The 90000-nt window shown below is 48.5% G+C and carries 79 protein-coding genes, 10 tRNA genes, 1 rRNA gene, 4 pseudogenes and 2 riboswitches (2 of these 96 cut by a window edge); of the genes and pseudogenes, 17 read left to right on the top strand and 77 right to left on the bottom strand.

All coding sequences use genetic code 11. The features are described from left to right. From ACLIN2_RS02040 to ACLIN2_RS02015, 6 genes are all read right to left on the bottom strand, one after another. On the bottom strand, positions 1-964 hold the 5' portion of the coding sequence (locus tag ACLIN2_RS02040) for a GntP family permease (protein WP_411503104.1). Its footprint begins 422 nt before the window's first position; the window shows 964 of its 1386 coding nt (coding positions 1-964); the start codon lies at positions 962-964; its stop codon lies off the left edge, out of view. Further along, positions 954-1160: a hypothetical protein gene (locus ACLIN2_RS02035; RefSeq protein WP_310239060.1), complete on the bottom strand. Its 207-nt coding sequence runs from the start codon at positions 1158-1160 to the stop codon at positions 954-956. The genes ACLIN2_RS02040 and ACLIN2_RS02035 overlap by 11 nt, the downstream gene beginning before the upstream one ends. Positions 1161-1504: 344 nt before the next feature. Next, positions 1505-2872 (bottom strand): sigma-54 interaction domain-containing protein, encoded by a 1368-nt coding sequence (locus tag ACLIN2_RS02030; protein ID WP_411503103.1) that lies wholly within the window; start codon positions 2870-2872, stop codon positions 1505-1507. Positions 2873-2958: 86 nt separating this feature from the next. Further along, positions 2959-3339 (bottom strand): MmcQ/YjbR family DNA-binding protein, encoded by a 381-nt coding sequence (locus tag ACLIN2_RS02025; protein WP_310239058.1) that lies wholly within the window; start codon positions 3337-3339, stop codon positions 2959-2961. A 34-nt stretch (positions 3340-3373) separates the two neighbouring features. Then, on the bottom strand, positions 3374-4597 hold the full coding sequence (locus ACLIN2_RS02020; protein ID WP_310239057.1) for an MFS transporter: 1224 nt from the start codon (positions 4595-4597) through the stop codon (positions 3374-3376). 224 nt (positions 4598-4821) lie between these two features. Beyond that, the gene (locus ACLIN2_RS02015; RefSeq protein WP_411503102.1) at positions 4822-4995 is read right to left on the bottom strand and encodes a hypothetical protein; all 174 of its coding nucleotides are present in this window, start codon (positions 4993-4995) and stop codon (positions 4822-4824) included. A gap of 41 nt (positions 4996-5036) precedes the next feature. Here ACLIN2_RS02015 and ACLIN2_RS02010 point away from each other — a divergent pair, with 41 nt between their 5' ends. Then, positions 5037-6053, top strand: coding sequence for an ATP-binding protein (locus tag ACLIN2_RS02010; protein WP_411503101.1), 1017 nt, complete (start codon positions 5037-5039; stop codon positions 6051-6053). 50 nt (positions 6054-6103) lie between these two features. On the opposite strand, the gene ACLIN2_RS02005 is transcribed toward ACLIN2_RS02010, so the two are convergent. The 4 genes from ACLIN2_RS02005 to ACLIN2_RS01990 all read right to left on the bottom strand — a co-directional run bounded on the left by ACLIN2_RS02005 (position 6104) and on the right by ACLIN2_RS01990 (position 10533). Beyond that, positions 6104-6610: a DinB family protein gene (locus tag ACLIN2_RS02005; protein WP_411503100.1), complete on the bottom strand. Its 507-nt coding sequence runs from the start codon at positions 6608-6610 to the stop codon at positions 6104-6106. Positions 6611-6687: 77 nt separating this feature from the next. After that, positions 6688-7653 carry a helix-turn-helix transcriptional regulator gene (locus ACLIN2_RS02000; RefSeq protein WP_411503099.1) on the bottom strand — a complete coding sequence of 322 codons (966 nt, stop codon included), beginning with the start codon at positions 7651-7653 and terminating at the stop codon, positions 6688-6690. Positions 7654-7778: 125 nt separating this feature from the next. After that, entirely contained in the window at positions 7779-10040 is a 2262-nt protein-coding gene (locus tag ACLIN2_RS01995) for a heavy metal translocating P-type ATPase (protein WP_411503098.1), read from the bottom strand. 196 nt (positions 10041-10236) lie between these two features. Then, entirely contained in the window at positions 10237-10533 is a 297-nt protein-coding gene (locus ACLIN2_RS01990) for a hypothetical protein (RefSeq protein WP_122960280.1), read from the bottom strand. 169 nt (positions 10534-10702) lie between these two features. Here ACLIN2_RS01990 and ACLIN2_RS01985 point away from each other — a divergent pair, with 169 nt between their 5' ends. Beyond that, entirely contained in the window at positions 10703-11092 is a 390-nt protein-coding gene (locus ACLIN2_RS01985; RefSeq protein ID WP_092276819.1) for an ArsR/SmtB family transcription factor, read from the top strand. Between the two features lie 199 nt (positions 11093-11291). On the opposite strand, the gene ACLIN2_RS01980 is transcribed toward ACLIN2_RS01985, so the two are convergent. Genes ACLIN2_RS01980 through ACLIN2_RS01965 form a run of 4 tightly spaced genes read right to left on the bottom strand, consistent with a single transcriptional unit; the run spans position 11292 to position 15460 of the window. Further along, positions 11292-13649 carry a xanthine dehydrogenase family protein molybdopterin-binding subunit gene (locus tag ACLIN2_RS01980; RefSeq protein WP_411503097.1) on the bottom strand — a complete coding sequence of 786 codons (2358 nt, stop codon included), beginning with the start codon at positions 13647-13649 and terminating at the stop codon, positions 11292-11294. Between the two features lie 4 nt (positions 13650-13653). Next, complete coding sequence (locus ACLIN2_RS01975; protein WP_400588466.1) at positions 13654-14139, bottom strand: (2Fe-2S)-binding protein; 486 nt, start codon at positions 14137-14139, stop codon at positions 13654-13656. After that, entirely contained in the window at positions 14136-15014 is an 879-nt protein-coding gene (locus ACLIN2_RS01970; RefSeq protein WP_327932994.1) for an FAD binding domain-containing protein, read from the bottom strand. Before ACLIN2_RS01970 ends, ACLIN2_RS01975 begins: the two co-directional genes overlap by 4 nt. Positions 15015-15022: 8 nt before the next feature. Then, positions 15023-15460 carry an SRPBCC family protein gene (locus ACLIN2_RS01965; RefSeq protein WP_122925488.1) on the bottom strand — a complete coding sequence of 146 codons (438 nt, stop codon included), beginning with the start codon at positions 15458-15460 and terminating at the stop codon, positions 15023-15025. Between the two features lie 124 nt (positions 15461-15584). Here ACLIN2_RS01965 and ACLIN2_RS01960 point away from each other — a divergent pair, with 124 nt between their 5' ends. Next, entirely contained in the window at positions 15585-16511 is a 927-nt protein-coding gene (locus ACLIN2_RS01960; protein WP_411503096.1) for a LysR family transcriptional regulator, read from the top strand. 124 nt (positions 16512-16635) lie between these two features. Here ACLIN2_RS01960 and ACLIN2_RS01955 read toward each other — a convergent pair whose 3' ends face one another. The 8 genes from ACLIN2_RS01955 to ACLIN2_RS01920 all read right to left on the bottom strand — a co-directional run bounded on the left by ACLIN2_RS01955 (position 16636) and on the right by ACLIN2_RS01920 (position 24890). Beyond that, on the bottom strand, positions 16636-17256 hold the full coding sequence (locus ACLIN2_RS01955; protein ID WP_411503095.1) for a nucleotidyltransferase family protein: 621 nt from the start codon (positions 17254-17256) through the stop codon (positions 16636-16638). Then, positions 17249-18298: an XdhC family protein gene (locus ACLIN2_RS01950; RefSeq protein ID WP_411503094.1), complete on the bottom strand. Its 1050-nt coding sequence runs from the start codon at positions 18296-18298 to the stop codon at positions 17249-17251. The genes ACLIN2_RS01955 and ACLIN2_RS01950 overlap by 8 nt, the downstream gene beginning before the upstream one ends. A 46-nt stretch (positions 18299-18344) precedes the next feature. After that, complete coding sequence (locus ACLIN2_RS01945) at positions 18345-19619, bottom strand: MFS transporter (RefSeq protein ID WP_411503093.1); 1275 nt, start codon at positions 19617-19619, stop codon at positions 18345-18347. Positions 19620-19921: 302 nt separating this feature from the next. Next, positions 19922-21385, bottom strand: coding sequence for a hypothetical protein (locus ACLIN2_RS01940; RefSeq protein ID WP_411503092.1), 1464 nt, complete (start codon positions 21383-21385; stop codon positions 19922-19924). A gap of 539 nt (positions 21386-21924) precedes the next feature. Continuing rightward, the gene (locus ACLIN2_RS01935) at positions 21925-22344 is read right to left on the bottom strand and encodes a MarR family winged helix-turn-helix transcriptional regulator (RefSeq protein WP_411503091.1); all 420 of its coding nucleotides are present in this window, start codon (positions 22342-22344) and stop codon (positions 21925-21927) included. A gap of 227 nt (positions 22345-22571) precedes the next feature. Beyond that, positions 22572-23186, bottom strand: a complete 615-nt coding sequence (locus ACLIN2_RS01930; protein WP_092276795.1) for an alpha/beta hydrolase — start codon at positions 23184-23186, stop codon at positions 22572-22574. Further along, entirely contained in the window at positions 23187-24134 is a 948-nt protein-coding gene (locus ACLIN2_RS01925; protein ID WP_400588472.1) for a ring-cleaving dioxygenase, read from the bottom strand. Between the two features lie 300 nt (positions 24135-24434). Then, positions 24435-24890 carry a MarR family winged helix-turn-helix transcriptional regulator gene (locus ACLIN2_RS01920; protein WP_411503090.1) on the bottom strand — a complete coding sequence of 152 codons (456 nt, stop codon included), beginning with the start codon at positions 24888-24890 and terminating at the stop codon, positions 24435-24437. A gap of 261 nt (positions 24891-25151) precedes the next feature. Here ACLIN2_RS01920 and ACLIN2_RS01915 point away from each other — a divergent pair, with 261 nt between their 5' ends. Next, positions 25152-25583, top strand: coding sequence for a VOC family protein (locus ACLIN2_RS01915; RefSeq protein WP_122960261.1), 432 nt, complete (start codon positions 25152-25154; stop codon positions 25581-25583). 83 nt (positions 25584-25666) lie between these two features. On the opposite strand, the gene ACLIN2_RS01910 is transcribed toward ACLIN2_RS01915, so the two are convergent. The 4 genes and pseudogenes from ACLIN2_RS01910 to ACLIN2_RS01895 form a co-directional block, all read right to left on the bottom strand. Beyond that, complete coding sequence (locus ACLIN2_RS01910; RefSeq protein WP_411503089.1) at positions 25667-25813, bottom strand: hypothetical protein; 147 nt, start codon at positions 25811-25813, stop codon at positions 25667-25669. Next, a complete protein-coding gene (locus tag ACLIN2_RS01905; protein WP_411503088.1) occupies positions 25813-26295 on the bottom strand; it encodes an acyl-CoA thioesterase in 483 nt (160 codons plus the stop codon). The genes ACLIN2_RS01910 and ACLIN2_RS01905 overlap by 1 nt, the downstream gene beginning before the upstream one ends. Before the next feature lie 36 nt (positions 26296-26331). Beyond that, positions 26332-26448: pseudogene (locus ACLIN2_RS01900) on the bottom strand (hypothetical protein); the annotation flags it as partial. A 274-nt stretch (positions 26449-26722) separates the two neighbouring features. Then, positions 26723-26930, bottom strand: a riboswitch (cobalamin riboswitch). A gap of 82 nt (positions 26931-27012) precedes the next feature. Then, positions 27013-29196 (bottom strand): heavy metal translocating P-type ATPase, encoded by a 2184-nt coding sequence (locus ACLIN2_RS01895; RefSeq protein WP_327933011.1) that lies wholly within the window; start codon positions 29194-29196, stop codon positions 27013-27015. Between the two features lie 165 nt (positions 29197-29361). On the opposite strand from ACLIN2_RS01895, the gene ACLIN2_RS01890 reads away from it, so the two are divergent. Next, the gene (locus ACLIN2_RS01890) at positions 29362-29817 is read left to right on the top strand and encodes a hypothetical protein (RefSeq protein WP_411503087.1); all 456 of its coding nucleotides are present in this window, start codon (positions 29362-29364) and stop codon (positions 29815-29817) included. A 10-nt stretch (positions 29818-29827) separates the two neighbouring features. On the opposite strand, the gene ACLIN2_RS01885 is transcribed toward ACLIN2_RS01890, so the two are convergent. From ACLIN2_RS01885 to ACLIN2_RS01855, 7 genes are all read right to left on the bottom strand, one after another. After that, entirely contained in the window at positions 29828-30514 is a 687-nt protein-coding gene (locus ACLIN2_RS01885; protein ID WP_411503086.1) for a sulfite exporter TauE/SafE family protein, read from the bottom strand. Between the two features lie 300 nt (positions 30515-30814). Next, positions 30815-31285, bottom strand: coding sequence for a GNAT family N-acetyltransferase (locus ACLIN2_RS01880; protein WP_411503085.1), 471 nt, complete (start codon positions 31283-31285; stop codon positions 30815-30817). A gap of 129 nt (positions 31286-31414) precedes the next feature. After that, positions 31415-32347 (bottom strand): phosphotransferase, encoded by a 933-nt coding sequence (locus ACLIN2_RS01875; protein WP_411503084.1) that lies wholly within the window; start codon positions 32345-32347, stop codon positions 31415-31417. A gap of 48 nt (positions 32348-32395) precedes the next feature. Continuing rightward, positions 32396-33034, bottom strand: a complete 639-nt coding sequence (locus tag ACLIN2_RS01870) for an O-methyltransferase (RefSeq protein WP_411503083.1) — start codon at positions 33032-33034, stop codon at positions 32396-32398. 57 nt (positions 33035-33091) lie between these two features. Next, positions 33092-33715, bottom strand: coding sequence for an arylformamidase (gene kynB / locus ACLIN2_RS01865; protein WP_092276767.1), 624 nt, complete (start codon positions 33713-33715; stop codon positions 33092-33094). A 12-nt stretch (positions 33716-33727) separates the two neighbouring features. Beyond that, complete coding sequence (gene kynA, locus ACLIN2_RS01860; protein ID WP_122960252.1) at positions 33728-34588, bottom strand: tryptophan 2,3-dioxygenase; 861 nt, start codon at positions 34586-34588, stop codon at positions 33728-33730. Positions 34589-34609: 21 nt separating this feature from the next. Then, positions 34610-35806: a PLP-dependent aminotransferase family protein gene (locus ACLIN2_RS01855; protein ID WP_411503082.1), complete on the bottom strand. Its 1197-nt coding sequence runs from the start codon at positions 35804-35806 to the stop codon at positions 34610-34612. A 225-nt stretch (positions 35807-36031) separates the two neighbouring features. On the opposite strand from ACLIN2_RS01855, the gene ACLIN2_RS01850 reads away from it, so the two are divergent. Next, the gene (locus ACLIN2_RS01850; RefSeq protein ID WP_411504504.1) at positions 36032-36640 is read left to right on the top strand and encodes a TetR/AcrR family transcriptional regulator; all 609 of its coding nucleotides are present in this window, start codon (positions 36032-36034) and stop codon (positions 36638-36640) included. A 67-nt stretch (positions 36641-36707) separates the two neighbouring features. Here the strand turns inward: ACLIN2_RS01850 and ACLIN2_RS01845 are convergent, their stop codons facing one another. The 9 genes from ACLIN2_RS01845 to ACLIN2_RS01805 all read right to left on the bottom strand — a co-directional run bounded on the left by ACLIN2_RS01845 (position 36708) and on the right by ACLIN2_RS01805 (position 46774). Next, positions 36708-37826: a PepSY-associated TM helix domain-containing protein gene (locus ACLIN2_RS01845; protein WP_411503081.1), complete on the bottom strand. Its 1119-nt coding sequence runs from the start codon at positions 37824-37826 to the stop codon at positions 36708-36710. A gap of 254 nt (positions 37827-38080) precedes the next feature. Further along, a complete protein-coding gene (locus ACLIN2_RS01840) occupies positions 38081-38665 on the bottom strand; it encodes an SGNH/GDSL hydrolase family protein (protein ID WP_411503080.1) in 585 nt (194 codons plus the stop codon). A 36-nt stretch (positions 38666-38701) separates the two neighbouring features. Then, a complete protein-coding gene (locus ACLIN2_RS01835) occupies positions 38702-39838 on the bottom strand; it encodes a C45 family autoproteolytic acyltransferase/hydolase (protein ID WP_411503079.1) in 1137 nt (378 codons plus the stop codon). A gap of 34 nt (positions 39839-39872) precedes the next feature. Continuing rightward, entirely contained in the window at positions 39873-40859 is a 987-nt protein-coding gene (locus ACLIN2_RS01830) for an ABC transporter ATP-binding protein (RefSeq protein ID WP_411503078.1), read from the bottom strand. A 14-nt stretch (positions 40860-40873) separates the two neighbouring features. Then, positions 40874-41836 (bottom strand): ABC transporter ATP-binding protein, encoded by a 963-nt coding sequence (locus ACLIN2_RS01825; RefSeq protein WP_092276747.1) that lies wholly within the window; start codon positions 41834-41836, stop codon positions 40874-40876. A 16-nt stretch (positions 41837-41852) separates the two neighbouring features. After that, positions 41853-42782 (bottom strand): ABC transporter permease, encoded by a 930-nt coding sequence (locus tag ACLIN2_RS01820; protein ID WP_411503077.1) that lies wholly within the window; start codon positions 42780-42782, stop codon positions 41853-41855. 12 nt (positions 42783-42794) lie between these two features. Beyond that, on the bottom strand, positions 42795-43754 hold the full coding sequence (locus ACLIN2_RS01815; protein WP_411503076.1) for an ABC transporter permease: 960 nt from the start codon (positions 43752-43754) through the stop codon (positions 42795-42797). 30 nt (positions 43755-43784) lie between these two features. Beyond that, entirely contained in the window at positions 43785-45368 is a 1584-nt protein-coding gene (locus tag ACLIN2_RS01810; RefSeq protein ID WP_411503075.1) for an ABC transporter substrate-binding protein, read from the bottom strand. A gap of 59 nt (positions 45369-45427) precedes the next feature. Then, positions 45428-46774, bottom strand: coding sequence for a M20/M25/M40 family metallo-hydrolase (locus ACLIN2_RS01805; protein ID WP_411503074.1), 1347 nt, complete (start codon positions 46772-46774; stop codon positions 45428-45430). 215 nt (positions 46775-46989) lie between these two features. Here ACLIN2_RS01805 and ACLIN2_RS01800 point away from each other — a divergent pair, with 215 nt between their 5' ends. From ACLIN2_RS01800 to acnA, 3 genes are all read left to right on the top strand, one after another. Continuing rightward, positions 46990-47910 carry a LysR family transcriptional regulator gene (locus ACLIN2_RS01800; RefSeq protein ID WP_411503073.1) on the top strand — a complete coding sequence of 307 codons (921 nt, stop codon included), beginning with the start codon at positions 46990-46992 and terminating at the stop codon, positions 47908-47910. Between the two features lie 40 nt (positions 47911-47950). Then, positions 47951-48838: a LysR family transcriptional regulator gene (locus ACLIN2_RS01795; RefSeq protein ID WP_411503072.1), complete on the top strand. Its 888-nt coding sequence runs from the start codon at positions 47951-47953 to the stop codon at positions 48836-48838. 107 nt (positions 48839-48945) lie between these two features. Then, positions 48946-51657, top strand: a complete 2712-nt coding sequence (acnA, locus tag ACLIN2_RS01790; protein WP_411504503.1) for an aconitate hydratase AcnA — start codon at positions 48946-48948, stop codon at positions 51655-51657. 154 nt (positions 51658-51811) lie between these two features. Here acnA and ACLIN2_RS01785 read toward each other — a convergent pair whose 3' ends face one another. Beyond that, positions 51812-52762 (bottom strand): helix-turn-helix transcriptional regulator, encoded by a 951-nt coding sequence (locus tag ACLIN2_RS01785; protein WP_411503071.1) that lies wholly within the window; start codon positions 52760-52762, stop codon positions 51812-51814. 107 nt (positions 52763-52869) lie between these two features. On the opposite strand from ACLIN2_RS01785, the gene ACLIN2_RS01780 reads away from it, so the two are divergent. Further along, positions 52870-54063: an MFS transporter gene (locus ACLIN2_RS01780; protein ID WP_411503070.1), complete on the top strand. Its 1194-nt coding sequence runs from the start codon at positions 52870-52872 to the stop codon at positions 54061-54063. A gap of 94 nt (positions 54064-54157) precedes the next feature. Here the strand turns inward: ACLIN2_RS01780 and ACLIN2_RS01775 are convergent, their stop codons facing one another. Together ACLIN2_RS01775 and ACLIN2_RS01770 are read right to left on the bottom strand one after the other, a co-directional pair. Further along, positions 54158-54829, bottom strand: coding sequence for an aspartate/glutamate racemase family protein (locus ACLIN2_RS01775; protein ID WP_411503069.1), 672 nt, complete (start codon positions 54827-54829; stop codon positions 54158-54160). 27 nt (positions 54830-54856) lie between these two features. Continuing rightward, positions 54857-55921, bottom strand: coding sequence for an isocitrate/isopropylmalate dehydrogenase family protein (locus ACLIN2_RS01770; protein WP_411503068.1), 1065 nt, complete (start codon positions 55919-55921; stop codon positions 54857-54859). Positions 55922-56159: 238 nt separating this feature from the next. Here ACLIN2_RS01770 and ACLIN2_RS01765 point away from each other — a divergent pair, with 238 nt between their 5' ends. Further along, complete coding sequence (locus tag ACLIN2_RS01765; protein ID WP_122960240.1) at positions 56160-56789, top strand: RraA family protein; 630 nt, start codon at positions 56160-56162, stop codon at positions 56787-56789. A 35-nt stretch (positions 56790-56824) separates the two neighbouring features. On the opposite strand, the gene ACLIN2_RS01760 is transcribed toward ACLIN2_RS01765, so the two are convergent. Next, entirely contained in the window at positions 56825-57082 is a 258-nt protein-coding gene (locus tag ACLIN2_RS01760) for an SRPBCC domain-containing protein (protein ID WP_411503067.1), read from the bottom strand. Between the two features lie 84 nt (positions 57083-57166). Beyond that, on the bottom strand, positions 57167-57763 hold the full coding sequence (locus ACLIN2_RS01755; protein WP_411503066.1) for a TetR/AcrR family transcriptional regulator: 597 nt from the start codon (positions 57761-57763) through the stop codon (positions 57167-57169). A gap of 232 nt (positions 57764-57995) precedes the next feature. Here ACLIN2_RS01755 and ACLIN2_RS01750 point away from each other — a divergent pair, with 232 nt between their 5' ends. Further along, positions 57996-59183 carry a cation:proton antiporter gene (locus tag ACLIN2_RS01750; protein ID WP_400588485.1) on the top strand — a complete coding sequence of 396 codons (1188 nt, stop codon included), beginning with the start codon at positions 57996-57998 and terminating at the stop codon, positions 59181-59183. Positions 59184-59392: 209 nt separating this feature from the next. Here the strand turns inward: ACLIN2_RS01750 and ACLIN2_RS01745 are convergent. Then, positions 59393-60393, bottom strand: a pseudogene (locus ACLIN2_RS01745) (NADP-dependent oxidoreductase). Positions 60394-60491: 98 nt separating this feature from the next. Beyond that, positions 60492-60815, bottom strand: coding sequence for an ArsR/SmtB family transcription factor (locus tag ACLIN2_RS01740; protein WP_122960237.1), 324 nt, complete (start codon positions 60813-60815; stop codon positions 60492-60494). Positions 60816-61077: 262 nt separating this feature from the next. Between ACLIN2_RS01740 and ACLIN2_RS01735 the strand changes: the two genes are divergently transcribed. From ACLIN2_RS01735 to ACLIN2_RS01725, 3 genes and pseudogenes are all read left to right on the top strand, one after another. Continuing rightward, a complete protein-coding gene (locus ACLIN2_RS01735) occupies positions 61078-61665 on the top strand; it encodes a DUF421 domain-containing protein (RefSeq protein ID WP_411503065.1) in 588 nt (195 codons plus the stop codon). A 206-nt stretch (positions 61666-61871) separates the two neighbouring features. Further along, positions 61872-62851, top strand: a pseudogene (locus tag ACLIN2_RS01730) (SLC13 family permease). A 21-nt stretch (positions 62852-62872) separates the two neighbouring features. Beyond that, complete coding sequence (locus ACLIN2_RS01725) at positions 62873-63154, top strand: hypothetical protein (RefSeq protein ID WP_411503064.1); 282 nt, start codon at positions 62873-62875, stop codon at positions 63152-63154. A 42-nt stretch (positions 63155-63196) separates the two neighbouring features. Here the strand turns inward: ACLIN2_RS01725 and ACLIN2_RS01720 are convergent. The 5 genes and pseudogenes from ACLIN2_RS01720 to ACLIN2_RS01700 form a co-directional block, all read right to left on the bottom strand. Beyond that, a pseudogene (locus ACLIN2_RS01720) lies at positions 63197-64552 on the bottom strand (TrkH family potassium uptake protein). 239 nt (positions 64553-64791) lie between these two features. After that, positions 64792-65535 carry an IS21-like element helper ATPase IstB gene (gene istB / locus ACLIN2_RS01715; RefSeq protein ID WP_411502361.1) on the bottom strand — a complete coding sequence of 248 codons (744 nt, stop codon included), beginning with the start codon at positions 65533-65535 and terminating at the stop codon, positions 64792-64794. After that, a complete protein-coding gene (gene istA / locus ACLIN2_RS01710) occupies positions 65532-67040 on the bottom strand; it encodes an IS21 family transposase (protein WP_411502362.1) in 1509 nt (502 codons plus the stop codon). Before istA ends, istB begins: the two co-directional genes overlap by 4 nt. Positions 67041-67651: 611 nt before the next feature. Further along, positions 67652-67930 carry a hypothetical protein gene (locus ACLIN2_RS01705; protein WP_411503063.1) on the bottom strand — a complete coding sequence of 93 codons (279 nt, stop codon included), beginning with the start codon at positions 67928-67930 and terminating at the stop codon, positions 67652-67654. A gap of 122 nt (positions 67931-68052) precedes the next feature. Beyond that, the gene (locus ACLIN2_RS01700) at positions 68053-68841 is read right to left on the bottom strand and encodes a hypothetical protein (protein WP_411503062.1); all 789 of its coding nucleotides are present in this window, start codon (positions 68839-68841) and stop codon (positions 68053-68055) included. A 261-nt stretch (positions 68842-69102) separates the two neighbouring features. Continuing rightward, positions 69103-69236, bottom strand: a riboswitch (cyclic di-AMP (ydaO/yuaA leader). Positions 69237-69755: 519 nt separating this feature from the next. Between ACLIN2_RS01700 and ACLIN2_RS01695 the strand changes: the two genes are divergently transcribed. Further along, positions 69756-70157 carry a metal ABC transporter permease gene (locus ACLIN2_RS01695; RefSeq protein WP_411503061.1) on the top strand — a complete coding sequence of 134 codons (402 nt, stop codon included), beginning with the start codon at positions 69756-69758 and terminating at the stop codon, positions 70155-70157. Between the two features lie 92 nt (positions 70158-70249). Here ACLIN2_RS01695 and ACLIN2_RS01690 read toward each other — a convergent pair whose 3' ends face one another. From ACLIN2_RS01690 to sigW, 11 genes are all read right to left on the bottom strand, one after another. Continuing rightward, entirely contained in the window at positions 70250-71140 is an 891-nt protein-coding gene (locus tag ACLIN2_RS01690; protein ID WP_411503060.1) for a class I SAM-dependent methyltransferase, read from the bottom strand. An 847-nt stretch (positions 71141-71987) separates the two neighbouring features. Beyond that, on the bottom strand, positions 71988-73802 hold the full coding sequence (locus ACLIN2_RS01685; RefSeq protein WP_411503059.1) for an ATP-dependent helicase: 1815 nt from the start codon (positions 73800-73802) through the stop codon (positions 71988-71990). Beyond that, a complete protein-coding gene (locus tag ACLIN2_RS01680; RefSeq protein ID WP_411503058.1) occupies positions 73765-74082 on the bottom strand; it encodes a hypothetical protein in 318 nt (105 codons plus the stop codon). The genes ACLIN2_RS01685 and ACLIN2_RS01680 overlap by 38 nt, the downstream gene beginning before the upstream one ends. A 1041-nt stretch (positions 74083-75123) precedes the next feature. After that, positions 75124-76632, bottom strand: coding sequence for a phospholipase D-like domain-containing protein (locus tag ACLIN2_RS01675; RefSeq protein WP_411503057.1), 1509 nt, complete (start codon positions 76630-76632; stop codon positions 75124-75126). A 669-nt stretch (positions 76633-77301) separates the two neighbouring features. Beyond that, on the bottom strand, positions 77302-78324 hold the full coding sequence (locus ACLIN2_RS01670; protein WP_122961079.1) for an HD-GYP domain-containing protein: 1023 nt from the start codon (positions 78322-78324) through the stop codon (positions 77302-77304). Between the two features lie 900 nt (positions 78325-79224). Next, positions 79225-81057 carry a glutamine--fructose-6-phosphate transaminase (isomerizing) gene (glmS, locus tag ACLIN2_RS01665; protein ID WP_122925423.1) on the bottom strand — a complete coding sequence of 611 codons (1833 nt, stop codon included), beginning with the start codon at positions 81055-81057 and terminating at the stop codon, positions 79225-79227. A 486-nt stretch (positions 81058-81543) separates the two neighbouring features. Continuing rightward, a complete protein-coding gene (gene glmM, locus ACLIN2_RS01660; protein ID WP_092277491.1) occupies positions 81544-82890 on the bottom strand; it encodes a phosphoglucosamine mutase in 1347 nt (448 codons plus the stop codon). A gap of 43 nt (positions 82891-82933) precedes the next feature. Beyond that, positions 82934-84178 (bottom strand): CdaR family protein, encoded by a 1245-nt coding sequence (locus tag ACLIN2_RS01655; RefSeq protein ID WP_092277488.1) that lies wholly within the window; start codon positions 84176-84178, stop codon positions 82934-82936. Continuing rightward, positions 84171-84989, bottom strand: a complete 819-nt coding sequence (cdaA, locus tag ACLIN2_RS01650) for a diadenylate cyclase CdaA (RefSeq protein ID WP_092277485.1) — start codon at positions 84987-84989, stop codon at positions 84171-84173. The genes ACLIN2_RS01655 and cdaA overlap by 8 nt, the downstream gene beginning before the upstream one ends. A 107-nt stretch (positions 84990-85096) precedes the next feature. Beyond that, positions 85097-85720, bottom strand: a complete 624-nt coding sequence (locus ACLIN2_RS01645) for a zf-HC2 domain-containing protein (protein ID WP_411503056.1) — start codon at positions 85718-85720, stop codon at positions 85097-85099. A 17-nt stretch (positions 85721-85737) separates the two neighbouring features. Continuing rightward, positions 85738-86301 carry an RNA polymerase sigma factor SigW gene (gene sigW / locus ACLIN2_RS01640; RefSeq protein ID WP_092277479.1) on the bottom strand — a complete coding sequence of 188 codons (564 nt, stop codon included), beginning with the start codon at positions 86299-86301 and terminating at the stop codon, positions 85738-85740. A gap of 178 nt (positions 86302-86479) precedes the next feature. On the opposite strand from sigW, the gene ACLIN2_RS01635 reads away from it, so the two are divergent. After that, positions 86480-86632 carry an aspartyl-phosphate phosphatase Spo0E family protein gene (locus ACLIN2_RS01635; RefSeq protein WP_092277475.1) on the top strand — a complete coding sequence of 51 codons (153 nt, stop codon included), beginning with the start codon at positions 86480-86482 and terminating at the stop codon, positions 86630-86632. A gap of 108 nt (positions 86633-86740) precedes the next feature. On the opposite strand, the gene rocF is transcribed toward ACLIN2_RS01635, so the two are convergent. From rocF to ACLIN2_RS01575, 12 genes are all read right to left on the bottom strand, one after another. Further along, the gene (rocF, locus tag ACLIN2_RS01630; RefSeq protein WP_092277472.1) at positions 86741-87637 is read right to left on the bottom strand and encodes an arginase; all 897 of its coding nucleotides are present in this window, start codon (positions 87635-87637) and stop codon (positions 86741-86743) included. A gap of 180 nt (positions 87638-87817) precedes the next feature. After that, positions 87818-87891: transfer RNA gene (locus ACLIN2_RS01625), tRNA-Gly, on the bottom strand. Positions 87892-87898: 7 nt separating this feature from the next. Continuing rightward, a tRNA-Pro gene (locus tag ACLIN2_RS01620) sits at positions 87899-87975 on the bottom strand. Between the two features lie 47 nt (positions 87976-88022). Then, positions 88023-88096: transfer RNA gene (locus tag ACLIN2_RS01615), tRNA-Arg, on the bottom strand. Positions 88097-88116: 20 nt separating this feature from the next. After that, positions 88117-88192 (bottom strand) — tRNA-Lys (locus tag ACLIN2_RS01610). 7 nt (positions 88193-88199) lie between these two features. Continuing rightward, positions 88200-88274 (bottom strand) — tRNA-Gln (locus tag ACLIN2_RS01605). Positions 88275-88294: 20 nt separating this feature from the next. Then, positions 88295-88379 (bottom strand) — tRNA-Tyr (locus tag ACLIN2_RS01600). A 171-nt stretch (positions 88380-88550) separates the two neighbouring features. Continuing rightward, positions 88551-88626: transfer RNA gene (locus ACLIN2_RS01595), tRNA-Val, on the bottom strand. 4 nt (positions 88627-88630) lie between these two features. Then, positions 88631-88707: transfer RNA gene (locus ACLIN2_RS01590), tRNA-Glu, on the bottom strand. Between the two features lie 23 nt (positions 88708-88730). Continuing rightward, positions 88731-88806 (bottom strand) — tRNA-Thr (locus ACLIN2_RS01585). A gap of 4 nt (positions 88807-88810) precedes the next feature. After that, positions 88811-88886, bottom strand: a tRNA-Asn gene (locus tag ACLIN2_RS01580). A gap of 53 nt (positions 88887-88939) precedes the next feature. After that, positions 88940-90000, bottom strand: a 23S ribosomal RNA gene (locus ACLIN2_RS01575) (it continues 1866 nt past the right edge of the window).

The raw sequence follows: 90000 nt of genomic DNA, 5'->3' as shown, positions 1-90000 counted from the left end.
AGATTGCCAGCAAAGAACCCATCGCAGCAGCAGTCAAACCGCTTGCCAATTTGGTTTTTACGTGGTTTACGTTGATCAACAGTGCTGCAATGATCCCCAAGCTCAAGGAAATGATCAGCGCCCAGGAAGACACCACGTTTTTCACTTTATCGATTTTAAAGGACTCTTTCAGCATGCCAGCATCGTACCAGGTCTCTACATTCCAGAAACCGCGGCTGAACAGGTAATTTCCGATCAGCACGATCGCCAGTGGCAAGATTGCCAGCCAAATGTTCATGAACGTTTGATTCTTTTGCAATTCTGGTTCGTTGATATGACCGTCACCGTAGCCTTCGCCTGCTGCTGCCGCCTGCTTGCGTCTACGCTCCAGCCAGTACATACCGCCTACAAATACCATGATGGCTCCAATGATACCCACGAGAGGAGCTGCATATGCATCTGTACCGAAATACGTGGTTGGGATAATGTTTTGAATCTGTGGAGTACCTGGCAAAGCATCCATGGTGTAAGTAAAAGCACCAAGAGCGATCGTACCTGGAATCAGACGTTTCGGGATGTTTGCTTCACGGAAAATAGCTGCTGCAAATGGATACACCGCAAAAGCTACGACGAACAGCGAAACGCCGCCATACGTCAGGATGGAACAGGCAAGCACGACGGCGAGCATGGCGCGGTTGGAGCCCAACGCTTTTACGATCGAGTGGGCAATCGAGGAAGCTGCTCCACTCAACTCCATCATCTTTCCGAAAATCGCGCCAAGCAGGAATATAGGGAAAAATGATTTCACATAGTTGGCCGCGTTCGTCATAAAGGTCTCGGTATAGCTAGGCAATAGCGCGATTCCGGACAATACGACCGCGAGCAACGTAAAAATAGGAGCAAAAACGATAACTGGGTAGCCGCGGTACGCAAAAAACATTAAGAGACCGAGCGCTAAAACAATAGATAATACTTCAATGATCATACGATTCTCCTTTCAAGTACGCCTTCTTGCTAAATCCAGGCGTCTTTGTTTCCATATCGATAAGCCCCAGCCATTCCGTTGTCATTTCCGAGAATGGACCGGCCGGGAGTTGATACAAAGGGTCGATGCAGCACGCCTCTTCATACCCTTTACCAACTTGCCCCGAATCATCCTGCTCGCCAGATTCACCAACCAATGATCCACTGCCCCCCTCTCTTGAGCAATGTTCCCTCGCACACTGACGGCTGAAAGAAACCGCTTACAACTTGCAATTAGCTATATAGCACAGAGCGTGCCAACCTTGGATGAAATTCAAAAAACACTGTCGCATCAAGACTTCAGGCCTTTCCACTTGATCCCACAGCGCTCTGGACCAGCTGTATTTTCCGGAAATTCGGAAAAACACTTCCGCCATTTCGGAACGCCTTGAAAGCGCTTTAAGGAAAGGGGGCTGATCCATTCCGGAAATTCGGAAAACAAACAAAAAAACCTGTCCAAGCGGCAGTCGGCCACTTCCCAGGTTCATCTGTGAACGTTCTCTTATTGCTTCTCCAATCTGTACTTCTCCCACTTTTCGTAGAACGTCGACTTGCTGATACGCAATAGCTTCGCGGCTTCTTGCTTGTTTCCTCCCGCTTCCTTCATCGCGTGCAGCAAAGCATCCCGCTCCGCCTGCTCCAGCGTTTCCTTCAAAGGGCGAACCACAGCAGGATTGGAAAGCTCCTCGGAAGGCGCTGGAAGCCAAATGTGCTCCTTTTTCAGCACATCATCCTCCATCAAATGAAGAGCGCGCTCCAGCACGTTTCGCAGCTCCCGCACGTTCCCTGGCCAAGAATAGCTTCGCATGACAGCCCAAACATCATCATCGATCGCCCGGACCGTCACTCCCGTAGACTCTACCAGCTGAGTGAGCAGGTTGGAGACGAGCTCGGGCAAATCCTCCAGCCTCTCGCGCAACGGCGGAATGGACAGGGACACGACATTCAGACGATAGTAAAGATCCGCACGAAACTTCCCTTCCTTGATACTGGCGAGCATGTCCTGGTTGGTAGAGGCGATCACCCGCACGTCGATTGGCGTCGTTCGCACTGATCCGACTTTCTCCACTTCCTTTTCCTGCAATACCCGCAGCAGCTTCGCCTGCAAAGGCAGCGGCATGTCGCCAATCTCATCAAGCAGGATCGTACCGTGGTTGGCCAGCTCGAACTTCCCCTTTTTGCCTCGCCGCACCGCTCCCGTGAACGCCCCTTCTTCATAACCGAACAATTCCGATTCCAGGAGGGTATCCGGGATCGCCGCACAGTTTACCCGAATAAACGGCCCCATCTTCCGTTTGCTCTCCGCATGAATCGCATGGGCAAACAGCTCCTTGCCGGTTCCGCTCTCGCCCGTAATGAGCACCGTCGAATCGCTCTTCGCTACCTTTTGCGAGAATTGCTTGAGCTCCAGCATCTTTTGGCTGTAACCGACGATTTGATCCACATGGTAGGTAGCTCCCATTCTCCGGCGCAGCTCTTTTTTATAATAGGTCAACTCGTCTTTGAGCTGGTCGACCATCGCTGCCAGCGACGCCAGCTCCTTCACGTCCTGAAACAGCACCGTACCCAGAACGGCAAGGACCTTTCCCTCGTACATGATCGGGATGCGGTGAGCGATCATGCTTTGGCCTTTAATTTGCTGGATGTCTGCAATCTCTGCCACACCCTCTTGGCCGACGATGTGCATCCGCGTATTCTCGATGACTTCTGTGACCGGCATGCCGATAACATCCTGTACATTCAAGAACTCACGATAACTCCTGTTCAAGAGGAGGATTTTGCCGTCCTTATCTGTGACGATCATAGGTTCGTGAGCGTTTTCAAAAACGACTTCCAAGAGCTTGCTCATCTGCTGGAGATTCCATTCCATAACGGCCCCTCCTTTCCAGGCAGTAATTCTCTCTCTTGAATTATAGCAGGCGCTTCAAAGAGAAGAACGGTTTTTGGCTGCTTTCATCAGGTAGCTTGTACGAGCTTGGCCAAACGCTTTGGTGCAGAACGCAGGTATCCCTCAATCAGATAACTCTCGATCGCTTTCCAATCGGTGACGTTCTCCCCGACAATCGAGACCCAGCCATGCTGTCCAATGTAGGGTGTTTTGTAAAAATGCTCCTGCGCAAGCAAATACTCCTGCGTCGTGGGAAGCGTCTTGATGGAGAGGGTAGGGCCATCTTCCCTGCCCTCCCCCATCATCACAAACGGCTTGTCGTTGACGCGAAAAGATATGTGCCCAAACGCGTCAACCTGTTCCGCAACCTCCGGCAGACGCATCGCCAGCTTACGCACTTTTTCAACGAGAGCTAGACCTTCCTTTGATGTAATTTGCTGGTGCCCCATCGTTTGCACTCCTCCTGTTTGGTTGGTTTGCCCATTACCCAATCTGTTCCTTGCTCTCTCCCTGCTTTCCTTCTTGCATTCGCGCAAGCGGCATAATAAACAGCGTGCCCACGATAAAGAGCAAGGAAGCCAGCACAAAGATCGACACCAGCGAGAAATGTTCTTTTGCCATTCCTGCTACACTCATCGTCACCACCATCGAGCCGGTGTACATCGGAATCAAAATACCGTTTACCCTCCCGATGAACGCACTCTCGGTATGCTTCAGGAGCAGGGTGTTGATCCCGATCTGAATACAGGGCAGAAGCAGCCCGCTAAACAGCTGCGCAGCTAAAGTCAGCCACAGGTGAGTAGAGAGTCCGGCTACGGCGAGCGCGAGCGCATTTCCCAGCATCCCGATGATGAGCAGCTTTTGCGGGGCGACTGTTTTCGCAAAGCTCATAGTCAAGCCTCCCCCTGCAATCATCCCAATCCCTTGCAGCATGAGGAGCCATTGCAGACTTTCTTTTGGCAATCCCAATCGTTCCGTCACCAGAAAAATACTGAGTGGCTGTACGAGTCCAATAGCGAGTCCAGATGCCAGAAAGCACAACCCGATCAGCGTCAGCACGCGGTTTTCTCGTACATAGCGCATCCCGCTTGCCATGTCAGCCCACAGGGTGGAAGGCTGCTTCGCTTTGTCTTCTACTGGGTCGGCCGGCAAAAAGAACAGGACCAGGGCAGAGAGCATGAACGCCAAAGAGGTAACGACCATCGCCATGACCATCCCAAAAGACTGGAAGACAAACGTGCCTAGGATCGGCCCCAAAACCATGAAGATCGCAAACAGCGTCTGGTACATCGACATCCCTGCCTGCAGCTGCTCGGCTGGCACATGCAGCTTGAACAGCTTCATCCCCGCCGGCTGGGAAAACTGTGACAAAATCGCAGAAATCAACGTCACGAAGAAGACAGCTTTCCATGTTCCATAGATAAACGTGAGGAGCACTGCAATCACGGATATCGCGCTGATCAGATCACACCAGACCATGGTACGCTTTGGTCTCCAACGGTCAACAAAGGTTCCGGCGAGAAACGAAAACAGAAAGATGGGCGCATACTCAGCAACCGAGATCATGGAAATCGCCAGAGGATCTCCCCCTGTATGATCCATGACGTAGAGCAAAATCGCGAAATTGCGTACCCATATCCCAATTTGCAAGAACAGGCCTGAAAGCAAGATGGCCCGCACGTAACGATTTTGAAAGAGTCCAGACATCAAAAAACCTCCTTATCCATTTTTTCTGGACAGGAGGCATCGCATACCATCACAAAAAGACATAGAAACCCGTTCAACAACACACGGGAGCTACCATCCATTTGCCAATATGCACATACTAATCCTATCCAGAAAAGCGCATCGTTTTTGATTTCGAATGCTTTTTTTGGAAATAGGAATTAGTACTTCATTGGCTTGATGGTCACCCTTTCGTGTTAGAATGCTCAAAGCATAACATACATAAAAACCCTGATCAAGAAATAATAACCAAGTCCAGTCTGTTTCTTTTTGCCTTCACCGTCCTCAGCCTTGGCCAAGGCATGAGCGGACTTTTCGTGATTGACACCAAGACCGGCAGCACGCTGCCCCTCTGCTACTCCGAAGACGGAAGCGCCCATACTTCGTCTTACGTCCCAATAAAAATGGAGTGATTGATAATATGAAACGCTGCAAATGTACCCTAATTCCGCTTCTCGCCTTTGCCCTTTTGACGGGCTGCGGGAGCCAAGACAAACAACTGACTGTTCAACCTCCGCCTGCTTCATCAGGCAATACCGCCACCCCTGTAAGCCCGGATCAGAATGGCTCCAAGGCGGATATCGAAGTCCTCCAGCAGCTGCAGGTGACCGTCAGCCAAGCCAAGGAAGCGCGGGAGGTGACCGCTTTTCTCGATGAACATCTGAAGCAGGTAGATGCCAAAACAGCAGACCAGATGTTTTTGGCTCTGGAGTCTTTTTACGCGAGCCATGTTTCCGTTGTAAATGATCATTTTCGCAATCTGCTGCAGCAGCCGGGCGTGACGGATCAGCTGTACGCACTCGACTATCCGTACGACTTCAACAAAATCCAAAACGACGACAAGCTCAAGCAGTGGCTGCAAACCCAAACGGCAGGCAAGCTTACGCTCATCGCAACCTCCGACATGTCGTTGTACTGGCAAGTCGACTACCCGGCCCTGCAAGCTGCCTATGGGAATTTTTTATCGAACGACCTGAAAGAATACCTCGCGATTCAAGCGACAGAAGGAAACAAAGCATACACAGGCGACGGCGGGCTGCAGATTTCCCGTGAGGATTTGGGCAAGCGTTTGATGACAGCGGAAAACTATCTGACTGTATATCCTGCCGGGCTCAAGAAGTCCCAGATCCAAACACTCTACACCGATTATTTGAAAGCCTACTTGTCGGATTACCGATACGATGCCATCGACGAAAGCACGATGAAGCTTCTCCCGGCCGTAAAGAAAAACTATCAGAGCTTTGTGAAGACACGCCCTGACAGCAAAACGGCCGACATCGTGACGGCCTACGTCTCGCTTTTGCAGGAAAACCAGGATGTGATCTACGAGTTTGGCCAAAAAGGCGTCAGTATCATCGGGGACCCCAAGCCGAACATCGCTCAGTTTTGGGACAGTCTGCCTGAGCGAGTCAATCACGAGTTCCAAGCAAAGAAGTAAGCCAGCAAAAAGCTCTGCTGCATTCAGGCAGAGCTTTTATCGTGGTCTCTCTAGAGGTTTTGTTCAAATAGGAAGTAAATGTAGTCGTGAGAAGCTCCTGCATGACCCAGCTGGCGGAGCATGGCGGAAATGTTCCCCCGATGATAGGTTCCGTGGTTGACGACGTGCTGGACAATCTCACTGTAGGGAACATGAATGGTTCCCATTGCCGGGTGTGTATAAGGAGCTTTTGCATCCAGATCGGTTTGCGCGAAAAAGTCTTTGAACTTCTCCCCGATCTCAATAAAGCCTTTGCGCAGTTCCTCTGGCCCTTTGCCTTCCAGCTGCTGTGACAGTGCACCTACGATCTTCCCGACGTTTTCGTAGCTTTCCCCTTTCATCGCAAGCAGCCACACATGATCCGTCCGAAGCATGTGCTGCAGTGTCTTTGTAATCGTCGGGAACACGCTAGGAATTTCCTGTTCACAGACCTCTTGTGGCACTTCCCTCAAGCGTTGAAAGACTCTTTCATTCGCCCACAAATGGTAATCATAAAAACGGACAGCATCCTGTTTCATGCAAGCTTCCTCCATTCAATCTCTTTGGGATAGCTCGATCATACACTGGCTTCCCTGACAGCTTCAGTCAGTGAATATTAAGTGGACTGATAGTAATGCAATAAATCAGCTGCGATGGCAGCCAAACGGTCCTTTAAGAAGGACGGCTCTTGTACCCGAATCGCTTTCCCGAATGGCAACAGAATATGAGGGACATGCGTGTGGACGAGCTGTTCATCCAGTTGGAAATGAGCTTCCTCATGCGTCCGCTCCACCAGCGTCCTACCGAGAAACCAGTGCCCGCACAAATCGTTCAGGGCTTGCTTTCTCCCGATAACTTTGATGGAAATCGGTTTTTCCTGTCGATCCGCGTCAGATAAAAGGCTAGATAGAAAATATTGCCGAGCGGAGAACATCGCAGGTCGTTGAAATGTCGAATCCGTGCGCGTCATGTTTCCAATCCGATCGACACGAAAGCTGCGAATGTCACCGCGCAAATGACAAAAGGCGACGACGTACCAGGTGGCTTTCCAGTGAACGAGGCCGTATGGATCGATCTGCCTTGTCTGATATTCGGTCTGGAAGTTTTTCTGATAATCCACGATGAGGGTGTGCTCGTTGGCGACGGAGATCTCCAGCTCTTGCAGCATCGACGCCAGCATCGGATTGGCAGGAGGTAATATGACATCGAAGCCTCTGCTGTGGCGTTCGATGGCGCCTCGCTGTTCTTCATTGGTGTACCTTTTCAGCTTGGCGATCGCCCGATCCAAATCTTCCCCAAACGGATACCCCGCTTCTTGGGCGAACACTGCGGCGTGAATCAGCGACTTTTGTTCATTCAAATCAAAGAGCAGAGGAGCATCCGTAAAGGGCTGGAGCAAGCTGTATCCGCCGTTATGGCCCGAGTCCGCGACGATGGGAACACCGCTCGCACACAGAGCGTCAATGTAGCGGTAAACGGTTCGAATATTCATTTCCAAGGCTTCTGCCAACTGCTTGGCAGTCAAACGTTTTCCAGTCTGCAGCAACCACAGAATAGATAGCATATTATCCGCTTTGGACATATTGTTCCCCTTTTTCCTATTGCTCGTATTGTTTCCCTATTTTAACAATTCAAAGCCTTGGAAACCAACAAAAAACCCTCCCGCTCATTGCTGTGCGGAAGGGCCTCCCTTTGGTTCCTTTTCCTTTATGATTTCATCCTGAGCAGCCTCATGCTGTTCAAAATGACGATCAGCGCAGCTCCCGTATCACTCAGTACTGCCAGCCACAAGGTCAGCCACCCTGGGAAGATCAAAACGAGTGCCAAGAGCTTGATGACGATCGAGAACCAAATGTTTTGTTGAATGATCTGCAATGCTTTGCGGCTGATGTTCACCGTATGGGGCAGCTTCTCCAGGTTATCTGCCATCAGCACAACATCAGCTGTTTCCATAGCGGCATCTGTACCCGCTCCGCCCATGGCAATACCCAGATCGGCGGTTGCAAGAGCAGGTGCATCGTTGATCCCGTCTCCCACCATCGCGACTGTCTTGCCTTCCTGCTGCAGCTTTTGAATCGCCGCGACTTTATCCTCCGGCAAGAGCTCCGCAAAGTATCGACTGACGCCCGCTTGGCTCGCCACCTTTGCCGCCGTGCCTGCATTGTCCCCAGTCAGCATGATTATCTCTTGAATACCAGCAGCCTTCAGCTTACTGATCGCCCCTACGGAGATATCGCGAATGGTATCCGATACGGCAATCAGCCCGAGAATTGACTGGCTGGTCCCGACCATCACGATTGTATTGCCTTCGTTTTGCAAGGACGCGATCTGCTCGCTCCACGCTGCCAGCGATATGCCCATTTCTTCAAACAAGGCGGGTTTTCCTGCGTAATACGACTCCCCGCCAATCCTCGCTTCCGCCCCTTTTCCCACGATGACACCAAAGTCCTGCCCTGCTAACGGAGCGATCTTCCTTTCGCCTGCATACGTCAAGATCGCCTGTGCAATCGGATGGCGTGAGTGCTCTTCAATCGTACGGGCGATGGCTAACACTTCGTCCTCTTTGCCGGGAGCCGCGAGCATTTGTGAGACTTGCGGCTTGCCCTGTGTCAGTGTACCGGTCTTGTCAAAAGCAATCGCGTTGATCGCCCCGGCCTTTTCCAAAAAGGCTCCGCCTTTGATCAAGACTCCGTTCCGCGCGGCATTCCCAATGGCAGACACGATCGCTACCGGCGTCGAGATGACCAGGGCACATGGGCACGCTACGACCAACAGCTCCAACCCTTTATAGAACCATTCGCCCCACGTTCCCCAGCCCAGCAACGGGGGAAACACGATCACCAAGAGTGCCAGCACCAGTACAATCGGGGTGTACCAAGCCGCAAATTTATCGACGAACGCTTGCGTCGGCGCTTTTTTCTCCTGCGCCTCCTCGACTAAGTGAATGATTTTTGCAATGGCTGTATCTTCAACCAGCCTCGTCACTTTGACTTCCAACGAGCCGCTCTCGTTGACACTGCCCGCAAAGACGGTGTCACCTGATTGTTTGTCAACCGGGATAGACTCCCCCGTAATCGGCGCCTGATTGATACTGGATGTACCGAAGAGAATTTCACCGTCCAATGGCACTTTCTCACCTGGCTTGACGACGATGATGTCACCTACGCCTACATTCTCCACAGGCAGCCTGACCATCGACTCTCCTTTTTTCACCCAGGCTTCTGCGGGCGTCAGATCCATCAAGGTGCGAATCGAATCACGCGTCTTCTCGATGGAGTTCGTTTGCAGCCAATTCCCGATGGCGAAAAGCCAGACGACCGTCGCTCCCTCCAGCCATTCTCCGATCAGAGCTGCCCCGATCGCAGCCACAGTCATCAGCACATTCATGTCAAGCGAACCGCTTTTGATCGCGTAAAAGGCACTGCGAGCAGGTCGATAGCCACCGATGATCATGGACAAGGCATAACAAACAGTCAAAAGCAGCTCAGGAAAGCTCGTAAAGGAACCCAGGAAGCCTAGTGCAAGCAGCACGCCAGAAATGACCGCAAGCCGCGTCCCCATGCTGTCCTTCGCTTCTGCCTTACTCGATTTGCCCCGAGCTAGGGGGCTGGCGGCATATCCCGCCTTGGACACCTCGCTTACAATCGATTCATCAGATAGTCCCTCTTGCACAATTTGCATCTTGCCGGTAGAAAAATTGACAACGACATTCTGAACCGCTGCGAGTGATTTCATATGTTTCTCTAAGGATTTGGCACATGAACTGCAATCCATGCCTACAATACGGTATACAGCTGCCCGTGATAAATCCGCAGCAGCCACAGCTTCCTCTGCCCCCATGACAGGGAGCAGCTTCATCTCGTGCGATTTGTGGCTGTCTGACTTATGTTCATGGCCGGCCGCGCTGTTCCCGGCGCTACAATGATGATGATCGTTGCAGCAGGCACCTTTATTTTTGTCCGCTGACATCTGCTCTCACCTATTTTCCAATCCCGTATTTTAGTCGAATCCGCATGTCATTCAAACGAATATTTAATTATTATACTATCCGAACCATTCCCGTGATTCAAGGATAGAATTTGATTTTTCCGCCTATTTCCCTCATGCATGCGAACGTCCCGAAAAAAACAAAGAGGCTTCTCCAATAAAGAAGCCTCTGAACGGTTTATCGAGCTGTGTTTTCAGTTGGGTTCGGCAGGGTTTGCCAGCGCTCGCCACAATCCAGGCAAAGGCATTTGATCACTTTTCGCTTCTCCAGCGACAAACGAATGGCAAAGAGCACAAACGCACCCATCAACCCAAGAAACAGGAAAATGACTGGCGTCCCTTTCATAACGATCCCGATCCAGCCCAAGATCAGCAAAACAAGGGCGTACAGGATCGTATAGAGACGTCGGTTGATGGACTCGGTATAGTCGATTTTTTTGGAACGGCATTTCGGGCATTTCTGTGGTACGTTCATAATTTTTCCCAATTCCTTTCCCCGTCAAACGTGACAAGTAAACACGTCCATTTTACACCAAAAAATAAGGAGGAACTACCACGCCACCAAAATGTCGTTTTTCCTTCCCAGTTTTCATACGAATGACTATAATAGGAAGACATTGTAATGAGGCAAGAGGTGAAGTCGGGTGTCTCCAAAAGAACAGGACGATATTTGTGAGGTTCAATGCTTTGATGACGAAAAGGTGAATCGTTTAAAGCCGTTCGCAGCCGAATCATTAGGTGTTGCGAAGATTTTCAAGGCGCTGGCTGATGATACACGCGCGAAAATCATTCACATTTTGTCATTGGAAGACGAGCTCTGCGTCTGTGATATCGCCGCGATTATTGGCAGTTCGATCGCCAATACGTCTCACCATTTACGGCTGCTGCGTAATATGGGACTTGCCAAGTATCGGAAAGAAGGAAAGCTCGTTTTCTATTCCCTCGATGATGACCACGTGCGTCATCTCATCTCGGCAGGCGTCGAGCACGCCAAGGAGCAGCGGATTCCCGTGCATTCGGAAAGCAACGGATAAGAAAACAACAGAACGTCTCATGAGAAAACTTGGTTAAAAAAAGCCATCGCTGCACAAACGGGAGTCAGTCCCCACTGTGCGCGATGGCTTCTCTATTGTGGGGTTTGACCATAGAAGCTGAGGAAGCAAAAAAAGAGGCGCTCACTGATTGATGCGCCCCTTTTTGTAGCGTTGGTTTTGACTTTATCGGATGTGGCGATTACGCCCTTTGGCCATCCTGCAGCAGGCTGAACACACGGTTCGGGCTGATTGGCAGGCGGTCGATTTTTATGTTGAACGGAGACAAAGCATCTACTACCGCATTCGCAATCGCAGCCGGCGAAGATATTGCGCCGCTCTCCCCTACTCCTTTGACACCGAGCGGGTTGCGCGTGGAGTAGTATTCCTGCTCGCCTTGAAACGCTTTCGGCACTTCCATCGCGGTCGGCATCAGGTAGTCCATGTACGTACCTGTCAGCAGCTGACCGTTGTCATTGTAGACGATCTCTTCGTACAGAGCCGTACCCAGACCTTGTGCGAAGCCTCCTTGTACCTGGCCTTCCACGATCATCGGATTGATCACGCGACCGCTGTCGTGCACGATGTAGTAATTGTTGATTTGGACGAAGCAGGTCTCGATATCTACTTCGACCTCTGCGACGTGGAAGGAGGACGAGTAGGTAACTGTCGGCGGCACGAAGTAATGGGTAGCTTCCAAGCCTGGCTCCATGCCGGGTGGTACCTTGCAGCGAGGACCTGGTGCTGCTGCCTCGTATACTTGCGCAAACGTCATTTTTTGCTCGGGATCCTTTTCCGAGTAAACGACGCCATCCTTCATCGTCAGCTCCTCGGCCGGGATGCCCATCACATGACCTGCAACCGCCAGCACTTTCGTACGTAGTTTTTCTGCTGCGAAATGAGTAGCTGAACCTGCGTTTACCGCGCTTCGGCTCGCATACGTACCGGCACCGAAGCCGAGAAGGGCCGTATCTCCGCATTTGACGGTTACTTTGTCCAGTCCGACGTTCAGGACATCTCCTGCAACTTGCCCGAAGACAGTCTCATGGCTTTGTCCTTGCGGAGAAGAGCCTGTGTGAATCATCAGCTGTCCGAAAGCATCGATCGCCGCCTTAGCGCCCTCGAACGGTCCCACACCGGTTCCTTCTACGTTGGAGGAAATCCCGATCCCCACGTATCTGCCTTCTTTTCTCCAAGCTTCCTGCTTCGCGCGAATATCTTTGTAGCCGGACATTTCCAGCGCCATTTGCATCGCTTCCGGATAGTCGCCGCTATCGTAGATCAGCTCGCCGCCATCTTTATAGTACATCCCTTGGCTGTACGGCATTTCCTCGGCCGGAATGATATTTTTCATCATGACTTCAGCCGGATCGATATTGAGATGGCGAGCAATCATGTCCACCATCCGGTCCATTGCCAAAACAACTTCCGGTCTTCCCGCACCGCGGTACGGAACATTCGGTGTTTTGTGCGTCAACGCAATCTTGCATGTGAGGTCGAATACCGGGATTTTGTAAGCACCACGGAAATGCGCCGCACTGTTGTACGCGCAGGTGAAAGCGAAGTAGTTGATCGCACCGACGTCCAGCACGAAATGATCACGCAGGCCGAGAATCGTACCGTCGTTCATGAATGCCACTTCGATATCGTGAATTTGGTCACGGGAATGACGAGCCGCACTCATGCTCTCGATGCGGTCCTCGATCCAGCGAACTGGGCGTTTCAGCTCTCTCGCCAGGAAAGCCAGCATGACTTCCTCGGTATAGAGTCCCCCTTTTGGTCCAAAACCGCCGCCTACGTCAGGAGTTGTTACGCGGATATTTTGTTCCACGAGCCCCAGAATCTTCGCGACATAGTGACGTACCTCAAAAGGCATTTGGGTAGAAGACCAAATATGCAGCTGGTCGCCGCGGCTTTCGTAATCGGCCACGACACCACGCGTCTCGATCGGATTGGAGGAAACACGCGGAGAAGTAAAGCGGCCGCTCAGTACGTGATCAGCCTTTTTCAATACTTCCTCATAATCTCCTACTGGCAAGTGGAAGTACGCTTGCAGGTTGTTCTCCATGCTCTCCTGTACGAGTGGAGCTCCCTCTTCCAGTGCTTTGAACGGATCCACGACAGACGGCAGTGGTTCGTAATCGACTTTGATCAGGGCTGCCGCATCCTCAGCGACATAACGGTTTTTCGCCACTACACATGCCACGCTTTGTCCCACGTACATGACCTTTCCTTGCGCGAGAACTGGCTCTTCATTATTGAACATGAACGGTTTGATCTGGTCTTCGATATGCTTCGGCAGGCGACAGTGGGAGTCAATCTGGGTAAGCGGCTTTACTCTTCCTACCAAATCCGCACCTGTGTAAACTGCGTACACACCTTCCAACGCCTTTGCCGCTTCTACGTCGATATTTTTGATCTTCGCATGCGCATGTGTGCTGCGCACGAAGGTCGCTTCCACCATTCCCGGCTTTTTGATATCGGCGACGAACATTCCTGTACCCGTGACCATGCGATAATCTTCTTTACGTCTCAAGCTTTGTCCAACTAGAGTCGCCATCGGTTCACTCTCCTTGTTTGGCAAGCGCTTGGGAAGCCTGCTCTACTGCTTTGACTATGTTTGCGTAGCCTGTGCAGCGGCACAGGTTACCGGAGATAGCTTCGCGAATCTCGTGCTCGTTCGGATTCGGGTTTTCGTTCAGGAAATCAACGAGTGTCATCATGAAGCCTGGCGTGCAGAAACCGCATTGCAGAGCATGGTTGTCCGAGAATGCCTGTTGCAGCGGATGCAGGGTCCCATCTTCTTTTACCAAAGACTCAACGGTATCGATGCTGCAGCCATCTGCTTGGACCGCGAGCATCAGACAGGAGCGCGCAGCTTTTCCGTCTACCAATACGGTACATGCACCACAGACACCGTGCTCACAGCCCAAATGCGTACCTGTCAGATTCAGATGATCGCGAATGAAGTCAGCCAAAAGCATGCGTGTTTCTACGGTTTCCGTCAGCTGCTTTCCGTTTACGGTAACGGTAATTTCTTTTGTATTCATCCCTTCGTCCCTCCCGCCCGTTTCAAAGCTGTTTGCAGCGCACGCTTGGTCAATGCTTTTACCAAAGAGCGTCTGTACTCCACAGAACCGTGCAAATCGCTGTCCGGCTCTACTTGTTCACTTGCCAGCACACTGGCCTCTTCCAGAACCTCGTCTGTAGGCTCTTTGCCTATCAAGAATTCTTCTGCATCCTCCAATACGCAAGGTACCGGGTTTGCTCCACCAGCCGCGAGTCTGGCCAAGGTAATTTCGTTGTTTTCATCCAGGTCAATGACTGCCGCGATTTCAACCAAGGCAAAGTCACCGTGACGTCTTGATACTTCTGTAAATTCATAGCCCGCTGTTTCCGGAAGAATCGGGAAGCGCAGCTCTTTGATCATTTGGTCGGGCTGCAGGGAAGTCAGCAAATACGTGAGGAAAAACTCATCAGGTGTAACCGTTTCTTCACCGTCGGCATGGGCGATGACAATCTCTCCACGCAGTGCGGCAATCACACAGGGAAGCTCTGCAGACGGGTCCGCATGGGCGATACTTCCGCCAATCGTTCCTCTGTGGCGAATTTGGGGATGCCCGATCCAGCGAACCGCCTCAACCAAAAGGGGACACAGCTTTCGAACCAACGGCGAAAACTCCACGTCGCGATGCTTCGTAAGCGCACCGATCACGAGGTAGCCATCTTCTTCGCGAATATAGGAAAGATCCTCAACACGACCGATATCAATCAAATACTTCGGTGTAGAAAGCCGCATGTTCAAAACCGGAATCAGGCTCTGGCCACCGGACATAATTTTTGCATCCTCGCCCAGATCAGCAAGGTATTGAAGCGCTTCCTCCAAACTCGACGGACGCAGGTATTCAAACGCGGCTGGTTTCATTTACGGTCCTACCTCCCCAGTTGTTTTTCGATTGCTTTGAAAAACTGCCCTGCCATAAATTTCGCGATTCCGCCGAGTACACGACCACCTACGCTGGCGATCATTCCGCCTACTTCTGCGTCACAATCCCAAGTCAGGGTACAGCCTTTATCGGTTTCTACCAGCTTGCAGTCCATTCTGGCTTTCACGTGACCTGGTGAACCGCTGCCCTCTGCCAAGAGAACATAATGGGAGCCTTCGACGATATCTTCGAGCTTTACTTGACCGATGTATTCACCTTTTACAGCAGCAACACCCAGCTTCAAAACGACATCGTACTCTCCGTTCTCCTTGAGCACCAAGCGCTCACAGCCAGGAATCGCCCCTTTTAAAATTTCCGGATTATGCAAAGCATCCCAAATATTCTGACTGGACTCTTTAAACTTCGTCTCGCCCGCTAAATTCATATCTTTCACTCCCCGCTGGCATCTTGTTGCCGTTTCCTACAGTTTATCCTTGATTTTATATAATTAAAAATACATAATCATTTATAATTCGATAGACAAATCGACATATGAAAGTGGGATGCGTATGGATCTGCTACAACTAAAATACTTTCAAGTCGTCGCTCGTCTGGAACATATGACGCGAGCCTCCGAGGAGCTTCATATTTCCCAGCCGTCCCTAAGTAAAATGATTAGCCGACTGGAAAAGCATCTCGGAGTCCCTCTGTTTGACCGTCATGGCAAGCAAATCCGTCTCAATCGCTTTGGACAAGCCTTTCTCAAACGCATCGAGCGTGTCTTCTCCGAGCTGGAGGAAGGGCAACAGGAGTTGGCTGACCTGACCGGATTGGAGCGCGGACAAGTTTTTCTGGCAGCTGCCACTGGCCGCTTGCTTCCGGAGCTGCTCAGTGCTTTTCTCAAGCGTCATCCTCACGTCAATGTCAAGCTGTTGCAAGGCTCCACGCAAGAATGTCAAAATCTTTTGGAACGCGGAGAGGTCGACCTCGCGATTACTCATCCGCTTATTCAGGAAGAACGCATCCAAAGCGTTTCCTTGTTGACAGAAAATATGTTTCTTGCGGTTCCGCCTGACCACCGCCTCGCAAACGCAAACAAGGTATCCCTGAGCGAAGCAGCCACAGAAACCTTCATCGGTCTCACCAAGACGTACGAATTGACAGAAACGACAACCAACATGTGTCTGCAAGCCGGATTTACTCCGAATTTTGCCTTTGAGTGCAATGATGCAGAAGTCATCCTGCGCATGGTTAACAACGGACTGGGCGTCGCCCTCATTCCAGAGCATTGGTGGACCTACAACCAGCACTGGTGGACACAATCCCTGGAAAAACGGGAAGCCCAAGCACCTGTTTACTTGCCCATCGTCGATCACTACTCCAAGCGGGTCGTGGGGCTATCCTGGGTAAAAGCCCGTTATCTCACCATGGCTGCCCGCGAGCTGCGCGATTTTACCATCAGCTACTTTGAAGAGATGAACAAAGACTCCATGTAAAAATTTTCCTGAATACTCTTAATTTTTTTAATTCAAAAAGATCGAAAGCGCTTACCTTTGTAGAAATGGAAATAGGATTTACCCATGGGTATCAGCCTTTGGATAAATCCTATTTCTTTTCTATCTATTTCTGATGCAGTCGCGGGTCTATTTCCTGAATCCGTCGATAGTCATCGGGAGTATCTACATCGAGATTCCAGCTTGCAGTGTCAAAGCTGACCGTTTTCATGTGAGTCTTGTATTTGACGATCACATCTTTGCCGCCCTGATCCCCCGTCACTAGGCAAAGCTCCTCCATCAAAGCAGCGTCAAAAAGCACGGGATGACCAGCGGTGCCCGCGTAGAAGGCACGCACGATCTTGGTTCCTTCTGCCCGACTGTCTTCGTAGGTACGGATCAAAGCTTGTACCACTTCGTCCGGCACATACGGCTGGTCCGCCAAAAATACGAGGACTGCATCAACGTGTCCACTCGCAGCAGCAATCCCAACTCGCAGAGAAGATGCCATTCCCGTCGCATACTCTCGGTTGTCCAGCACCTCTACCTCTGGCAAATCACTTGTCAGCCGGCGCAATTCTTCCGTTCGTTCTCCGCCAACCAACAGAACCGGACTCAGATCATTTGCTATTGCCCTCTCAACACTGTGACGAAACAACGGTTTCCCCTGCAGAGGCAAAAACTGCTTGGCCTCCCCCATGCGCCGTGACAGTCCTGCCGCCAGTACAATCGCACCGATTCTAGGCATGGATCTTGCTCTTCCCATGCAGCGGAAGGGCTTGTCTGCTATTTCTTTCTGCCATCAGCTGTGACACGATACTCATCGCCACCTCATCCATCGTTTCTGCCCCCAGGTCGAGACCGATCGGGGCATGAATCGTACCGCTTGAAAGCTTGCGATCAATCTGTACCAGCATTTCTTCTGTACGCGTGAGAGGCCCCAACACTCCGATAAATTTCGGATCACTGCGCATAGCCAGATCCAGGGAAGCTTGATCGCGCTCCAGATGATGATTCATGATCACCCACCAGCTGTCTGAAAGCTCCGATGGGTCTACCTCTGTTGCTGACTGGACGATATGACGTGCAGCAGGGAAAGCTTCCGGTGTATTAAAACCGCTTCGCGGGTCCAACACGGTGACCGAAAAGCCCATACGCGCCGCCATTTCAACAACGGGTCGTGCATCAAGCCCAGCACCCGCTACAACTAATCGCTCATTCGGTTTTACCACATCGATATAAAAACGTCTGCCTTCAAAAACAAAGACTTCTGCACGTGTCTGGCGATCAAAGCGCTGTCTGGCATGGCGAAGGACTTCTTCCGGCAGCAAGTCGCCTTCTCGCGCGACCATTTCGTTCTCTGTCAGCAGCGCACGTGACCCGTTGATGATTTCAATAATCAAGGAAACACTTTGCTCTCGCTGAAGCGCTTCGTCTACCTGCAACCAAAAGCGGTCTTGCGGATTCACAGGCAGGATGCCGATCGTAAGCGAGCCCTTGCAGCCAATCCCCAGGCTCCACACTTCACTTTCGCTCAGGTCGTATCGCTGCAGACGAGGTTCTCCTGACTGCATGGCTTTTTCAGCCCAGCCGAACAGATCGCTTTCCAGACAGCCCCCACTTATCGTCCCAAAGATACGTCCATCCTCTGCCATCATTACCTTCGTACCTGGCAAGCGGTAAGCCGACCCTTGTACATTCATGAGCATAAGCAGTGCAGCCTTGTGACCTTCCTGCCAAGCCATCCTGATCTGATTCATCACTTCCCGAAACTCCTGTAAACGTGACATTTCGGCACCCTCCTTGTGAAATCCTCTTGTTGTACTTTCGAGTTGATTAGTAGCCTTTGCGCATCAGTACCAAGCACAGTACCAGTGAAATGACGATAAAGCTCATCAGCGCCAGGAAGCCCCCTGTATAGGAACCAGAAGCTTGGCTTACAGCACCTACTACGATTGGCCCGACAGCCGCCAGGGCATAGGAAACGCTACCAAAAATACCGCCGATACGTCCCATTACTCGCGGCGATGCCACTTTATGCAGCATCGTCATGGTCAGAGCAGCCGGCATCAGCAATACGCTGATCAAGAGAATGCTCAAAAGCTGTGCACCCATGACACTGCTGGTAAACATCGACAGCAACAAGAAAATAATAATCAGTGCACTTGCTCCGCCAACAAATACAGCGCGCTTCATGATTTTGTCAGACAAGAAACCCGAACCCATTTGAACGAGAATCGCCAAGCCATAGCCGGCAGCATTGACAAAAGCAGATTGTACGAAAGGAACTTGTTTGACTTCCGTCAGATAGCTTGGAAGGAATGTGGAAATTCCGAAGAATCCGATGGAAACACAGCCGTAAACCGCAACCAGCATCCAGAAGATAGGATTTTTCAAAACCGCTTTTACTTCACCCGTGTCCGCGATCTCTTTCTTTACCGTGCTTGCACCTTTTTCGATGTACTCTTTCTCAGCCGCATTGACGGCACGGTGTTCGCCCGGGCTGTTGCGGACCATCAGCCAGAACATGACCAGACAGAGAAGGGACACGGCACCAAGCGCATGATAGCTCTCTCTCCATCCATAATTTTGCGCGACGATCGCGATAATCGGCAAACCGATCACGGGACCCAAGGAGTTACCATTGAACCAAAGCGCCTGTGCTTTTGCTTGCTCGTTCGCAGGGAACCATTTGGCAGTCAACGTCAAAGCGATGGGATAAAGGACACCTTCACTCAAGCCAAGAATAGAACGGGACCAGAACAAAGCCGATACGGACTCAGCCATTCCCCCCAGAACCATTGCAACTACCCAGAAGAAAATACCGATGAGACCACTCTTACATGCACCAATTCGGTCAACAACAAAACCCCAACCAAATTGCCCAATAGCGTAGGTAATCAAGAAAATACTGCTCAATGTACCTTTAATCGCGCCATCCTTAATGCCCAAATCCTGCAGGAAGGGCTTGTTCGCCAGCAAAATGTTGATGTTGGACTTGTCAATCATCGACACGGTGAACAAAATAAGTAGCGGCAAACCGATCTGAATCCATCTTGCTCTTGTCATTTTTCCAGTTGCTGCTTGCGCTGTAGTCCCCAGTTGGCTCAAATGAATACCCCCTATTGTTTTTCTTGCTACTCCCCCATTGTACGTTCGATTTTTTATTATTTTAAATATAAAAAGAATTATTAAATCATTCTTAAAAACTCATAAGCCAATAATGATGACCATCCGCGCCCGAATTTTTGCAAAAAAACCTTTTTAAAATCAGAGCTTTGGCAAAACACCCGCTCTCCCCCTTTATCTGGCCTATCATAGTTTCTATGGAATATGAAAACGGCTCTTCGGCACTCCATCAAGAGGAAGATGCTATAGCAACTATGAATGCCTCCTCTCAAAAGTGAGGCTAACTACCAAATCACGAGGGCAACGATTGTGGAAAGAATCAAGCCCACCACGACGGGTAAAAAGTTTTTCCGTGCCAAGTCAAAGGCAGATACTCCGCAAAATCCGGATACAGCCACCAGGGAAGACCAAGCTACCAGTGTTCCGCCCCCTGTAAAGATCGTTCCTACCTGACCGATCGCCGCCAGAGTCGAAGCGTCCACTCCCGATCCTTGTGCCAATGCGCCAGAAAGTGATCCGGCTAAAGTCAAGCCTGCAAATCCTGAGCCATCCAGCCCAGTGAGCATTCCTACAAACAAAATGCCGAATGCCGTTAAGAACGAGCTTTGTGGAACATAAGCTTGCGCACTCTGCACGAGGTCAAACAAAAATGCCGGTTTCGCAGCATCCTCTGCCAGCGACAAAATACTTCCAGTGAAATCGCTGCTGCCCATGAAGAAAAATCCGGCAATCGGAATGACTGCCCCCATCACCCGGAATGCAACGACAAAGCCCTCTGTCAGATGGTCGCCGATTTTATCGAACGCTTTCATTCCTTTTGCCGCCAAAGTCGCCAGGATCAAAAGCATAACGGCTGTCCCGCAAATGAGAGCCGCTCCGTCCCCGCCAATCAAACCACCCTCGCGACCTTCGATAACCTTTGTGCTGATCATATAGCCTACGACGACGAGCATGGTCAGGGGAACGATAATGGCGAATGCCTTTCCCCACTTGGTTGCAACGCCTTTCGGAATCGCATCTTCGGCTGTTGCAGCCATTTCACTGGCAGCCTGCCCTTGGGCACCTACTCCCTGTAAAATAGCTAGTTCCTGCTCTACTTCGGCGCTGTTTGGTTTGCGAATCTGTTTGCGCATCACTGCATACGCGATGGCAATGGACGTCAGACCAGTGATCAGCGACAAAACCAAGGATTTGTCTGCCACGAGAGCCGTATCAATCCCTGCCGCTGTAGCAGTCACCATAGGGACGACCTGCATGACATAGTCAGAGGCCAGTGCCATCCCCTGCCCTGCCAGCGCTACCGCCACCGCTGCCCCCATCACGGGCAATCCGGCACGAACCGCTGCCGGGACCAGCAAGGCACAGATCAATGGGACCGCTGGAGTCGGCCAGAAGAACAGCGAAATCACATACGTAATGCCGACCAGAACAAAAAAGGCAACGTGACCGTTTACCATATACTTTTGAATCGGGGCAATCATCTGTTTGTCTGCGCCGAGATCCTTCAATGAGTTAAGCAAGGCAACCATAAAGGTCATGATCAGAAAAATATTGAACAGTTCTTTAGCCGCTACTAGATTCGCGTTAAAAACGGCGGTGAGTCCACCAACCATGCTCCCCTTATACATCCAGGCTACGAGCAGCGTACCGATTAAGGTGGGGATGACAACTCCCCGGCGGAAAATAATGGCCGCAATAATGACCAAGGTAACAAAGGCGAACATCCAATGTGCTGCAGTCAATGCCATAACTTGAACACCTTCTTTCACAGGATATTAACTCCGTCATCCGCAAATCTGCGATAACAGCTGAAAATTAGTTGCCATAGCAACCACTGCTCCTGGCTTGTGACTATCACGCTCCCCCCCCTTTTCATCTCAAATGTCCATCTGAAAATAGCGATGCGTTTCTTTTGCCAGCTCAAAAGATACGTAGCTGCGCCCCCCTAATAACTGTGCTGCTATCACGTTACCCCTTCATTGTACTTTTGTTTTTTTATAATTTTAAATATAAAAACAATTATTACATCATGCTTATAGCCTCATAAGGCAATCCTGATCGGGTTGTCAGGGCGTTTTTTCTCACCAAAAACCTTTTTGTAGCGCGATTTGGGACAAGTCTTATGTTCCACCCTTTATTTGGGGATTCATAGTTTCAGGGGAATTAGAAAACTTTGCTCCGCCAAGCTTTATGGCGGAGCCTTAGTTGCACTTATACTGGCTAAGAATATTGTAAATTCTTACCGTATAAAAAATGATCCTCTTTCCGAAAGGATCATCCAACAGGCTTACGTCGCGTTTTTATAAATCTTATGCAGGATCCTGCTCAGTGTCTCTTTCTCTTCTTCCGTCATACCCTGTTGCAGCTGCTTGTTCACTTCTGCCAAATGTGGACGAACCATCTCACACAATATTCTGCCTTTTCGCGAGATGTGAACGCTCACATAACGACGGTCACTTGGACTGGTGACCCGAATGATAAATCCTTTTTTTTCCAGGCTGGAAACCATTCGGGCTACATTCGTTTTGTCTTTTTCGAGCTGCTGCGCAATCTCATTTTGTGTCAGTCCGTCCCGCTCGAGGAGCAATCGCAAAATCAGATGCTGCTCGGGAGCTATTTGATACGGCTCCATTTTCGTTCGCATGAGATTGGTTATCTTTACGTCCAAGCGGCGAATAAACAAAGCCATTGTATCGTCAATTTTCATGAAATCACCCACGTCTGAAATTTGTTACAAGTGTAGATGCATTTCGGATAGCCGTCAATGGCAGCTCCAGTCGCTTACCAGCCTTTTTACACAGATGTTTAATTCAAAAAGAATGCGACTCTTTACCCCTTTTCCTCCCTGTTACCCGGCAAAACCTCACAAAAAAACAGCAGACTGGACGCCTGCTGTTTTTCTTCATGGGCAAGTTTTCATTTTTATTTTCCTGTTTACCCGAGATCAAATACATCGCGGAACCACTCGGCAGAGGCGTTCACTTCCGCAGCAGTGAGCTGATGGCCGTAGTTTGCCCATTGCAGCGCGACCGAGGCACCCGCTCCCTTTAGCAAATGAGACAGCTCCTCCGTTTCCTGTGGGGAACAAATCGGGTCATTCGTACCTGCACCGATAAAGATCGGGACACCAGTCAGATCAGGCAAAGGGATTCCACGCCGCGGAACCATCGGGTGATAAAGAATCGCTCCCTTTAAAGCATCTGCGTAATGAAAAAGAAGACTTCCTGCGATATTCGCTCCGTTGGAATAGCCGACAGCCACTAGATTGTCGCGGTCAAACTGGTATTCGAGCGCCGCTTGATCAAGAAAATCATTGAGCTCCTTAGTGCGAAAAATGAGATCCTCTTCGTCAAACACCCCTTCTGCAAGCCGTCGAAAGAAGCGTGGCATGCCATTTTCCAGTACATTTCCCCGAACGCTGAGCACAGAAGCCTCTGGAGCGATGCGCTGCCCCAGCGGAAGCAAGTCGTTTTCGTCTCCGCCCGTGCCATGCAGAAGCAAAAGCGTAGGAGCATCGAGGTTGGTCCCTTGTTTAAACACATGTTTCATTTACTTGTCTCCCTCCAGCACACGTACGGTAATAGGCGTTAAGCCCTGCTCAATCTGCGTACGATAAGGCTCATACCATTCGGGCAGCATCAGTTTCTCCCCTAACTGTTCGAACGCTTCATCTCTTCCAAAGCCTGGAGGATCCGTAGCAATTTCAAAGAGAATCTCGCCGTATTCCCGGAAATAGAGTGCGTTAAAATATTGTCTGTCCACGATGTCTGTTGGATGCAGTCCATACGCTTCCACCTTTTCCCTCCAGCTGCGATGATCGGCATCGTCTTTTGCCCGCCAAGCAATATGGTGAACCGTCCCCGCTCCGCCTGCTCCCCTTGGCATAGGCTGTGCATTTACATCAATGATGTTGCCCAGATCGCCTACCGAACGGAAGCGGACGAGTCCACCTTCCTCACCGACCTTTTCAAGCCCCAGCAGATTTTGCAGCACTTCCATCGTTTTTTCTGGCTGTACGCTATACAGGATCGCTCCCCCAAAGCCTTTGATCGCTTTCTCGGCAGGAATATTGCCAAACGACCACTTGCTTGGCGCACCGCCTTCGCGCTCAACCAGCTCGAGCTGCAGACCATCCTGATCGGCGAATTGCAGATATGTCTCTTTGAATCGCGTTACTTTGTTATAGGCTACTTCAAATTTGTTCAAACGATCCTCCCAGAAGCCCAGCGTTCCGACCGGAATCAAAAAGGTGGTATAGCCCACCTGTCCTCCCCCAATGCGGCCCTTGCGTGAGGCGGCATAAGGAAAGAAGGTAATAGCGGTTCCCGGACTCCCTGCCTCGTTTCCGAAATAGAGATGATACACTTCAGGGGCATCAAAGTTAATGGTTTTCTTCACCAGTCTAAGTCCGAGCAAGCCTGCGTAAAAGTCGACGTTCTCCTGTGGATGTCTTACAAAAGCCGTAATGTGGTGGATGCCTGCTGTTTGCTGTTTCATACTTGTTTCCTCCTCTGATTGCCGTAGGATCGGCTTTTTATCCTTCGTTCATTTATCTTTAATTAAAGATTTTGTGGGAATGGAGAGCTATTATCCCCACATCTGATGCTGTCAGCGGATCTATGGCTGCCCCGCCTTTACCATTTTGACTGCCAGGTTTACGTTTGCCATCTTTATCCGCTCCTTCTTTCCCTTTTTTCCTTGGCTATGACTTCGTTATCATTCCCAATCAGGTACGAGATCACCGCACAAATACCCTTTATTCATATATCTTAAATTAGAGATATATTCTCAAAAAAATTACTTCTTCAAATTGGATGCTTTCAGACCCGTTTCTTTTAGCAGTTGGATCATTGTATCTTTTTGTTCGGCTGTCAGCCCTTTAAACAGCTTTTCGATAGCTGCACGGTGCTGAGGAAAAATTTCATCCATCAGCTGTTTTCCTGCTTTCGTGATGGAGGCGTAAATGACGCGGCGATCCTCCTGGCTGGTTTTCCGTTCCAGCAATTGTTTAGACTCCAGCTTATCAATCACATAGGTCATGCTACCACTTGCCAGCAACACTTTTTTGCCAATATGCTGGATCGGCTGCTCGCCTTTATGATACAGCAGCTCGAGCACCATGAATTCCGATGGATTCAGACCGTAGCGCTTCATATCGTCTGTCACGAAGTCGCTGATCGACCGATACGCTCTCGATAAGATCACGAACAGCTTCAGTGACAATTCGTCCGGGTGGCCGTCATCTTTTTTCACAGAACCAAATCCTTTTATAAAATATCTTTAATTCGAGATAATTGTATGATGAATATTTCTCTTTGTCAACCCGGTCGATTGAAAAAGATTGTAAACGGCGATTCAAGTCAATGCGCCACAACGATAGAAAATAAATGGAAATTTTAACTATTACCCTGTTGCAAACATACGTTCTGTTCGTTATAATCATATTGTGTCAGAAAATGGATGACCATCTCTTGTCCGCAACGAAAAAAACACTCGCCGAGGAGCTGAATGTTCATGACCATGCGCTTGACTCCCTATTTGATGATGGATGGCAACGCCAAAGAAGCGATCGAGTTTTACCAGAAAGCACTCGAAGCACAAGTTCTTTTCCTGCAAACCTTTGGGGAAATGCCTGCAAACCCCGAGTACCCTCTGCCAGAAGCTGCACGAGATCGCGTTGGACATGCTACGATTAAAATCGGAGAGTCCGAGCTGATGTTTTCGGATACATTCCCAGGGCAGCCTGTTCAAATCGGCAACCAAGTCACCATTTGTCTCTCCACCGACTCAGCCGATAAGTCCAAGCAGCTGTTTGAAGCTCTGCAAGAAGGCGGCTCTGTCGTTATGCCTCTGCAAGAAACCCACTTCAGCCCTGGTTATGGCATTGTCACGGACAAGTTCGGCGTAAGCTTCCAAATCTACACGGAAGGTCAGCATCATATGTAATAGCAACGAAACCGAGTCTCCTAGATGGCAGACTCGGTTTTTCTGATTGCTTTCCTTCATGCTATAGCCATACGCAAGAACTCTCAGATATGGCTGTCGATATCCGTCATCCCGCAGCACGAGCATGCTAGTCCCGTAACGATGTGTTCTTCGCCTACACTCCATACGTCTTCTGCATAGCCGCACCACTGACATTCGAAACGCTCGATCATCCTGTCATTTCGCTCCATCAATGGACCTTCTCTGCCCGGCGCTTTTTTCTTATGTGATAGCGTTCTTCCGCATGTTCGTACTGGCTTTTTTCCTCATCGGTCTCGGGAATCACTTGTGGGACTGTGGTCGGTTTTCCTTCGTCATCCAAGGCGATAAAGGTTAAATAAGCTCTCGCTGTCAATCTGCGCTCAGCTGTCAGCAAATTCTCCGACTCTACCTTTACGAAAACTTCCATCGAGGTTTTGTGTACCCATGTCACGTAGGCTTCCAGATTGATCGCTTCACCGGTCTTGATCGGAGCCAAGAAGTCAAAGCTGTCGCTTGATACGGTCACTACGGCTCGGCGGCAATGACGCATGGCTGCTATGCAAGCGATCTTGTCTACGTGCGCCATCACTTTTCCCCCGAAAATCGTATGGAGGTGGTTCGTATCAGGCGGAAAGACCAGATCAGTCATGACGGTCCTGGATTCACTGACAGTTTTGGATGGATGGTCCATGCTGCTCCTCCTTACGTCTCGTTCTACTCTGCTGCTCTATTTCACTGCCGCCAGCTGTTTGCGCACCAGTTGAGTAGCCTCTACCATGTTTTTGAGCGAAGCGATGGTTTCTTCTTCTCCGCGTGTTTTTAATCCGCAGTCAGGATTGATCCATTACGACCATGCACAAGTCCTACACCTTGAGTCTTATCTTTCAGGAATCCATATATACCGGCAAATCGATCACTTCCGCGTAGTGTTTTACGGAGTCAAAAAGGTTGCTGCTCTTCATTCTGCTCACTCCATATCCCTCCAGCTTTTGGTTTTGGACGAAATAGAAAAGGCATCCCCAACCCCTGATAGAAGGTTAGAAATGCCTAAATAAGCAGTGAAAATAAACGTAAGTCTGCCATAGCGATCCTAACACCTCCCTATCTCCCGTAGGTCATCTGGTGTCGTCGAAACAGGCAGGTCTCCTGACTCAAGGCTCATCGCCAGCAACCTGCCTTCCCGATCCATTTGGATCAGTGGCTTGTTCGGAGTGCTGACTCCCCTCTTACAGTGGCGGGACCGTGTCGGATTTGCACCGATCTTCCCTTTTCATCCCTGGCTACAAGCATGCTTGCATCCAAGGAACCTGTTTCCACTTATTCAGTTTTTCAAAATTCATAGCATACATGTCGGAAATCATGTATGGTTATTATCCTAATCGATTTGCTCTGAATACTCCAGTTGTTTTTACAATTTGCTCCGTCTTAGTCGCAGCGAGTTCAATACGACGGAGAGCGAGCTGAATGCCATCGCGATCCCCGCTACCCACGGAGCCAAAAAGCCAATCATCGTTGCTGGAATGGCAACCGTATTGTAAAAGAGCGCCCAAAACAGATTTTGGCGAATGTTTTTCATCGTCTGCTGGCTGAGAAGGAAGGAATGCACAATGCCAGTCAGCTCCCCGTGCATGATGAGCACGTCAGCAGAATCCTTCGAGATATCCGCTCCTGTACCGAGCGCAATCCCAATGTGGGAAGCCATGAGCGCAGGAGCGTCATTGATCCCATCTCCGACCATTGCCACCGTCTTGCCCCTCTTTTGCAGCTCCTGAATAATCTGGACCTTTTCCCCCGGCAGCTTGCTGGCATAGACGCGACGTATCCCTGCTTGTCTGGCGATACTCCAGGCCGTATGCTCGTTGTCTCCCGTGATGATCATGACGTCTTTTCCGAGCTTTTTCAGCCGTTGCACAGCATGTACGGCATCCTCCTTCAGCGGATCGGACAGGGCAATATAGCCAGCCAGCCGATGGTCGATGGCCACCAGCATCACGATTTTCCCTTCTGTCGCGTGTCCGTCCATTCGCTGTTGGACGGGGGTAACATCAATGTTATGGCTGTTCATGAGCTTGGCAGAGCCCACGATGACGGAGTGACCGCTTACACTCGCAATAATTCCGTATCCGGGCAAAGGTGTGAACGAGGTAGGAGCAGGTATGGACACGCCGCGATTTTTCATATACGCGACAATCGCCGCTGCGAGAGGATGCTCGGACGCCGTCTCTGCAGCTGCTACCAAGCGCATAAGCTCTTCCTTTGACCAGCCGAATGTATACATGTCGATCACTTCATGCTTTCCTTTTGTCAGCGTGCCTGTTTTGTCCAAAACGACCGTATCCACCCGCTGCAGTGTCTCCAAATACTTGCCTTGCTTAAATAAAATACCGAGCTGTGCCGCCCGCCCAGATGCTACCAGGATGGACATCGGCGTCGCCAAACCCAAGGCGCACGGACAAGCGATGATAAGGACTGCGATGGCCTTCTCGAGCGACTCACCAAATGCGTGCGACGTGAACACGTAATACCAGGCCAAAAACGAGATCACGGCTATGCTGATGATGATCGGCACGAAGATATCCGTCATTTCATCTGCCATGCGTTGGATGGGTGCCTTGGACATCTGGGCTTCCTCTACCGTCTTGATGACCTGCGTTAATGCAGTTTCGCTGCCTACCTTTGTCGTTTTCACTTTCAGCCAGCCGTTCTGGTTCAGCGTCGCCCCGATCACCGTTTGCCCGCTCCATTTCTCCACCGGCAGGCTCTCTCCCGTAAAAATGGATTGGTCGACCGTGGATTGGCCTTCGATGACGAGGCCGTCCGTAGGAATGCGTTCCCCTGGCTTGACGATGAAAATATCGCCGACAACGAGCTCGCTTACTGGCACAGTGGTAACACCTGTCGGGCGCAGCACGTTCGCGACCTTCGGCTGTAAATGATGCAGCTGCCGGATGGCGTTTCTGCTGCGATCCTTGGCCATGGCCTCCAGGTATTTGCCAAGCAGCAGAAAAGTAAAGATAACCGCACAGGTCTCGTAGTAAAGCGTGAGCTGATGGGTGGACGCAGGCGAGGCCGTAAACGTGAGGTAATGACTGTAAAAAAAGGCGGCCGACGTACTGAGGACGACCAGGACATCCATATTGGCGCTACGATTCCGGATCGCACTCCAAGCGCCCGCGTAAAAGGGATAGCCGATCCATAGCTGAATGGGAAGCGCCAAGGCGAACTGAAAATAGGGATGCAAAAATAGCGCAGGTACCCAAATAAACGAGGAAAACGAAAAATGAGACGCCATCCCCCACAAAAAAGGCACGGTGAGGACACTGGAAAACAGGAAGCGGCGAAGCAGGTCGTCCTTTTCCGAGTGCGCCTCTCCCTCTTGCTCGGGCTGTGCCTGATAGCCCAGCTTTTCAATCCTCGCGATGATCGCATCGTTGTCAATTTGCTGATCATCATAGGAAACCCGCGCTTTGTTGGTCGCCAGGCTGACCTCTACCTCTATCACACCGTTCGTTTTCGTCAGTATTTTTTCGATCCGAGTCGCACAGGCAGCACAAGTCATTCCTGTGACCTGATAGATTTGCTTCGTGGTCATTCTCTGAACACCCCTTTGTTACGACCGCATGTCCCGCTGTAATACGTATGCGTCGCCCAAGGGATTTAGAAATGAAACCAGGCAGATAAATTGCATGGAAGTGCCTTCTTTTGAATACGATTATGGTGCTTGCTGCTTGCAATACAGTGAGAAAGCGGTGATCGTTTGAAACGAGCTTCTGTCCTGTCCATGCTGTTTTTTTCTGCCCTGTTGCTCCTGTCGGCATGCTCTTCACACGCTGGGCACTCGGCTCAGGTTACGCCATCATCCCCTCCATCCAGCTCCACTGCGTCATCTGATAGGCTGACCTTTGCTGAGTTTTCTCTTTCCATCCAAGTCGCACTGGAGCCTGAAACGCCTAAAATCCTCAAGGAAAATGAACTGCGCATCATGCTTTCTGAAGCGGAGGCTGACAAGTGGAAAAACGCCAAAGTCTCGATCACCTTGTCGATGCCGAGCATGGATCACGGAGAAGTACTGGTAGCGGCCGAATACATAGAGCCAGGGGTATTCGTTGCAAAGATCATCCCAACGATGATCGGAGAATGGAAAGCGGATATTACGCTGGAGGCAGACGGCAAGTCTTCCACGGTGTCCTACTTGTTTTCCGCCGAGCCTTGATCTCCCCCATCTACCATAGCCAAGGATTTACATGAGGCACCCAGCCGTTGATTACCAGACCGCGCATGATTGACACCACACCGATGTAGACTGCGAGCAGATTGGCGACGACCAAAATCCGGTTGCGTAGCGCTCTGGAAAGAACGACGGAGAACAGGCCGATCAGAAAAAGGGCTGGCAGTGTTCCGAGTCCAAAAAAGGCCAACGTAAGCGCGCCTTCTCCCATGCTTCCTGAGGCAGCGGCTTTCATATGCATCGTATAGGTCAGGCCGCAGGGTAAAAAGCCGAGCAGCAACCCGCTGAAAAAGATCGGGAGGACACCAGGGCGAGATTTTTGTTTGTCCAGCCACTTTTGGACGGGGGACAGCTGCAGGATGGACCAATGGCTAAGCGGCAGCGACACCTTTTTGATGACCCACAGCAGGATCAACAGTCCACCCAGCACGTTGGCGATCCCTTGGAGTCCTACTATCGTTCCCGCCGCATCTACAAACGAGCCGATCAATCCCATGAACGCGCCGACTCCCATATAGGTCAGGACCCGCCCGAGGTTGTACGCCATAACGGTATGCAGCATGGAGGAACGGGACTGCAGGGTCCATGCCGACATAATTCCTCCGCACATACCGATGCAATGAGGGGCGCTAAAGATTCCTGTCAGCGTCAAGAGCAGATAATCATGCAGGCCGAGGTGCATGGGGCGATCCCTACCTTTGCTCGATTGTGTCATCCTCTCTTTTAGTTACTTCACTTGCTGCGCGATTATGACTAGGAGAACGATTCGAGTGCAGCTGTATAAGAAAACCTCTATCGAGGCCTGCTCAAGGAGGAGCGACCGCGTTTTAGTGGAATGTTTTACCGAAGTAATGCCAGAAGCTGACGCTGAGGCACTTCGTCATGCGCTCCAGAATTCATAAGCATTACGCTTATAAATTCTTATACGTTAAAAAAACGAACTGCCAGGGCGCACCTGGCAGTTCATGATTTATGCAGAGCTTTATGATGGATACGAGTAAGACAACGTTTTTCCCATACAAATGCTGTTGTCATTATCCACGTACGGTTCATATCGATCGATCATTTCATAGCCCAGCTTGCCGTACAACGAGACTGCTTCAGGCTGATTGGTGCCTGTCTCCAGAATCGCTCTTCCCTTCCCTTCCTCGACTGCCCATGCCTCGAGAGCCTGGAGTACCTTTTTGGCGACTCCCTGCCCCCGTGCTCCCTCTTTCACATACATTCTTTTGATTTCCACGATCCCCGATTGGCCTGTATCACGAAAACAGCCGCACCCCACTGGCGCGCCATCTACATAGGCGACAACGACCTTCGCATCTAATTTGATCACGTTAAACGGCAGGTACGACTCTTGGGTATGGGGGTATCGTTGCCAAAGGTCTTGATCAAGCAATTCGATCAACAAGCGAAAATCAGGGTGGTCGGAAGAAGTTCTGGTCAAGCTAACCATGGCGATTCACAGCTCCTTGTCATGGAATCATGACTATCGATTTGCCGTCATTTCATTCGGCTCATCACCATAGTAGCACGGAAAATTCCCACCGTTCAACCAGTTATGTCAGAAAACATGACATCACATTTACCTATCATGAAATTCCTCATCAGTGAGCGCCCGCGCAATCGTACCCTTTGCCTCCTGGGCAAGCCGCTTATCTCCGTCATCTATGGCTTGCAGCCAAACCAGCATGGGTATGTAAATGGCCATCATACGCGCCAGTCGCTTCGTATCTTCGTCCACTTCCCCATACTCCGCGAAGAATGCATGGCGTGCTCGCGGCGGCAGAAAGCTGTATCCGATACTCAAGTCCCCGGCAGCGTGCCCCACGCTCATATCTCCCCAATCGATAATACCTGAGACTTCCCCCTGTTCGTCTACCAGTACGTTTTTAAAATGCAGATCTCCATGTGAAAAAACATTACGCTCCCGAACCGGATCGGTAGACAGCTGTTTGAAATAGTCCGCCAGAGCAGCTCGCTCTCTTTCCTCCATCTGGTTGCTTAAACGAGAGAGGAAAACTTGCATCTTTTCCTTTCGCGCAGGGATGTCCATCAGCTTCCGATGGTCTTCGGGGGCACCGTTTTCACGGGCGATCTGGACTGGAAAGGAGTGCAGCCTTCGCAAAAACTGTCCCAGCTTCTTAGCCGATTTCGCCCGTTGCTCATCTGCAAGCTTCTGGGGGAAGCTGCCTTTGACATACGAATACCCTAAAAAAGGACAAGGATACTCGCTGGTTCCTTTTCCGTAGAAAAGCGGCTTCGGATACGGCAGAGTAAGTAAACCGTCCAGTTTTGGCAGGAGCTTCCCTTCCAAATGAATCAAATCAACCGCAAGCTCTCTTCGCGGAAATCGAAAGACGTACTTGCCGCCAACGAGAAAGACCGTATTGTCCCAGCCATGCCCCAGCCGCTGTACAGTATGAGAGGATAGCTGGGGAAATTGGTTGTAGATGAGCTGCTGTGCGATCTCGTCTGAAATATCCCAATCCGGGTCCCATACATTCTTGTTTGCCACGTATATGCTCCTCCCTTTTCATCGCTACGACCTGATCGGGCAAAAGTCTTACTCCTTTACCTTTGAGACAGTCAAACCATCGCCAATCGGAATCAACTGGGACTCCAGCTGAGGATGATTGGCCACCGCTTCATTGAACTTCCTCATGATTTTTGTATACCGGGTCGGCATCGCATTGTCAGCTGCTACACTGCCACTGGCAAGCACGTTATCCGCAACGATCAGAGCGCCCGGCTTTGCCAATCGAATGCACGCATGCAGGTAGTTTTCATAATTGTCTTTGTCCGCATCAATAAAGAAAAAATCAAATTGCCTCTTCTCGCTGACGAGCTGCTCCAAGCTTTGCAGTGCCGGTCCAATCATATAGGTTACCTGCTGCCCAAAGCCAGCCTTTGATAGATTGCGGTGTGCCAGCTCTGCGTATTTTTCCTCCAGCTCCAGAGACGTGAGTGTTCCCCCCCTGCCAAAGCCTCTGGCCAGGCAAATCCCGCTATAGCCGCCAAGAGCTCCTATTTCCAGCACATCTTTCGCCCCGGAAATGGAGATCAGCAACGTGAGAAGCTTTCCTGAAGAGGGAGACACCGAGATAGAAGGCATGCCGTTTTCTTTGATGGACGCAACGACTTCCTCCAAAAGAGTATCTTGCTTGGAAAACACGGAGTCGATATAGCTGTTCACTTGATCCATCCTGTTCCATCCCCTTCTCTCCATGATGGTAAGTCTCTGCTCTTTCTCTCTATTCGCTTACAGCTCCCGAAGCACAGCTCTTACCGGGCTTCCATCCGCCTCGACTAGCGGCAGAGGCAGTGCGATTAATTCATAGTCACCTGGCTGTACGTCTTCCAGAACGATGCCCTCCAAAATATGAATGCCATGACGAGTAAGCCCATGGTGAGCAGGCAGCTCCTTGCTGTCGAGTACATCAACGGAAGGAAGATCCAGCCCGATCAGTCGGACGCCGTACTGTGCGAGATAGGCAGCCAAGTCTGGCTCCAAATGGGGAATGGTTTGAGGAAACGACTGTCGGTCTACCCATGCTCCAGTACGGATCAACAGGCGCGTTACCCCTTCCAATTCGACATCTTTCAAATCATCGATCCCAATCGATTGGCTTACAGAAACGTGAACGACACGCGCTGGCCCTACATACAGCTCCGGGTCCAGGTCAATGACCCGCTTTCCTTCATCATCGAAATGAAAAGGAGCATCGATATGCGTTCCCGTATGAATGCTCATGACGATTTTGCCCACATTTACAGAACCGCTGTCGGCTTTATTCCATGCCAGCGAATACGAAAACGGCGTATCCCCCGGCCAACCCGCTACCTGGTTATCCAGTCTTTGCGAAATATCGATCAATCGCTTCAAGGAAAGCCCCCCTTACAGTTGCGTGCGCAGGCTCCACAGCTCAGGGAAGAAGCGATGATCCAAAGCTCTCCTGAGATAGCCTACCCCCGAAGATCCACCTGTGCCTGGCTTTTGCCCGATGATGCGCTCTACGGTATTCATGTGATTAAAACGCCATTGCTGCTGCTGGCTCGCGATGTCCACCAGTTTTTCCGCCAGCTCATACAGGTCCCAATACTTATTCACATCCCGATAAACGGCCAGCCATGCTTGCTCTACACTTTCGTTCGGCTGATAGGCTTCCGCCCAGTTACGGTTCAGGGCAGCTTCATCCACCGGCAATCCCCGGTTTGCCATAGCGGCGATTGCAGCGTCGTAAATGCTTGGCGCATCCAAAAGCTGCTTCATCTTGCTGGACAGCTCCGCTTCGTGCTGATAGACAGAGAGGACGTGTTCATTTTTATGTCCGAGCATAAACTCGATCATGCGATTTTGATAGGATTGAAAGCCGGAGGAGTATCCCAGCTTGTGACGGAACTGCATGTACTCCGCTGGTGTCAGCGTAGAGAGCACATCCCATGACTTGATCAGCTGCTGCTGAATACGGGAAACGCGGGACAGCATTTTGAAAGCCGGTTCCAGCTGATCCTCCTGGATGCTCGCCATCGCAGCTGACAGCTCGTGCAGAATCTGCTTCATCCATAGCTCACTCACCTGATGGATGACGATAAACAGCATTTCATCATGATGATCGGACAGCCTTTTTTGACTTGTCAGCACACGATCCAGCTGCAAGTAATCCCCGTAAGTCATGTCCTTGCCGAAATCGGTATGAATGGTTTTCTCCAGCTCACTGCTGTCTTTCATTTGATCTTCCTCCGATTGTTTGGTCATCCGTACAGGTCTCTCCTTTTTCTAGCCCAATTTAACCGATTGTTTAAACGCTGCTGTCAAGCGCTCCATCCCGATCTTGATCTTTTCCGGATTCGGGTGCGTAAAGTTCAAACGAAGCGTATTCTCTTGAGGATTTTCTACAAAGAAAGGACCGCCCGGAATGAACGCAACACCGTGCTCCAGGACCTGCTTCAGCAATTCTGTTGCATTGATACTCTCGTGCACCTTCGCCCAGATAAACATCCCGCCCTTGGGCTCCACCCAGGAAACCAGATTCTCATCCAAGGTATTTAAATAATCTCGCATAATGCTCATATGCTGATAGTAATTTTTGCTAAGCATCCGAATGTGCGCATCCAGGTCCATATCACGCAGCAGATAGTACAGCGCTTGCTGGTCCAGTGGGCTCGACATGAGGTCTGCCGCTTCTTTGATCTGAGACATGTACTTGATGACAGCCTCAGGACCAGTCACCCACCCGATACGCAGGGAGGGTACGACCGTCTTGGAAAAAGAGCTTGTATACACGACTTGTGTTTTCCGTTCGTCCATGGCAGCGATCGGCGTGTACTTTTCCTCCTCATGAAACTGGATGTCCCCGTACGGATCGTCTTCGAGGATCAGTGTATCGTACTTGTACGCCAGCTCCAGCAAAGCAGCTCGCCGCTCTTCGCTCCAGACTTTTCCGTCCGGATTGGAGAAGGTAGGGACAACATAGACGAATTTCGGTTGATGTTGCTTGATTTTCTGCTCGAGGTCTTCCGGGTACATCCCGTCTTTGTCCCCTTCAACGGCAACCAATTTGGCCTCGTAGGATTCAAATGCCTGTGTCGCAGCCAGGAAGGTTGGGTTTTCCGTCAGCACGACATCGCCCGGTGACAGCATGACGCGGCTCAAGAGGTCAATCGACTGCTGCGAGCCAGTCGTCAGCAGGATCTCCTCTGGCTTGGCCTGAATGCCCTTGGACGTGACCCGCTCACTGATCGCTCCACGCAGCGGCATGTAGCCTGTCGTCATTCCGTACTGCAGGCTTGCATTGCCGGATGCGAATACTTTTTCGAATGCCTGCTGGATTTCGGCAGTAGGGAAATAAGGCTCATGCGGGTTTCCTCCCGCAAAAGAGATAACATCGCTCCCCTTTCTTTGGATGATGCCTCCAATCTCGCGGATCGCCGAGGTTTTAAACATTTTGGTCCGGTCAGCAAAACGGTAGCTCATGAGTAGAATCCCCCTTCTATTATGTAAAAGTGTAAATAGTGAGAATATTAGTTTGAGTGGAAAAGTTGGAAATATGATGTGATGTCACTAATATAAAATATATGTGACATGGCGTCAAGTAATGTTGTCAAACGCCCTTGTTCGTCTTTGATTTCCGATCGTAATTAGGTAATATCAGTAATAGATGAGGAAAAATGATCGAAAAGAGGAAGGTACGTGACGAAGATCTCGGAACATATAGATGGTAGAAATCTACGCTCGATCAATACCCGCAAACGATTATTAGCCGCTGGATACGATATATTTGTTGAATTCGGATTTCAAAAAGCAACGATCTCCCAAATCATCAAAAAGGCAAAAACCGGCTACGGCACAGCCTACATTCATTTCAGCGGCAAGGACGACCTATTGATCGTGCTGATGGATGATGTCATGAATCGCTTTTACGAGATTGCCAAAATGAGCTTCGAACCGACATCCAAACAGGAAGCCATCGATATGATCACGATGCAAACCCGTTTATTTCTGGAGAACGCGATCCAGGAGCAGGCCATCATGCAGGTATTTATGGAGGCCATTCGCCATTCCGATAAAGTCCAGGAAAAGTGGATCGAAATCCGGGAAAGCTTTGTAGAACAGATCGCCAAAGACGTCGCCTACGCTCAGAAAACTGGACTGGCTCGGACCGATCTGGATAACTATTTGGTCGCGAGGAATTGGTTTTCTCTTAACGAATCGCATTTATGGGATATTGTGAATCAGACAAACAAGCATTCCATATCGGAAATTACTCATAATATTACGGCGCTTTATACGGGTGGTCTGTATTATTAACCAGAGCCGCCTATAAGAAAAAACCAACAAAAAGCCACGGGATTCTTCCCCTGGCTTTTGTCACAAACTAGGATATCAATACTTTCTGCTTCTCATCCTTTTTTTGAGCAGTCGATCGTTTTCTTTTCCCTCGCTTATACCACCAGATGTACAATCCCGAAAACATGAGGAAAACGGGGACAAGCCCAGCAAGTGCATAGATGATTTTTAGGAACAAGTTGTATTCCACAGCCGTATGAAGGGGGAACAACCACACCTTCACGATCCAGCCGGGTGTAGTATCCGGTCCTTGCTTTCCGATAATCTCGCCTGTGTATTGGTTCATATAAATTCGATTGCTTCCAAACCCCGGATCCTGCACCCGATTGGTACGAAACTCGATTGCCTTTTCCGGTGAGGCAGGATAGCGAATCTGGGATATAACATCATTTGGACCATCTTCTTTTATTTTGGCGAGGAGTACGTCTAGGGGTAGCTCCCCCTCAGGCGTTGGCTGCAAGGTCAGTTTTTCAGCTGGCATACTGGAGTCAATACCAAACCATCCCAACATCGTTACATAGAAAGGGATCAGTGCTCCACTTAGAGTAATAACCAGCAAAATGGGGATAGTGTACACTCCAATCACTCTATGTAAACTTGAGAACTTCGCATAAGAATTGGGGGCATTTTTTCTCCATTTTAAACCTTGAAGCATTCTCTTGATCCCTGGCCACCACATATAGAGCCCGGTAATGAGAATAAAGGCTAGGATAAACCCGATCCATCCCACTACATCAATGCCATAAACAGGTATAAGCAAGGTCGAGTGAAAGGATTTCAACCAAACAATAAATGGACTTTCATCACCCTCGGTGCCATTTATCTCACCTGTTCCCGGATCGATACTTAATGTGTGGACCGTCTTTCCTTCTTTCACCCTATACAGATACGTCCCTTGACCAAATGGACCCTCCGGTGTGTATATGCGATCAATTTTCCCCGATGGATAAGCTTCTTTCATATTGGTTTCTATTTCTGAAAAAGTAGCATTCCCTGGACTTACTTTGTACAGCTCCGGGTGCTGGAAGTTTTTAATATCATGCTCAAAGACCAAGATGCTGCCCGACAAACAGAGAAGCACGATAAAGATTCCGAACACGAAGCTCAAATACTTATGGACCTTCTCGAATACCTTTTTAACACTCATATAATGCTCCCTTCTCTTTCAGTTTTTTTATAGAAAAATTTGAATTTTCAAATACAAGCTGATTATAAGCCCCCCTCAATCGATAGGTAAAATTAGTAATTTCGCGAGTTTTTTGCAAAAAATTTTATGATTGAAGTCATCTTCAAACTTTATGGGGTGAAGTCGTATTTGTATTTGCGCGTATACGAATCTCATAGATTCTTATCTCTATAACAAAGAGCAGGTACCGAGGCTACCTGCTCTTTTTATCCAATCTATTTAGCTTCTTTCGTTGTTTGCATAACTCTTTTTATCTTCCGACGGATCTCTTCCGACAAAACCTCGTATCCTAGCTCCCCAAAATGGAGGCCATCGTTTCTTTGCCCTCGCAAAACCTCCTGAAGGTTCGGCAGTCCCATCATTCTCTTGAAAAGATCGAGGTAATGGCAGCCTGTCGCCTCACTCACTTCCTGGACAGCATCGGCGTATTGCTGCATGACTTCATTTGTCCGAAACTCCTGTAAACGCTCGTCAACTGGTGCTGGGCTAATCAGAATGACCCTGTTCGGCCCAATGCGCGTGACCACTTCCTTGAGATTGGTTTTGAAGTCTGGCAGAGGGACCTGTTTGTGAAAGGCTGCATCGTTGGCCCCGAAAAACACGGTCACTAGATCAGGAGCGTGCTGTAAGACGTCCGTCTCTACCCGCTCCCGCGCCTGAAACGTATTGTTTCCAGGTACACCCGCGTTGACGACTTCCCATTCTGCGCCCAGTTTCGCCTCCAGCATGATCGACAACAAAGGACGATCATGGCCTTCTGTCCTCGCCGTTAAACTGTCTCCAAAGCAGACGACTTTCATAGATGACGGGTCTCCTTTCTGCAGCCAGCAAAATGGTTAGTTTCGAGCAGAGAACGAATACTTTTTGTACTCGTACTGGTCAGGCGGCCCGACCGCGATCCACAAATGCCCTTTGGCAGGCTCCGCAATCACAGAAGCAAAGGTAATGATATCTGTCGCCCTCTCTCCTGGTGCCTGCATGCCCTCGTCTCCCTCGATTTGGCAAAGGCAATGCGGATAGCTTCCACGATCACGCAAAATATCCTGCATCACTTCGGCATTCAGCTTGCCTCTGTTCGCTTCCAGCAGCTCTGTCATACGGGAAATGCGGACGCGGGAATTTTCCAGTTCAATTCCTGTTAAGCGTTCCTCGCCCATAAGCTCTGGACTGACGAAATGATTGGAGTGAGCCAGAATGCCATTTTTCGCCTCGATGCGGGAGATTCTGGACGGGATCGTCTCCACATCGACGATGCCGCCTTGTTTGTCCAGCATGATCAGGTTGCGCGAGGAGGCGCGATAGAGGCTATCTACAAGCTCTACCGCTTCTGCTGTCGTACTGCGAGTCAACGCCAGTTTCGTAAAGAAGTACCGTGGGAAGCCTACTCGCCACCCATCACACGTCAAGAAGTTGCCGAATGCCCCCACTCCAGCATCATTAATCCCAATGAAGGAGATTTGACCCGCAGGTGTCAGCATGAGAGTCGCAGGCCCCTCATCGGGGATCGACTCAATTACGATACTCAGCTCACCGTAAAAAGCAGGCAGATCGGCATTCTGACCGATGAGTGGCGAGCCGTCTGCTGTCGCTTCTGCGGCAACGGCAAACGTCGTGCACTCTGTCTGATTGGTTTGAAAAATTTTATTCAGCTCGGCCCGGACCTGCAACAGGTAAGCTTCTCCCAGAGAGATTCCCGCGCCTTCTGCCAAGCCCTGAATTTCTTCGTCGAATTGCGGTGCGTATTTGATCACATAGCTCCGATACTGCAGGGCAGCCTCTGCCACTTCTTCACGTGAGGAAACATTATATTTTCTCCGAAGACGCTCGCTAGCCAGCTCCAGATTTTTATGGATCAGCTCTCTGCACGCTTCCCCGTGCTGCCGGCCGATCTGGCGATAGGTTCCCTGAAAGCAATAGAACGGAAAGCTTTTAGTAGAACGGGTAGATAGGTTCCGAGACTTTGATTCGCTCATGACGGTTCTCTCCTTTGTTCATGAATGATGGCTATTATTCAGCTTCTAATGGGAAATGGCAGGCCGCTACCTGCCCCCCTCCGTATGCCATAAGCTCGGGTGACTTCGTCTCGCAGACAGGCTGGGCGTAGGGACAGCGCGTATGAAAGTGACAGCCAGACGGTGGAGCCGCCGGATTCGGCAAATCTCCCTGTAAAATGATCCGTTCCTTTCGCAGCAACGGGTCTGGAATCGGTACCGCAGATAGCAAAGCTTTGGTGTAAGGATGCTTGGGGCTGGCAATCAGCGTGTCTCGATCCGCCAGCTCCACGATTCTCCCCAGGTACATCACGGCGATCCGATCACTGATATGCTTGACCGCCGGCAATCCATGGGCGATAAAAATGTACGTCAGGCCCAGCTCGTTTTGCAGCTTTCGGAGCAGATTCAATATTTGCGATTGAATCGATACATCCAATGCCGATACGGCTTCATCGCAGACAATAATCTTTGGATTTAACGCCAGGGCACGAGCAATTCCGATGCGCTGCCGCTGACCTCCGCTAAACTCATGCGGATGCCGGGAGAGATGGTGCGTATCCAGCCCGACGAGCCGCAGCAGCTCCACTACCTTTTCTCTGCGCTCTTTTTTGCTGTACCGTTCAAAGATTTTCAGAGGTTCTCCCACAATATCCTCGACTCGCATGCGGGGATTCAAGGAGGAGTAAGGGTCTTGAAAGATCATTTGCAAATTTCGCCGCGCCTGCTTCAGCTCGGACTTCCCGAAAGTCGAGACATCCTTGCCCTGAAACCAGATCTCTCCTTCAGTCGGCTCCAAGAGCTGCAGGATCAGCTGTCCAACGGTCGATTTCCCGCAGCCGGATTCCCCCACGATTCCTAGCGTCTCACCTTGTTGAACGGTAAAATCCAGACCATCTACTGCCCTTACATAGCCTACTTCAGACGAAAACATCCCCTTTTTAAAGGGATAGTATTTTTTCAATCCTTTGACTTCCAATAACGGAGCCGTGTCTAGCGCCATTGCCGATCACCTCCCTATGTATGCAAGCAGCGAACCAGATGATTGGCACGATACTCTTCCAGCTGCGGCTTGATCTGTGTGCATTCGACCGTCGCCTTCGGGCAGCGTGGGTGGAAAGCACAGCCCTTTGGCATCTCTAGTGGATTCGGAACAGAGCCGGTAATCGAGTCTAATTCCTCGAGCTGCTCATCCATTTTCGGCAGCGATTTCATGAGCCCCGTCGTGTACGGATGCTGCGGATTCGCGAATAAATCAAAGACAGAAGCATCCTCCACCACTTCTCCGGCGTACATCACCACGACCCGGTCGGCCATCTCCGCCACGACCCCCAGGTCATGCGTGATGAGGATGACCCCCGTTTGATACGCTTTGTTTAACGACTTCATCAATTCCAAAATTTGCGCCTGTATTGTCACATCCAATGCGGTCGTCGGCTCGTCTGCGATGAGCAGAGCCGGGTTACACGCCAGTGCCATCGCGATCATGACCCGCTGCCGCATACCGCCAGACAGCTGATGCGGAAAATAGCCTACGACCCGCTCCGGATTGGGTATGCCCACTCTCTCCAGCATCGCGATGCTTTTTTGCCTCGCTTGCTTCTTATCCAGCCTTTCATGGATGCGAAATACTTCACCCAGTTGATTTTCGATGGTAAACACGGGGTTCAACGACGACATCGGCTCCTGAAAAATCATCGAAATCTTGTTCCCGCGCAGTTTCCTCATCTCTTTTTTGCCCAGCTTCAACAGATCCTGGCCTTCAAACAGAATCTCTCCGCCGACTACCTCTCCGGGAGATGCGACCAGCCTCATAATAGACAGCGAGGTTACGCTTTTCCCACAGCCGGACTCGCCTACGATCGCAAGCGTCTCCCCTCTGGATACGGAAAACGACACGCCATTCACAGACGGTACGACGCCATCTTCTGTTTTAAAATGTGTCTGCAGGTTGGTGACTTCCAACAATTTGTGCTGCACTCGTTTCCCCCCTCTCCTATTTCGAGCCTTTTGCCTTCATTTTTGGATCGAGTACATCGCGGATCCAGTCTCCCAAAAAGATGATTCCCAGAACCGTAATCGTAATGGCTATGCCAGGAAAGGTAGCGACCCACCAGCTCGTCGCCAGATACTGCCTGCCATCACTGAGCATGCCTCCCCAGGAAACCGTCGGGGGCTGGACACCTAGACCCAGAAAGCTGAGTGAAGCTTCCGAGATGATCGCTGCCGCCACGCTAATCGTAGAGACGACGATAAAGGACGAGGTCACATTCGGCAGGATATGCGTGAAAATGATCCGGGCATCGCTGGCGCCCACTGTGCGGGAGGCTTTGACGAAATCGCGCTCCTTCATACTGAGCACTTCTCCGCGAATGATGCGGGCGTACTTGACCCAGTTGGTGATCCCTAGTGTAAAGATCAGCGTTCCGAGGCTTGGCCCCATGACAAACAGGATGATCAGCATGAGCAGCATGCTCGGTATAGCGAGAAACGCATCGACCGTTCGCATGATGATCGCGTCGATCCAGCCGCCGTAATAGCCAGAGACCAGCCCGAGCACACCGCCGATCGCTCCTGCCAGCATGACCGCGAAAATACCCACGATCAGGGAAACCTGTGAACCGTATATAATGCGGCTTAAAACATCGCGGCCTAAATTGTCCGTACCCAGCGGATAGTCAGAGTTCCCCTTTTCCAGCCACATCGGCGGGAGCAGGCGTTTGGAAACATTCGTTTTCACAGGGTCATGCGGGGCTATCGCTCCTGCAAAAACAGCCACGAAGACAATCGCTGCCATGATCAGCAGGCCGATTGTTCCCACCTTGCTTTTCCACAGCAGGTGAAAAAAGCGCGATAGATTTCCCGATTTTTTTCTCTCACGAACGGTCACGATTTGTGCAGTCTCAGTTTGAATTGGTGTCGTCACAGTTACACCCCTTTACTTGTACTTGATGCGAGGATCCAGGAGTCGATACAAAATATCAGCGATCAGGTTGCCCAAGATCACGATGAACGCGACGACAAAGATGGATGCCTGCACGATTGCCATATCGCGGCCATTTACCGCTTGGACAATCAGCAGCCCCATCCCCGGCCAGGCAAAGATCGTTTCGGAGATCAAGGCTCCCCCGATCAGAGCAGAGGATTGCAAGGCCATAATCGTCACAACCGGGATCAAGGAGTTGCGAAAGGCATGCTTGCACACGACCAGGGTTTCAATCAAGCCTTTGCTGCGCGCGGTCCGAATGTAATCCTGACCCAAAATATCGAGCATGCTCGAACGAATCAGCCTCGTCGTTTCCGCTGCGATCCCGACACCCAAGGTCAAGGCCGGCAAAATCAAATGCTCAAACGTTCCTCTGCCCGATACGGGAGCGATTTTCATCTGAACGGCAAACAGCAGGATCAGCATGATGCCCAGCCAGAAATGCGGAATGGCTTTGCCCAAAGCAGATGCACCCGTGATGAAGATATCCAGATACGAATTGCGTTTCACAGCAGACAATATCCCCAGAGGAACGGATATTAGCGTCGCGATGATCATCGAAGCAATCGCAAGCTCGAAGCTCGCGGGCAGCCGCTCCAAAATGATCGGCAGCGCCGGAAGGTTGTAGCGATACGAGGTTCCGAAGTCTCCCTGCAGGAGGTCCCCCATGAATTTGATGTATTGGACGTAGATTGGCTGGTCCAGTCCAAGTGCTCTCGTGAGAACCATTCGATCCTCATCGGAAGCTGTTTCTGGCAGCATGAGTGCGACCGGATCGCCTGTCACACGCACCAGAATGAAAACGATCAAAGAGATTAAGAGCAGCACGGGAATGATCTGGAGCACAGATTTGATTAGATAATTTCTCACGACTTCACCTCCGCGATGATGTAATGGGGAAAAGGAGCTCATGAAAGCCCCCTTTTCCCCGAAACCTTCCTCTTATTTCAGCGTTATTTCATCGACATACAGCATTTCGTCTACGCGAGGTTTATAGGCGATGCGATCGTTCACTCCGTAGGTAGAGTCCATTTGCAGCAGGTAGATTTGCGGAAGCTCTTTCGCGACAATCTCCTGGATTTTCTCGAATTGCTTCAATCTCTCTGTCGGATTCATATTTTGGCTCGCTGCTTTGTACAGTGCCTCTACCTCTGGATTCGTATAATCCGTACGATCCTTCGTTCTGGCAATCGTCACGCGATCCAGCGCCAGCGCTGCGTCGAACATGGAATTTCCATAGGCGACCATGAACAGTTCGTCCATTTTGCGCGCCGATAGTCTTTCGTTGAAGGCGCTCCATTCCATCAGCTCGAGCTTCACGCGGAACCCTACCTCTGTCAGCATCGCGGTAACCAGCTCAGCTGTTTCTTTATCCTTCAGGTAGCGTCCACTCGGTGCAGTGAAGGTCACGTCCACGCCGTTTGCATATCCCGCTTCCGCTAACAGCTGCTTCGCACGCTCTGGATCGTAGTTGTATTTGTTGTAGAGCCCGATATGCGCACCGAAGTTTCCTGGTGTCACGCGGGTTTGCGTCGGTGTTCCTTTACCTGCGTACAGATTGTCGATAATCGCTTTCTCATCGATCGCCAGGTCAATCGCTTCACGAACACGCGGGTCCGCTGTCACTCTGCCTGGGGTTACACGCACTTCCATCGTCATGACGCGCTGGCTCGGTCCTGTAATCACGCTTGTCCCTTCATTGCTCTCGATGCGCTCTTCGTCACTGGGAGGTATGTTCAAGGCGACATCGATTCCACCGGTCATCAGCTCCGCTACCCTCGTGGAATCTTCTTGGATTACTCGGAAAATGACTTTGTCCCATTTCGGCTTGTCTCCGAAGTACCCATCGTTTTTCACCAGGACGAGGCGATCATCGCGCTTCCACTCCTGGAACTTGTACGGTCCGGTTCCTACCGGATTTTTCAGGAACTCTTCCCAGCCCTTTTCGGCGATGTACTTGGAAGGAAGCATGCTGGAACCGCTGCGGGACAGTCTATTGAGAAGAATCGGGTCGGCATTTTTGGTAATGACATCTACGGTGTGATCGTCGACGACCTTCACTTCTTGGATTTCGTCGTAATTGGAGTGCTCAGAGAGCTTCTCGTCTTTTGCCACACGCTCCAGCGTGAACTTGACGTCGGCAGCTGTGAACGGATCGCCGTTTTGGAACTTCACGCCTTGACGGAGCTTGAATCGCCAAGTGGTTGGATTGACGTTTTCCCAGGATTCTGCCAGGTCGGGAACAAACTTGCCTTCTGCGTCGTGCTTGAGCAGGTAGTTGAAGATATTCACATGGATGGCTTCTGTCGAGGCACTGCTGTGGTCATGAATGTCGAAGCTCAGCATGTCACTGCCGTTCGCGATGGTTAATACCTTTTCAGCCGTTGCGTTATTCGCGGTGGCAGCTGCAGGTGCTGCATTTTGTCCCGGTGCGGGAGTGGAGGTTTGCGAGCCACAGCCCGTCATCATGACGAGAGTGAAAGCGAACGTGGAAGCCAACAGGAAACGCGACATTTGATTCTTCATAATTGCCCCCTCTTTTTATAAAAGAACGAATACTCAATGAATTCATCAGACTTGCTCTGCTAGACCCATTCATGTATAACGGTTGCCGCCATCTTGATTCCATCCAGATAATCTTTGATCAAAATATTTTCGTTCGGCGCATGCTTGCGAGAATCCGGATTGCCTACTCCGAAGCCGATTGCAGGGATCCCCAGCTGCTGACAGAGCGCATACATCGGTCCCGAGCCTGGATTCATCAAGATGACTCGCGGCGGGATACCTTTCATTTTTGTAGCCGCTTTCATAACCTTTTTTACGAGCGGATGATCCGGATCTGTCTTGGCGGCTTGCGTTCCTTCGTTGGCGATAATCTCGATATCCTGGAAACCGTGACGATCCAGATGGTTGCGCAGATGCTGCAAGATTTCCTTTGGCACCTGATTGGGTACGAGGCGGAAATCGATTTTCACCCACGCCTCCGATGGCAGGACCGTCTTGGAGCCTTTGCCTGTATAACCGGATTCAATCCCGCAGATATTACAGGTCGGTTGAAAAACCAGCTTTTCTCTCAGCTCATTCCCTCGCAGATCGCGGATGAAGCGATCCAGACCCAAACGTGCCAGCATCTCCTCTTCTTCGAGATCCATCCGCTCGAGAATCTCTTTTTCTCCCTCTGTCGGTTGGGCGACTTTATCATAGAAATGCTCGATCAGAACCTCATCACTATCGTTTTTCAGCGTATTCAGTGCCCAGACGAGCCGCCAAGCCGGATTTTCGATGATGCTCGCATGGGAAGAATGCAGGTCTGTGTTGGCTCCCTTGGCTACGAGCTTCACAAAAAGGAGACCCTTGTTGCCCAGCTTGACCTCAAAGCTGCCATCGCTATTGACGAAGCCATTTTCCCAAATGCACAGATCGGCCTGCAGAAGCTCGGGCTGTGTAGCTGCGAGATGTTTGATGTGCCGGCTGCCGCCTGATTCCTCTTCTCCTTCTATCAGGAATTTGATGTTCACAGGCAGCCCTCCATACACCTTTTGATAGGCATGAACGGCGCATATTCGGGCCATCAAGGCGCCTTTGTTGTCAGCTGAGCCTCGCGCAATCAATTTGCCCTCGCGAATCTCAGCTGCAAATGGCGGGCTCTCCCACAGCTCGATCGGGTCCTCTGGCTGCACATCGTAGTGATTGTAAAAGGAAATCGTACTCTCTTTGTCACGAGACGTCTGTCCGTACACTACAGGCTGCTGGCCAGGCATTTGCAAGATCTCCGTAGGCACCCCTGCTTCTGTTAAATAGGTTTTAACCACCTCCGCAGTTTCTTTCATCGATTGGTCATACGTGGAGACACTTGGGAGCTTGCATAAATCCTGCAGCCACTGTACGTACATCTCTTTGTTTTCATCAATATAGCGATAGACTTGCTCCATTTCTGCCTCCAACTTCGCAGGTATAATTTTGTAAATTCTGATTACTGAAGATTATATGATGCCTCTCTTGATAGGTAAAATTAATAAATTCGCGAGTTGTTCCAAAAAAACTCTTATCAATTGTGGTAGAGTTAGAATTGACAGAATTGCTTAATTGTTTGACCGCGCATAAAATTTGGAGAGACAAATCCTCCCCTTTGAAGAGAGGTGCCCTCATGGAAGAAAAGGATTTTACCATTCTTCGGTACATTGCCGAGGAGATGCATTTGACGAAAGCAGCAGAGCGGCTCTTCATGACGCAGCCAGCTCTCACCTATCGGATCCAGCAGCTAGAAAAAGAACTCGATACGCAAATCTTGATCAAGAATGGAAAGCGCATCAAGTTTACCGCGCAGGGCGAGTATCTCGTTTCCTTCGCCAATAAAATGCTTGCGGAATACCGCGTCGCGAAAGACTCTCTCGCCAATATGTCCTCGGATGTACAGGGGACGCTGCGCATTGGAGCTGCCAGTATTTTCGCCAGGTATTATCTCCCTTCCCTCATGAAGAGCTTTGTCACGCTATACCCCAAGGTGATTTACAACGTGTATACAGGTCCTTCCCCCAAAATCATGGAGCTTTTGGATACGGAAAGCGTGGATGTCGCCTTCATTCGGGGCGAATACAAATGGACAGATCCCAAGTATCCGATTACGGAAGAGAATCTGTGCCTGATCTCCAAGCACGAAATTGACCTCGATGAATTGCCAAACCTGCAGAGGATCGAGTACAGCTACAATATTAAGCAGCCGATCCCAAGCAAATTCCGGCCACAAGTATCGGTCAAAGACAACATGCGCAGCTGGTGGGCAGAAAGATACAGTGTACCGCCGCTTACTACGGTCATGGTAGACAGCTACGAGATCTGCAAGGAAATGGTGATCAATGATCTGGGCTACGCTTTTATTCCCGAGACGTTCATCAACGAGGGGGACGACTTGCACAAGATCAGGCTGCTACGCCAAAACGGGGAAACCATCAAGCGGACAACCTGGCTGCAATACAAGGAATCCTCCATGCAGCTGAACATCGTCGATAAGTTCGTCTCCTTCGTCCGCTCTCAGAGCTTTCCCCCATCCCAGCAATCAGAAAAATGACTACAGAGAGCCTATATTACCTAGAGAGGGGGCGCTTTTCATGGATGATCGCGACTGGCAGATACTACATCTCCTCCATAGCCAAAAAAACATTACCAAGACCGCACAGCTCCTGTTTTTGACCCAGCCTGCCTTGACGAAGCGGCTGATGCAGATCGAAGCCGAATTTGGCGTAAAGATCGTGAATAGAGGAATCAAAGGCGTTCACTTTACTCCCGAGGGCGAGCTGCTGGCGAAACGGGCAGGGCAGCTTCTCACGACGATTCGCGAAATCAAGGAGGAAGTATCCAACCTCCAGCAAAGTGTAGCGGGGACTCTGCGACTAGGGGTCTCGAACTTCTTTGCCAAATATAAGCTCCCGACCCTTTTAAAGCTTTTCAACGAGCAATACCCACTGGTTGATTTTCAGGTGGAGACAGGTCTTAGCAGGGATGTGCTGCATAAAGTCTACAACCGCGACGTGCATATCGGCTTCGTTCGTGGAGAGTACAGCTGGCCGGATCAAAAGAAGCTGCTGTTTGTGGAAAAGGTTTTGCTCGTATCAAAAACCGAGATGGACCTCGCGCAATTGCCTGATTTGCCGAGAGTCGATTATGAGACGGACCAGATGTTCAAAGCCTTGGTCGACAACTGGTGGGCCGAGAACTACACCAAGCCGCCTCTCATTTCGATGAAGGTAGATCGCGGCGATACTTGCAAAGAAATGGTGCGGAGCGGCTTGGGATATGCTATTTTGCCTTCCATGTTTGTCAGCGATGCACCGAATCTCTATAAAAGAGAGCTTCTCACCTCGGAAAACACACCTGTTTTGCGCAATACATGGATGTTCTATCACGAAGAGTCACTGGAGAAAAACGTCGTGAAAGCATTCATTCAGTTTATGGAGGGCATCGACTTCGAGGATTCAGAAGCAATAAGCGGATCATGAAAAATTCTTATGCCTGTTCATGCGGTTTTCTTATTTTTCACGATTTCTTCCTCACGCTATACTACAGGTGCTTCGCTACACATCTGATGAGGTGAACTCGTATGAAAATGCTAGAACAGGCTATTCGGGCGGCGGTGACTGCCTTTCCTGGCCACGGTCAAGATTATAGATACTATCGAATCCAGGCACTTGAGGAAGCAGGAATAGGGAAGATCTCGTCGCTGCCCTACTGCATGAAGATCCTTTTGGAAGCAGCGGTTCGCGAGTTTGACGGGGTGACTGTTACAGCAGAGCATGTTAGCAAGCTCGCCAACAGTGCAACCCAGCGCGATCCGAACGAAGAGGTCCCTTTTAAGCCTACTCGCGTCCTGCTGCATGACACGACGGGTCTGCCCGCCTTGGTCGATCTTGCAGCCATGCGTGAAACCGTACAGGCCATTGGTGGAGACCCCTCTGGCGTCAATCCACTGATTCCCGTCGATCTCGTCGTTGATCATTCCGTCATGGTCGACTATTTTGGCACTTCGGATGCATTAGCCTTGAACCAGCAAAGAGAATTCGAGCGCAATTTCGAACGCTTTCGCTTTTTCCGCTGGGCACAGGACGCTTTTCAAAATATACGGATCATTCCTCCCGCATCCGGGATCATGCACCAAATCAATATGGAGTACCTCTCGACAGTAATCGCCTCCAAAGAGGTCGACGGCGCCACGGTTCTCTATCCCGATTCTCTCGTCGGTACGGATTCTCATACCACGATGATCAACGGCCTTGGCATCGTCGCCTGGGGTGTCGGCGGGATTGAGGCAGAAGCGGCCATCCTTGGGCAGCCCTTGTATTTCGTCGCTCCGGAAGTGGTCGGTTTTCGACTCACGGGTTCTTTGCCAGAAGGGGCGACGGCTACCGATCTCGCTCTGACCGTCACTCATCTCCTCCGAAAAAAGGGCGTCGTAGGTAAATTCGTCGAGTTCATCGGACCTGGCGTCAGCACCATGAGCCTAGCCGATCGGGCAACCATCGCAAACATGGCACCCGAATACGGAGCGACCATGGGCTATTTTCCCGTCGATTCGGAGACCTTGAACTACCTGCGCATGATCGGGCACACCGAAGAGCACGTAGCCCTGATTGAAGCCTATTACCGGGCACAAGGCATGTTTGTATCGGAAAACGGCGAGGAACCGGTTTATACAGACGTCATCGAGCTCGACCTGTCCACGGTGGTTCCCAGTCTGGCCGGCCCCAAACAACCACAGGACCAGGTACCGCTTGCCATTATGAAGCAATCCTTTGAGGAAATCATCCGGGCGCCTATCGATCAAGGCGGCTACGGCTTGTCCGAAGCCGATTTGCTCAAGTCGTCCCACCTGACAGATCCCATAGGTGAAAAAACGGCCCTTCGCCATGGCGCTGTCGTGCTTGCTGCCATTACGAGCTGCACCAATACGTCCAACCCGAGCGTTTTGATTTGTGCGGGGCTCCTCGCCAAAAAAGCTGTGGAAAAGGGATTGAAGAAGCCTGCCTACGTCAAAACGTCACTGACTCCCGGTTCTCGGGTCGTTACCGATTATTTGAACGAGTCAGGTCTGTCCAAAAGCTTGGATGCCCTCGGCTTTCATGTCGCTGGATATGGATGCGCGACCTGTATCGGCAACTCAGGCCCGCTGCCTGCAGAGGTCAGTCAGGCGATTGTCGAGCATGATCTGGTCACGGCAGCTGTTCTGTCCGGCAACCGCAACTTTGAAGGGCGCATCCACCCGCAGGTCAAAGCCAACTATTTAGCCTCTCCCCCGCTTGTCGTCGCCTATGCCTTGGCAGGTACCGTAACCATTGATTTTGCCACTGAGCCAATCGGTTACGATCAGGAGGGACAGCCCGTTTTCTTAAAGGACCTGTGGCCCTCTGCTGCTGAGATTCGGGAGGGGATTGCCCATGCAGTTCGCCCTGAGCTTTTCCGCAAAAGCTATCAGAACGTTCTTTCTGCCAACGAGCAGTGGAATGCCATCGAACCTCCTCTGGGACTGCTCTATGAATGGGATGCAGACTCTACTTATATCCAGCAGCCTCCGTTTCTGTCGGATTTGGCTATCGAAGCATCCGACATTCGGGAAATCACGTCCGTACGTGTTCTCGCCTATCTGGGCGATTCCGTCACCACGGACCACGCTTCTCCTTCCGGCAGCATTCTTCCGAAAAGTCCGGCAGGCCGTTATTTGCAGTCCTTGGGGGTAGGCGTGGAAGACTTCAACTCGTATCCTTCCCGCCGAGGCAACCATCTCGTCATGGTGCGCGGTGCTTTTGCCAACCCACGTATTCGCAATAAGCTGGCACCAGGCTCCGAGGGCGGTGTCACTACCTACCTCCCGCGCGAGGAAGTCATGACCATCTACGATGCCTCGGTTCACTATCAAGCAGAAGGCGTCCCCTTGGCAATCATCGCCGGCAAGGAGTACGGTACAGGAAGCTCTCGTGACTGGGCTGCCAAAGGACCTTACCTGCTCGGTGTGAAGTTCATCATCGCGGAGAGCTTTGAACGGATTCATCGCAGCAACCTCGTGGGAATGGGCATTCTCCCTCTGCAGTTTGTAGCGGGGACAAGCGCTGCCTCTCTCGGAATCACAGGCCATGAGAGCCTTGAAACCATCGGCTTGCAAAATGATCTCAAACCGGGGCAGATCATCCAAGTGAAAGCCACTCGTCCAGACAAAAGCTCGTTTCTCTTTGACGTCATCGTGCGCTTGGATAATGTCGTGGATATTGCGTACTATCGCAACGGTGGGATCATGCAGTCGGTAGTCAGAAGACTGGTTCTCGATTGAGCACATACCGGATAGAAAAAAGAGCTCGTGCGGGTGCATGAGCTCTTTGCTTGTGCTTGCTTCTTTTCCTCATATCAAATTCTTTACGACCATATCCAGCAGCAGGAAAAACACAAACCAGCCCCCATCCTTCTGATTCAGTGACGACTTCCGTTTAGATTCCTCTATATCGCTCCAGCATCTCACCAAGCTTCCTGCGTATGGCCTCCCTCAACTCCTTTGGCTCCAGCAAGACCGCCTCTTCTCCCAGCCCGATGAAAAAGTCCGTATAAAAGGGGATATCCCCCTGGGACACATCCCGATCAATCGTACCACTACCGTCCGCGTGAACCTGCAGCATGGGGGCCAGCCACAGCTCGGCCTCACAGCGCTGAACTCCGATTCGGCTCAGCTGTGCCCGCAGTCGAATCGGCTCTCGAGGCTCCGCAGCATCCCGTCTGCTCAGGCGTATATCTCCCAGCTCGAGTGGTTCTGTTCCAGATGTGTCATATGCCGCTTCACGGATACGATCGCAGCGGAACACGCGATATCCCTGGCGCAGGAAACAATACGCCGTGCAATACCAGAAGCCGTTGTGCGCATAGATGCACACAGGCTGAATCTGGCGGCACTTCGCCTCTTCCTCCTTCGACTCGTATTCCACGGTGAGTACCTTCTGGTGAACAGCAGCATCCAACAGAATGGCCAAGCACGGCGCATCTCCTCTTCTTGTCGGCGTAAGGAAGTCGACCCGGTTTTTCATGCTGTCGATCCGATCCCGAACGTCTCCAGGCATATGCAGGTAAAATTTATTCAGTGCCGACGCAGATTCTGCTTCAAAAGGCAGGGAAGAGTAATGGCGCAGGGCCTGCACCGCAAAGAACATTGACACGGCCTCTTCCTCTGTAAATGCAATCGGGGGCAGTACCCTCTCCCGAAGCACTTGATAGCCGCCATGTGGTCCTACTTCCGAATAAAGCGGCACCCCCAGCTCGCTCAGCTCCTGCAAGTCCCGTAATATCGTCCGCTTGGAGACGCCAAATTCATCGGCAAGCTCCTGCACCTTGAACCGCCGCTTCCTGTTAACGGTCATCATCAGCTCCATCAACCTCTTGGATTTCGGCATCTTGACAACCTCCTTTTGTAAATCGTTGAGTCCATGACAGATTCTGTCACCATTATGACGTACGATGAACTCAGCAAGCAACCTTACCTTAAGAGGAGTGATCGACCATGCGCAAATATACCGCTCTTTTCTTTCTCATCATGTTCATGATTGGCACCGATACTTTTCTGGTTTCCCCCATGCTTCCAACCTTGCAAGCGCAATTCGGCGTATCGACGGGAATTGCCGGATGGATGATCGGCGGCTACACGCTAGGCTCCGCGATCTTTGCTTTGATCGCCGGACCGCTGTCAGACGGGTGGAACCGCAGAACGGTGATGCTCAGCGGCCTGTTCGCCTTCTCCCTCTCCACGATTCTTTGCGGCTTTGCCGATAGCTTCTGGACGATGTGTCTGTTCCGCTTCCTGGCTGGTGTCAGTGCCGCGTTTACGGCTCCCCAGGTTTGGGCATCCATCCCCATGGTCTTGCCCGCATCCAGCATCCCGAAAACAATGGGCATTGCCTTTGGCGGACTCGCCGCTGCCCAAGCGCTCGGCGTACCCATCGGAAGCTGGCTCGCAGCTGCTCACTGGTCCGTTCCGTTCTGGACGATCGGTGCCCTATCCCTGCTTTTGGCAGCCATCGCATTCTCTTTGCTTCCCGACATGAAGCCCTCTGTGCCCATGGGGAGCAGCCGTGCATCCATTCTCAGCCGGTATGTTCCGCTGATCACAAGCAGCAGGGCTAGAAGTGGCTTCTTTGCTTACCTGCTTCTCCATCTGGGGAGCGGTACCGCCTTCGCTTTCGTAGGGAAATGGATGGCGGACCGCTTCGAGCTTCCCATCGCGCAGATCGGGACGGTGATGATGTGCCTTGGCTTCGGTACGCTGCTGGGAAGTATGGTAAGCGGCTTTGTGACTCGTAAAATGGGACCGATGAGAGCGATCACGGCAAGCATGTCTTTGCTCGTCCTCTTGTACGTTCTATTGCCTCAGCTGACGAGTCTATCTGTCGTTGCCATCCTCTACCTGATCATTTTTGCGACGCTCGGGATCATTTTCCCGCTTGTCATGGGAGCTCTTACTGAGCTGAACGCCTCCATCCGCGGGACGATTTCCAGCCTCGCCAACTCCACGATGAATGCGGCAAACACGCTCGGTGCGTGGTTAGCTGGCCTGCTCTATGTCCAGCTCGGCGGCTATGCGTCGATCGGAATATTCGCAGCCATTTGTCTGGCGCTTTCCCTTGCCATGTTTTTATACGGAGGCGTTTTTCGAAAAAACGAAGAACGAACAGGGAAAGAAGCGACCTCGGTTTCCTGATCTAGACGAAGAAAAGAGCAGTTCCTCGGCGGTCTGTCTGCCAAAGAACTGCTCCCTTTGTTTTCGATGCCCTTCCTAAACCGCTTGGTCCAGCTCATTCGAGCCCTTTTCTCGCCCGAATCTGTTCCATGATAGAGCTGGTGCTGGTCAACGGACTTGTAAGAACCGGGATGCCGATCTCATTCAATCCCGCAGCCGCTCGCGCCATGGAGATCTGCGCCAAAACGAGGACGTCTGCGTTTTCAGCAAGCCTTTTTGCCCGATCCTGAATCAAGCGGTTATGCTGCTCTGGATCGCCCTTTTTTAGCGCTTCGAAGGCTTCCGTCACAATCTCCACATCGACCCGGACAGCCTTTCCACTCGCCTGGGCAAACTGCTCCAGCAACCCTTTTGTGGTGGGACCAGCCGTTACCACCGTCGCGACAACCCCAATACGCTCCCCCAAAAGCACTGCACGCGCAAGCATCGCCTCATCGACACTCAAAATCGGGATCGCATACTTCTTTTGAATAGCCGGAACATACGGAGAAAAAACAGAGCAGGAGAGCAGCACTCCGTCCGTGCCGGAATCGACCGCCTTTTGGACGAGGTCTTCAAAACGCTGCAGGATTTCAGGAGTGATGCCTCCTTTCTCATTCACCGCCAGCAGCAAGCCTTCATCCATCAGATTGACCAGTTCCGCTTCGGGATAATGGGTGCGAAAGGCTTCTAGCATAGGCGAAACCGAATTCATCGTCGCATGGACCAAACCGATCCTGGTTTTCATAGAACCCATCCCCCGCTTCCCCCGAATTTATAGCCGCTCCACAATCGCTTTGGTAAATTCCGTTGTCAATGCCTCTCCGCCCAAATCACGCGTGCGGATACCGTCGTACATCGTCTTCATGATGGCGTTCTCCACTTTCCTTGCCAGCTGATGCAGGCCGTGATCCTCATGACGGCTCGCCAGCCAATCTACCAGCATGACCGCAGACAGCAGCTCTCCTACCGGGTTGGCTATGTTTTTCCCTGCAATGTCTGGAGCAGAGCCATGTGCAGCCTGAGCCATCGCCTGATGGTCGTTGGTGTTAATCGAAGGTGCCAGTCCCAGGCTTCCTACCAGCTCACCCGCCAGGTCGGAGAGAATGTCCCCAAACATATTGGTCGTCACTATCACGTCAAAGTCCTTCGCCCGCCGAACCATGTGTGCAGCCATTGCGTCGATGTGGTAATCCTCTACCTGCACCTCGGGATACAGCTTGCCTACCTCTCTGCACGTATTCAGGAACAATCCATAGCCCAGCCTGATCACATTCGCCTTATGAACAATCGTGACTTTCTTTCGGCGCTGCATCGCCATGCGGAAGGCGGCGTGCGCGATTCTCTCGGCAGCTTTTTTCGTAAACACTCCCGTTACGATGGCAGTCTCCGGATTTACCATGTACTCCCCGCTGCCTGCGTACATATTTCGATCCGGATAGAAGCCCTCGGTATTTTCACGAAAGATCACCATATCGGCTTCTCCCACCAAGCTTTTGACACCAGCGATCGTCTTGCTCGGTCTTACATTGGCATATAGATCAAAATGATGGCGAAGCTCCCCGCTCGGATTTCTCTTCGCTTGGTGCTCTGCCGGGTACGCCGAAGAATCATGCGGCCCCATAATCCATCCGTGACAGGTTACCAGCGAGTCTTTAGTAATCGCAGGGATAGGTTCTCCGTGTTCTTGAATACCTGTCCACCCCATAGGCAGCTCGATAAAATCGAACGAGGTTCCCTCTACCTGCTCCGCTGCCGCTCGCAGTACCTCTACTGTGGACTGGACGATCTCCGGTCCAATCCCATCTCCGTACAACACTCCCAATTGATAAGTCGCCATATTCCATCAAGTCCTTTCTACAGACGTTTATTTGCGAGGCAAGTACGAGTCATCTGTAAAAAATGTAATCCAGATCAGTATCGAAATAAAATACGGATTTCGAATCGGGTCCCATAGCTTTTGGTTATTATCTCGTTTGGTTATGGCTCGTTATAAACACAAGCTATTTTTCAGCCAGTCATGACGTAACGTATAATGCATGTACCTTGATCACTCATGCCCCTAAGGAGGAGAAGCAATGTCGGATATCGTCGCGAAATACCAGAGTGTTCCTACCACCTGCATTTCTGATACGATGCAAGGACTTCATAACATGGATAGCTCCATCAAGCCTTTAAAAGAGGAATACCATCTAGCCGGGAGAGCCTTTACCGTCAAAATGCCTGTCGGAGACAATCTGGCTGTTCTGAAAGCCATTCGCGAGGCACAGCCCGGGGATGTCCTCGTCATCGATGCAAAAGGAGACACCTACCGCGCCATCGCCGGCGATTTCATTGTGGGTCTCGCCAAAACCTTGGGCATACAGGGAATCGTCGTAGACGGTGTCATCCGGGATATCGTCGGGATCAAGCAGTTGGACTTCCCTGTCTTTTGCAAAGGAACAACGGTGGCTGCCAGTGGCAAAGCCGGCTGGGGCGAACTGAATGTGCCCATCTCCTGCGGCGGAACCAGCGTCCAGCCAGGAGACATCATCGTCGGGGATGCAGACGGTGTAGTCGTGATCCCGCAAGCACAGGAAAAAGAGATCCTGCAGCAGGCTCTGGATAAGCTGGTCAAAGACCAAGAGCGTGAGGCAAGTGTTTCCGGCAATCCGGAGGCAGTACGAGCCTATTTGGATAAGTTTCTTGCATCCTCGGCAGGTAAGTAAACAACACAAAAAGCGCCTTTCCCAGGGCGCTTTTTTTATGTTGACGCATCCCGAATTGCGGCCAATACCCCTTCCCAGTGCAGCTTCATCTGCTCCCGCGCAAGCGGATTGTCCAGTCTTTCCTGGTGAAAACTGATCGTCGTTTTGTCCGGGTGATTGGACAGCAGCCGAATTTGCAGAGTGGACGGCTCTCCCCACTCCCGCTTCTCCCATCGTAAGCGGAGCTGCTGATACGGTTTGACGACCCGGAATTGGCCGGAAATGCCTTCCGTGGATTGAAAGGTCTCCCCCACATGAAAGGACAGGGGCGATACGGTCCCGATCCACAGTTGCCGGTCGAAGCCGTTAAACCGACAACCTTGTTCGATGTAGACGATTTATTGCTCATCTATACTCAACCCCCTCACGAATAGCTCGATACTCGACTCTATAAATACAGGCAAGGTTACTTTCGTAATTGTCGACGCCCCGAAGAGCTGTGTCATAAAGGCACCGTAATTCATCCACATAAACGTAATCGCCTGTGTTTCCGCATCAGTCTGGATCATTCGATTCCGGCTCTGCATTTCGGTAAAATAATTCGTCAGCAGCTCCAGCAATTTACGCGGATGCTTTTGTGCCCTCTCGCGGATTTCGATCAGTTCGTCGTCCCTTAAGACGATGAGGAATAATTTGCGGTTACGGTCCATGATTTCATGATACATTTGGCTAAACATAAGCAAGTCCGTCCGCAGATCCCATGTGACCTTCTCGTTAAAGATCCGGGTCATTTCAATCGAGTAATGATATCGATCAATCGCTTTCTCCAGCAAATTGAACTTGCTGCCAAAGTTGCGGAACAGCGTCATTTCACTGACGCCCGCTGCTGCAGCGATTTCCTTGGTCGATACCCCCTTGTAGCCTTTTTCGGCCATTAAGTCGATGGCAGCCAGCATCAACCTGCTTTTACTGTCCAAAGTCTGCTTGTCTTCCAAATCCTCACCTTCCCGGCAATGGTCGAGAAAAATACAGTTAGTTAGTGCCCACTATCATATAATGAGTTTATCATATTCTCTTTGTTCTTGATGTAAATATCTCCCATCATTTAAGAAAACACCTTGCAGCCATTCTTTTGGGAACAGGTACGCATACGTGAAGAAAATGATTCATTGTTATAATGGAGAATCGGACTAGCATACCTTATAAAGAATGGGGTGACTTCTTATTATGGGGAATGGTCCTTTGCTCTCTCTTTTTTGGTTATTTCTTTTTATATTCGCAGTGCAAATACTGCTTAGTAAAACAAAGCCTTTCCGGATTCCATCTGTTTTGACATATTTGATCTTAGGAATGGTTATTTCCTACTTCGGTAAAGAAATGTTTCGTCAAGAGGATATAAAATGGCTGGACGGATTAAGTGAATTTGGACTTTACTATTTAATGTTCTTGTCAGGAATGGAAGTCGATTTAACCTGTCTTCGTTTTCAAAAGCGGACCAAGCTACGGCAAAATACTTTAATCATTGGGTTATTCGTATTTATGGGGAGTGCGATATTGGCCCTGCTGATCGGGATGCGAATACACCAGATTGACCCTTCTACACAGTCCTGGATGATGATGCTCATTCTTTTGACAACCTCTCTTGGAATTGTAATGCCCGTTCTCAAGGAAACGGGAATCATCCATACCCAGTACGGTCAGTTGCTGCTAACATCGGCCATTCTCGCTGATCTTATAACGATGATCGTGCTCTCCACGATTGGAGGATCTTACTATACTGGTTTGACTTGGCGTCAGGCTTCCATAGGTTTACTCCTGCCTCTATCAGTCATTTTCTATCAGACCATTCTCAGGCTAAGGGAAAGCATGTTTTGGAAAATGGAAATCCGCAAAAATTTTACTGTCCAATTGCAAGGACTACTAGCTATTCTTGGCTTATATGGCATCTTCACCGACCTGACAGGTTCAGAGCCTATTTTAGGTAGTTTCTTGGCCGGTTTTCTTTTATCGAGTCTGCAGCTCCAAGATCATCACCCGTTTAAGGAGAAGCTAGAGGGAATCGGATACGGCTTTATCATACCGATCTTCTTCGTTATGGTCGGCTTTCATTTTCATATAGAGGATTTTGTAAAATCTCCCGTTGCAATAAGTTGGGTTCCCCTTCTCCTTTCCACAGCCTACATCGTTAAAGTACTCCCGATGATGTGTCTCGCACCAATTCTAAACATGCGGAAAGCTCTTGCTGGAGGCTTTCTCCTATCATCAAGAATGACGCTAATCGTTGTTGCGACATCGATCGGTTTAAGGCTGGGGGTAATTAACAGGGGAATACAAGATGCAGCCATTGTGGTCGCTATCATTACTTCTGTGTTATCGCCAATGATCTTCTCCATTAGCATTAAGAAACATTCTTAGGTAAACCCTCGACTTCTTAAATCGCTAAGTCACCTGCAGCGTTAAATAAAAACCAGGGAATCCATCTAATACCTTTCAACTGAGCCTAGAAATTTGGAACAGCGACAGCCGAGGACAAGAAATATTGCTCTAGACTGTCGCTGCTCCATTGAAAGAACGCTCACCGTTTCGTTCCCTGATCTATGGATTGGTTGAACTTTTCCCTAGAATTACTTTATTCGAATGACTACCTTTCCTTTTGCCCTTCCGCTTTCCAAGTACTGAAATGCTTCCCCGACCTCATTCAAAGGAAACACCTTATCGATAACAGGCTTAATGAGACCTACTTCCATAAATTCCTTTATCACCTTCAATTGCGATCCGCTCGGTTTCATAAAGAGGAAATGATATCGCGTTTGGCTCTTCTTCTCTAGTGCCTTGATCTTAAGACCCACGATGGACAAAATGGCTGTTTTCACCCAACCCAATTTCGCCTTTTTTCCAAACCTGGCGTTTGGCATGCCGGAGATGGATACGATTTGTCCGCCTGGTTTCAGTACCCGGAATGATTTTTCCAGGGCTTCCCCGCCTAAAGTATCGAAAATAGCGTCATATCCGGTAAGCTTTTCTTCAAAATTCTCTTGTTTATAATTAATAATTAGATCTGCCCCCAACGATTTAACCAATTCGTAGCCTTTATCGCTTGCTGTTGTGGCGACAAAAGCGCCCATCTGCTTGGCCAATTGGATGGCGAAGGTTCCTACGCCTCCCGAACCTGCGTGAATCAATATCTTTTGCCCTTTTTGGAGCTTTAAAATATCTACAAAAGCTTGGTAGGTTGTAAGTCCAATAGCGGGATCGATGCCGCTTCTTCAAAGGTTAGGTTTTGCGGCTTCAGCCAAATATCATCCTCATGTACAGCAATAAATTCCCCTAATGTTCCGATTCGGTTTTTGCGGGGTCTCCCGTAAACCTCATCGCCGGGCTTCCACGTATTCACCCGGCTACCAACCTTGACTACCACTCCGGAGAAATCATTTCCTAAGATTAGAGGAAACTTGTAATTCAAAAGGAATTTCATTTTCCCTTCTTTAATTTTAAAGTCGATAGGATTTAAGCTGGCCGCATGAATTTCCACTAGCACATCATGTTCTCCGATAGTAGGCATTGATTGTTCAGCAATTGCGAATGGAACCTGTTTCCCGTACTTCTCAATGATCATCGCTTTCATAAAATTATCACTCCATTTACGATTATTCGTTTAAACAAACGAACCAATTGGGCAAAATAAGCCCTTTCTCCTGTAGTCCTTTTTACGTTTTTTGAAAATTACTGATGCCCATCGCACTCGGCTTCAACTGCAAGAATTAATGATTTTAGTTGTTCAAGCGGCTTGCGGACAGTCAATACGTAATAATTTTCTACGCCCTTTTTTTCGGATTTAATAAAACCAGACTGTTTCAGCACCTTTAAATGATGGGAGACAGCGGGTCTGGACAAATTGATATGGCCTGATATTGTATTCACGTTAAGGCCCGATTTGTTCTGCGCCAACAACATTATAATAGCTTGACGGTTTTCATCGGTCAGCACTTCCAATAGAGGGATACAATCTTTAAATTGTTGTAGAATATGCTCGGTTTGCTGGCTCATACGATCCGCCCCTATCGTTCATTTGTTTAATCTTTTAAACGTAATTTTAATCGTTCATGTTTACATCGTCAACCTCGATTACAATTTCTACGCCTAACCCTTTTTTCTGTGAATAAGGGGAATGGCTCACAGGGAGAATTTTCATTTCCCATAAGCGAATTTGTGATAAACACATTAACACAATTTATGTTTTGTAAATTATACACTCACTACTTGGCTAAACTATACCAACATGAGTTTATAGTCACGGAGGTGTAATAGCATGAGCTGGACTCTCATATGGCAAACTGTAGGCGTCATTGTATTCGGTACTCTTTTGTTACGAATTGCAGGTAGAAAATCCATTTCTCAAATGACTATGGCACAGGTAATCGTCATGATCGGTCTTGGTACCTTGATCATTCAGCCAATTACTGGTAGTGGTTATTGGCCTACTTTTCTTTTAGCGGCAGTTTTAGTTATCGTAATGATATTGATGGAATATCTAGAGATTAAATCTAACAGATTCGAAAACTTTATAACTGGGAAGGCAGTTACTGTAATTGAAAATGGACAAGTGCTTGAGGGTAATATGCGCAAGCTCAGGCTAACAGCCGATAAGCTTGAAATGAGACTACGACAAGCTGGAATATCAAGGATCTCTGATGTTGAATGGGCTACAATTGAAGTAAGCGGAAACTTAGGCTACCAACTTAAATTGGAAAAGCAACCTGCTACCAAAGAAGATATCCAGAAGTTGATCGATATCCTTGAGAAGCGAATCCCCAATACAGAGCCCTTAGTACCGAATAACATTTTTTCAGAGATTAAGCATGGACATCAAAATCCACACCCAAGCAATCTCCAGTAATGTATCAATTCACAGTAAACAGCAAAGAGCCAAATAAAAGTAGTGGCAAGTCTAGGTCTTTCTGGTTCCTAGCCAGTCCCTGAAGCCGGACAAAAACCAGAGCTTAGCGTATATTTTTGTTAAAATATTGCGGGACGCAGTGGGTCCATCCATTAGCTGATTGATTAACAACTAATCAGCACTTCAGTAAAAAGTACCGGTATCCTATTGGTCTAGGGAAAAAAATTCATCGTTCAATTGTGGCCATGATTGGCGGTGTACTGATGGTAGGTTTAGGCATCGTTGACCAGGAAACTGCGATCCATCATATTGATTTCAATACCCTTGGCCTCCTAATTGGGATGATGATTATTGTTGGTATAACAGCTGAAACAGGTCTATTTAAATACATCGCGCGGTCAAAGAACTAACATTCATGGCATTCATCAAGAATCTAGCGCCAATCGCGATAATTATTTTAGTCGTATACATCCCTTTTTTTATCTGGTTGTTCCGCAAGCAAATTCAGACAACCCCTGAGTTGATGTGTGATCTGATGAAACTGGATGAAAAGGAGTTAATAACAGCTCCTAACCTTCTCTTCAAGTGCATAGCAGTATTAGGTCTGACTATTATTGGTTTCTTTCTTCACCAGCTGTTGCATTTGGAGTCTGCGACAGTTGCATTAGCTGGAGCCTTCTTGTTACTCCTCTTGACAGGAGAGAAATTAATGGAAGAGGCATTAGCCAAGGTCGAGTGGACGACTATATTTTTCTTCGTTGGCTTATTCGTCCTAGTTTCTGGCCTAATTGAAACAGGAGTAATCGCCAAATTAGCTGAACAAGCCATCGAGTTAACTGGAGGCGACCTGTTCGCAAGTTCCATGCTGATTTTGTGGCTGAGTGCCATCGCCTCTGCTTTCTTGGACAATATTCCGTTTGTAGCAACAATGATCCCTATGATTCAGGAAATGGGTAACATGGGCGTAAATAATCTGGAACCGTTGTGGTGGAGCCTCGCATTAGGCGCTTGTCTTGGTGGAAATGGATCTCTGATTGGAGCAAGTGCAAATTTAATCGTAGCTGGTATGTCAGGCAAAGAAGGCTATCCCATTTCTTTTTTACAGTTTTTAAAATACGGTTTTCCGCTGATGCTGTTGTCCGTTTCGATATCTACCTTATACGTTTGGCTGAGATATTTGATGTAATCTCGAGGGGAGAATGCGTTCATGTTAATCTACAAGGACAATAAGGATGCTATTCAAATTCACGAAACCAAGAATGGCAACGACATCGAGTTTCACATTCACATTTTTAAGGAAGAACCGTTTGTTGAGAGAATGAAGGTAGTTCGGGAGAAATTTGATGAAAACCCTGCACTAACAGACGTGTTCTTTTACGTCTATCCAAATCACGAATATCGGGTCATTGTTCGCCAGGATTATTACAACGATTTTGTGCTCGAATTGATGCGGCATCAGTTTTTGCTGAGCGTAGAATGGACCGCATAAACGATGTACCATTACATTCCAATCTAATTTCACATTTCCAACTTACCCAATCAATATTTTTTCTTCCGCATAACGAATCATGCTTTTGTTTTTCTCATTAATGACAAGGGCAAATGCCATTGTCAATGGACCTATCCTGCCAATAAACATCATGATTGTAATCAGAATGCGCCCACTTGGACTAAGATCACCAGTTAATCCAGCGCTTAAGCCTACAGTGCCAAATGCTGAAACTGTCTCAAAAAGAATCCTACTGATTTCTGTCCCTTTTTCTGTGATCGTTAACAGGAAGAATATCGTAAAGATAAACAGGAGAGCTGAAATTGCAATCGACAAAGCCCTATGAATTTGGTCCTGAGGTATTCTCCTTTTAAAAAGGCTAACATCTCGTTTATTTGTGATTACAGACCAAAGAGCCAGTAAAAGGAGAGCTGCTGTAGTAATCTTTATTCCTCCCCCTGTCGAACCCGAGGATGCTCCGATAAACATTAAACCAATCATATATACTTGAGAGCTTGATGTCATTTGACCGATGTCTATTGTATTAAAACCAGCTGTTCGGGGAACAACTCCTTGAAAATACGATGCCCAGAGTTTATCCCCTAATGGTAATAAACCCAAAGTTGCAGGGTTATTATATTCCAGACCCAGAATGACAAACAGACTAACAGTGTTAAGGATCAGCGTAACGAACAAAGCAAGTTTGGTATGTAGAGAAAGTTTCCTAAATGTTTTTTTCTCAAATATATCTAAAATGACGGTATACCCAATCCCCCCCAATATAAATAAGAGAGTGATGATAATATTAACCGTTGGGTCCCCAACCCATTTACTTAAACTATCTGGTTCTAAGCCAAACCCGGCATTATTAAATGCAGAGATGGAATGGAATATGCCATAGTAGATCGCCTTTTGCCAAGGCATTTCAGATGACCAGCGTATGGCCAAAATGGTAGCTCCAAGGAACTCGACAAGGAGCGTAATCACAATAATTCGTTGTACCAGCGAAATAATCCCTTGCAGGGAAAAGGAATTGATCGATTCCTTAAGGATTAGTCTCTCCTTCAAGCCGATCCTTTTCCCGAGGATAAGGAACATTAAAATGCCACTCGTCATAAATCCTCATCCACCAAGTTGTACCAAAATAAGCAGGATTACTTGCCCAAACAAAGTAAAAGTGGTTCCAGTATCAACCACAGCTAGTCCTGTTACGCAAACAGCGGAAGTTGCTTCAAAAAGAGCATCAATAAAAGCTAAGTGGTGACGATCTTCCGTTGACATAGGTAGCATTAATAAGAGCGTACCTAAAAAAATCAGTCCTAAGAATCCAAAAATCAGGATATGTGCGGGATTCCACTCTAAGATGCGGTTACTACGTTTAAAAAGATTAGTGGCCACAATAACAACTCCGCCTATGATGTACTATAAAACAGTAACTGCGACCTTCTGTTTAGGGAGACACTACCAAATGTATAAAAGTAAGTCAATTTCCCAATAAAACAAAATCATTAACTGACAACATTGTCTTGAAGCAGTTTCTGTGAATGTCAATCAAAATGTTGACCACCGTGCTCATCAAAAAATTGACCACCATGGCAAAAATCAATCCACCCGTCGGGTGGGTAACTTTTTCATGATCACGATCTTTGAATGCTTTGTTTAAATCGATAGCTATCTCCATTCATGGCAAAGATATGGGCACGATGTGTGAGACGATCGACCAGAGCTGCCGTCATCTGTTCATCTTTAAAAATCTGAGTCCAATCAGCAAATTCCAAATTGCTAGTAATGATGATGCTCCCTTTTTCATAGCGAGCTGCACAAAATTGAAATAAGAGCTCCGCCCCTGTTTTACTGAGAGGAACAAATCCGACTTCGTCTAGAATGATCAAATCGGTTTTCAGCCATTGTTTCTCCAACTGGAGGATTCGCTTTTGGGACTGAGCTTCCATAAGCTCGTTGCATATTTTCGCGGCTGTCCAAAACTGTACGGAATAGCCATGGTGACATGCCTCCTTCCCAAGGGCAGTGGAGAGATGGGTTTTACCTGTACCAGAATTCCCGATAAACATGATGTTTTCTGCCTTTTCAATGTACTCACAACGAGCGAGTTGTAACAGTTTTGGTTTATTAAGAGACGGAATGGCAGAGAATTCATATTGATCGAGTGTTTTCATTGAGGGGAACCTGGCGTGCTTGATCCGACTGGCGATTTGATTTGCGTCCCTTTGCTGAACTTCTTGTTCCAAAAGAGCGAGAAGAAATTCTTCATAGGGAATTTGTCGTTCGGTAGCATCGTGGGCCATTTCCTTGTAGACACGTTTAATAGCCGGTAATCGAAGCCGTTTGGCATAGGTTTCAAGCAAGAAAATTGTACTCAATGTACCACACTCCTCTTTTGTAACAGACGATTGTACTGGTTAAGATCGGGAACTTTTACTTGAATTCGCGGAACAGGACTATCTTCAGCCAACGCGAGTTGGGGAAGACGGTGTTCGGGTAGCGTACGCTGAAACAACAATTGCCTTACGGCATCATACTGAAACAACCCTTTTTGATATGCTTCCCCCAGTGATTCCTCCACAAGAGTCGTATCGAATTCACGATGTAGTAACAGGAGGCGAACGAATTCTTTCATTCCGCCTGGTCGATGTCGACACTTGTCCAAGAACTGTTGGTAAATTGGAGGTAACCCCGCTTGATGCAAAGGTCTAGCATACAAAACCGCACCTGGTCGAGTAAGAAGCAAATCCAGGTAGTGATCATATTGCAAAAGCTCTTTGCCGCTTTCCAAACATCTCTCATGCTCAGCAATCAATTTGTTTCCATGGTATACCTCGATCCGTTCGGCAAACACCTTACAAGTAAGCTCGGTAGATGCGTATGAAACGGGAACAGAATAGGCATTTTTCTCAAAGTGAATCATAGACAAGGTATTGCTTTTTACAGAGACGACACGGCAACAATCCAGTGGTTGTGGAGGCAATGGGAGCATGGTCTGCTGCTCTTGTACAAACGCTTCTCCAACGGTTAAGGAAGATCTTGGAACCGTAGTTGTCTCGTAAGAGATACATTTCTCAAGGAGGAAATAATTTAATTCCTCTAGTGAAGAGACACATGGAACTGGGGTAAAGAACTGCTTTTGGACGAACTTTACGAGATTTTCGACTTGGCCTTTTTGGTGCCCTTTTCCCGGATCACAGAAATAGCTTTCAAACAGGTAGTGAGCACGAAGCTGAACAAATCGCTCTTGTTCCACGCGGTTTTTACCTTCCAACACCTTCTTTACGGCTGTTGTCAGATTGTCGTACGTAACGGTCTGAGGAACAGCACCGAAAAACTCAAAGGCATCGACATGCCCTTGAAGAAGAGATTCTTGCTTTTGGTGAAAGAAAGTTTTGACAAAAATTTTTCTGCTGTAGGTACAACGCATACAAAAGACTTGAACTTTTACCTGCTTACCCTGTAAAAGAACAGTAACCTCGCCCCAGTCAAATTGGGCAAATTTCCCTGGCGGGAAGTCGAGGGGGACAAACGCTTTTGGAGGAGAAACGCGTAGTTGTCTGACGTAACGTCGAACCGTAGATTCACCGCCGGTGAATCCGTATTCGTCGACAAGTCTCTGGTAGATACGGGTGGCAGTATGACGCTGCTTGGGAGGAGCCTGTTCATCTTGACGCAACCATTCCAGGATGATGGGCTGCACGGAATCAATGACTGGTTTGGGTTTCGGTTTCGAAAGCTGGTACACAGGGATCTTCGTTGATTTCAAGGCCTTTCGTATGACTTGACGGGAATAGCCAGTTTCGCGAGAAATTTGCCGAATCGGCTTTCCTAGCAAAATGTGTTGTTTCCTGATAAACTCATAATTAGCCATCTGAAGCATGTCCTTTCCTCCCATATCTTGTTGTCTCAGCAACTTCAAGATACAGGAAAGAGGTGCTCAGGTGGTCAACTTTTTTATGAGCGATGTACCACTGGGTGGTCAAGAATTAGATTAGCATTCACAAGTTTCTAAATTGTAACAAAGATAGGATTTGATTTCTCATTGCTAAATTCATCATTTCATATCTAAAGCTATATTTCCCATTCAAAAGAGATGCTATAAAATTGGGATATTGATTTTCTACTGTTTTTCGCCACTTCTTAGTGGGATAACCACCGTTACGACTCTTGAATGAATTATTACCATCATCAGCAACTTTAAATTTTCCATTGCTGCAGTTTAGAATCCCGTTATTTACCAGCCCCTACGTAGGGACTCCTTGAAAGGTAACGATCGCGAGAATTACTTTCTTGGAGAGGTCCGTATAGTCACGTATAGCACTGTTTTGATGTATGATCAACTGTTCAATTCACTCAATTCACGTCTCTTATCTAATAGTAAGGGACTTTTTCTTTTCCTATGATTGCCCAAGAATTGCTTATCTTAAATCTAAGTAGACTAAATGAATTATAGCAACTTGTCTTAGTTAAAGTACTTTTGAATCTCCTCTTTTATCGAAAAGATTTAAACTTATCTATGAATGGACGAGGATCATCCGAGACTAAATATGAGTATACACCTTGCCGTGTATGGAGGTAGAGTAAGCCACCTCTAACTCCCATTTGGCGATAAGAAATATCTAATACTTCCTTTATCGGGAACTCTCGATACTGTGTAACAACTTTCTCCTTATATAAATAGATCCACCTGTTATAAACAACTGTTTTTTGTTCAAGGTTAGACAATTCTCGTTCTACCTTGTAATAGGACTGTTTTGCAATCCAATTCATCCTCATCCTCCTTTGTCACATTCAATTATTAGATAAGAATTTTCTTTTAAGTAAGACTTTAGCTTTGCTCAAACAAATCGCTAGTTCATGGCATACTTTCGACAAACAGGAAATGAATTAAGCTAAGTTGTCTTTCGAGAAACTGCCATATTGTCCAAATGAGTTAATTTTAATAAGGTTTCCTCACCCTCAAGAGGCTCGTGATCTGCGATCCATGTACCCGACATAGCTAGTCGAATATGTACGGGTATGTGATATTTCCATGCCGTTTCTACTGATCTCGGATGCAGCACAGTTAGTCCCATTCGGGTAAGCTCCAACATTTCCAAATATGAAATGATAGTCAGCTTTTTTGCTTCAAGAACAATACGTGGATCAGGTGTATAAACTCCGTCTTCATCCGAATAGATTTCACAATAGTCAGCATCAAGTTCACCAGCTAGCGCTATAGCGGTTGAGTCGGTTCTCTCCATCGTGAATTCCCTGCTTTCAGTTGCTTCTTGAAACCCAGCGAGAATTACGACTTTCCCTTGCTGGAGACTATCCTTGACTTTTTCTAAATGAATAGCAAAACGTTTAGAGATACCATCCTGTTCATCAATACGTTTACTTGTCTGCGGACCTGTCATTGCGATGGTCTCACAATTATTGCGACTCAGGATCATAGTTAATAATGCTGCAGATACTTCCTCGCCAGTACTAAGAAGCATACCTAGCTTGCTGCTATCAAGCATACTCTCATAATGTTTTCTAAGTTCCGGCAAAGCATCAGCTGTACTTCCCATTGGTGAGAGAACGACGACGAGATGTTGCCCCTTCTTTCTATAAAGGAGAATCCTATCAGCCAACTTCTGTATGCGCTCAAAAGATCCAACAGATTTTCTCCCATATTTCTGGACAATGATAGTCACTCTTGGTTACCTCCCTATCAGTTTTTCTCCTTGTGAAGCTCTATCTTTCAGATACAAACTTTCCGTAACATAACTTGTGTATACGTCTCTGTAACATTGCAATTGTTTTAGTTTCTGAAGCCAACAACCTACATTTTTATAAAAATAAAAAAGCCGACTCTCCATTTTCCAGCAGTGATTCTGCATAGAAAAAAAAGAAGTCGGCAATTTAACACAACAGAGTACGGCTTATCGACTTGAAACTAAAAAAGTGTTGTATCATAAATTTCTGCGTTAGCCGACGAGGTTAGCTGACGGGTAGGATGGCAGATTCGCATCCCTTCTGCATTCGCAGAATTAACCCCAAAAGAAAGTGGTTCCCCCGTTTCCTAAATGGAACTAGGCCCTATGGAATTATTTTCGTATTTTTGTATTTTTCATGGTTCCACACTTGCACATATCACTCAACCTTGATGAAGTCCATCATACATACTCTATAGATATGTCAGTCTGAAAAGATACATACACAGAAATGTTACTATATGCGGGACTAAGACAGGACGGTATCTTCACAGACATAACAGGTTTAATCCCCCAAAATTTATTAGTCTCCGAAGAGTTAGTGAGAAGAATAACATAAGGAAGATTGTGTAAAAATTCAACAAACAAATCACTTGGAACAGAAAAGGATTGAAGAAAACTCACTCAGCTGACCAATCTCCCAGGGAGCTATGGCGGCGATCGTACTTGGTTTATTGTTATTTGGCCCCTTGTCAGGGGCAATCCGATTAAATCCTTCAGCCACTGGCGCCTTCTTGATGACTGGTTCCCTTGCAATCGCTCTCATGCTGTTTTATGTCGCCGATGTGCCTGCCATGGAAGTATTCAACTTGCTTACTGGCAGCATCCTGACTCTCACGTAAGGGGATTTATGGATGCTTGGTATCGTCAGTGCTGTCATCGTGATCTTTTTTGTCATCTGTTATCGGGAAATTCCACTAGTCTTCAATGATCCTGAACAAACCCAGTGGCTCTGCATCACTGCCAATGGGATCAGAAATGTACTCCTGTTCCTGACCGGAATCTCCATAGGCATTTCGATGAAAGTAGTGGGTGCGCTGCTTATCGATGCTATCGTCCTCCTTCCGGCCATGGCAACTGTGCAACTCTCTTCCGGATTTGGCCAAACACTGTGGCTATCCTCCCTACTTGGAATTATCACCACCACAGGAGGCTTCGCGCGCTCACTAACCATCGATCTTCCTACGGGTGCGACGATCAGGATGACTGGCGTAATTGTGTTTGGTGCTGCACTAGCTTGGTGCATTTTTCTCTAAATGAGTAATTTCTATCTCTTCTGTATAGCTGCACCATTGGCAGATGAAAAAATAGATTGTCGCTCGTTTTCGGGAAGCACTCCCTGCGCGACTTAAATTTCTCTCGTGTACATGTTCTGATCCTGCAATCGAACCAGTACCTTGCCAAATCGGCCACCCTGCCGGACGACCACTTGGCCGGACGGATACGTTTGCTCCAAATAGTTTGCTACCGTTTTTCGAGTCCGCTCATCTGCTGGCTGATCGTGACTATGCAGACGGTTCATCATTTCCTGCAATGCCGCTTCTGCAGAGATTACCTTCGTTGTCGTTTCCTTCGTTACAATCGACTCATAGGAGTAGCCTTTGAGATACAGCAAATGAAGTAAATATCCCATTTCCTTGTGTTTCGTTTGGAATGGCTGACCGGTGATAAGCGGCCAGATTTCATTTGCCAGACTGTTCTCTGGGGAGCTCGCTGGCATGCTGATGTAACAAAACTGCCGCGCGCAATGAAGTACCTTCTCCACGCTCTCCCAATTGAGAAAGACCGGGCACATCGAGGCGAAGACGAGATCGAAGGCATTGCTCCAACCTCTGGCCTGCACGTCAATATCTTCAAACGGTTCAGGTACAATCTTCACCGTGTCTTCGGGGAAATTTGAAATGTTTTCTTTCAGCAGTTCGACCAAAGGAAGAGAGGATTCTACGGCAGTTACACTGGCCCCCCGCTCCGCAAAAGGCACTGAAAATACCCCTGAGGCGGCGCCAATATCCAACACAGAGGCGTTTTCGAATCGAACCCCTTGTCCTTCAAGCCAGTTCATAATTCGCTTGACCCGTTTCCTTCCTTCTTCATTAAACGATTGTTCGTTGAAAGCTACTGCCTTTTGGTCAAAGGCTCGAGCTGGTACGATTCCGTTCTTCTTCCTATTATTCACGACGGTATCGCCATGGTCTTTCCACGCTTTTTCCCAAATGGCTTCAATAAAAAAATCGTTCATAACTGTTCCTCTCGCTTTCTACTATCGTTTATGGTGACAGGTGTTTATGGTCTTTTCTAGACGAACGTCCATTTTCATCATACCAAATGTTCTGTTTCCGGCGATTCCCTTCTACGGAGGAACGGATCAAGGACGAGCGCGATGAAGACACCACAGAACCAGTTGTTTTATGTCGCCCTCAGGCTCTGGCTATTTCCGTCGGATACTGCGGGCACTCGATTCCTCAATCGACTTTTCCATCTGATCCTTTCCCTCCTCATTACTTCTTGCCAAGATGTTATTGAACAATACCCTCATGCTTTTAATCAAATATAATTCAGACTAATGTGTTTTTTCGTGATGGCCCTAAATGTTATTGGTACCTTAGAGGTTAAGCAGCCCGTTACCAGTCTAATACTTTGTTAATTGATCAGTCTAAAACATTATTATCTATGTACATCTAATTGTTTCATATAGTCATTTTCATATGAAAAATGTCCCGATCACTTGAAATCTGATCGGGACTAGGAGAGTCTACTAATAAAACAATACTTTAATGTGATTAGTTTCTTAGAACATTACTATAATGTTCAGAACAACACTTTATTGTAATAAATCAACAACCTGTTCGATGACATTAAAGTTGGTAACTGAAAAACCTACAAAAACCCAAGCTTTTTACCGATCTTTCATCTTTTTGTGTTACATAATAGTTGGTTACTGAATAATTTGCTTTGAACTCAGGATTACATTAAAGTTAGTACCTAAAATTTACACTATAGTTGGTGTACTACTTTTTATCTTGCACTTCTGCAATTAGCATGATAAACACGAACTTGGAAATCCATCCAAAAATGAGCAGCAACTTTTATCCTTCTTGCGTGCCATTATGATTCTTACGTTTAGAGTGCCAATCGTAAAGCGAAATCCAAAAGCGCGATGGTTTTTGAATATACCCTCTTTGTACCTTTGATCTAACGAGGTAACATCGACTTTTTGCCCTACTCACGCATACAAAAAAAATCCGGTGTTCTTCATTTATTTTTCTTTCAGTGGTGCTTCTATAGCTGGGAAAATTCCCTTCTTCCATTCCTAATAATATAATCGTTTCAAATTCTAAACCCTTCGAGGAATGCCGAGTACTAATAGTTATTTGGTTTACAGGTTTGCCCAATTGACTAAACTGCTGAAGAGTAAAATCTGCAAACATCCCCTCTTTGGCAACCTTAATTAAATTATCTAGATTTTCAAGCTCATCAGGATATACATCGGTACCTCTAAGGATCTCTCTCAACCCCGTATTTTGTAGTATCAATTGAATCCAATCTGCAAGTTGTTGACTCTCAGAAATACAATTTATTAATAAATCGTATAGCTTTCTCTTCTCTAATATAACTTGTGAACCAGAAATATTAACTCCATGGCGATTTAAGAAACTTCTCCAAAATGTAAATATTGATTCGAAAGAAACTTCATCAGGACTAATTAACCAATTAGCACAATCTTCTAACCAAGTTACTACATGCGTACGTTCGAATTCATGTTTTACAGCGTAATAAGGGATCCCAGATTTTTCAAGTGTCTCACTAAGATCTTTAATCTGAAATCTATTAGCTACAAGAACCGCAATTTCTTCTAAAGGTACGTTAAGCTCTATATTTTGTGGGATTACTTCGTTAACAACATAGTTATATTGGTCAATCATTTCTCTTTCACATATTTTAAAGGTAAATTGTGCCCTTTCATCTTCCCTTGTACCAGCCCTGTAATTACGTCCCTCATTTGGATTTAAGGCAACTTCAGAGGCATCTATAATGTCCTGATTACTTCGGTAGTTCGTCTGGAGCTTAATTTCTCTTATCTTTGGTAATCCGGATAATTCCAGCAGATAATCTGGAACAGCACCGTTAAATCCATAGATTGATTGGTCAGGATCACCAACAGCAAAAAAGAGACTCTTTGTTCCATCCATCATCGAAAGAATCATTTCATGAAGTGGCCTTCCTAAGTCCTGGTACTCATCTATTAGAATCCAAGGAAACTTAGCTTCTAAGCATTTTCTTACATATTCTTCTTTTTGTATCAATTGTGTTGCATAGTGAATGATTGCAGTAAAATCCACATAATTTGCTTCTCTTAGTTTTTGTTCAAATAATTGTGCAGCCTTAAGCGCAATATCATACGATGGTATATTTACTTGTGACCTTCCCTCTATGTTGATATTACGTTCACTATCCATTTCTGTTATGCTTAAATTTTTTTCAGGAATTTTTAGTTCCTCTCTAACTCGCTGAAATAATTGATTTTTCCTTTTTGCAGATATTATTTTAAGAGGCAAGGGGATACCATATTGTGGATATAAATGAGCAAACTTCGTAATGACCTCAGCTATACAAAATGAGTGTACTGTTCCTAAGAATACATTTTCTCTTTCTTTATGGCCAAGAATCTTGAGACGTTTTTTGAATTCCTTTGCAGCCTCATTACTATAAGTTAGACAAGCCAACCCCCTCGGAGATTTGATAACCTCCGAAAGAAGCATCATTATTTTTAAAGTCAGGACTGTTGTTTTTCCACTACCAGGTCCCGCTAGTACAACCGTATTTTCAAGAGAACGAAAAGCATCATATTGTTGCTTATCTTGCTTAATTTGCTTGAGCTTCTTCTCGTAGATCGTCTCCATCCGAGTCATTTTCCTCTACTTTCCTGTAGATATACTCAATTGCCTCTTCAATATGTAGAGGCATATGATCCAAGGAACAATATTGCGCCAAACGCTGAGCAAATCTTCCCTTACCTATTCTGCTATGGGATGATTCAATTTGGCGCAAACACGCCCAAAAGTCACCTTCTTTAAGATTTTTTGCAAAATTCTGCTTCTGTTGCTCCCCACCAGATGTTAACTCATTAAAAACTCGAATAATAGCATCTGTGCTCTCTTGATCTTCGTGGCAAGCATCCATTATATCCACTTCTGCCGTATAGTATCCCGTAAAGAACCCCTTTCGTGCCCTGTCTTTTCTCTTACTACCTAAATGATGGACTTATCATAATGTTCTACAAAACACGCCACAGAAGATACATTCTGTGACGTGAAACGATTATCACCGTTAATAAAAAAGACGCCCATGGCGTCTCTAACATTCAAAGCGTCTGCCCAACGAACCTGTTAGCGTAACTGGGAGACAATAAAATACTCGAAATACCATTTGATACTTTTGGAAAGCAGAAAATGAGCCTTCTTTTTTACGAGCTAGCCACGGTCTTAAACCCCCAAAAATGACGAGTAGGGGTAGTACCATCGTCGCTGACACCATGCGCAAAGTAGACTGGAAGTATCAGCATCACGACACCAGGGGCCAATCATATTTTAGGCAATTCGTACTCAATTCTAAATTAGAAAAAATGTCACGAACATTTATGACGCCGGTAACTGCATTCACTCTTGGATTATGAAAATGAATGTGCTAATGTATGCGTTTTTCTTAAAGCCAAACGAACGACTATTATGTATGAAAGCAGAAAAGGAATGTTGAGTTATGCACGATTTTCTCAAGGAACTCCGATCCATCAACGATATACATTCTTCGGAAAGAATGAAGGGAAAATTCGTATACCAAACTTTTGACATCAGTTTAGATTGGAATACCAGATTGATCATTTTCAAAAAGATTGAATCGTTAATAAAACGAATGGCTAAACTGGAAACACATTAAAACTCACCATAACTAAGCTACCTGCATATGTTTTACAACTGCATAACTCAAAACACAAAGGTGACTTAGCAAGGAAATCCACATTCCTTGCTTTTTTTGTAGAAAACTAAAAATCCCCCATTATTTTTTGAGGGATTCTCTGCTGTAGACTCAAGAGTAATTACCACTAGATTTCTAAAATGGGAATTTTAACATCGTCTCAAGCTAAATTTTTCAGGTCTACCCAAAACGTCTAAAATAACAGTAAGAGCTTTTTAACATATGAAAAGAGATGGTTATTGTAATGTGCTACAACAGCGGAAAAAGCAGGCGGGCTCCTTGATCGAGAATGCGCTGTGAAAGCGGACGATGTTGTACATCCTCTATACTTAACTGTACCGAATCAGTGAGATCGCGCTCGAATTGCTTCATGAGTTCTTGTGCAACATCGTCACTGTATAAGATTTCGCAAACTTCATAATTCAGACGATGACTTCTCAGGTCATAGTTTGCTGAGCCCACTTCGGCAATCTCCTCATCGATAATCATTACCTTCGCATGTAACATACCTTTTTCGTATAGATAGATATGGACCCCGGCTTCCAGTAGTTCACCGAAATAGGTACGGCTTGCAGCGCCCACGATCAGAGTTGAAAGATCCGTTTGACTAGGAACCAGCAGTCTTACTCGCACACTGCGTGCCACAGCTGTTTTTATCGCCATGATGATATCTTCATCGGGCACAAAGTAGGGGGTAGTGATATCAATGCTTTTGGTCGCTTGTGTCAGGCAAATGAAGGAAACCTCCCGGATGATTGGAGTAGGAATTCCAGGATTGCCTTCAAACGTCTGCACATAGGCTTTCTGCAATGCCCCTTTGTTCGGAGCCTTGTCAATACTGGTTCCATCCATCGTGCCCAATTCAGCGCCCCATTCTGCCAACCATCCGGAAAGAACTGGTCTGTCGGTTAAAGTAATGTTCTCTGAATGTGTACCTTCATTTTTTGTGTACCTGTGTGTCCTCGTTTTCATCTGTTCCGGAGAAGCGATATTCCAATGGGCGTCAAAGATAGTCTGTAAATCGAGGGCAGCTTCACCTTCGATTCGCAAATGGGTGTCACGCCAGAACCCTACGTTCGGCTTCAATCCGGTATACTCATACCCGACATTAATCCCTCCTGTAAAGGCTTCTTTTCCGTCGATCGTGACGATCTTACAATGATCCCGGTAATTCCAATTGGACAATATCCAAGGGAGGCGCGCTGGAAAAAACGTCCGGCATTCAATCCCTGCATCCATCATTCGTTTGATCTGAAATCGCGGGAATTTTCGACTCCCTAAGCCATCTCTCACAAAACGAACTTGTACACCGGCCGCTGCACGTTCAATCAGCAGATTTGTGATGCGATGACCAATTTGGTCATCACGGTAAATGTAATATTCCAGATCAATCGCTTTTTGTGCGTTTTGTATGGATTCCATAAGTTTTTCATAGGTTTCAATGCCGTTGGTAAGCACCTGGACTTGGCCTGTCCGAAGGCCATGCACGGTGAAATGCCGCAAAGCATGATCGATGACCAAGGCTGAGCGGCTGAATGAATCAGGCAACTTGTCCGACTTATTGTGCGGAGACGTCAGTCTTTCTCGACGAATGCACACTGGATTCGTTGTGCTAAGATAGAGTCCGAAACCGATAACAGGCAAAATGAGGCAGATGGTTAGCCAAATTAAAGCTTTGGCCGGCCTGCGCACCTCGCGAATCGCAACTATTAACATAAAGAACGTATTTAATAGGTACAACCAAAGAAACCACATCAACTAAAATCCCTCCCTTGTTCATCCATAACATGTGCTAAATCTGACATGTGTATGCGCTTGGGTTTTACAGATTATGCACTCAGAGGTATTCATCTGTTACAATCAATCAGATATATTGAAAGTTGCTGAAGCAATCGGTCAGTACAATGTGCTAGTGTCCTCCCTTATATGCCACTACTTCAATAGTATCCTCTCCTACTACACTTCTAAGTTCCGACTTTCTTTTAGTAAGTGGAACTTCGTGTGTTTTACCTGTGTATTTGTATATTTTTTTCATTAAAGTTATACTGGTCTTTCTCCACCAGCATCTTTAGCTGCAAAATACGCTTTATATGGGTTAAAACTATATCCCTGAAGTCGGAAATCCCGGAAGAGATGAATAGTGGCTGATCGATGCCGGCATGCTTAGATTTTCCGACTACATCTCCGAAGTGGGGAAAAAAGCGAATCCATCGGCCAAACCGAAAGCAATTGTACTGAGGCATGCGTATTTCGATCATATTGACTCGCTCGAGGGTTTGTTGAAGATGTGGGTCATCCCTGTGTAAGCCCATCAGAAGGAGCTGCCCTTCCTTACCGGAAAAGAAGATTACCCGGAACCTGTTAGATTTACAATAAAAAAGCCAGTCAAACACATTGTTTTTCGTGCTTTCCCTGACTTTCTGGATACTAGTCCTCATTTATAATGCTAAAAAAATAGTCCAAGATCATCGGATCAAATTGTGTACCCCGTCCTTCTTCCATGATCTTCAAAGCCACATTTTTCGGTAGAGCATCCCGATAGGCTCGATCAGAAGTTAATGCGTCCCACACATCACATACCGCGATAATGCGCGCCTGTAACCCAATTTCGTCCCCTTTGATTCCATAAGGGTAACCTTTTCCATCTAAGCGTTCGTGGTGATGAAGAACACCGTCTAATACCCGATCTCCATAAGGAATGTCTTTCATAATTAAAGCACCAAGCATGGGGTGTTGCTTCATAATGTCATATTCGTACGTAGTTAACTTATCTTGTTTATTCAGAAGTGCTTCTGGAATTCCGATCTTGCCAATATCATGAACGAGGGCTGCCCACTTCAAATAAATGACTGTCCATTCATCTAATCCCATGCGCTCACCAATACGAGTAGCCAATCCACTTACTCGATAACAGTGACCACTGGTGTACGAATCCCTGATCTCGATAGCTTGGGCCAACGCTCTAACCATTCCCCAACCAAAATCACGGCCTTGCCTCATGTGGTGCTCAATTTGATCCCTTTGATTTTTTAGCTCTTTATTTTGTCTAATAATTTCGTCACGCTGCAGTATAATTTTCGTGTTCTGTTCTTCTACAACCTGCTTTTCGGAAAGGAGTTCTTCCTTTTGCCGATTAAGTGATGAAAACAATTTTCCCACCAAGAAGCCAAGTACAATATAAAAACACATCCTAGTAAACCATTGAGAGAATAACTGGTCAACACCACTGGATACATGATCAGGCAACAAAGGGCCACCTACAATACCTACGATTAACCCTACAACGACACCACCAGATGCTCCCCAAAAATAGGCACTTAAAATAATCGTAAAGTAGAAAAAGTTAATGGTTGCGTTTACTCCATTGGTCATATAGGCAATCAACCAAAAACCAATCACTAAACATGTAATTAATCCGAATTTATACGCACTACGCAAGCTGCTTATCATATAGGTACACCTCAACCCAAAATATAACTATTTGCAGATCATATACCCATGTATGATATAAACCAAACATTATTCTTATAAGAATACTAGGTATAACAGATGGACTTGGTTCGGTCTTACTTACGGAAAACAAGTAGTAAACGAAAATAGGATTTAAATGATTATTTCCGTATAAGGCCGAAGAAATGCACCTCCAACTGTTAGGTGTGTCTAACAATTGGGGTGGAGTTCAACACTTTATTATCGTGTGTTGACTGGCTTTTTGTACGGCAGGATTGAATAGTCTAGAACTAATTTTTTTAGGTAAGAGCTTTTCTAATGCAGAATTTCCGTTAAATCAACTAAGTCAGTCTAATACTTTATCATCCTTGAACAGTTGATACTTTGAACGCGTCGGTCAGCCTGTTTTACTGCTTGACCTTTTTTTATTTATGGAGTCATCTCCCCTTCTTGCTTTTTTGAACAATTGTCTTATGTAACACGTTAACGTAATTCTCAACTGTCAAAAAGCATGCTTAATGACTTCATTTTTTCCTTACTCTTTTTGACATACTTGTACGTAATCCATGGGAACGAATGATTGTACTATTGTACGGACTCTGTTGTGCTGTTCACGGATAATTATTCGCTTTTCTTATAAAATTTTATTCGGTTACCCATAGTCAAAATAGTATCACCCCTAGATGGAATAAAAGAAGTCCCGATGATCATTAATTCCATCATCGGGACTAAACTAAGCAGCTTCATATTTTTTTACTGGTTTCACAGTTCTTTTTACGTAACATCAAAGTGACAAACTTCATTACCCAGTTACAGACTATATTTTATTGTGACAAAGTCTATTATTTTGTGACTGACATTATTATCTCTGGACAACAACCCTTATACCCTATTCGTCCCCTACTCCACCGTCACACTCTTCGCCAGATTCCGTGGTTTATCCACGTCCAGGCCGCGAGCGACGGAAGCAAAGTAGGACAGCAATTGCAATGGAATGACGGTCAGAATTGGTGCGAGCATTGGCAGCGTGGTTGGCAGGTAGATGACTTCATCGACGCTCTTCGCCAGGTCAGTGTTGCCTTCCATGGCAAAGCCCAGTACGCGTGCGCCGCGGGCTTTGACTTCCACGATGTTGCTCACCATTTTTTCGTAGATATCTGGTTGAGTAGCCAGTGCAACGACTGGTACGTTATCTTCAATCAGCGCCAGGGTACCGTGCTTCAGTTCACCAGCCGGGTACGCCTCGGAGTGGATATAAGAGATCTCCTTGAGCTTCAAAGAGCCTTCCAGCGACACCGCATAGTCGAGGCTGCGTCCGATAAAGAACAGGCTGTTTACGCCTTTGGTGCTCTCAGCAAAGTGACGTACCTGCTCAGCGTCTTCCAGCAAGGAAGTGATTTTCGCAGGGATGTCTTGCAAGTGGTCTACCACTTCAGCGACCTCAGCCGCTTTCAGCGTGCCTTTTACCTGTGCCAGATACAAGCTGAACAGATACAAGGTAACGACCTGGGACGTATACGCCTTTGTGGACGCAACCGCTACTTCTGGTCCAGCCCATGTGAACAGGACCTCATCTGCTTCGCGAGCTACGGAGCTTCCAACTACGTTGGTGATGGCCATGACCTTGACGTTGGTCTTTTTCGCTTCACGTAGAGCAGCCAGTGTGTCGGCCGTCTCACCGGATTGGCTGATGACGATCATCAAGGTGTTGTCTGTGTAGATCGGATCACGGTAGCGGAATTCCGATGCGACAGCAACCTCTACAGGCACGCGGGTCCATTTTTCAATGACATCTTTTCCGACCAGCCCAGCATGCATAGAGGTACCGCACGCGACGATGTAGATGCGATCGTACTTCGCCAGCTCAGCATCGCTCATTTTCAACTCAGGCAAGATCACACGCTTTTGCTCCAGATCGATGCGAGCGCCCATGGTTTCACGAACGGCTTGTGGCTGCTCATGAATTTCCTTGAGCATAAACGAATCGTAGCCGCCTTTTTCCGCTTGCACCAGATCCCACTCGACATGGAACAGCTCCCGCTCGATTTTCTCGCCGGTTTCTGCATCCATCAGCTCGACGCCGTCGCGGGTGAGCACAGCCATTTCGCCTTCGTTCAAAATGTACACGTCACGCGTATGCTCCAAAATCGCCGGGATGTCCGAACCGATGAAGCTTTCGCCATCGCCCACACCCACAACCAGTGGGCTTGCCAGACGAACTGCCACCAGCTTATCTGGCTCATGCTCGGTCATGATTCCCAAAGCGTAGGCACCACGCATACGTTGTACCGCTTTGCGTGCAGTCGAAACGATATCCCCATCATACAAGTCAGCCAGCAAATGAGCGATGACTTCGGTATCGGTCTCAGAAGTAAAGGTATAGCCTTTGCTCAGCAGCTCTTCTTTGATCGGCAGGAAGTTCTCGATGATTCCATTATGCACGACAGCAAAGGAATGCTTTGCATCGGTATGTGGGTGAGAATTCTCGTCAGACGGCTTTCCATGTGTCGCCCAACGTGTATGCCCAATCCCCATAAAACCACCCAACGGATGAGATTCCAGACGCTCTTCCAGCACAGCCAGACGGCCCTGTGCTTTATCCAGCTCCAATCCCTTCTCGTTGATTACGGCAACCCCAGCCGAGTCGTATCCACGATACTCCAGCTTGCGAAGACCCCCGATGATAATATCCTGCGCTTGTTTATTTCCAATATATCCAACGATTCCGCACATAAGTGATGATCCCCTTCCAAATAAGGCGGGGACACAACCCAATGCCAATGGTACGGGGGTGTGCCCCCGCCATTCCATTTATTTTATATATTCACGTTTTGCATTCATCGTAAATCGTCCACTGACAATCTAAAACGTATCATGCACAGGTTTTTGTCCATCGGATCTCTCCGATATTTTGTACCTGCGCTCCACGGTAGTGATACTGCTCCCGGGAGGTATCCGCCGAATCCTTCGATAAACCTCCACCTCGTCCACTGGGCACATCCGGTCTGCCGCAGTGCTGGCGCTTTCCAACAAGTTGATCATCGCATTTCGGATCTTCGTTCTTTTTCCGCGAATCGCCTCCCTTTCCCATACAGATTGTGCAACAAGCCAGACGCACATGAACACTGTACCACATCTCGCTGTTAGCGACAATCCTCTCTTTGTCTTTTACTAGTATGCAAAAGGGAGTGGCTACGAACCACTCCCTCCACATATTTTTTACACCAATTCCTGTTTGACCACATCGACGATCCGATGAACCAAGCCCTCGAGCTGGGACGCATCTGGACCTTCTGCCATGACGCGAACGATTGGCTCCGTGCCAGAAGGACGAACGAGTACGCGACCGTTTCCAGCCAGCTCCTCCTCCACCTCGCGAATAGCCTGTTCGATAGCGACATTGCCATTCAGCTTGGATTTATCCTCTACCCGCACATTGATCAAAAGCTGCGGATACTTCACCATAACCTTTTTGAGCTCGGACAAAGGTTTTCCCGATTCCTTGACGATATTGAGGAGCTGCAGGCCAGTCAAGAGGCCGTCTCCCGTCGTATTGTAATCCAAGAAAACGATATGTCCGGATTGCTCTCCGCCCAGGTTGTAGCCGCCACGCAGCATTTCTTCTACTACATAGCGGTCCCCAACAGCGGTCTTGGTGGTATTGATGGAGCATTCCTCCATGCCTTTGAAAAAGCCCATGTTGGCCATGACAGTCGTCACGATTGTATTGTTGTTCAGCTTCCCTTTGGCTTTTAGCGCACGTGCGCAGATCGCCATGATGTAGTCGCCGTCGATGATTTCACCAGTATCATCCACGGCGATACAACGGTCCGCATCGCCGTCAAAGGAAAGACCCAGATCGGCTTTATGTTTCAGCACTTCCTCCTGAACGCGCTCAGGATGAGTAGAGCCGCATTGATCGTTGATGTTGATTCCGTTCGGATTCGCGCCGATGGTAATCACCTCAGCATCGACATCGGCAAACAGACGCGCTGCCAGTGAGGAAACCGCCCCATTCGCGCAATCCAGCACGACCTTCAAGCCATCAAACCGCTCGGATACCGTGCTTTTCAGGTGAGACAGGTATTTCTGTCCTCCCTCCAAAAACTCCAGTACCGTTCCGATATTTTCACCTGTCGGACGAGGCAATGTGTCCTCTGTCGCATCCAGGTATTGTTCGATTTCTACTTCTACTTCATCGGACAGTTTAAAGCCGTTGCTGCCGAAGAACTTAATGCCGTTATCCGGAAACGGATTGTGGGAGGCGGAAATCATGACACCCGCATCTGCTCCCAACGCTCGTGTGAGGTATGCCACACCCGAGGTAGAGATAACACCCAATCTGACCACTTCAGCTCCGACCGATAGCAGGCCCGCCAAAAGTGAGTTTTCCAGCATTTGACCGGAGATCCGCGTATCACGTCCAATCACTACTTTTGGCTTGCCTTCTTGTTTGTGTCTCGTGAGAACATAACCGCCAACGCGTCCGATTTTAAATGCCAGTTCGGGTGTTAGCTGTGCGTTTGCCACACCGCGTACACCGTCAGTTCCGAAATACTTCCCCATGTTTGTCCCTCATTTCCTTCCTTGTGCACACAACAGCTTATGTCTACCTTTGCTTGTTCGTGATTTCTACTGTGACCTTCTTGGGTGCGCTTTCTGATGGCCTCAGGTAATCAGATTGGAAGATGTAGTTCAACGCAATCTCATACACTCCAGCCGGCATACTGCTGACATCTGCTACGACCTGCAAGTCTTCCGGTCTCAACTGATTCAAAATCTGAGCCGCCCCTACGGCATCAAAATCAATTGTAGACATCTCCTGACCGTCTGTAGACAGTACTTTGGCCTGCAAGTTTTCTGATAGCCCGCTAATACGGATCGGTACCTTTTCCAAACGCTTCGTTGTAGAAGGCACCACCTTCAACGACACTTTCAAATACTCCGGCTCTACTTTCACGATGTTATCCATTACCGGTATCTTTAGCTCTAACAGACGATCTGATGTAATGTTCGACAGATCAATCTCCGGACCTGAGTAGGTGCTCGACTTCATGGCGTCAATGACCTCTTTTGGTCCATATACAGTAACTTCTTCCACATTCATATCCACACTAGCCAAACTATAGCCATTTGGCATTTCATTCGTCAAGTTTAATTTGACTGGCACTTTAACGAACGGACTGGTGACAGGAATGTTCACTTCTACGGTAAGCGGCACGACGTCTGCTCCCTGAATCACATTTCCTGACTTGTCCACCACTTTGAGTGGGACTGTAGTCTTAATCGCCGATGTGGCTCCTTCCAGATCGACTGACGCCTTCACGGCAGCTACTTTATCTACCTGACTTTCCGGCACGCGCACAAGCGCACGGAACGGCTTCACAATCGGTTCCCCAGCGGTATATCCCGGTGCGACCACCCCGAGCATTTCGACATCCACTTCCCGCTCCACCGTCTTTTTCTCCTCGAGGGTGATTTCCACGATATTCGGGATAATCCCTACCTTCACCTCATCCGGAAAGCCTTTGTACTGAACAGGGACTCTATGTGTTCCTTTGCCAAGCCCTGTCGCGTCTACATAGACCTCCCATGAATCAGCAGGGAAGAAGTTATGGCGATAAAACGGGTTGCTGCTCTCGAGTGCCACCTTGACCGTTCGTTGTTGCTTGACGACCTGAAAGCGGTCTGTATCGTATTTGACATGCAAATTGACCCCATCAATAAAAACCGGCTGACTTGCTTCAGGTGTCGTCGTCTGTTCTGTCTCCAGATTGACGACCATCCACATCATGACAGCCAAAAGCAACGCGACCGCGCGAGCAAACCAATGACTATTTAACCATTTATCCATGTTTTCGCCTCCAATGCCAACGACTTCCCATGGATTTGCTCTTTGAGAGAGGCTGAAGCTGTTCTGTCAAAATCTCCGCCAGCTGTTCCTCTGTCAGATTGCGGTTCATTGTACCATGTGCGGCAAAGGACACTTGCCCGGTCTCCTCGGACACGATAATGGACATACCATCAGAGACTTCACTTACCCCGATCGCGGCACGGTGACGCGTCCCCAATTCCTTGGAGATCGAGTTGCTTTCCGACAACGGCAAATAACAAGCAGCTGCCAGAATCACGTCTTTGCGCATGATCACTGCTCCATCATGCAGCGGCGTATTCGGGATAAAAATGTTGATCAACAGCTCGGAGCTCACCCGTCCATTGATCGCAATACCTGTTTCGACGTAGTCATTCAGCCCCGTCTCACGCTCGATAACGATCAGCGCACCAATCCGACGCTTGGCCATGTACGTAACCGATTTGCACACTTCCTTCACCAAGCGATTGACCATGTCGTCATCCTGAATGGTGCTAGAGCGAGAAAAAAGCTTGCCTCGCCCCAGTTGCTCGAGGGCACGTCGCAATTCCGGCTGGAAGATGATCACGACCGCCAATACCCCGAAGGTAAAGGCCTGCGACATCAACCAGTGCAAGGTGGTGAGCTGAAAATACTTGCTGAGGAGCCAGGTGATCACGATGACCATGATCCCCTTCAACAATTGTACTGCGCGCGTCCCGCGAATGAGCATAATTATTTTATAAATCACGTATGTAACGAGTAAAATGTCCGTTCCATACCGTAGCAAATCGCCATAATCCAACGATATCATAACGAAGCCCCCATATCTCGCTCCATCTCAATGAAGTCACGCTATCTCCTGTGGAAAAAGCACGGCTCCGCTGCCGTGCTGTAGATAGCTGTACTCTCTATTTTCTCTTATGGCAAGGCGGGAAGCAAGTCATTTCCAATATTTTTCACTTCATACCAGATCCAATCGACGATCGCTTCGATGGATTCCGTATTTCCAGCTACTTGGGCGGTAGAGGCTACGAATACCTTTCCTTCGATTGCCACTACATTCCCTTTTACTTGCCCTTGCACTTCGACATTTCCGTTTCGTACGACCAAATCACCGTCGATGCTGGTGCCAGCTGGTACGACAACTACATTTCGTTCACGATCTATTTTCAGTTTATCCATATTTGCAGAGGAAACTTGCAAGATATTATCCCGATCAAACCAGTTGGCGCACAGGCTGCCCGTCATCAAAAAGAGAAAGACAGCGGCCGCTGTAAGAAACGGGTGCCTCCGAAGCCAGCCCGAAAACAGGTTTTTCTTTGTCTCAGCAGGCAATTGTGCGAGGACACGGGCTGTAAAATCAGGAGAAACGTGAATATGTGAAGCACTCTGCACGAAAGCGATGGCCCGCTGCAACTCGTGCATATGCTGACGGCAGCTCACACAGGTTTTCATATGTGCTTGCAAATGCTGATTGCTCAGCTCATCAGTGTCCCCATCCAGATACTCGTGGATGAGAATGATCATTTCCCGGCATTCCATCTTGATTTTCTCCTTTCTCACATCAATCGCAGCTTGCTGCGCAGGGCTTCCCTACCACGGTGGATTCGCGTTTTGATCGTCGTTACAGGCAGCTTCACAATATCGCTGATTTCCTGCAGCGACAGATCTTCAATATATCGCAGGATCATGATCGAGCGGTATTTGGGCTGCAAATGGGACAACGCATCCTGAACCGTCTCCTGCAATTCCTGCGTGACTACTTTGTCTTCCGGTGTACGCTCGTTTGACGACAAGCGCGAATACCAGTCCATGCCTTGCCCTGGCTCCGTTTCTTCATCCAATGAAAAATCGGGCCGCTTCTTACGCCCACGGTCGATACACAAATTGGTCGCAATACGGTAGATCCAGGTCGAGAATTTGAAGCTGTCATCGTACGAATGCAAATTGGCATATACCCGCAAAAAGGTTTCCTGCGCGATGTCCTCTGCATCCTGGCGGTTCCCCACCATACGATAAGCAAGCTGGAATATCTTATCCTTATAAATCTCGATCAACTCGGCAAAGGCTTCGCGGTCACCATTCTTCGCTCGTTGAGTTAACCGCTTCTCTACAAAATCCATGCCATCCTCCCCACAATACCGTAATCCTATATACGGATAATGCTGCAAATGGTTTCGTAACTTTTTGATGTTTGTGCAGGTAATTTGTTGGGAAATACAGGAATAAGCGTAGCTTTACCCTCTATATAATAGTGATGGTAGCCCTTTTAACCTAACGCTGTAAAGGAGAGTGGGCCAAATGTCGAAAAAAAATGACGTTCTCCTCCAGATCGAAAAGCTCCGCAAAGAAATGAATGATCGGTACAAAGCACAGGAGACCATTACTCCTGAACTGCTTCAGCTAAGTGTAGAGCTCGATCACCTGTTAAATGAACTGCATCTCCATCCTTAGAATGTACTGTTTTCCCCCAGCGATGTAAAGATGCGGAAACGTAGAAGAGAGGCGGCTGATTAGCCCCTCTCTTTTGATATTTATTTCGTATGGTATCCTGACTGATGGCTACAGCAGCTTATCGCCAAACGCAGAGCTCATCAGCGCGACAGCGACGCGTGCCGTGAGGTTTTCACTATCCAGAATTGGATTTACTTCCACAAACTCAGCTGAACACAGAATGTCCGCATCTGCCAGCATCTCCAAAGATACGTGGCCTTCGCGGTATGAGATTCCGCCTATAACCGGAGTCCCAACTCCTGGTGCATCATGCGGATCCAAACCATCCAGATCGAGGCTGAGATGCACGCCGTCCGTATTCTTGGATACATGCGCGATCGCTTCATCCATCACACGCGCCATACCCAGCTTATCGATCTCATGCATCGTAAACACTTTCATGCCAATGCGCTTGATAAGTTCACGCTCTCCCATGTCTAGATCTCGTGCACCGATAATCACAACATTTTCCGGCTTCAGCTTTGGTGCAAATCCGCCGATATTCACCAGTCGCTGATGTCCAAAGCCTAGACTAGCCGCCAGAGGCATCCCGTGGATGTTTCCAGATGGAGAGGTTTCCCCTGTGTTTAAGTCGCCATGCGCATCAAACCAAATGACGCCGAGATTTTTTACGTGCTTGGCTACGCCTGCTACGGTACCGAGAGCGATGCTGTGATCTCCCCCGAGTACCAGAGGGAAACGCCCTTCCTGCATGATATCGCTTACAACCTCAGCCAGCTTGATATTCGCATCGACCACTTCATCGAGATATTTATGATTTTCTGTTTCCGAAAATTGATGAGGACGAGTTACTGCGATGTCTCCCCGATCCTGGATATTCATTCCCATTTTCTCCAAACGGGCAACGACTCCTGCATAGCGAATGGCGCTCGGTCCCATATCAACTCCGCGGCGGTCCGCACCTAGATCCATCGGTACCCCAACAATGCTAATGTTTTTGTTCATATTTGTGCTCCCTTCCCTCAGCTCGCATCTAACTTCAACAGTTCTATTGTAGCCTCGAAAAGAGAATTGACTCAACTCGACAGGATTTTGCATAATTAACCCATTTAGGCCCATTGGTCTAAATGAAAAACAAAAAAACGAGTAGCCTTTTCAGGTACTCGTTCTTCTATATATTGCGTATGGAGCGGGTGATGGGAATCGAACCCACGCGACCAGCTTGGAAGGCTGGAGTTCTACCATTGAACTACACCCGCAAAAAAATGGTCGGGAAGACAGGATTCGAACCTGCGACCCCTTGGTCCCAAGCCAAGTACTCTACCAAGCTGAGCTACTTCCCGATTTATTTATCTTATCCCTGAACAGTAAAAGTTGCAAGGAAAAAATGCGTGCCCTGAGAGATTCGAACTCCCGACCTTTTGATTCGTAGTCAAACGCTCTATCCAGCTGAGCTAAGGGCACATATTTAATTGGGTAAAAACTGGTGAGCCATGAAGGACTCGAACCTTCGACCCTCTGATTAAAAGTCAGATGCTCTACCAACTGAGCTAATGGCTCGTGCAAATGGCTGGGGTACTAGGATTTGAACCTAGGAATGACGGAGTCAAAGTCCGTTGCCTTACCGCTTGGCTATACCCCAAAAACAAAAAAAGTAAAAACTGGTGGGGAGAGACGGATTCGAACCGCCGAACCCAGAGGGAGCAGATTTACAGTCTGCCGCGTTTAGCCACTTCGCTATCTCCCCATATTTAATTAAGTGGTGGAGGCTGACGGGATCGCTTCCTACTTGCGCCTCTACGTCGAATGTCCTACGTTGGCAAGCAAGATCAGATGTACCCGAGCTTAACTCCTTTGAAATTACTCCGAGGGTGAACCGGAACGGTGAGATCCCGAGCCGAAACCAAGACGAAGTAAATGGTGGAGGCTGACGGGATCGAACCGCCGACCCTCTGCTTGTAAGGCAGATGCTCTCCCAGCTGAGCTAAGCCTCCACTATGGTGACCCGTAGGGGATTCGAACCCCTGTATGACAGCGTGAAAGGCTGCTGTGTTAAACCGCTTCACCAACGGGCCATAAGATTCTGGACAAGAGTTCATGGTGCTCCCGACAGGAATCGAACCTGCGACCTCTTCCTTACCATGGAAACGCTCTACCGACTGAGCTACAGGAGCGAAATGGCTCCTCGGGACGGACTCGAACCGCCGACCGATCGGTTAACAGCCGATTGCTCTACCAACTGAGCTACCGAGGAACGTTTGAAGGATTCGCGCCTTCAAAACTGGATCTGCATGTTTGCTAAGATGTGTGGATAAGTCCTCGACCGATTAGTATTCGTCAGCTCCACGTGTTACCACGCTTCCACACCGAACCTATCAACCTCATCGTCTATGAGGGGTCTTACCAGCTTGCGCTGTGGGAAGTCTCATCTTGGAGGGGGCTTCACGCTTAGATGCTTTCAGCGCTTATCCCGTCCGCACATAGCTACCCAGCTGTGCCACTGGCGTGACAACTGGTGCACCAGCGGTGCGTCCATCCCGGTCCTCTCGTACTAAGGACAGCTCTCCTCAAACTTCCTACGCCCGCGACAGATAGGGACCGAACTGTCTCACGACGTTCTGAACCCAGCTCGCGTACCGCTTTAATGGGCGAACAGCCCAACCCTTGGGACCTACTTCAGCCCCAGGATGCGATGAGCCGACATCGAGGTGCCAAACCTCCCCGTCGATGTGGACTCTTGGGGGAGATAAGCCTGTTATCCCCAGGGTAGCTTTTATCCGTTGAGCGATGGCCCTTCCATGCGGAACCACCGGATCACTAAGCCCGACTTTCGTCCCTGCTCGACTTGTAGGTCTCGCAGTCAAGCTCCCTTCTGCCTTTACACTCTACGAATGATTTCCGACCATTCTGAGGGAACCTTTGGGCGCCTCCGTTACCTTTTGGGAGGCGACCGCCCCAGTCAAACTGCCCACCTGGCATGGTCCTCTCGCCCGATAAGGGCGACGAGTTAGAAACTCCGTACATCAAGGGTGGTATCCCACCGACAGCTCCACAGAGGCTGGCGCCCCTGCTTCTCAGCTTCCCACCTATCCTGTACATGATGCACAAAGTTCCAATACCAGGCTACAGTAAAGCTCCATGGGGTCTTTCCGTCTTGTCGCGGGTAACCTGCATCTTCACAGGTATTATGATTTCACCGGGTCTCTTGCCGAGACAGCGCCCAAGTCGTTACGCCTTTCGTGCGGGTCGGAACTTACCCGACAAGGAATTTCGCTACCTTAGGACCGTTATAGTTACGGCCGCCGTTTACTGGGGCTTCGGTTCAAAGCTTCGCTTGCGCTAACCCATCCCCTTAACCTTCCAGCACC

It is taken from the genome of Brevibacillus centrosporus (assembly GCF_046622605.1).
Taxonomy (GTDB): Bacteria; Bacillota; Bacilli; order Brevibacillales; family Brevibacillaceae; genus Brevibacillus; species Brevibacillus centrosporus.
This window is presented reverse-complemented; position numbering and strand designations above follow the sequence as displayed.

What these genes read in the sequence shown, in the direction of transcription:
- ACLIN2_RS01995 (WP_411503098.1), bottom strand. Translation starts at nt 10,040, where the DNA reads ATGTCAGCGGACAAAAATAAAGGTGCCTGCTGCAACGATCATCATCAT.
- ACLIN2_RS01880 (WP_411503085.1), bottom strand. Translation starts at nt 31,285, where the DNA reads ATGGTTAGCTTGACCAGAACTTCTTCCGACCACCCTGATTTTCGCTTG.
- ACLIN2_RS01955 (WP_411503095.1), bottom strand. Translation starts at nt 17,256, where the DNA reads ATGCCTAGAATCGGTGCGATTGTACTGGCGGCAGGACTGTCACGGCGC.
- ACLIN2_RS01705 (WP_411503063.1), bottom strand. Translation starts at nt 67,930, where the DNA reads ATGAATTGGATTGCAAAACAGTCCTATTACAAGGTAGAACGAGAATTG.
- ACLIN2_RS01735 (WP_411503065.1), top strand. Translation starts at nt 61,078, where the DNA reads ATGAGCTGGACTCTCATATGGCAAACTGTAGGCGTCATTGTATTCGGT.
- ACLIN2_RS01780 (WP_411503070.1), top strand. Translation starts at nt 52,870, where the DNA reads ATGCGCAAATATACCGCTCTTTTCTTTCTCATCATGTTCATGATTGGC.
- ACLIN2_RS01835 (WP_411503079.1), bottom strand. Translation starts at nt 39,838, where the DNA reads ATGAGCGAATCAAAGTCTCGGAACCTATCTACCCGTTCTACTAAAAGC.
- ACLIN2_RS01950 (WP_411503094.1), bottom strand. Translation starts at nt 18,298, where the DNA reads ATGTCACGTTTACAGGAGTTTCGGGAAGTGATGAATCAGATCAGGATG.
- ACLIN2_RS01740 (WP_122960237.1), bottom strand. Translation starts at nt 60,815, where the DNA reads ATGAGCCAGCAAACCGAGCATATTCTACAACAATTTAAAGATTGTATC.
- ACLIN2_RS01990 (WP_122960280.1), bottom strand. Translation starts at nt 10,533, where the DNA reads ATGAACGTACCACAGAAATGCCCGAAATGCCGTTCCAAAAAAATCGAC.
- ACLIN2_RS01970 (WP_327932994.1), bottom strand. Translation starts at nt 15,014, where the DNA reads ATGAAACCAGCCGCGTTTGAATACCTGCGTCCGTCGAGTTTGGAGGAA.
- ACLIN2_RS01910 (WP_411503089.1), bottom strand. Translation starts at nt 25,813, where the DNA reads ATGGAGCGAAATGACAGGATGATCGAGCGTTTCGAATGTCAGTGGTGC.
- ACLIN2_RS01930 (WP_092276795.1), bottom strand. Translation starts at nt 23,186, where the DNA reads ATGAAACATGTGTTTAAACAAGGGACCAACCTCGATGCTCCTACGCTT.
- ACLIN2_RS01840 (WP_411503080.1), bottom strand. Translation starts at nt 38,665, where the DNA reads ATGAAAGTCGTCTGCTTTGGAGACAGTTTAACGGCGAGGACAGAAGGC.
- ACLIN2_RS01855 (WP_411503082.1), bottom strand. Translation starts at nt 35,806, where the DNA reads ATGAGCTACCGTTTTGCTGACCGGACCAAAATGTTTAAAACCTCGGCG.
- ACLIN2_RS01940 (WP_411503092.1), bottom strand. Translation starts at nt 21,385, where the DNA reads ATGGCATTGACTGCAGCACATTGGATGTTCGCCTTTGTTACCTTGGTC.
- ACLIN2_RS01975 (WP_400588466.1), bottom strand. Translation starts at nt 14,139, where the DNA reads ATGAATACAAAAGAAATTACCGTTACCGTAAACGGAAAGCAGCTGACG.
- ACLIN2_RS01845 (WP_411503081.1), bottom strand. Translation starts at nt 37,826, where the DNA reads ATGAGTGTTAAAAAGGTATTCGAGAAGGTCCATAAGTATTTGAGCTTC.
- ACLIN2_RS01965 (WP_122925488.1), bottom strand. Translation starts at nt 15,460, where the DNA reads ATGAATTTAGCGGGCGAGACGAAGTTTAAAGAGTCCAGTCAGAATATT.
- ACLIN2_RS01905 (WP_411503088.1), bottom strand. Translation starts at nt 26,295, where the DNA reads ATGGACCATCCATCCAAAACTGTCAGTGAATCCAGGACCGTCATGACT.
- ACLIN2_RS01775 (WP_411503069.1), bottom strand. Translation starts at nt 54,829, where the DNA reads ATGAAAACCAGGATCGGTTTGGTCCATGCGACGATGAATTCGGTTTCG.
- glmS (WP_122925423.1), bottom strand. Translation starts at nt 81,057, where the DNA reads ATGTGCGGAATCGTTGGATATATTGGAAATAAACAAGCGCAGGATATT.
- ACLIN2_RS01805 (WP_411503074.1), bottom strand. Translation starts at nt 46,774, where the DNA reads ATGGAGCAAGTCTATCGCTATATTGATGAAAACAAAGAGATGTACGTA.
- ACLIN2_RS01770 (WP_411503068.1), bottom strand. Translation starts at nt 55,921, where the DNA reads ATGGCGACTTATCAATTGGGAGTGTTGTACGGAGATGGGATTGGACCG.
- istA (WP_411502362.1), bottom strand. Translation starts at nt 67,040, where the DNA reads ATGCTTCAGATGGCTAATTATGAGTTTATCAGGAAACAACACATTTTG.
- ACLIN2_RS02010 (WP_411503101.1), top strand. Translation starts at nt 5,037, where the DNA reads ATGAAACGCTGCAAATGTACCCTAATTCCGCTTCTCGCCTTTGCCCTT.
- ACLIN2_RS01670 (WP_122961079.1), bottom strand. Translation starts at nt 78,324, where the DNA reads ATGATAAGCAGCTTGCGTAGTGCGTATAAATTCGGATTAATTACATGT.
- ACLIN2_RS01685 (WP_411503059.1), bottom strand. Translation starts at nt 73,802, where the DNA reads ATGGAGACGATCTACGAGAAGAAGCTCAAGCAAATTAAGCAAGATAAG.
- ACLIN2_RS01785 (WP_411503071.1), bottom strand. Translation starts at nt 52,762, where the DNA reads ATGCCGAAATCCAAGAGGTTGATGGAGCTGATGATGACCGTTAACAGG.
- ACLIN2_RS02025 (WP_310239058.1), bottom strand. Translation starts at nt 3,339, where the DNA reads ATGGGGCACCAGCAAATTACATCAAAGGAAGGTCTAGCTCTCGTTGAA.
- ACLIN2_RS01915 (WP_122960261.1), top strand. Translation starts at nt 25,152, where the DNA reads ATGACCATGCGCTTGACTCCCTATTTGATGATGGATGGCAACGCCAAA.
- ACLIN2_RS01925 (WP_400588472.1), bottom strand. Translation starts at nt 24,134, where the DNA reads ATGAAACAGCAAACAGCAGGCATCCACCACATTACGGCTTTTGTAAGA.
- ACLIN2_RS01810 (WP_411503075.1), bottom strand. Translation starts at nt 45,368, where the DNA reads ATGAAGAATCAAATGTCGCGTTTCCTGTTGGCTTCCACGTTCGCTTTC.
- ACLIN2_RS02015 (WP_411503102.1), bottom strand. Translation starts at nt 4,995, where the DNA reads ATGGGCGCTTCCGTCTTCGGAGTAGCAGAGGGGCAGCGTGCTGCCGGT.
- ACLIN2_RS02000 (WP_411503099.1), bottom strand. Translation starts at nt 7,653, where the DNA reads ATGTCCAAAGCGGATAATATGCTATCTATTCTGTGGTTGCTGCAGACT.
- ACLIN2_RS01980 (WP_411503097.1), bottom strand. Translation starts at nt 13,649, where the DNA reads ATGGCGACTCTAGTTGGACAAAGCTTGAGACGTAAAGAAGATTATCGC.
- kynA (WP_122960252.1), bottom strand. Translation starts at nt 34,588, where the DNA reads ATGACCAAACAATCGGAGGAAGATCAAATGAAAGACAGCAGTGAGCTG.
- ACLIN2_RS01645 (WP_411503056.1), bottom strand. Translation starts at nt 85,720, where the DNA reads ATGGAATGCCGGGAAATGATCATTCTCATCCACGAGTATCTGGATGGG.
- ACLIN2_RS01765 (WP_122960240.1), top strand. Translation starts at nt 56,160, where the DNA reads ATGTCGGATATCGTCGCGAAATACCAGAGTGTTCCTACCACCTGCATT.
- glmM (WP_092277491.1), bottom strand. Translation starts at nt 82,890, where the DNA reads ATGGGGAAGTATTTCGGAACTGACGGTGTACGCGGTGTGGCAAACGCA.
- cdaA (WP_092277485.1), bottom strand. Translation starts at nt 84,989, where the DNA reads ATGATATCGTTGGATTATGGCGATTTGCTACGGTATGGAACGGACATT.
- ACLIN2_RS01885 (WP_411503086.1), bottom strand. Translation starts at nt 30,514, where the DNA reads ATGCACCTCGGCCTGCATGATTATCTGCTCTTGACGCTGACAGGAATC.
- ACLIN2_RS01635 (WP_092277475.1), top strand. Translation starts at nt 86,480, where the DNA reads ATGTCGAAAAAAAATGACGTTCTCCTCCAGATCGAAAAGCTCCGCAAA.
- ACLIN2_RS01800 (WP_411503073.1), top strand. Translation starts at nt 46,990, where the DNA reads ATGGAAGAAAAGGATTTTACCATTCTTCGGTACATTGCCGAGGAGATG.
- ACLIN2_RS01690 (WP_411503060.1), bottom strand. Translation starts at nt 71,140, where the DNA reads ATGAACGATTTTTTTATTGAAGCCATTTGGGAAAAAGCGTGGAAAGAC.
- ACLIN2_RS01870 (WP_411503083.1), bottom strand. Translation starts at nt 33,034, where the DNA reads ATGGATCAAGTGAACAGCTATATCGACTCCGTGTTTTCCAAGCAAGAT.
- acnA (WP_411504503.1), top strand. Translation starts at nt 48,946, where the DNA reads ATGCTAGAACAGGCTATTCGGGCGGCGGTGACTGCCTTTCCTGGCCAC.
- ACLIN2_RS01960 (WP_411503096.1), top strand. Translation starts at nt 15,585, where the DNA reads ATGGATCTGCTACAACTAAAATACTTTCAAGTCGTCGCTCGTCTGGAA.
- ACLIN2_RS02030 (WP_411503103.1), bottom strand. Translation starts at nt 2,872, where the DNA reads ATGGAATGGAATCTCCAGCAGATGAGCAAGCTCTTGGAAGTCGTTTTT.
- ACLIN2_RS01680 (WP_411503058.1), bottom strand. Translation starts at nt 74,082, where the DNA reads ATGGATGCTTGCCACGAAGATCAAGAGAGCACAGATGCTATTATTCGA.
- ACLIN2_RS01695 (WP_411503061.1), top strand. Translation starts at nt 69,756, where the DNA reads ATGCTTGGTATCGTCAGTGCTGTCATCGTGATCTTTTTTGTCATCTGT.
- ACLIN2_RS01795 (WP_411503072.1), top strand. Translation starts at nt 47,951, where the DNA reads ATGGATGATCGCGACTGGCAGATACTACATCTCCTCCATAGCCAAAAA.
- ACLIN2_RS01815 (WP_411503076.1), bottom strand. Translation starts at nt 43,754, where the DNA reads ATGAGCTCCTTTTCCCCATTACATCATCGCGGAGGTGAAGTCGTGAGA.
- sigW (WP_092277479.1), bottom strand. Translation starts at nt 86,301, where the DNA reads ATGGATTTTGTAGAGAAGCGGTTAACTCAACGAGCGAAGAATGGTGAC.
- ACLIN2_RS01750 (WP_400588485.1), top strand. Translation starts at nt 57,996, where the DNA reads ATGGGGAATGGTCCTTTGCTCTCTCTTTTTTGGTTATTTCTTTTTATA.
- ACLIN2_RS01830 (WP_411503078.1), bottom strand. Translation starts at nt 40,859, where the DNA reads ATGGCGCTAGACACGGCTCCGTTATTGGAAGTCAAAGGATTGAAAAAA.
- ACLIN2_RS02020 (WP_310239057.1), bottom strand. Translation starts at nt 4,597, where the DNA reads ATGTCTGGACTCTTTCAAAATCGTTACGTGCGGGCCATCTTGCTTTCA.
- ACLIN2_RS01655 (WP_092277488.1), bottom strand. Translation starts at nt 84,178, where the DNA reads ATGGATAAATGGTTAAATAGTCATTGGTTTGCTCGCGCGGTCGCGTTG.
- rocF (WP_092277472.1), bottom strand. Translation starts at nt 87,637, where the DNA reads ATGAACAAAAACATTAGCATTGTTGGGGTACCGATGGATCTAGGTGCG.
- ACLIN2_RS02005 (WP_411503100.1), bottom strand. Translation starts at nt 6,610, where the DNA reads ATGAAACAGGATGCTGTCCGTTTTTATGATTACCATTTGTGGGCGAAT.
- ACLIN2_RS01935 (WP_411503091.1), bottom strand. Translation starts at nt 22,344, where the DNA reads ATGAAAATTGACGATACAATGGCTTTGTTTATTCGCCGCTTGGACGTA.
- ACLIN2_RS01895 (WP_327933011.1), bottom strand. Translation starts at nt 29,196, where the DNA reads ATGACCACGAAGCAAATCTATCAGGTCACAGGAATGACTTGTGCTGCC.
- ACLIN2_RS01725 (WP_411503064.1), top strand. Translation starts at nt 62,873, where the DNA reads ATGTTAATCTACAAGGACAATAAGGATGCTATTCAAATTCACGAAACC.